The organism is Caballeronia sp. 11_S32, from assembly GCF_056930355.1.
In genome coordinates, this window is the sequence record NZ_JBXOWH010000003.1 from 2,087,922 (window position 1) to 2,203,264 (window position 115,343).

General features: G+C 64.6%; 99 protein-coding genes and 1 other RNA gene (2 of these 100 cut by a window edge). 29 read left to right on the forward strand and 71 right to left on the reverse strand.

Translation table 11 applies throughout. The features are described from left to right. Both AC1Z32_RS21400 and AC1Z32_RS21405 read left to right on the forward strand, forming a co-directional pair. Window positions 1-970, forward strand: partial view of a cation:proton antiporter gene (locus tag AC1Z32_RS21400; protein ID WP_483480458.1) — the 3' portion only. The gene continues 344 nt to the left of window position 1, outside the view; only the last 970 of its 1,314 coding nucleotides appear in the window; the start codon falls outside the window, past its left edge; it ends in the stop codon at window positions 968-970. Window positions 971-993: 23 nt separating this feature from the next. Next, window positions 994-1,572 (forward strand): P-loop nucleotide/nucleoside kinase family protein, encoded by a 579-nt coding sequence (locus AC1Z32_RS21405; protein ID WP_483480459.1) that lies wholly within the window; start codon window positions 994-996, stop codon window positions 1,570-1,572. On the opposite strand, the gene AC1Z32_RS21410 is transcribed toward AC1Z32_RS21405, so the two are convergent. From AC1Z32_RS21410 to AC1Z32_RS21420, 3 genes are all read right to left on the reverse strand, one after another. Then, a complete protein-coding gene (locus AC1Z32_RS21410; protein WP_483480460.1) occupies window positions 1,569-2,678 on the reverse strand; it encodes a saccharopine dehydrogenase family protein in 1,110 nt (369 codons plus the stop codon). The genes AC1Z32_RS21405 and AC1Z32_RS21410 overlap by 4 nt on opposite strands. 157 nt (window positions 2,679-2,835) lie before the next feature. Next, window positions 2,836-3,291 carry an Lrp/AsnC family transcriptional regulator gene (locus tag AC1Z32_RS21415; RefSeq protein WP_483480461.1) on the reverse strand — a complete coding sequence of 152 codons (456 nt, stop codon included), beginning with the start codon at window positions 3,289-3,291 and terminating at the stop codon, window positions 2,836-2,838. 33 nt (window positions 3,292-3,324) lie between these two features. Next, a complete protein-coding gene (locus AC1Z32_RS21420; RefSeq protein ID WP_483480462.1) occupies window positions 3,325-3,543 on the reverse strand; it encodes a hypothetical protein in 219 nt (72 codons plus the stop codon). 32 nt (window positions 3,544-3,575) lie between these two features. On the opposite strand from AC1Z32_RS21420, the gene AC1Z32_RS21425 reads away from it, so the two are divergent. Both AC1Z32_RS21425 and AC1Z32_RS21430 read left to right on the forward strand, forming a co-directional pair. Beyond that, window positions 3,576-4,094: a Spy/CpxP family protein refolding chaperone gene (locus AC1Z32_RS21425; protein ID WP_483480463.1), complete on the forward strand. Its 519-nt coding sequence runs from the start codon at window positions 3,576-3,578 to the stop codon at window positions 4,092-4,094. Window positions 4,095-4,216: 122 nt separating this feature from the next. After that, window positions 4,217-4,645: a PGDYG domain-containing protein gene (locus AC1Z32_RS21430; RefSeq protein WP_483480464.1), complete on the forward strand. Its 429-nt coding sequence runs from the start codon at window positions 4,217-4,219 to the stop codon at window positions 4,643-4,645. Here AC1Z32_RS21430 and AC1Z32_RS21435 read toward each other — a convergent pair. From AC1Z32_RS21435 to AC1Z32_RS21470, 8 genes are all read right to left on the reverse strand, one after another. Further along, on the reverse strand, window positions 4,642-5,007 hold the full coding sequence (locus AC1Z32_RS21435; RefSeq protein ID WP_483480465.1) for a DUF3022 domain-containing protein: 366 nt from the start codon (window positions 5,005-5,007) through the stop codon (window positions 4,642-4,644). The genes AC1Z32_RS21430 and AC1Z32_RS21435 overlap by 4 nt on opposite strands. Before the next feature lie 40 nt (window positions 5,008-5,047). Beyond that, complete coding sequence (locus tag AC1Z32_RS21440) at window positions 5,048-5,839, reverse strand: YhfC family intramembrane metalloprotease (RefSeq protein WP_483480466.1); 792 nt, start codon at window positions 5,837-5,839, stop codon at window positions 5,048-5,050. After that, window positions 5,840-6,919 (reverse strand): LacI family DNA-binding transcriptional regulator, encoded by a 1,080-nt coding sequence (locus AC1Z32_RS21445; protein ID WP_483480467.1) that lies wholly within the window; start codon window positions 6,917-6,919, stop codon window positions 5,840-5,842. A gap of 116 nt (window positions 6,920-7,035) precedes the next feature. Then, the gene (locus AC1Z32_RS21450) at window positions 7,036-8,004 is read right to left on the reverse strand and encodes a 2-hydroxyacid dehydrogenase (protein ID WP_483480468.1); all 969 of its coding nucleotides are present in this window, start codon (window positions 8,002-8,004) and stop codon (window positions 7,036-7,038) included. 900 nt (window positions 8,005-8,904) lie between these two features. Further along, window positions 8,905-10,185 carry an MFS transporter gene (locus AC1Z32_RS21455; RefSeq protein ID WP_483480469.1) on the reverse strand — a complete coding sequence of 427 codons (1,281 nt, stop codon included), beginning with the start codon at window positions 10,183-10,185 and terminating at the stop codon, window positions 8,905-8,907. A gap of 64 nt (window positions 10,186-10,249) precedes the next feature. After that, window positions 10,250-11,251 (reverse strand): sugar kinase, encoded by a 1,002-nt coding sequence (locus AC1Z32_RS21460; protein WP_483480470.1) that lies wholly within the window; start codon window positions 11,249-11,251, stop codon window positions 10,250-10,252. A gap of 43 nt (window positions 11,252-11,294) precedes the next feature. Beyond that, window positions 11,295-12,101, reverse strand: a complete 807-nt coding sequence (locus tag AC1Z32_RS21465; RefSeq protein WP_483480471.1) for a TIM barrel protein — start codon at window positions 12,099-12,101, stop codon at window positions 11,295-11,297. A gap of 140 nt (window positions 12,102-12,241) precedes the next feature. Beyond that, the gene (locus AC1Z32_RS21470) at window positions 12,242-13,132 is read right to left on the reverse strand and encodes a LysR family transcriptional regulator (protein WP_483480472.1); all 891 of its coding nucleotides are present in this window, start codon (window positions 13,130-13,132) and stop codon (window positions 12,242-12,244) included. 115 nt (window positions 13,133-13,247) lie between these two features. Here AC1Z32_RS21470 and AC1Z32_RS21475 point away from each other — a divergent pair, with 115 nt between their 5' ends. The 4 genes from AC1Z32_RS21475 to AC1Z32_RS21490 all read left to right on the forward strand — a co-directional run bounded on the left by AC1Z32_RS21475 (window position 13,248) and on the right by AC1Z32_RS21490 (window position 19,004). Beyond that, window positions 13,248-14,312, forward strand: coding sequence for a YeiH family protein (locus tag AC1Z32_RS21475; RefSeq protein ID WP_062610769.1), 1,065 nt, complete (start codon window positions 13,248-13,250; stop codon window positions 14,310-14,312). Window positions 14,313-14,383: 71 nt separating this feature from the next. Beyond that, entirely contained in the window at window positions 14,384-17,314 is a 2,931-nt protein-coding gene (locus AC1Z32_RS21480) for a molybdopterin oxidoreductase family protein (RefSeq protein ID WP_483480473.1), read from the forward strand. Between the two features lie 11 nt (window positions 17,315-17,325). Next, window positions 17,326-18,045: a 4Fe-4S dicluster domain-containing protein gene (locus AC1Z32_RS21485; RefSeq protein ID WP_483480474.1), complete on the forward strand. Its 720-nt coding sequence runs from the start codon at window positions 17,326-17,328 to the stop codon at window positions 18,043-18,045. Window positions 18,046-18,065: 20 nt separating this feature from the next. Next, window positions 18,066-19,004, forward strand: a complete 939-nt coding sequence (locus tag AC1Z32_RS21490) for a dimethyl sulfoxide reductase anchor subunit family protein (RefSeq protein ID WP_483480475.1) — start codon at window positions 18,066-18,068, stop codon at window positions 19,002-19,004. 39 nt (window positions 19,005-19,043) lie between these two features. Here the strand turns inward: AC1Z32_RS21490 and AC1Z32_RS21495 are convergent, their stop codons facing one another. After that, on the reverse strand, window positions 19,044-20,285 hold the full coding sequence (locus tag AC1Z32_RS21495; protein ID WP_483480476.1) for a cystathionine gamma-synthase family protein: 1,242 nt from the start codon (window positions 20,283-20,285) through the stop codon (window positions 19,044-19,046). A 201-nt stretch (window positions 20,286-20,486) separates the two neighbouring features. On the opposite strand from AC1Z32_RS21495, the gene AC1Z32_RS21500 reads away from it, so the two are divergent. From AC1Z32_RS21500 to AC1Z32_RS21520, 5 genes are all read left to right on the forward strand, one after another. After that, window positions 20,487-21,221 (forward strand): glutathione S-transferase, encoded by a 735-nt coding sequence (locus AC1Z32_RS21500; RefSeq protein WP_483480477.1) that lies wholly within the window; start codon window positions 20,487-20,489, stop codon window positions 21,219-21,221. A 36-nt stretch (window positions 21,222-21,257) separates the two neighbouring features. Next, window positions 21,258-22,061, forward strand: a complete 804-nt coding sequence (locus AC1Z32_RS21505) for an aldo/keto reductase (RefSeq protein ID WP_483480478.1) — start codon at window positions 21,258-21,260, stop codon at window positions 22,059-22,061. 160 nt (window positions 22,062-22,221) lie between these two features. Further along, entirely contained in the window at window positions 22,222-23,958 is a 1,737-nt protein-coding gene (locus AC1Z32_RS21510) for a ClcB-like voltage-gated chloride channel protein (RefSeq protein ID WP_483480479.1), read from the forward strand. A 228-nt stretch (window positions 23,959-24,186) separates the two neighbouring features. Then, window positions 24,187-24,453: a hypothetical protein gene (locus AC1Z32_RS21515; protein ID WP_062610778.1), complete on the forward strand. Its 267-nt coding sequence runs from the start codon at window positions 24,187-24,189 to the stop codon at window positions 24,451-24,453. 37 nt (window positions 24,454-24,490) lie between these two features. Then, on the forward strand, window positions 24,491-24,733 hold the full coding sequence (locus AC1Z32_RS21520; RefSeq protein ID WP_483480480.1) for a DUF2795 domain-containing protein: 243 nt from the start codon (window positions 24,491-24,493) through the stop codon (window positions 24,731-24,733). 482 nt (window positions 24,734-25,215) lie between these two features. Here AC1Z32_RS21520 and AC1Z32_RS21525 read toward each other — a convergent pair whose 3' ends face one another. After that, window positions 25,216-27,579 carry an AsmA family protein gene (locus tag AC1Z32_RS21525; protein WP_483480481.1) on the reverse strand — a complete coding sequence of 788 codons (2,364 nt, stop codon included), beginning with the start codon at window positions 27,577-27,579 and terminating at the stop codon, window positions 25,216-25,218. Window positions 27,580-27,726: 147 nt separating this feature from the next. On the opposite strand from AC1Z32_RS21525, the gene AC1Z32_RS21530 reads away from it, so the two are divergent. Both AC1Z32_RS21530 and AC1Z32_RS21535 read left to right on the forward strand, forming a co-directional pair. Beyond that, a complete protein-coding gene (locus AC1Z32_RS21530; RefSeq protein WP_483480482.1) occupies window positions 27,727-28,416 on the forward strand; it encodes an ABC transporter ATP-binding protein in 690 nt (229 codons plus the stop codon). Further along, a complete protein-coding gene (locus AC1Z32_RS21535) occupies window positions 28,413-29,228 on the forward strand; it encodes an ABC transporter permease (protein WP_483480483.1) in 816 nt (271 codons plus the stop codon). The genes AC1Z32_RS21530 and AC1Z32_RS21535 overlap by 4 nt, the downstream gene beginning before the upstream one ends. Window positions 29,229-29,250: 22 nt before the next feature. On the opposite strand, the gene AC1Z32_RS21540 is transcribed toward AC1Z32_RS21535, so the two are convergent. The 11 genes from AC1Z32_RS21540 to AC1Z32_RS21590 all read right to left on the reverse strand — a co-directional run bounded on the left by AC1Z32_RS21540 (window position 29,251) and on the right by AC1Z32_RS21590 (window position 42,142). Further along, the gene (locus AC1Z32_RS21540) at window positions 29,251-29,724 is read right to left on the reverse strand and encodes a VOC family protein (RefSeq protein ID WP_483480484.1); all 474 of its coding nucleotides are present in this window, start codon (window positions 29,722-29,724) and stop codon (window positions 29,251-29,253) included. Window positions 29,725-29,756: 32 nt separating this feature from the next. Then, window positions 29,757-30,233, reverse strand: a complete 477-nt coding sequence (locus AC1Z32_RS21545) for a VOC family protein (protein WP_483480485.1) — start codon at window positions 30,231-30,233, stop codon at window positions 29,757-29,759. Window positions 30,234-30,367: 134 nt separating this feature from the next. Then, window positions 30,368-32,305 carry a hybrid sensor histidine kinase/response regulator gene (locus tag AC1Z32_RS21550; protein ID WP_483480486.1) on the reverse strand — a complete coding sequence of 646 codons (1,938 nt, stop codon included), beginning with the start codon at window positions 32,303-32,305 and terminating at the stop codon, window positions 30,368-30,370. 74 nt (window positions 32,306-32,379) lie between these two features. After that, the gene (locus AC1Z32_RS21555) at window positions 32,380-32,844 is read right to left on the reverse strand and encodes a response regulator (protein ID WP_483480487.1); all 465 of its coding nucleotides are present in this window, start codon (window positions 32,842-32,844) and stop codon (window positions 32,380-32,382) included. After that, complete coding sequence (locus AC1Z32_RS21560) at window positions 32,837-35,215, reverse strand: ATP-binding protein (RefSeq protein WP_483480488.1); 2,379 nt, start codon at window positions 35,213-35,215, stop codon at window positions 32,837-32,839. Before AC1Z32_RS21560 ends, AC1Z32_RS21555 begins: the two co-directional genes overlap by 8 nt. Continuing rightward, a complete protein-coding gene (locus AC1Z32_RS21565) occupies window positions 35,212-35,841 on the reverse strand; it encodes a biliverdin-producing heme oxygenase (RefSeq protein ID WP_483480489.1) in 630 nt (209 codons plus the stop codon). Before AC1Z32_RS21565 ends, AC1Z32_RS21560 begins: the two co-directional genes overlap by 4 nt. Window positions 35,842-36,046: 205 nt before the next feature. Beyond that, window positions 36,047-36,349, reverse strand: a complete 303-nt coding sequence (locus tag AC1Z32_RS21570; protein ID WP_483480490.1) for a hypothetical protein — start codon at window positions 36,347-36,349, stop codon at window positions 36,047-36,049. Between the two features lie 31 nt (window positions 36,350-36,380). Then, the gene (gene ligD, locus AC1Z32_RS21575; RefSeq protein ID WP_483480491.1) at window positions 36,381-39,140 is read right to left on the reverse strand and encodes a DNA ligase D; all 2,760 of its coding nucleotides are present in this window, start codon (window positions 39,138-39,140) and stop codon (window positions 36,381-36,383) included. Window positions 39,141-39,184: 44 nt separating this feature from the next. Continuing rightward, the gene (gene ku / locus AC1Z32_RS21580) at window positions 39,185-40,096 is read right to left on the reverse strand and encodes a non-homologous end joining protein Ku (protein ID WP_483480492.1); all 912 of its coding nucleotides are present in this window, start codon (window positions 40,094-40,096) and stop codon (window positions 39,185-39,187) included. 324 nt (window positions 40,097-40,420) lie between these two features. Further along, window positions 40,421-40,972, reverse strand: coding sequence for a DUF6013 family protein (locus AC1Z32_RS21585; protein WP_483480493.1), 552 nt, complete (start codon window positions 40,970-40,972; stop codon window positions 40,421-40,423). Window positions 40,973-41,125: 153 nt separating this feature from the next. Beyond that, window positions 41,126-42,142: a zinc-binding alcohol dehydrogenase family protein gene (locus AC1Z32_RS21590; RefSeq protein WP_483480494.1), complete on the reverse strand. Its 1,017-nt coding sequence runs from the start codon at window positions 42,140-42,142 to the stop codon at window positions 41,126-41,128. A 99-nt stretch (window positions 42,143-42,241) separates the two neighbouring features. Between AC1Z32_RS21590 and AC1Z32_RS21595 the strand changes: the two genes are divergently transcribed. Next, a complete protein-coding gene (locus tag AC1Z32_RS21595; RefSeq protein WP_483480495.1) occupies window positions 42,242-43,198 on the forward strand; it encodes a LysR family transcriptional regulator in 957 nt (318 codons plus the stop codon). 48 nt (window positions 43,199-43,246) lie between these two features. Next, window positions 43,247-44,086: a phosphoserine phosphatase SerB gene (serB, locus tag AC1Z32_RS21600; RefSeq protein WP_483480496.1), complete on the forward strand. Its 840-nt coding sequence runs from the start codon at window positions 43,247-43,249 to the stop codon at window positions 44,084-44,086. Window positions 44,087-44,139: 53 nt separating this feature from the next. Here serB and AC1Z32_RS21605 read toward each other — a convergent pair whose 3' ends face one another. From AC1Z32_RS21605 to AC1Z32_RS21655, 11 genes are all read right to left on the reverse strand, one after another. After that, window positions 44,140-45,339, reverse strand: coding sequence for a cystathionine beta-lyase (locus tag AC1Z32_RS21605; protein WP_483480497.1), 1,200 nt, complete (start codon window positions 45,337-45,339; stop codon window positions 44,140-44,142). 69 nt (window positions 45,340-45,408) lie between these two features. Continuing rightward, window positions 45,409-46,074, reverse strand: a complete 666-nt coding sequence (locus AC1Z32_RS21610; RefSeq protein WP_483480498.1) for a hypothetical protein — start codon at window positions 46,072-46,074, stop codon at window positions 45,409-45,411. 11 nt (window positions 46,075-46,085) lie between these two features. Further along, a complete protein-coding gene (bktB, locus tag AC1Z32_RS21615) occupies window positions 46,086-47,270 on the reverse strand; it encodes a beta-ketothiolase BktB (protein ID WP_483480499.1) in 1,185 nt (394 codons plus the stop codon). A gap of 52 nt (window positions 47,271-47,322) precedes the next feature. Further along, window positions 47,323-48,246, reverse strand: a complete 924-nt coding sequence (locus tag AC1Z32_RS21620) for a sugar kinase (RefSeq protein ID WP_483480500.1) — start codon at window positions 48,244-48,246, stop codon at window positions 47,323-47,325. A 4-nt stretch (window positions 48,247-48,250) separates the two neighbouring features. Further along, entirely contained in the window at window positions 48,251-49,642 is a 1,392-nt protein-coding gene (gene rimO, locus AC1Z32_RS21625) for a 30S ribosomal protein S12 methylthiotransferase RimO (RefSeq protein ID WP_483480501.1), read from the reverse strand. Window positions 49,643-49,857: 215 nt separating this feature from the next. Beyond that, window positions 49,858-50,433, reverse strand: coding sequence for a polyhydroxyalkanoate synthesis repressor PhaR (gene phaR, locus AC1Z32_RS21630; RefSeq protein ID WP_483480502.1), 576 nt, complete (start codon window positions 50,431-50,433; stop codon window positions 49,858-49,860). A gap of 157 nt (window positions 50,434-50,590) precedes the next feature. Continuing rightward, window positions 50,591-51,331 (reverse strand): 3-ketoacyl-ACP reductase, encoded by a 741-nt coding sequence (locus AC1Z32_RS21635; RefSeq protein WP_062610801.1) that lies wholly within the window; start codon window positions 51,329-51,331, stop codon window positions 50,591-50,593. Between the two features lie 74 nt (window positions 51,332-51,405). Continuing rightward, window positions 51,406-52,587 carry an acetyl-CoA C-acetyltransferase gene (locus AC1Z32_RS21640; protein ID WP_483480503.1) on the reverse strand — a complete coding sequence of 394 codons (1,182 nt, stop codon included), beginning with the start codon at window positions 52,585-52,587 and terminating at the stop codon, window positions 51,406-51,408. A gap of 77 nt (window positions 52,588-52,664) precedes the next feature. After that, window positions 52,665-54,683 (reverse strand): class I poly(R)-hydroxyalkanoic acid synthase, encoded by a 2,019-nt coding sequence (gene phaC, locus AC1Z32_RS21645; protein ID WP_483480504.1) that lies wholly within the window; start codon window positions 54,681-54,683, stop codon window positions 52,665-52,667. A 319-nt stretch (window positions 54,684-55,002) separates the two neighbouring features. After that, entirely contained in the window at window positions 55,003-55,839 is an 837-nt protein-coding gene (pgeF, locus tag AC1Z32_RS21650; protein ID WP_483480505.1) for a peptidoglycan editing factor PgeF, read from the reverse strand. Continuing rightward, on the reverse strand, window positions 55,836-56,999 hold the full coding sequence (locus AC1Z32_RS21655; protein WP_483480506.1) for an RluA family pseudouridine synthase: 1,164 nt from the start codon (window positions 56,997-56,999) through the stop codon (window positions 55,836-55,838). The genes pgeF and AC1Z32_RS21655 overlap by 4 nt, the downstream gene beginning before the upstream one ends. A gap of 180 nt (window positions 57,000-57,179) precedes the next feature. On the opposite strand from AC1Z32_RS21655, the gene AC1Z32_RS21660 reads away from it, so the two are divergent. Further along, the gene (locus AC1Z32_RS21660; RefSeq protein WP_483480507.1) at window positions 57,180-58,013 is read left to right on the forward strand and encodes an outer membrane protein assembly factor BamD; all 834 of its coding nucleotides are present in this window, start codon (window positions 57,180-57,182) and stop codon (window positions 58,011-58,013) included. Between the two features lie 63 nt (window positions 58,014-58,076). Here the strand turns inward: AC1Z32_RS21660 and yoaA are convergent, their stop codons facing one another. From yoaA to AC1Z32_RS21675, 3 genes are all read right to left on the reverse strand, one after another. Next, window positions 58,077-60,305, reverse strand: coding sequence for a DNA repair helicase YoaA (yoaA, locus tag AC1Z32_RS21665; protein WP_483480508.1), 2,229 nt, complete (start codon window positions 60,303-60,305; stop codon window positions 58,077-58,079). Between the two features lie 84 nt (window positions 60,306-60,389). After that, window positions 60,390-60,575 (reverse strand): DUF465 domain-containing protein, encoded by a 186-nt coding sequence (locus tag AC1Z32_RS21670; protein WP_061120338.1) that lies wholly within the window; start codon window positions 60,573-60,575, stop codon window positions 60,390-60,392. Between the two features lie 91 nt (window positions 60,576-60,666). After that, a complete protein-coding gene (locus tag AC1Z32_RS21675) occupies window positions 60,667-61,467 on the reverse strand; it encodes a colicin transporter (RefSeq protein ID WP_483480509.1) in 801 nt (266 codons plus the stop codon). Window positions 61,468-61,720: 253 nt separating this feature from the next. Between AC1Z32_RS21675 and AC1Z32_RS21680 the strand changes: the two genes are divergently transcribed. Continuing rightward, the gene (locus tag AC1Z32_RS21680) at window positions 61,721-64,054 is read left to right on the forward strand and encodes a Tex family protein (protein ID WP_483480510.1); all 2,334 of its coding nucleotides are present in this window, start codon (window positions 61,721-61,723) and stop codon (window positions 64,052-64,054) included. Window positions 64,055-64,130: 76 nt separating this feature from the next. Here AC1Z32_RS21680 and AC1Z32_RS21685 read toward each other — a convergent pair whose 3' ends face one another. From AC1Z32_RS21685 to ndk, 17 genes are all read right to left on the reverse strand, one after another. Continuing rightward, window positions 64,131-66,023, reverse strand: a complete 1,893-nt coding sequence (locus AC1Z32_RS21685; protein WP_483480511.1) for a potassium transporter Kup — start codon at window positions 66,021-66,023, stop codon at window positions 64,131-64,133. Window positions 66,024-66,289: 266 nt separating this feature from the next. Beyond that, entirely contained in the window at window positions 66,290-66,850 is a 561-nt protein-coding gene (locus tag AC1Z32_RS21690) for a phosphoribosyltransferase (RefSeq protein ID WP_008349397.1), read from the reverse strand. 110 nt (window positions 66,851-66,960) lie between these two features. Further along, window positions 66,961-68,307, reverse strand: coding sequence for an adenylosuccinate synthase (locus tag AC1Z32_RS21695; protein WP_483480512.1), 1,347 nt, complete (start codon window positions 68,305-68,307; stop codon window positions 66,961-66,963). A gap of 152 nt (window positions 68,308-68,459) precedes the next feature. Then, the gene (locus AC1Z32_RS21700) at window positions 68,460-69,611 is read right to left on the reverse strand and encodes an ATP phosphoribosyltransferase regulatory subunit (RefSeq protein ID WP_483480513.1); all 1,152 of its coding nucleotides are present in this window, start codon (window positions 69,609-69,611) and stop codon (window positions 68,460-68,462) included. Between the two features lie 122 nt (window positions 69,612-69,733). Further along, the gene (locus tag AC1Z32_RS21705; protein ID WP_061163725.1) at window positions 69,734-69,925 is read right to left on the reverse strand and encodes a DUF2065 domain-containing protein; all 192 of its coding nucleotides are present in this window, start codon (window positions 69,923-69,925) and stop codon (window positions 69,734-69,736) included. Between the two features lie 54 nt (window positions 69,926-69,979). Further along, window positions 69,980-70,882 carry a protease modulator HflC gene (gene hflC / locus AC1Z32_RS21710; protein WP_483480514.1) on the reverse strand — a complete coding sequence of 301 codons (903 nt, stop codon included), beginning with the start codon at window positions 70,880-70,882 and terminating at the stop codon, window positions 69,980-69,982. An 11-nt stretch (window positions 70,883-70,893) separates the two neighbouring features. After that, window positions 70,894-72,276 (reverse strand): FtsH protease activity modulator HflK, encoded by a 1,383-nt coding sequence (gene hflK, locus AC1Z32_RS21715; RefSeq protein ID WP_483480515.1) that lies wholly within the window; start codon window positions 72,274-72,276, stop codon window positions 70,894-70,896. Window positions 72,277-72,334: 58 nt separating this feature from the next. Then, window positions 72,335-73,603, reverse strand: coding sequence for a GTPase HflX (gene hflX / locus AC1Z32_RS21720; protein ID WP_483480516.1), 1,269 nt, complete (start codon window positions 73,601-73,603; stop codon window positions 72,335-72,337). A 76-nt stretch (window positions 73,604-73,679) separates the two neighbouring features. Next, window positions 73,680-73,916 (reverse strand): RNA chaperone Hfq, encoded by a 237-nt coding sequence (gene hfq, locus AC1Z32_RS21725; protein WP_035930711.1) that lies wholly within the window; start codon window positions 73,914-73,916, stop codon window positions 73,680-73,682. Between the two features lie 161 nt (window positions 73,917-74,077). After that, the gene (gene der / locus AC1Z32_RS21730) at window positions 74,078-75,418 is read right to left on the reverse strand and encodes a ribosome biogenesis GTPase Der (protein ID WP_483480517.1); all 1,341 of its coding nucleotides are present in this window, start codon (window positions 75,416-75,418) and stop codon (window positions 74,078-74,080) included. 389 nt (window positions 75,419-75,807) lie between these two features. After that, complete coding sequence (bamB, locus tag AC1Z32_RS21735; protein WP_483480518.1) at window positions 75,808-76,953, reverse strand: outer membrane protein assembly factor BamB; 1,146 nt, start codon at window positions 76,951-76,953, stop codon at window positions 75,808-75,810. Between the two features lie 123 nt (window positions 76,954-77,076). Then, window positions 77,077-77,706: a tetratricopeptide repeat protein gene (locus AC1Z32_RS21740; protein WP_483480519.1), complete on the reverse strand. Its 630-nt coding sequence runs from the start codon at window positions 77,704-77,706 to the stop codon at window positions 77,077-77,079. Between the two features lie 103 nt (window positions 77,707-77,809). Continuing rightward, on the reverse strand, window positions 77,810-79,159 hold the full coding sequence (gene hisS / locus AC1Z32_RS21745) for a histidine--tRNA ligase (RefSeq protein ID WP_483480520.1): 1,350 nt from the start codon (window positions 79,157-79,159) through the stop codon (window positions 77,810-77,812). Window positions 79,160-79,165: 6 nt separating this feature from the next. Then, window positions 79,166-80,494 carry a flavodoxin-dependent (E)-4-hydroxy-3-methylbut-2-enyl-diphosphate synthase gene (gene ispG, locus AC1Z32_RS21750; protein ID WP_483480521.1) on the reverse strand — a complete coding sequence of 443 codons (1,329 nt, stop codon included), beginning with the start codon at window positions 80,492-80,494 and terminating at the stop codon, window positions 79,166-79,168. Window positions 80,495-80,631: 137 nt separating this feature from the next. Then, entirely contained in the window at window positions 80,632-81,768 is a 1,137-nt protein-coding gene (locus AC1Z32_RS21755) for a RodZ domain-containing protein (protein WP_483480522.1), read from the reverse strand. A gap of 182 nt (window positions 81,769-81,950) precedes the next feature. Then, on the reverse strand, window positions 81,951-83,093 hold the full coding sequence (rlmN, locus tag AC1Z32_RS21760; protein ID WP_483481710.1) for a dual-specificity RNA methyltransferase RlmN: 1,143 nt from the start codon (window positions 83,091-83,093) through the stop codon (window positions 81,951-81,953). A gap of 161 nt (window positions 83,094-83,254) precedes the next feature. Next, window positions 83,255-83,680 carry a nucleoside-diphosphate kinase gene (gene ndk, locus AC1Z32_RS21765; RefSeq protein WP_483480523.1) on the reverse strand — a complete coding sequence of 142 codons (426 nt, stop codon included), beginning with the start codon at window positions 83,678-83,680 and terminating at the stop codon, window positions 83,255-83,257. A 335-nt stretch (window positions 83,681-84,015) separates the two neighbouring features. On the opposite strand from ndk, the gene AC1Z32_RS21770 reads away from it, so the two are divergent. Then, window positions 84,016-84,714 carry a Bax inhibitor-1/YccA family protein gene (locus AC1Z32_RS21770; RefSeq protein WP_008349366.1) on the forward strand — a complete coding sequence of 233 codons (699 nt, stop codon included), beginning with the start codon at window positions 84,016-84,018 and terminating at the stop codon, window positions 84,712-84,714. Window positions 84,715-84,792: 78 nt separating this feature from the next. On the opposite strand, the gene rlmD is transcribed toward AC1Z32_RS21770, so the two are convergent. From rlmD to surE, 6 genes are all read right to left on the reverse strand, one after another. After that, on the reverse strand, window positions 84,793-86,118 hold the full coding sequence (gene rlmD / locus AC1Z32_RS21775; protein ID WP_483481711.1) for a 23S rRNA (uracil(1939)-C(5))-methyltransferase RlmD: 1,326 nt from the start codon (window positions 86,116-86,118) through the stop codon (window positions 84,793-84,795). Between the two features lie 148 nt (window positions 86,119-86,266). After that, on the reverse strand, window positions 86,267-87,043 hold the full coding sequence (locus AC1Z32_RS21780) for a 3'-5' exonuclease (RefSeq protein ID WP_483480524.1): 777 nt from the start codon (window positions 87,041-87,043) through the stop codon (window positions 86,267-86,269). Between the two features lie 56 nt (window positions 87,044-87,099). Continuing rightward, window positions 87,100-88,215 carry an RNA polymerase sigma factor RpoS gene (gene rpoS, locus AC1Z32_RS21785; RefSeq protein WP_483480525.1) on the reverse strand — a complete coding sequence of 372 codons (1,116 nt, stop codon included), beginning with the start codon at window positions 88,213-88,215 and terminating at the stop codon, window positions 87,100-87,102. A gap of 12 nt (window positions 88,216-88,227) precedes the next feature. Further along, on the reverse strand, window positions 88,228-89,178 hold the full coding sequence (locus tag AC1Z32_RS21790; RefSeq protein WP_483481712.1) for a peptidoglycan DD-metalloendopeptidase family protein: 951 nt from the start codon (window positions 89,176-89,178) through the stop codon (window positions 88,228-88,230). A 5-nt stretch (window positions 89,179-89,183) separates the two neighbouring features. Next, a complete protein-coding gene (locus AC1Z32_RS21795; protein ID WP_483480526.1) occupies window positions 89,184-90,278 on the reverse strand; it encodes a protein-L-isoaspartate(D-aspartate) O-methyltransferase in 1,095 nt (364 codons plus the stop codon). Further along, window positions 90,248-91,006, reverse strand: coding sequence for a 5'/3'-nucleotidase SurE (gene surE / locus AC1Z32_RS21800; RefSeq protein ID WP_483480527.1), 759 nt, complete (start codon window positions 91,004-91,006; stop codon window positions 90,248-90,250). Before surE ends, AC1Z32_RS21795 begins: the two co-directional genes overlap by 31 nt. A 102-nt stretch (window positions 91,007-91,108) precedes the next feature. Between surE and AC1Z32_RS21805 the strand changes: the two genes are divergently transcribed. Next, window positions 91,109-92,083, forward strand: coding sequence for an NADPH:quinone oxidoreductase family protein (locus AC1Z32_RS21805; protein ID WP_483480528.1), 975 nt, complete (start codon window positions 91,109-91,111; stop codon window positions 92,081-92,083). Between the two features lie 58 nt (window positions 92,084-92,141). Here AC1Z32_RS21805 and AC1Z32_RS21810 read toward each other — a convergent pair whose 3' ends face one another. From AC1Z32_RS21810 to ffs, 10 genes are all read right to left on the reverse strand, one after another. Further along, window positions 92,142-93,116, reverse strand: a complete 975-nt coding sequence (locus AC1Z32_RS21810; protein ID WP_483480529.1) for a glycosyltransferase family 9 protein — start codon at window positions 93,114-93,116, stop codon at window positions 92,142-92,144. Between the two features lie 272 nt (window positions 93,117-93,388). After that, window positions 93,389-94,213 carry an ABC transporter permease gene (locus AC1Z32_RS21815; protein WP_483480530.1) on the reverse strand — a complete coding sequence of 275 codons (825 nt, stop codon included), beginning with the start codon at window positions 94,211-94,213 and terminating at the stop codon, window positions 93,389-93,391. A 13-nt stretch (window positions 94,214-94,226) separates the two neighbouring features. Next, the gene (locus tag AC1Z32_RS21820; protein WP_483480531.1) at window positions 94,227-95,054 is read right to left on the reverse strand and encodes an ABC transporter ATP-binding protein; all 828 of its coding nucleotides are present in this window, start codon (window positions 95,052-95,054) and stop codon (window positions 94,227-94,229) included. Window positions 95,055-95,057: 3 nt separating this feature from the next. Continuing rightward, complete coding sequence (locus AC1Z32_RS21825; RefSeq protein ID WP_483480532.1) at window positions 95,058-96,095, reverse strand: ABC transporter substrate-binding protein; 1,038 nt, start codon at window positions 96,093-96,095, stop codon at window positions 95,058-95,060. Window positions 96,096-96,145: 50 nt separating this feature from the next. Further along, on the reverse strand, window positions 96,146-97,351 hold the full coding sequence (locus tag AC1Z32_RS21830; RefSeq protein WP_483480533.1) for a CaiB/BaiF CoA transferase family protein: 1,206 nt from the start codon (window positions 97,349-97,351) through the stop codon (window positions 96,146-96,148). 46 nt (window positions 97,352-97,397) lie between these two features. Beyond that, window positions 97,398-97,622, reverse strand: a complete 225-nt coding sequence (locus tag AC1Z32_RS21835; RefSeq protein ID WP_062605550.1) for a DUF1653 domain-containing protein — start codon at window positions 97,620-97,622, stop codon at window positions 97,398-97,400. Window positions 97,623-97,648: 26 nt separating this feature from the next. Then, window positions 97,649-98,245 (reverse strand): recombination mediator RecR, encoded by a 597-nt coding sequence (recR, locus tag AC1Z32_RS21840; protein WP_483480534.1) that lies wholly within the window; start codon window positions 98,243-98,245, stop codon window positions 97,649-97,651. Between the two features lie 51 nt (window positions 98,246-98,296). Next, window positions 98,297-98,623 carry a YbaB/EbfC family nucleoid-associated protein gene (locus AC1Z32_RS21845; protein WP_008349334.1) on the reverse strand — a complete coding sequence of 109 codons (327 nt, stop codon included), beginning with the start codon at window positions 98,621-98,623 and terminating at the stop codon, window positions 98,297-98,299. A gap of 104 nt (window positions 98,624-98,727) precedes the next feature. Beyond that, window positions 98,728-100,980, reverse strand: coding sequence for a DNA polymerase III subunit gamma/tau (locus AC1Z32_RS21850; RefSeq protein ID WP_483480535.1), 2,253 nt, complete (start codon window positions 100,978-100,980; stop codon window positions 98,728-98,730). A gap of 225 nt (window positions 100,981-101,205) precedes the next feature. After that, window positions 101,206-101,304: signal recognition particle sRNA small type (gene ffs, locus AC1Z32_RS21855), an RNA gene on the reverse strand. 333 nt (window positions 101,305-101,637) lie between these two features. On the opposite strand from ffs, the gene trxA reads away from it, so the two are divergent. The 8 genes from trxA to AC1Z32_RS21895 form a co-directional block, all read left to right on the forward strand. After that, window positions 101,638-101,964 carry a thioredoxin TrxA gene (gene trxA, locus AC1Z32_RS21860; protein WP_008349330.1) on the forward strand — a complete coding sequence of 109 codons (327 nt, stop codon included), beginning with the start codon at window positions 101,638-101,640 and terminating at the stop codon, window positions 101,962-101,964. A gap of 277 nt (window positions 101,965-102,241) precedes the next feature. Further along, the gene (rho, locus tag AC1Z32_RS21865; protein ID WP_483480536.1) at window positions 102,242-103,507 is read left to right on the forward strand and encodes a transcription termination factor Rho; all 1,266 of its coding nucleotides are present in this window, start codon (window positions 102,242-102,244) and stop codon (window positions 103,505-103,507) included. Window positions 103,508-103,687: 180 nt separating this feature from the next. Continuing rightward, window positions 103,688-105,259: a tetratricopeptide repeat protein gene (locus tag AC1Z32_RS21870; protein WP_483480537.1), complete on the forward strand. Its 1,572-nt coding sequence runs from the start codon at window positions 103,688-103,690 to the stop codon at window positions 105,257-105,259. Between the two features lie 77 nt (window positions 105,260-105,336). Continuing rightward, complete coding sequence (locus AC1Z32_RS21875) at window positions 105,337-106,161, forward strand: M90 family metallopeptidase (RefSeq protein WP_483480538.1); 825 nt, start codon at window positions 105,337-105,339, stop codon at window positions 106,159-106,161. Between the two features lie 177 nt (window positions 106,162-106,338). Then, window positions 106,339-106,593 carry a type B 50S ribosomal protein L31 gene (locus AC1Z32_RS21880; RefSeq protein WP_062605561.1) on the forward strand — a complete coding sequence of 85 codons (255 nt, stop codon included), beginning with the start codon at window positions 106,339-106,341 and terminating at the stop codon, window positions 106,591-106,593. Window positions 106,594-106,845: 252 nt separating this feature from the next. Next, the gene (locus AC1Z32_RS21885) at window positions 106,846-108,609 is read left to right on the forward strand and encodes an ArnT family glycosyltransferase (protein ID WP_483480539.1); all 1,764 of its coding nucleotides are present in this window, start codon (window positions 106,846-106,848) and stop codon (window positions 108,607-108,609) included. 40 nt (window positions 108,610-108,649) lie between these two features. Beyond that, window positions 108,650-110,011: an MATE family efflux transporter gene (locus tag AC1Z32_RS21890; RefSeq protein ID WP_483481713.1), complete on the forward strand. Its 1,362-nt coding sequence runs from the start codon at window positions 108,650-108,652 to the stop codon at window positions 110,009-110,011. A 116-nt stretch (window positions 110,012-110,127) separates the two neighbouring features. Continuing rightward, window positions 110,128-115,343, forward strand: the 5' portion of a protein-coding gene (locus AC1Z32_RS21895; protein ID WP_483480540.1) for an alpha-2-macroglobulin family protein. Its footprint extends 820 nt past the window's final position; only the first 5,216 of its 6,036 coding nucleotides appear in the window; the start codon lies at window positions 110,128-110,130; its stop codon lies off the right edge, out of view.

Below are 115,343 nucleotides of genomic sequence, written 5' to 3' on the forward strand. Positions count from 1 at the left end.
CGGGCTGAGCTGGGGCCCGGCGCTGCTGCTCGCCGCAATGCTCGCGCCGACCGACCCCGTGCTCGCCCACGACGTGCAGGTGGAAACGCCCGGCGACATCGACCTGTTGCGCTTCTCGCTGACGGGCGAAGGCGGCCTGAACGACGGCATCGCGCTGCCCTTCGCGCTGCTCGGCATCGCGGTGTGCCGCTTCGAGGCGACGCCGAACGAGGCGCTGCACTGGAGCTTCGCCTTGCAGGCCACGTGGGGCATCGCGGGCGCGCTCGTGAGCGGCTGGCTGCTGGGCGCGCTGTCGGTGCGGCTCGTCGCGTATCTGCGCACGCGTCACGGCGAAGCGCTCGGCCCGGAAGGCTTCTATGCGCTCGGGCTGATCGCGCTGTCGTATGGCGTCGCGGAGCTGCTGAACACCTATGCGTTTCTGGCGGTGTTCGCGGCCGGCCTCGCGATGCGCCGCGTCGAGCAGAAAACGAGCGCCGGCAAGTCCGCGCGCGAGGCGATCGGCAAGATCGATGCCGACGATGTCGGCGCCGCCGCAGCCGATCCCGAGCGCGCGCACGCCTTCATGGCCGAGCGCGTGCACGGCTTCACGATCGAGCTGGAACGCATCGCCGAAGTCGCGATCATGCTGACGGTGGGGGCCGTGCTCGCGACCATGTGGCGCGAGCTCTTCACATGGCAGGCGGCCGCGCTCATCGGCGCGCTCTTTCTCGTGCTGCGGCCTGCGGCGGTGGAACTATCGCTCATCGGCTCGCATGCGGCGGGGCCGCAACGAAGGCTCATGAGCTGGTTCGGCATACGCGGCGTCGGCTCGTTTTACTATCTGCTTTACGCGCTCGAACATGCGCCGCACGATGTCGCGGCGCCGCTCGTGCCGCTCGTCATCGCGACGATCACGGCATCGGTCATCGTGCACGGCATCACCGCGACGCCGCTCATGAAACGCTATCAGCGCAATCGCACGGATGAATGAGCTTTCTCGAGGATCGACCGGACGTGAAGCATCTGATCTTTTTCTGCGGCCATGCCGGCACCGGCAAGACGACGCTCGCGAGGCAACTCTTCGGGCCGCTCATGCAGGCGACCGGCGAGCCCTTCTGCCTGCTCGACAAGGACACGCTCTACGGCGCGTACAGCGCGGCGGCGATCGGCGCGCTGACCGGCGATCCGCACGATCGCGACAGCCCGCTTTTCATCGAGCATTTCCGTGATCCGGAGTATCGCTGTCTCGTCGACACCGCCGCCGAAAACCTCGCGCTCGGCGTGAGTGTCGTGATCGTCGCGCCGCTCACGCGCGAGGTGCGCAGCTCACGCCTCTTCGATCGCGCATGGCTCGGCATCGGTGACGATGTCGCCATTCGCGTCGTCTGGGTGCATGTGCATGAAGATGTGGCGCGCGAGCGCATCGTCGCGCGTGGCGATCCGAACGATGCGTACAAGCTCGCGCATTGGGAGGAATATCGTCAGCGCCTCTTCGTCCCCGACGAGACGCTCGCCCGGACGCTCGTGATGTTCGACAACACCGCGCCGAACGATGCAGCGCGCGATGCATTGATCGCGCGCCTGCTCGCTTAAGCTGCCGCCAGTTGCCGCGCCGTCGCCACCGCGTTGGCGCCTTCGTACAGCTTGCCGAAGCGGTTATTGAGGAACGCCTCGAGCGGCACCTGTTCCTGACGCACGAAACCGCTTTGCGGCAGCACGCCTTCACGGAAGAGATCGAGCTCGGCGCAGATCGCGCCGGCGGTCGTGATCTGAATCGCGCTCATCGGCACGCCGCACACGTCCTTCGCGAAAATCTTGCGCGTGAATACGTCCTGCACGAGCTGTCCGCGACGCATGCCGGTCACCGTGACGAAGATCAGTACGACATCCTGCGCCGTCGAAGGCACCGCGCGCTTCAACATCGTCTTCAAGCCATCGCGATCGGTGGACATGCGCAGATCGTCGAGCAGGAACTTCATCAGATCGCGGTGGCCCGGATAGCGCACCGACTTGTAGTCGAGCGTCTCGACCTTGCCCGCAAGCGTTTCACACAGCGTGCCGAGTCCGCCCGACGTGTTGAAGGCCTCGTACTCGATGCCGTCGAGCGAAAAATGCTCGACGCCTTCGAGCGGCTGCACCCATTGCGTGCGGCCCTCGCGGATCGCCTCGCACGGCTGGCAATACTCGTTGATGAGACCGTCGATGCTCCACGTGAGGTTGTACTTCAGCGCATTGGTCGGAAACTCGGGCAGCGCGCCGACGCGCATCTTCACCTCGCGCACATCGTCGAGGCGCTTCGCGAGATCATGCGCGACGATGCCGATGAAGCCCGGCGCGAGGCCGCATTGCGGCATGAACGCGAGCTCGGAATCCTCGGCGATCGCGCGAATCGCATGGGTCGCGCGCACGTCTTCGGTCAGATCGAAATAATGCACGCCGGCCGCTTTCGCCGCCGAGGCGACGTTGATCGCGAGGTAATACGGAAGGGCGTTGACGAGCGCATCGAAGCCAACCAGCGCCTGGCGCAACGCGGGCGTATCGGCGGAATCGACACGGCGCGTCGGGATGCCTTGCGCATCGAGCAGCGCGAGGGCGTGCTCGTCGCGATCGAACGCGACGACTTCGAAGTCCCCCGTTTCACGCAGCAAATGGGCAATGCTCTGACCGATCAGACCGGCGCCGACGAGGGCCACTTTCATATTCATCTCCTTTTTGTGTGCGGGTCGGGCCGCTTTGGCCCATACGTTCTTCACACAGTTTAGGAGCGCGCGAATACTGATCCTAGACGCAAAATGATGCGCTTCGACGATACATTTCGTCGTTTTGACGACGTGTCGCTACGATATGTCGAAACGGCTATCCCACGCGATCGATTTTGCGCGCGAGAATGATCGACGTCGTCGTGCGCTCGACGCCTTCCAGCGCGCCGATCTCGTCGAGCAGATCGTTCAGGCGATCAGGGGAATCGGCGCGCAGCCACGCGACGTAATCGAACTCGCCGCTCACCGCGCAGAGCAGCTGGATCTCCGGCATGCGGGCGAACCGCTTCAGCAGATCGCGGCCGTATTTGGGCATGAGTTTGATGCCGACATACGCCTGGATGCTCGCATCGAGCACGTCCTGTCCGAGCCGCACGCCGTAGCCCGCGATCACGTTGTTCTTCTCCAGCCGCGCGATGCGCGCGATCACGGTCGTGCGCGCAACGCCCAACTGCCGCGCGAGATTCGCGACACTCTCCCGCGCGTTCATCTGCAATAGCGCGACGAGATTGCGATCGATCTCGTCGAGTTGATCGAGGCGCGGCGGTCTCATAGGGGCGTCGTCCTTGGCATTTTGTGTTTTGCGTTATGCGTTTTGCATGCCATTTGGCATTCGGCGTTTTGTGTTTTGCATTATCGCCGAGACGGTGCGGATCCGGCCCGCCCAGATGACCACCGCGTTTTTTCCAGAGACGTTTCGAATGTAAGCAGTTGTGGCAATGCGGGCGAAACCGCGGGCAATCGTGATACTAATATCCGCCGATGTCGTGCCATCGCGCTGCATTCGATGCAGCTTGCGAAGCACACCGCTCTCTTTATCGATCGAAGGTAACCCGAATGAAAAGAACACTCGTTGCACTGGCCGCTTTCTGCGCATTGAGCCCGGTATTCGCGCAGTCGTCGGCGCCCGCGGCGGCATCGGCGGCCGCCGTGCAGGCTGCAGCATCCGCACCGGCCGCCAACAAGCGCCAGGCGCGCGTCGAGGAACGTATCGCGGAACTGCATTCGAGCCTCAAGATCACGCCGCAGCAGGAAGATCAATGGTCGAAGTTCGCCGACGTGATGCGCGACAACGGCCGCACGATGTCGGAGCTTTATCGCCAGCGCATCGCTCAGCGCGATACGATGTCCGCGCTCGACGACATGAAGCAGTACGAGCAGATCACGCAGGCAAACGCCGATGGCACGAAGCGCCTCGTCGAAGCTTTCGAGCCGCTTTACGCGAGCCTTTCGCCAGAGCAGAAGAAGCTCGCCGATACGAGCTTCCGCGAAGAGCACGGCAAGGCGCGGCACGGTCACGCGCATCGTCGCCCGCATGCGGCGGGGGCGGATGCGGCGTCGGCCACGAAGCCCTGAGCGAGCGCATAAAGCCGAGAAGCCTGCATCGCGCGATGCAGGCTTTTTTTATGTCCGCCGGGTGCAAAATGGCGCGAATGCCGTTACGATCGCGCACCGCCACCGCCATTCCCGAACGCACCATGCTCCATTTGTCCCAACTCGATCTCGCCACCGATCCCGCCGCGCGCCGCGTCGTGAAAGACGAAGTCGTCGCTGTCGAATTCGCCGCCGCCGCGGGCGAATTGATGAGTCTCGAAGGTCCGAACCGCTACGCGAGCGGCGACGCGATCGTCACCGGCAGCGGCGGCGAGCGCTGGGTCGTGTCGCGCGAGCGCTTCGACGCGAAGTACGTGCCCGAAGGCGGCATCGCGCATGGCGAGGCGGGCACGTATCGCAATCGCCCGAGCGTCGTGCTCGCGAAGGAGATGCACGAGCCCTTCTCGATCGCGCGCTCCACAGCCGGCGACATCCTCACCGGCGACCCGGGCGACTGGGTCATGCAATACGCGCCGGGCGATTACGGCGTCGTGAAAGCGGCGCGCTTCGCGAAGGTGTATCGCACGCTTTAAGCGAAGTCCTCGCCCATCTCGATGTCCACTTCACGCGGCACGGCCTCGCCGTTCGCGTACATCTCTTCGAGCGATCCGAGCGTCGCTTCCACATAGGCGCGCAGCACCGCGTAACTGCGCGCATGCATGCGCGGCGGCATGGCGCGATAACGCGCGAGCGCAGCCGGATCGAAGCGCACATCGATCGTAATGCGCCGCGCCGTCGAGCCGAAGCGCATTGCCACATAGTGAATCACGAGCGAGGTTCGGCCCTCGTCGTCGCGGCGTTCGGCGAACTGCGTCTGCTCGGGAAAGAGATCGCTGATCACATGCGCGAGCATGTCGATATCCGCGCTCGGGCAGTCGTATTGATAGTCGTCCATTCAGTTTCGATATTCGATTGAAGCGCCGCTTCAGGCACGCTCATGCGCCCTGCGCGGCGACCCGCCGATAGTAGCGCACGAGCGCCACCGCGACGATCACGCCGAGCACGAGATACACGGCATCGGCGGCGATAAGCGGCACGAGCCGCGCCTGAAAGAGCGCGGCGGGCAAGCCGACGAGCGCATGCGCTGCGACGAGAAAGGCAAGCGCGTGACGCGAGCGCTCGCGCAGCATCTGCCACATCAGCGCGGAAAAGCCGAGCTGCAGCACGAACGCACTCGCGCGTTCGACGAGAAAGATGCCCGCCGACACCGGCGAAAGACTCATCAGCACCAGATGAATGCGCGCGATGGCTTCGAGCGGCGCGCTCTCGAAATGCGCATCCAGCGTGCCGCGATTCGCGAGCACCGCATAGACGATCCATTGCACCTGCACCAGCACGCCGACGATCCACGCTTCAGCCCCGCCGTGCCCGATGCCATAGCCGAGCGCCGGCCCGTGACGATCCAGCGCGCCCGGCTCGCGCGAGATGAGCCATTTCATCGCGAGAAAGCGCCCGACTTCCTCGCACAGGCCCGCCGCGATAGCGCCATAGACGACGAATACCGCGGGGTTCATGAGCCACGCCGACGTGACCGCATTGCTCAGCATGAAGCCATGCAGCGCGCGCTCGATGACCATCGCGAAGAGCGCGAACACCGCGATGCCGAGAATCGCTTCGCGCGGCGCGATCGCAAAGCGCGGCCGCAGCTTTCGGTACAGCACGATGGGCATAGCGGCGATGATGAGCGTCGCGAGCGCGAGGCTCAGCAAGGTCGAAACACTGACCATTCAAGTTCCTTGTGATGCTTGCTGCTGTTCGCGCGTGGTGGATGCGCGCACGACGAGTTCGCCCGGCAGCAGACATTCGCGCGCGGGCATCGCGGCGCCGCCGAGACGTTCATGCAGAAACTCGACCGCGCGCCGGCCGATATCGTACGTCGGCTGGCGCACTGTCGTCATGCCCGCGAGTTGCGCCCATTCGGAATCGTCGATGGACATCAGCGCGACGCTCGCCTGCCAGTCCGCGCCGTGACGCTCCTTCAGATGCACGGCGACGCGCAGCGCGACCGGCCCGTTCGCCGCGAACAGCGCGACGCGTTTGCCTGCCGCTCGTGCCGCCGCGACGCGCGCATCGAGTTCGGCGAGCGCGGACGATGCATCGGCGAGATCGATCACGAGCGTCGAGCCGCTCGCATGCAGCGCCGCGACGGTTTCGCGAAACGCGGCTTCGCGCAGGCGCCGCGAACTCACGTGCGTAACGGGCTGCACGATGAAAAGCAGCTCGTCGAAACCTTCTTCGACGAGATGGCGCGTCGCGAGTTGCACGGCGGCGGGATTGTCGAGCCCGACCATATCGGTGATGAAGCCTTCGACGGAACGGTCCACGAGCACGACCGGAATGCCGCCCTGCGCGAAGCCTTGCAGCAGTTCTTCTTTCACGCCGAGCGCGTTGACGATCACGCCTTCGACGCGATAGGTCGTAAGCAGTTGCAGATAGCGCCGCTCCATGTCGATTTCGTTGGCCGCATGACAGATGAGCGGCATGTAGCCGAGCGCGTGACACGCGGCTTCGACGCCTTGCAGCACTTCGACGGAATACGGGTTGGTCAGATCGGCGAGCAGCATGCCGATCAGGCGGTTGCGGCCGCGCTTCAAGCCGCGCGCCATCTGGTTCGGCCGATAGTCCAGCTTGGCGATAGCCGCTTCGATACGTTCGCGCAAGTCGGGCGACAGCACGCCCATCTCGCCGTTCAGATAACGCGAAATGCTGGTCTTGCCGGTGCCGGCTTCGCGCGCGACGTCGGTGATCGTCGCGCGGCGCGCGCCGAACGCGGCCGGGCGGTTCGTCAATGTGGGATCGTCGGACATAGTGGTCGTGGGCCCGCGCTTCGCCGTGAAGCGAGACGCGATGCCGTCATTATCGTTCTCCTCGCATCGCGCATGGTAACGCATGCGCGCGAGCGTGCCCTTGCGATCCCGCGCTTTCAGCGCGCGAGCACGTCGCGATTGACGATGTTTTGCGTGAGCGTGCCGTCCAGTGCGCCAATGAGGTTTTCGGCGGCGTTGCGCGCCATCGCGTGACGCGTTTCGAGTGTCGCCGAGCCGATATGCGGCAGCGCGACGACATTCTTCATCGCGAGCAGCGGCGAATCGGCGGGCAGCGGTTCTTTCTCGAACACGTCGAGGCCGGCGCCGCGGATCGTGCCGTTTTGCAGCGCTTCGATGAGTGCGGTTTCGTCGACGGTCGGGCCGCGCGAAGCGTTGATGAGGATCGCGCTCGTCTTCATCTTCTTCAGTTCGTTCGCGCCGATCATGCCGTGCGTCTCGGGCGTGAGGGGCACTTGCAGACACACGAAGTCGGAGTGCGCGAGGAGTTCATCGAGCTCGACACGCTTCGCGCCGTATTCGCTTTCCGCCTGCTCGTTCGCGCTGCGGTTCGTGTAGAGCACGTTCATGCGAAAGCCGAGCGCGGCGCGGCGCGCGACCGCCCCGCCGATGCGCCCGAGGCCGACGATGCCGAGCGTCTTGCCCTGCACGTCGACGCCGAAGCACGCTTCTCCGATGCTCGCCGTCCAGTTGCCTTGCTTCACCCATTCGGCAAGCTCCACGACGCGGCGTGCGCTTGCGAGAATCAGCGCGAATACGGTGTCGGCGGTGGATTCGGTGAGCACATCGGGGGTGTGCGTGAGCACGATGCCGCGGCGCGTGAGATCGGCAACGTCGAATTGATCGAAGCCTACTGATATCGTCGAGAGCGCTTTCAGGCGTGATGCGCCTTCGATCATGTCAGAGGAGATCTTTACGCTCGCGCCGATCGCGCCGTCGGCTTCCTTCAGCGCTTCCACAAAAGCGGTGTGGTCTTTCGGATCGACGTTTTGGACTTCCGCGTGCTCGCGGAGGTAAGCTTCCACGTCGCTTGGCAAGGCTTTGTAGGCTACGATTTTTCGAGTCATGGTCGGGGTTGATTGGCTTGGGTTTTGGTCGATTTTGGCTTCTATCGGATCCCGTTTTTGATTGGATTGGGGTTGGTCGACTTGAGCTTCTATCGGATCCCGTTTTCATGTCGGTCTATTAGCGTTGCCCCTATGCGGGGCGGCAGTCACTTTCTTTGCTGCTGCAAAGAAAGTAACCAAAGAAACAGCTATCCCCATCCAAAGTACTTCACACCGGCCCCGGCACAGAAGATGGTACGTGGTCCGGCAGTAGCGAGTGCCCTCACAGGCCTAACCGGGCTTGGATCGCGCACGGTCTGTCACATCGCACCACTCAACTGACTGGTAAGGCGCGAAATAGCTCCGGCCCGCTTCGCGGCCGACCGGTCCATCGGGTCCGCGCGCGCATATTTGCTAAGGCTTCTATCTCTTGGCATTCGCCCACCGTTGGTTTCCCTTGCACACCCAACGGCAGCGCGTAGCGCTGTGCCGGAGCTATTTTGTGCTTAACCAGCGCGCCAAAACAACTAGCTAGTCAGACCGTGCGCGGTCCAAGCCCGATTAGGCCTATGAGGGCACTCGCTACTGCCGGACCACTTGCGCCGTTCTGTGCCGGGGCCGGCCTGAAGCACTTTGGATGGGACAAGCTGTTTCTTTGGTTACTTTCTTTGCAGCAGCAAAGAAAGTGACTGCCGCCCCGCATAGGGGCAACGCTAATAGACCGACGCGAAAACGGGATCCGGAAACAAACACAACCACCCCAAGCCCCAAAGTGCCGCCCCGCAAAGGGGCAACCCCAATAGACCGACGCGAAAACGGGATCCGGCAACAAACACAACCACCCCAAGCCCCAAAGTGCCGCCCCGCAAAGGGGCAACCCCAATAGACCGACGCGAACACCGGATCCGGCGAAAAGCAAAATCAAGACCGCGCAACAACCCCCGCCCGAACCGCAGCCTGCGGCTTAACCGCCAACGTAAACCAGACAGCAAGCAACAACGCCACACTCATGAACACGTAGGAGGCCGCCGGCGACCCGGTCGCCCCATTCAGATACCCCACGAAATACGACCCGACGAACGACCCCAACGCGCCCATGCTGTTGATAAGCGCCATCGCCCCGCCAGCGACATTCTTCGGCAAAAGTTCAGGCACGATCGCAAAGAACGGCCCGTAAGGCGCATACATCGCCGCACCCGCAATCACGAGCAACGTATACGAAGCCCAGAAATTCGTCGAACCGAGCAGATACGATCCGGCAAACGCCACCGCGCCAATCAGCAGGAACGGCCACACGAACGCCTTGCGCGCCTGCAGCTTGTCCGATGCCCACGATGCCAGCAGCATCGCAATCGTCGCAGCAAGATACGGCACCGCCGAAAGCCAACCGGTCTCGACCATGCCGAGCGTCGAGCCGCTCTTCAGAATCGACGGCAGCCACAGCACGAAACCATATACGCCGATGCTCCAGCAGAAATACTGCGCGCACAGCTTGATCACCGCCGGCGACTTGAACGCCTCGCGATAGTTCTTCACCGGCTTGATCGCAGCCTGCTCAGCACGCAGCGTCGCGTCCAGATCGCTCTTTTCCTGGTTCGTGAGCCAGCTCACCTGCGCGGGCTTGTCCTTCACGATGAACCACCAGATCACCGCCCACAACACCGCCGGCAAGCCTTCCGCGATGAACATGTGGCGCCAGCCGAACGAGTTCACGAGATAGCCCGATACCACCGACATCCACAGCACCGTCACCGGATTGCCGAGAATGAGGAACGTGTTCGCGCGCGAACGCTCGGACTTGGTGAACCAGTTCGCGATGAAGACGAGCATCGCGGGCATCACCGCCGCCTCGACGACGCCGAGCACGAAGCGGATCGCCATCAGCGACGGGATATTGCTCACCATCCCCGTGAGCGTCGCGCATCCGCCCCACAAAATGAGGCTCCAGAACACGAGCTTCTTCACGCTGCGGCGCTCGGCATAGATCGCGCCCGGAATCTGGAAGAAGAAGTAGCCGAGGAAAAACAGCGCGCCGATCAGCGACGACAGCCCCTTGCTGATGCCGAGATCCTGATTGATGCCCGCAGCCGCGGCGAAGCCGTAGTTGGCGCGGTCGAGATACGCGAGGCTGTAAGTGATGAAAACGATCGGCATGATCGCCCACCAGCGGCGCGCCGCGAGCTTGGGAGTTGAAGAATGCATGGTTGTCTCCGAAGACGTTTCGGTTGAGTCTCTCAGGTTCGCCCCTCGAAGGGCCGTTTATCCGTTACGCCAGATCGAACGCGGCTTTGGCCGTCTTGTCGTTGGAATCCTGTGCTTCGAGCAGATCGAGCGCGGCGCGTGTCGGCAGCCCTTCGCTATCGCCGATCACCTGAATCGCCAGCGCGCCGATACGGTTGCCGCGCGCGATCGCATGACGCACGTCGCGCCCTTCGAGCAGCGCGCTCACGACGCCGACCGCGAAGCCATCGCCCGCGCCCACCGTATCGACGACATGCTCGACCGGAACGCCCGCCACGATGCCCTGCTCGCCGTCCGCCGTGCGGAAGTACGCGCCGTGCGCGCCCAGCTTCACGACGACGCCCTTCGCGCCCCGGTCGAGATAGAACGCGGCGATGTCCTCGGGCTTCGCGTAGCCCGTGAGCGTCAATCCTTCGGACACGCCCGGCAGCACCCAGTCGGCAAGCGCGGCGAGCGAGTTGAGCGATTCGGCCATCGCCTCGCGCGACGGCCAAAGCGTCGGCCGCAGGTTCGGGTCGAAGGAAATCGTCTTTCCCGCCGCACGCATTTCGCGCGCCATGTGGAACGCGAGTTCGCGCGAGGTCGCGGAAATCGCGGGCGCGACGCCCGTCAGATGCAAATGGCGCGCGCCGAGCACGTAATCCGCGGCGTAATCGTCGAGCGAGAGGTGGCTCGCGGCCGAGCCCTTGCGGAAGTATTCGACCGCCGGATCGCTGCCGTCGTCGCATTTGCCCTTCAACTGGAAGCCCGTCGGATAGCGCTCGTCGATCGTCACGCAGCCCGCGTCGATGCTTTCGGACGCGAGCACGTCCAGCACATAGCGGCCGAACGAATCCTTGCCGACACGGCTCATCCAGCCCACCTTGAACCCGAGGCGCGAAAGACCGATCGCCACGTTCAGGTCCGCGCCCGCGACGCGCTTGGTGAACTGGCCGGCCTGCGCGAGATCGCCGGTCTCGGCCGCGACGAACATCGTCATTGCTTCGCCGTACGTGACGACGTCGAGGGCTTCGGGCTTGGCTTGCATGTCGGGTCCTTTACAGATGAATGCGTAATGCAAAACGCGTAATTCAAAATGCCGCGATGCGCGCGACCTGGCGCGCCGCGTCCGCGTCGAGCGAGACGTCCGCGCCGGGCATGAACGGATATTCGATGCCGCGCGGCACATCGCCCGGCAAGTGCGCGAGCAGGGTCGCGAAACGCGCGTCGCCGTGTGCGGGCGCGGCGGCGAATCGGCGTGCGCCCTCGCCCATCACAGCCTTGCAATGCACGTAGGCGACGTGCGGCGCGAGGCGCTTCGCGGCGTCGAGCGGGTCCTGCTCCGCCCAGTGCCAGTTGCCGGTGTCGAAGGTCATCGCGAGGCCGCTCGCCGGCGGCAGCGCGGCGAAGAGCGCGTCGAACGCGCCGATCGTGCCGCCCGCCTTCAGTTGCCCGTTCTCGACGACGACGCGCGCTTTCGATGCGGCGATTTCCGTCATCAGGCGATCAAGAGTGGCCGAATCGGTCGCGACGGCGCTTTCCGTGCCGCCGAGCTGCAGCTTCACGATGCGCGCGCCAAGCGCAGCGGCTTCGCCGAGCGCCAGGCGAAGCGCGTCGAGATCGAGCGCGCCGTCATCGCGGAAAAGCATCGCGGGCGTCGAATAGACGGACCACAGACCGTGCGCCGCAATGCGCTCGCCGAGTTGCGCGAGCGCTTCGGGCTTCGCATCGGCGTCGCTCGCGAACAGTTCGCGGCGCACTTCGAAGCCGTCGGCACCCGCGCGCGCGGCAGCCGCCGCCCACGCGGCGTGGCCGTCACGCCGGATCGCATCCGCGCCGAACGCGCTCGCGACGATCACGACTTCACTGGACCTGGCTTCGCTCGAAGAAATTTGCATCTGCTGCCCCGCTGCTGTTCCGGCCCCGAACTGCGATATGGAACCGGTTCCATAAATGATTTTCAAAAAGGACGCCGCAGCGCCCGTGTTGAGATCGAATAGTGCGCGAGACCGGCTTCGACGCGCCATAGTGGAATTCCCTAGCCGAGCAGACCCGGTTCCTCGCACAGCTCCAGAAACCGCGCTGCGACGCGCGACGGTGTGGCGGCATGCGGCAGCAGAATCGAAAAGCGCCGCGTGAGCGGCTCCGGCGCGATACGCACGCGTCGCAGCGCGCTGTCCTCGTGACGGATCGACATCGCCGAGACGAAGCCGATGCCCATGCCCGCGCGCACCGCTTCCTTCACGCCCTCCACGCCCGCGATTTCGATCGCGACGCGCATCGGCACGTCGCGATCCGCGAATGCCCGTTCGATGACCTGCCGCACGCCCGACCCGGGCTCGCGCAGCACGAGCGGGTGCTCGCTCAGTGCGTCGAGCGTCATGGAATCGCGCCCGTCCGCGAGCGGATGAGCGTTCGGCAGGATCGCGACGATCTCGTCCTCGCGCCACGACGTGACTGTTGTGCCGAGCGGCAGTTCGTTACCGGGCGAGCCTTCGACCAGCGCGATATCCAGCGAGCCGAGCGCCGCGACGATATCCGCGGTGTTGCCGTCGATGGTGGTCACGACGACGTCCGGAAAGCGCTTGTGAAATGCCGCGATCAGATACGGCAGCAGATAGCTCGCGGGCGTCGTGCTCGCGCCGATTCGCAGGGTGCCGCGCTCCAGCCCCCGTAACGCGTCGCGCAGCGCATGGGCCGCGCGAAAGGTCTCGCGCAGGCGCTCCGCGTGGCCGAGCAGCTGCTCGCCGGCGGCGGTCAGGCGCACGCCGCGGCCATCGCGCTGATAGAGCGGCTCGCCGAATTCCTCCTGCAAAAGCCGCAACTGCCCCGACACCGCGGGCTGCGACAGGTGCAGCGCCACCGCGGCGCGGCTGATGTTGCCGTGCTCAGCGACCGTTGCAAAGGTTATCAGTTGTTCCGGGGTCATCTTTCATAAATATCGGTTTATCCGATACATCTCATTCTAAATCACGATTTTTCATATTCATATATCGAGAATAGGATTAGCCCATCGAGTCATCCAACTTTCAACGGGTTTTTCCATGTCCACGGTTACGTCTGCCCAATCCCTGGCGCCAGCCGCATCCTCCACGCGAGGACAGCTCAACGGCATTCTCTTCGTCGCATTGTTCGCCGCGGCCGTGACCCGGCTCGCCGCCGTGCCCGCCATCGCCGGGCTGGGGATCAGCCCGCTGATCGTCGGCATCGTCGCGGGTGCGATCTACGGCAATGCGCTGCGTCATGGCATGCCCGACAGCTGGGCCGCCGGCGTCAACTTCTCCGCGCGCAAGCTGCTGCGCATCGCGGTCGCGTTCTTCGGGCTGCGCGTGAGTCTGCAGGAAATCGCGCAGGTGGGCTTGTCCGGATTCACGGTGTCGGTGCTGGTCGTCGTCAGCACGCTCGTGATCGGCACGTGGGCCGGCATGAAGCTGATGAAGCTCGATCGCGATACCGCGCTTCTGACGGCGGCGGGCAGCGCGATCTGCGGCGCGGCGGCGGTGCTCGCGTTCGAATCGACACTGCAATCCAAGGCGCACAAGAGCGCGATGGCGGTCGGCAGCGTCGTGCTGTTCGGCACGCTCTCGATGTTCCTCTACCCGCTCGCGCTCAACGCCGGCTGGCTGCATCTCGATACGCTCGGCGCGGGCCTCTTCTTCGGCGGCACGATCCACGAAGTGGCGCAGGTCGTCGGCGCGGCGAGCAACGTGAGCCCGGAAGCGACGCATATCGCGACCATCGTGAAAATGACCCGCGTGATGCTGCTCGTGCCGGTGCTGCTGGTGGTTGGCTTCTGGATCAGCCGCTCGCGTGCCGCAGGTTCGGCGCAGGGCAAGGGCAAGATCGCGGTGCCCTGGTTCGCGCTCGGCTTTCTCGCGCTCGTCGTCGTGAACTCGCTGCATATTCTTCCCGATGCCGCAACCAGCACCATCAACATGCTCGACACCTTCGCCCTCACGATGGCCATGACCGCGCTCGGCATGGAGACGCGCATCGCGCAGATCCGCCAGGCAGGCCCCCGAGCACTGGCCACCGGCGCGATCCTGTACGTGTGGCTGGTCGTCGGCGGTCTCGGGATCACGCTCGGCGTCGAGCATCTGTTCGGCTGACCGATGGATTGAAGCAGCACTAAACGCGCAACATGCCCCCGTTGCGCGTCATCGTTTTTGAAGGAGCACTCATGGAACACGGCGCTCGCACCCAGAACGAGAAGCTCGATGTCAAGACCACGACCTGCTACATGTGCGCATGCCGCTGCGGCATCCGCGTACATCTGCGCGACGGCGAAGTCCGGTACATCGACGGTAATCCGAACCATCCGCTCAATCAAGGCGTGATCTGCGCGAAAGGCGCGTCGGGCATCATGAAGCAGTACTCGCCCGCGCGCCTCACGCAGCCGCTCATGCGCAAAGCCGATGCATTACGCGGCGAAGCGCAGTTCGAGCCGGTGTCGTGGGACGTCGCGCTCGACACGCTCGAAAAACGTCTCGCGCATCTGCGCGCAACCGATCCGAAGAAGTTCGCGCTCTTCACCGGCCGCGACCAGATGCAGGCGCTGACCGGCCTCTTCGCGAAGAACTTCGGCACGCCCAACTACGCCGCGCACGGCGGCTTCTGCTCGGCGAACATGGCCGCGGGCATGATCTACACGATCGGCGGCTCCTTCTGGGAGTTCGGCGGCCCCGATCTCGATCGCGCGAAGCTCTTCTTCATGATCGGCACGGCGGAGGATCATCACTCGAATCCGCTCAAGATCGCCTTGTCGAAGTTCAAGCGCGCGGGCGGGCGCTTCATCGCGATCAATCCGGTACGCACGGGCTACGCGGCCATCGCCGACGAATGGGTGCCGATCCGTCCCGGCACCGACGGTGCGCTCTTCATGGCGCTGATCCACGAGCTGATCGCAGCCGACGCCTACGACCACGAGTTCGTCACGCGCTACACGAACGCGGCGGAACTGCTCGACATGAACGAATCGAGCGACACGTTCGGCCTCTTCGTTAAAGACGCCGGCGCGCCCGAAGGCAATGCGCTCTTTCCGCAGAATCATCTGTGGTGGGACACGAAGAGCAATCGCGCGGTCGCGCATCATGCCGATGACGCCGAACCCGCGCTCGACGGCCGCTACACCCTCGAAGACGGCACGCCCGTCGCGCCCTCTTTCGCGTTGCTGCGCGAGCAGGCGGCATCGTGCACGCCCGAATGGGCCGCCGACATCACCGGCATTCCCGCCGAGACGATCAAACGCCTCGCCGCCGAGATGATCCAGGTGAGCCGCGATCACAAGATCACGCTGCCGATCGAATGGACCGACTGCTGGGGCAGGAAGCACGACACGGTGACGGGCAATCCCATTGCCTTCCACGCGATGCGCGGTCTCGCTGCGCACTCGAACGGCTTCCAGTCGATCCGCGCGCTCGCAGTGCTGATGTCGCTGATGGGCACGATCGACCGCCCGGGCGGCTTCCGTCACAAGTCGCCCTTTCCGCGCGCGGTGCCGCCATCGGCGAAACCGCCGAATCATCCCGATCAGGTCAAACCCAACACGCCGCTCGCGAGCGGCCCGCTCGGCTGGCCCGCCGCGCCCGAGGACCTGTTCATCCACGACGACGGCACGCCCGCGCGCATCGACAAGGCATTCTCGTGGGAGTATCCGCTCGCGGTGCACGGCGTGATGCACAGTGTCATCACCAATGCATGGCGCGGCGATCCGTACCCCATCGACACATTGATGATTTTCATGGCCAACATGGCCTGGAACTCTTCGATGAACACGATGGAAGTGCGCAAGATGCTCGCCGACCGCAACGAGGCCGGCGAGTACAAGATCCCATTCATCGTCGTGTGCGATGCGTTCCAGTCGGAGATGACCGCGTTCGCCGATCTCATCCTGCCCGACACGACGTATCTCGAACGCCACGATGCAATGTCGATGCTCGATCGCCCGATCTCCGAGTTCGACGGTCCCGTCGATTCGGTGCGCGTGCCGGTCGTGCCGCGCACGGGCGAATGCCGGCCGTTTCAGGAAGTGCTCGTCGAGCTCGGCAGCCGGCTTAAGCTGCCCGCGTTCACCACGCCCGAAGGCACGCGCAAGTATCGCGACTATCCGGATTTCATCGTCAATCATCAGACCGCGCCGGGCTCGGGCGTCGGCTTTCTGATCGGCTGGCGCGGCAAGGACGGCAAGGACGCGCTCGTCGGCGAGCCGAATCCGAATCAGTGGGAAGAGTACGCGAAGCACGATTGCGTCTATCACTACACGCTGCCCGAATCGCTGCAATACATGCGCGGGCAGAACGGGCCGTATCTGCAGTTCGCGGTCGAGAAGGGTTTTCGCAAGTTCGACGCGCCAATCCTGATCCAGCTCTATTCCGACGTGATGCAGAAGTTCCGCCTCGCCGCGCAAGGGCGCACGAAAGGCCGGCAGCCGCCTGACCATCTGCGCGCGCGCATCGAGCAGTATTTCGATCCGCTGCCGTTCTGGTATGCGCCGCTCGAACTCGATACGACCGATCTCGCGCACTATCCGCTCGCGGCCATCACGCAGCGCCCGATGGCCATGTATCACTCGTGGGACTCGCAAAACGCATGGCTGCGGCAGATTCACGGCGAAAACCTGCTGTACATGAATCCGCGCATGGCGAAGGAGAACGGTATCGAGGATGGCGGCTGGATCTACGTCGAATCGCAATGGGGCAAGGTGCGCTGCATGGCACGCTATAGCGAAGCCGTGGAGCCCGGAACCGTGTGGACATGGAACGCGATCGGCAAGGCGGCGGGCGCCTGGAATCTCGGTCCCGACGCCAACGAATCGCAGCGCGGCTTCCTGCTGAATCACCTCATCACGGACGAGATTCCGGATGCACGGCGAGAAGGCGCGCGCTTTTCCAACTCGGACCCGATCACGGGACAAGCCGCCTGGTACGACGTGCGCGTGCGCGTCTATCCCGCCGAAGCCGATGCGCGCCACACGCTGCCGCAATTCGCGCCGATGCCGCCGTCGCCGGGCATGACCGGTTCGATCCAGCGCGTCGTGCAGACGTACTTCGCCGGGCGCGGCGAATTCGCGGCGCGCCTGCGCAATGCCGTCAAGCGAAACACAAGCAACTGAAGGAGACCGACATGACCCAGATGGCCCTGGTGATCGATTTGAACGTCTGCGTCGGATGCCACGCTTGCGTGACAAGCTGCAAGGAGTGGAACACGTCCGGCGAAGCGGGCAGCCTCGCGGATCAGCGCCCTTACGACGCCGATCCGTCCGGCACCTTCTTCAACCGCGTGCAGACGTATGAGGCGGGCGAGTTTCCGCTCGCCGACACGATCCACTTTCCAAAGTCGTGCCTGCACTGCGAGGACCCGCCGTGCGTGCCGGTCTGTCCGACCGGCGCGAGCTACAAGCGCAAGGAAGACGGGCTCGTGCTCGTCGATTTCGACAAGTGCATCGGCTGCAAGTACTGCGCGTGGGCGTGTCCTTACGGCGCGCGCGAGCTCGATGAAGAGCGCAAGGAGATGACGAAGTGCACGCTGTGCGCGGATCGCATCTATAACGAGGCGCTGCCCGAGCGCGATCGCAAGCCGGCGTGCGTGCTGGCGTGCCCGACTTCGGCGCGGCTCTTCGGCGATATCCACGATCCGGAGTCAGTGGTGTCGAAGGCAATCAAGGAACGCGGCGGCTATCAGCTGATGCCCGAATGGGAGACGAAGCCCGCGAATCACTATCTGCCTCGGCGTCCGGTGAGCGCGTGCAGCAGCGGCGGCTCGTGCGGCTGCAATCCCAACGCCGCCGAAGAACCCGAAGCACACGGCGAACTGAACCTCGCGGCGATGGCCGTGCGCGTCTGACCTTTCATCGGAGCTCAATCATGAAACCCGCGTTTTCCGTCGTGTTTCTCACGACTCTGAGCGGCGCCGCGCAAGGCTTGCTGATCGCGCTCGTCGGCGTGGAGCTCTTTGCGAAGCTCGGCTTGATCGCGTCGCCTTCGCAGACGTTCTTTATCGTCGGCGCGGCGTTGTCGGTCGTGCTCGGCGGCCTCGGGCTGCTCGCGTCGTTCTTTCACCTCGGGCATCCGGAACGTGCGTGGCGCGCCATCGCGATGTGGCGCACGTCGTGGCTTTCGCGCGAATGCCTGTGCCTGCCCGCGTTCCTCGCATGCGGCGCGCTGTACGGCATCGCGCATGGGTTCGGCGCGCCGTGGTCGCTCGCGATCGGCTTGATCGGCGTGGTCGCCTCGGCGGCGCTCTTCGTCTGCACCGCGATGATCTACGCATGCCTGCGCTTCCTTCAGGAATGGGCGACGCCGCTCACGATGGTCAACTTCGTGCTGCTCGGCTGCGCGTCGGGATTCACGCTCGCGACCGCGTGCGCCGCGTGGCTCGCGCCATCGCTCGCGGCGGGACTTGCCGCTTGCGCCTGCACGCTCACGCTCGCCGGCTGCGCGACGCGCGTCGCCAGCCTGCAGCGCAATGCGCGCCTGCGGCCGAAGTCGACCGTGCAGAGCGCGACGGGCATCAAAGGGCCCAACGTCGTGCAGAAATCGCGCGGCTTCACGGCGGGCGCGTTCAATCTGCGGGAGTTCTTTCATGGACGATCGGCCGAAGCGATCGCGCGCATCAAGTGGACGTTTCTCGTCTGCGCGTTCGGCGTGCCCTTCGTGCTGATGCTGCTCGGGATGAGCGCGCAGTCGGCTGCGCTCTTCTGCATCGCCGCGCTGACGCAGTATCTCGGTCTCGTCGCGGAGCGATGGTTCTTCTTCGCGGAAGCGCGGCATCCGCAGAACATCTATTACGCGCGGGCGTCATGACCCAACGAAAAACGCGTGCCGCAAGGCACGCGTTTTCGCTTATACGGCGAGCTTGAGCGCCTGATCGAAATCGGCGATCAGATCGTCGATATCCTCGATGCCAGCGGACAAACGCAGCATGCCGTCCGATATGCCCATCGACTTGCGCACTTCCGCGCCTGCTTCGTAGAAGATCGTTGGCGCGACGGGAATGATGAGCGTGCGCGTGTCGCCCAGGCCCGTCGCCTTGATGGGCACTTGCAGCGCGTTCACGACCTCGATCATGCGGTCCGCATTGCGCAGCTCGAACGACAACAGCCACGACGCGCCCTTGAACAGCGTCTGCGCGATCTCATACTGCGGATGACTCTCGAGCCCCGGATAGAACACGCGGCCGATGGCCTCGTGCTTCTCGAGAAACCGAGCCAGCGCGAGCGCATTCTCGCTGCATTTGGCCACGCGCAGCGCGAGCGTTTCCGCGCCCATCGCGATGGAATGCGCCTGCTCCGACGAAAGCGACGCGCCCATATCGCGCAGCCCTTTCTTGCGAATCTGCAAAAGGCCCTGCTCTTTCGATGGCGAGCGACGGTACTCATCGGCGATATTCGGATACGCGCTCCAGTCGAAAAGCCCCGTGTCCGTGACCGCGCCGCCGAGCGCCGCGCCGTGCCCCGCGATCGTCTTCGTGAGCGAGTTGACGACGAGGCTCGCGCCCACCGACTTCGGCCGGAACAGCGCGGGCGACGTGATCGTGTTGTCGACGACATACGCAAGGCCGCGCTCGCGGCACAGATCGCCGATGCCCTTCAGATCGGGAATCTGCGTGCCCGGATTCGCGATGGTCTCGACGAACACCATGCGCGTGTTCGGCTTGATTGCCTTGGCGACGTTGTTAGCGGACGTGGAGTCGACCATCGTCACTTCGATGCCGAGCGTGCGCAACGTGCCGAAGAGGCTATTGGTGTTGCCGAACACGTAGCGGCTGGAGACGAGATGATCGCCCGCGCGCAGCAAGGTCAGGAACACCGCCGTCAGCCCTGCCATGCCCGTGCTGAAGCAGATCGAACCGATGCCTTCTTCGAGGCTCGTGATCTTGCGCTCGAGCGCGGCTGTCGTGGGCGTGCCCTGGCGCGCGTAATTGAAGCCGCCCTTCTTCGTGCCCTGAAAGACGCCGATCAGATCCTCCACACGCTCGAATCCGTACTGGACCGATGTGTGGATCGCCTGGCGCACGCCGCCATGCTCCACGCCGACGCTTCTGTCGCCGTGAACGATGCCTGTGGTGAAGCCTTGCTTGTCCATCCCTTCTCCGCTACGAGTCGAATCGCAAAACGCCAATTTTGCCCGATCCGCAGCGATTCATGGCGCGATCATGCGGTTGCTGCGTTACGGGAACGCGTGTTGCTCGCCTGCTCCCTCGTCCGCGCGTTTCATCGCAACCGGAAAACGCGCACACTCACATCTCGCCGCGAACGCGGCATGCCCCGACGAGGAGCCTTTCTCATGGCTTACGAACTCCATTACTGGGACGGATTGCAGGGCCGCGGTGAATTCGTGCGGCTCGCGCTGGAAGATGCCGGCGCCGAATATATCGACGTGGCGCGCGAATCGAAGAAAAGCGGCTACGGCATGGACGCGATGATGAAGGTGCTGAACAGCAAGACCGAACCGCACATTCCCTTCGCGCCGCCGTTTCTGAAGGACGGCGATCTGATCGTGCCGCACGTCGCGAACATCCTGCTCTATCTCGGGCCGAAACTTACGCTCGCGCCGAAGGACGAAGGCTTGCGCCATGTCGCGCACGGCCTGCAACTGACCATAGCCGATTTCGTCGCCGAAGTGCACGACACGCATCATCCACTCGCGACCGATCTCTACTACGAAGATCAGAAGGAGGCGGCGAAGATCCGCACGAAGAATTTTCTGGACAAGCGCGTGCCGAAGTTCATGAACTACTTCGAGCGCGTGCTCAAGCAGAATCCGCAAGGCGACACGCAGATGGTCGGCAATGCCACTACATACGTCGATCTCTCGATGTTCCAGATCGTCGACGGCCTGCACTACGCCTTCCCGCGCGCAATGAAGAAGTTCGGCACGCATTATCCGCGTGTAGCCGCGCTGCACGACGCGGTGCTGCAAAGGCCGAACATCGCGGCTTATGTCGATTCGGAACGGCGCATCCCGTTCAACGAATCGGGTATTTTCAGGCACTATCCCGAACTCGATCAGGACGCTTGAAACCCAACGCAAACCCAGCGCAAACCAGGAGCCAGCATGGTAGAAACGATTCCTTCCTTCGGTCTCGGCACGTTTCGCGTCGATGCCGCGAAGACCACGAACGCCGTGAAAAGCGCGTTGCAGATCGGCTATCGTCATATCGACACCGCGCAGTACTACAACAACGAGGCCGCCGTCGGTCAGGGCGTGCGCGACTCCGGCGTGCCGCGCGAGGACATCTGGGTCACGACGAAAGTCTGGTGGGACCGGCTCTCGCGCGACGCGCTCATCGCGAGCCTGAAAGATAGTCACGCCAAGCTCGATATCGGCACCATCGATCTCGCGCTCGTGCACTGGCCGTCGCCCGATGGCGCGGTGCCCATCGCCGAAACGCTCGCGGCGATGCAAGAAGCGCGGGAGCTGGGACTGATCCGTCATTACGGCGTGTCCAACTTCACCGCGCCGCTGCTCGAAGAAGCGCTGAAGGCGCCGGGCGGCAAGGAGATCGTCACGAACCAGTTCGAAGTGAGCCCGTTTCTCGCCAACCGCACACTCGTCGATGCGACGCAGCGGCTCGGCGTCAGGGTGAGCGCGTATATGCCGCTCGGCGAAGGCCGCGCGCACACCGACGCGACGCTCGCGGCGATCGCGAAGAAGCACGGCGCGACGCCCGCGCAGGTGACGTTCGCGTGGCTGCTGTCGCGCGATATCGTGGTGCTGTCGGCATCGACGAATCCGGAGCATCAGAAGAGCAACTGGGATGCGCAGAAGCTGAAGCTCGACGCCGACGACATCGCGAAAATCGATGCGCTCGACGAAGGCAAGCGCAACGCGAATCCGCCGTTCGCGCCGAAGTGGTGACGTGAGACGCGTCGAACGCAGCCCGGCCGCGCGCGCCGGGCTTTTTTTCGTCCGCTGCGAGCGCGTTGCGGCCGTGCGGACGCCCGCACGGCCGCCTCGCAATGCTATCCTTGCGAGTCCTTATTCCATTTCCTTCTAAGCTTTCCACGATTTCGCAAAAGTGCTCTCATTCCTGCTCAAGCTCCGTACACGTGCCCAACGGCTCTTCCGTCTGTCGGACTCGCATACGATGCTCGTCTGGGCGGTCGTCGTCGGCGTGGCCGGGGCCTTCGCGACCTCCGTCTTTCGCGAAGGCATTGAGCTGCTGCAACGGCTTCTCGGCAATCATTCGGAAGGCCTCGTCGCGCTCGCCCGCGATCTGCCCTGGCCCGCGCGCGTCTTGCTGCCGGCTGCCGGCGGTCTCATCGCGGGCTTCTGCCTGCTGATCGCACGCAAGCGCGCCAGCAAAAACGCGAGCACGGACTATATGGAAGCCGTCACCATCGGCGACGGCGTCGTGCCCGTGTGGCAGAGCGTGTGGCGCAGCCTGTCGTCGCTGATCACGATTTCGAGCGGCGGCTCCATCGGCCGCGAAGGCTCGATGGTGCAGCTTGCCGCACTCGCGTCGTCGCTCATCGGGCGCTGGGTGCACTTCGATCCGCCGCGCCTGCGGCTGCTCGTCGCGTGCGGTGCGGCGGCCGGGATCACGTCGGCGTACAACGCGCCGATCGCGGGTGCGTTCTTCGTCACCGAACTCGTGCTCGGCTCGATGGCGATGGAAAGCTTCGGGCCGATCGTCGTCTCGTCGGTCGTCGCCAATATCACGATGCGCGAGTTCGCCGGCTACAGGCCGCCGTACGAGATGCCCGTCTTCCCGACCGTCACGGGCGTGGAGGTGCTGCTCTTCGTCGTGCTGGGGCTTCTGTGCGGCGTGCTCGCGCCGCATTTCCTGCGGCTGCTCGCGGCATCCAAAAAACGCTTTTCGACGCTGCCCTTGCCTCTGCCCGTGCGCCTCGCGCTGGGCGGCCTGATCGTCGGCGTGATCTCGATCTGGTGGCCCGAAGTCTGGGGCAACGGCTATGAGGTCGTGAACTCGCTGCTGCACGAGCCGTGGACGTGGACGGCGCTGCTCACCGTGCTCGTCTTCAAGATCATCGCGACGGCGGCCACCGCCGGTTCGGGCGCGGTCGGCGGCATTTTCACGCCGACGCTCTTCGTCGGCGCGGTGCTCGGCTGTCTCTTCGGCCTCGGCGCACATGCGCTCTGGCCGGATCACACGTCGGCGCCCTTCGCCTACGCGATGGTCGGCATGGGCGCGTTTCTCGCCGCGGCCACGCACGCGCCGCTCATGGCGATCCTGATGATCTTCGAGATGACGCTTTCGTATCAGGTCATGCTGCCGCTGATGCTCTCGTGCGTGATCGCGTATTTCATCGCGCGCACGTCCGAGCAGACCTCGATGTACGAAGTCACGCTGCGCCGCAATCGTGAGGAGAAAGAGCGTCTGCGTCTCGCCGCCACGCAGATGCGCGAGCTCGTCAAGCCTGCCGATACCGTCGTGCCGCTCACGGCGAACATCAAGGACATGACGCGCGTGTTCCTCGAATATCCGGTGAAGTATCTGTATGTGATCGACGAAGCCGGGCGCTTTCAGGGCGTGGTCGCGCTGAAGAACATCACGTCGGACCTTCTCGACGACAAAGGCTGCGACGCCAAGACCGCCGCCGACTACCTCCAGCCGCAATTCGACGTGCTCACGCCCGACATGTCGCTCGGCGAAGCGCTTCAACACTTCCTCGCGTTCCAGGGCGAGCGCCTGCCGGTGATCGAAAAAAAGACGCAGCCGCTGCTGCTCGGCGTCGTGTACAAAACCTCGCTTCTGGACGCATACTTCCGTTTGAATCCGACATCGCGCTGAAACGGCGCATCCGTGCAATTTCGCGGCGCGTAGCAACGCGTGCGCGTGTGTTTCGCGCGAGCCGGACCGACTTCACAATTCACTCGAAGTGTTTCCGCGCGACGTCCGATCGTCGCGCCCGTGCGCAAGACGTCCGGGAGGACCGCGCGCACGGCGGGCAGCGTGAGCGTTCATCGGCATAGCCATTGCTTGATGATCCTCGCTGCTTGACAGAGGAGGGGTTGCCCGATGAAGACCTCAACGTTGTTGTCGATGGCCCTGGTTTCGGTCTCGTGCTATGCGGCGCCGCTGCACACGAGTTCGACGGATGTTTCGCCTGCCGGCGTGGCCGCCACGCGCGCTGCGCTGCGCGTGAATGCCGCGCCCGTCGCGCCGCCCGCGCCGGAAGTCTCGGCGCAGGATCTCGATCACGCGCGCTGGCGTCACGTGCCGCTGCCGAAGTCGCGCACGCCGAGCCACGGCATGGCGAGCCAGCCGATCCAGGTGCAGACCTGACGCCCTCCTTCCCACCGACTCGACACTGGACCTCGCCATGACCGACACGCACGCAAAACACGCCTTGAACGACGAGCCGATCGACGACGAGATCACGCAGGTATTGCGCCTCGTGAAGTATCCCGCCAACAAGGACGCGATCGTCGATGCGGCGCGCGATGCGGGCGTCTCCAACGACGTCATCACGCTCTTCGACGGCTTGCCCGAGCAGGACTACAAGGACGCGGATTCGGTGGAGCAATTGCTGGGCAGCAACGGCGGTCCGGGGATTTCGATCTAGCTTCCCGCTCATGGCGGCGTGAGCAAGCCGGGTTTCACCCCGCGCTCGCTTCGCCCGTTTTCGCGCCGCATCGGTCAGGTCATACAAATCGTTATTCATCAACGACTTAACGCGGATGCACGATGCTTTTCAACATCGCTATCCACAGAAATTGTGGATAAGTCGGGCATCGGTTCGAAGCGCCTCGCGGGAGTGGAAAACTGATGCGATCCGCATCGGGCGGGGTTTCTGGCGCGAAATCAAGAATCTAGGTGAGTCGCCCAGTGGTTTTCCACAGCCCTTTCCCCTTGCGCTGGGGATAAGTTATGCAATCCCGGATGCGCGGTGACGCGCCGTGAAGCGCGTGACACTTTTCCTTCAGTGTCATGTATTTAGCAGACTTTTCGAAGCGTTTTCAACAGGGTGCTCCCCAGTTGGTGGGGACAAGTTCTTGCGGCGATTCTGGCAAGGCTCGACCGGCAAGATTGGCATCCGTCCGTCCCTCAGCTCCCCCGATACTGCGCCGCGCTGGCTGCCGCAGGCGCGGCCGGCTTCTTCGCTGCCTTATCCGAAGCCGCCGCATCCGACGACATATAAGCCGGCGCCGCCTTCGCCTTCTCCTTCTGTCCCGGCGGCGGCGCGGTCGGGGCTTTGCTCATGTCCGCGAGCATCTGATGGCAAGGCAGCGGCTTGTTGTTGCTCGGCGCAATGAGCGGAATCAGCGCGGCGAACGGATTGATGAGCCCCAGCCCGACCATCGCGCCGCCGCGCGCCGCGAGCGCGCCCACGCTCACGCCCACCTTCGGATCCTTGAACGTGCCCTTCACATACAGCGGCGAACGCAGCGAAAACACGCGGAAGCCCTTCGTATGCGGATGAATGCCCAGATCCATGTCCTCGGTCTTCATGTTGATCGTGCCGTCGACGTTGATCACCGCGTCGTCGGTATCGAGCGCGAAGACGCGCGAATCCAGCACGCCGTCCGTCACGACGAAATCCGCCGCCGCGCAATTGATATTCACGTCGCGCTTGCCGAAGAGCTTTTCGTAGACGACGTTTGCCACGTTCAGCCCCGCCGCCTCCATGTACAGGCGGCTCACGGTGCCTTCGGTGATCAGCGCCTTCACCTCGCCGTTCGATGTCGCCGCGAGCGCCGCGGGCGAGTTGCCGGTCGCGGAGAGCGCGGCGTCGCCGTTGATTTCGCCGAGCGCGGACTGCATCGTCTTCACCGTCGGGAAGAGCTGCTTCAGCTTGAGATGCCGCGCCTGCGCCGAGACGCGCCCCTTCAACGGCGCGGCGCTGCCGTCGAGATGAATGTTCGACGCGATCGCCCCGCCCGCCACGCCGAACCTGAGCGGCTCGAACGACAGCACGCCATCGTTCATCAGGACGTGCGTGTACAGGTCGGTGATCGGCAGATCCGGATCCTTGACGATACGCTGGCCGGTGAACTTCACATCGGCGTCGATAGCCTTCCAGCGGTCGGTCTTGAACTCCTCGGTCGGCAGCGCCTTCGACGACGGCTGCTTCTGCGTCTCGCCGCGCTTCTCCTTGCTCTTGTTCGAATCGGCGCCGATGACCGGCGCGAGATCCTTGAACTGCAGCAGATGCGACACGAGCTCGCCCTTGAGCAGCGGACGCGGCTTCTTGCCCGCATAGACCAGCGAGCCGTTGATGTCGCTGCCGCCCACGCGCCCCGTGAAGTTCTCGTAGTGGAACACGTTGCCGTCTTCCCGGAACTGACCCGTCAGACGTCCTTCGGTTGCGAACGGCGGCGTCTCGGGCAGCGGCACGCCGGTGAACGGATAGAGATGCGCCATGCTCACGGCCTGCACCCACAGGCGCAGATCGAGCGCGGCGAGATGCGCGGGATCGGTCACCGTGCCGACGAAAGCGATATGGGTATCGCCGAGGCGCACATCGGCCTGCAAGGGGAACGGCCGCTTCGCGTCCTGCACGGCGAGCACGCCGCCGAGCTTGCCGTCGCCGGAAACCTTGCCGCCGTTGTAGGTGCCCTTCACGGTCCAGCCGAACGCGTAAGGCGGAATGGGCGGCTTCGGCCCTTCCTTGGTCGTAATGCTCGTATTGGCCGACACGCTCGCCGGATTCGGCGCCGATGCATTCGCCGCCGCCGCTGCCGATGCCGCCGAAGCCGCGGAGGCTTCGGACGCGGCGGCGGCGTCGGCCTGCTTGTTGAGCTTCGCCGCGCCGCCCTTGCCGACCATTTCCGCCGACGACTTCGCCGACGCCGCTTCCTGCTGCTTCATCACCTCGCCGATCGGCACGGGCTGACCGAGCGTATCGACGACGACCTGCATCTCGGCCTTCGTGACTTCGTCGCGCACGTCGACGGTGCCTTTCGCGAGCGAGACGTCGCCGAGCCGCAGCTTCCATGTCGACGGCTCGGTCGACTGCTTGAACTTGAAAGTCCAGTTGTTGCGATTGTCCTTGAGCCGCTCGATATCGATCGACGGATTAACGAGATTGATCGCCGGAATCACGATGTCGTGCGCGAGCAGCGGCAGCACGGCCACCTGAAAATCGATTTCGTCGAGGGTCGCGAAGAACTTCTGGCGCGCCCAGTCCGGATTCGCGATGGTGATCTTTTCAGCGGAGAAGCGCGGCCAGGGCACCCATCGCTTCCAGCCCGTTTCGTTCGGCGGCCGCTGCCAACCTACTTTCAGATCGCCGGTGATCTCGAAACGCCGGCCGATCGCCTCCGATACCTTGTCATCCACCCACGGCCGCAGGCGGTTCCAGTCGAAGGTCAGGAAGATCACTACGAGGATTGCAATCAGAACCGCCAGAACGGCAAAAAACCATGCGACGATCCTTCCGATTTTTCCGCTCATTCGGGCCTGCGCCATAACGGCTCCATCCGTTCTTTCTGATTATGTGTGCGGCAGCACATCGTGTGCCCGCGCGCGGGCACGGCCATCGGCGCCGGTAGCTCCGCTGCCCGCCGAATGTCCGTAAGATGTGCGCTCGAAGAACAACACGCCCACATAAAAACAATGCCCGCTGTCCCCTCGATCGAGCTCGTCGCCGCGCACGGCGTCGTGCGCCGCGATGCCGTGCGCGGCACGGTGCTTCTGCATCCAACGGACTTCGCGCTGTACGCGGGCCAGCGCGCGGCGATCACAGGCCCCTCGGGCTCGGGCAAGAGCGTGTTTCTGCGCACGCTGGCCCTGCTCGACGCGTGCGACGCCGGATACGTCACGTGGCGCGGCGCGCGCATCGCGCGGGCGCGCATTCCGGCGTACCGGCGGCGCGTCGCGTATATCGCGCAGCGGCCCGCGATGCTCGACGGCACCGTCGAGGACAATCTGCGCTATCCGTTCACGCTGAAAACCTATCGGGATGCGCATTTCGATCGCCAGACCGCCATGCGGCTCGCGCAGGCGGCCGGACGCGGCGAAGATTTCCTCGACAAACTCGCGGGCGATCTCTCCGGGGGCGAGACGCAAATCGCCGCGCTCGTGCGCGTGCTGCAACTCGCGCCCGATGTCCTGCTGCTCGATGAACCAACGGCATCGCTCGATCCGGCATCGGCGCGTTCGATCGAGGCGCTCGTCACGGCCTGGTTCGACGGCGGCGAAGAACGCGCGTCCATCTGGGTATCGCACGATCCGGAACAGGCGCGCCGCGTCGCCACGCGTCATCTCACGATGAGCGCCGGCGTGCTCGGAGGCGACATGCAATGAACGGCTATCAGAACCTCGGCCTCTTCGACATCGGGCTCGCGGCGGCGCTGATCGTCATCAATGGCGCGCTGTCGGTCGCGCTCGATCTCGGCCTCGAGCGCAAGCTCTTCGTCGCCGCGATCCGCACCGTCGTGCAACTGCTCCTGATCGGCTACGTGCTCGGCTGGGTGTTCGCGTTCAACCGCTGGTATGTCGTGCTGCCGCTCATCGGGCTGATGACCGTGATCGCCGGGCTCGCGGCGTCGAATCGCGGACGGCGCAGCTACGCGGGACAGCGCGCGGACAGCATTCTGTCGATATGGGGCAGCTCGTGGCTGATCGGCGCGTTCGGGCTCTTCGTCGTGATCCGCATTCATCCGTGGTACGAGCCGCAATACGCGATTCCGATTCTCGGCATGATCCTCGGCAACACGCTGACGGGCGTATCGCTCGGCATCGAGCGCATGACGGAGGAACTGACCGCCGGGCGCGCGACGGTCGAGATGTCGCTCGCGCTCGGCGCCTCGCGCTGGGAAGCCGCGCAAGGGCCCGCGCGCCAGGCCGTGCGCGCGGGCATGATTCCCACCCTGAACCAGATGGCGGTGGTCGGCCTCGTCAGCCTGCCAGGCATGATGACCGGCCAGGTGCTCGCCGGGCAGTCGCCGTTGCAGGCGGTGCGCTATCAGATCGTCATCATGTTCCTGATCGCGGCGGCTTCCGGGCTCGGCGTGGTCGGTGCCGTCTTGCTGACGTATCGGCGGCTCTTCTCCGCCGACCACCGGTTCATGGCGTCGAAGCTCGTGGAGCGCAAGGCCAGAAAGCGCGCGTCCTGAGCATGCGCGTCATTCGACGCTGTCATTTGCCGTTATACGCGCGGTCCAGCGTGGCGATGTCCAGCTTGATCATGCCCATCATCGCCTTCATTGTGCGATCGGCCTTCACCGGATCGGGGTCCTGCAGCATGGCGAGCAGACGCCTCGGCGCAATCTGCCACGTCACGCCGAAGCGGTCCGTGAGCCAGCCGCAGGCCATCGACTGGCCGCCGTCCATCAGCTTGTCCCAGTAATGGTCCATCTCGGCTTGCGTCTCGCATTTGATGAACATCGAAACGGCCGGCGTGAACTTGAAATCCGAGTTGCCGTTCAGCGCCATGAAATCCTCGCCTTCCAGTTCGAACAGCACGGCGAGCACGCTGCCGGCCGGTCCCGGGCTGGATTCGGTATGGCGCATGATCTCCTTGATGCGCGCGCTCTCGAACACGCCGAGATAAAAGTTCGCGGCTTCCTCGGCGTTGCCGTCGAACCATAGACAGGGCGAAATCTTGTTCATGGATTGGCTCCGTTTTCGTCAGGCGGGAAAAGTCACGCGTCCTTCCGGGACATGGCGGCCATCGCCTTCTCGATATCTTCCGGCCTGCACTCGTGCTGGTGCGTGGCGACCGACCATTGATGCCCGAACGGGTCCTCGAGCCGGCCATAGCGGTCGCCCCAGAACATGTCGGCCACGGGCATGGTCACTTTCGCGCCCGCGGCTTCGGCCTGGCGCACGACGGCATCGACGTCCTCCACGTACAGATGGATCGTGACGGGCGAACCCTTCAGCGCCTTCGCGCCGATCATGCCGCAGGCGGGATCTTCATCGACGAGCATCAGAGCGGAATCGCCGATCCTGACCTGCGCGTGCATGATCTTGCCGTTCGGGCCCGCAAGGCGGCCCAGCTCGACGGCGTCGAACGCGCGCTTGTAGAACTCGATGGCATCGGCGGCGCCCGCGCAGACGAGATGCGGGGTCAGCGAATGCATGCCTTCGGGGATCGGCTTGACGGCGGAAGTGGACATATCGGCTCCGTGTAGTGAACGAGGCGCGCCGGGTTTGGCGCAGCCCTCATACCCTACAACGAACGCCGGGTCCGTCAATCGACACGAACACGCACGCGGACGTCAAATTTCGTGTAACGGCGCGCGGGAATGGATTATTTCGAATGCTGCTCGGCCAGCGACTGGATCAGCGCTTCGAGCCGCGAGAAATTCACCGGCTTGGTCAGATGATCGCGAAAACCCGCTTCGCGGCAGCGGCGGATGTCTTCATCCATGCCGTAGCCCGTGATCGCGACGGACGGCTTCTCCGGCTGCAAGATCTGCCACGCGCGCGCGATGTCGAGACCGCTGCCGTCCGGCAGGCCGATATCGCTGACGAGCAGATCGAACGGCCCGCTCTGTGCGCGCTCCAGCGCCTCCGCGACGGTCACCGCGACCGTCACTTCGTGGCCGAGCATCTCGAGCACTTCGGCCATCGCCGACGACGTCTGCTCGTTGTCCTCCACGAGCAGCACCTTGAGCGCGCGCCCGTGCTCCTGGCTCGCCGCCTCGACGAGCGGCTGGTCCTCGCGCGCGGGCTGCACTTTCGCGAGCGGCAGCGTGAGCGTGAAGCGCGCGCCCGCGTCGCGGCCTTCGCTGTACGCCGAGAGCGTGCCGCCGTGCTTTTGCGCGAGCGTGCTCGCGATCGCGAGGCCGAGGCCGAGGCCGCCGAACGAGCGCGTGATCGAATCGTCGGCCTGTTCGAACGCCGAGAAAATGCGCGGCAAGGCTTCCGCGCTGATGCCGATGCCGCTGTCCGTCACGGATACCGCGATCGTCGCCGGGTCCGGATTCCATGTCCGCATGTCGATGCGCCCGCCCGCCGGCGTGAACTTCACCGCGTTCTTCATCAGATTCCAGACGATCTGCTGAAGCCGCGCGGCATCGCCGAGCACGACAAAGCGGGCCGCGTCGAAATGTGTTTCCAGCGTGAGGCTCTTCGCGCGCAGATCGGCCTCGGACATGTCGAGCGCGCTCGTCAGCAAGGTATCGAGCGCGACGTTCGCGAAATTGAGCGACAGCTTGCCGCGCGCGATGCTCGTGAGATCGAGCAGATCGTCGATCAGGCGCGCTTCGAGCTCGACATTGCGGCGGATGAGATCGAGTGTCGGATGCGCCTCGCGCGGCAGTGCGTGCTTCATTTCGAGCAGGCGCACCGCGGCGAGAATCGGCGTGAGCGGCGTGCGCAGCTCGTGCGACAGCACCGCGAGAAAATGGTCCTTCGCGCGATTCGCCGATTCCGCCTGATCCTTCGCGAGCCGCAGCGCGTCGGCGGCCATGTGGGCATCGGTGGCGTCGCGCACGATCTTCGAGAAGCCGATCAGCTCGTCGTGCTCGCTGCGGATCGCGGTCGTCACGCCCGAGGCGAAGAAGGAATGGCCGTCCTTGCGCCATAGCCAACGGTCGTCGCTCGCGCTGCCTTCGCGGCGCGCCGTATCCAGTTCATGCTCGAACACGCCCGCCTCGCGGTCTTCCTGAGCATAGAAGATGTTCGCCGACTGGCCGAGCACGTCCTGCGGCGGAAAGCCCAGAATGCGCTCGGATGCCGCGTTCCACGTGCGGATGCGGCCTTCCGGATCGAGCGTGATGACGGCGTAATCCTTCAATGCGTCGACGAGCAGGCGAAAATGCGTCTCCGTCTCGCGCAGCGCCCGCTCCACCGCGATGCGCTGCGCGCGCTCGGCGCTCTCGCGCATCGCCCGTCGCACGACGGCGGGCAGACGCTGCAGGCGCTGCTTCAGCACGTAATCGGTCGCGCCGCGCTTGAGCATGTCGACGGCATGCTCCTCGCCCAGCAGACCCGACACGAAGATGAAAGGCGTGTCGGGCGTTCGCTCGCTCGCGATCGTCAGCGCCTCGATGCCCGAAAACGTGGGCATCACGAAGTCGGCGAGGATCACGTCGAAGCGTTTTTTATCGAGCTCGGCGATGAAGCTTGCCGAGTCGTACACGATCGACGCATCGACCGCGTAGTCCGCGCGTTCCAGCTGGGCGATCGTCAACTCCGCATCGAGTGCGTTGTCTTCGACGAGAAGCAGATGCAGAGGCTGCATGATCTAGGCGTCCTCTTCGAAGGACGCTCGCGGGCGCATGAGACGGGACGAGTTCGCGGACATGGGCACAGCGGTCATTGTGCGGGCGGCGGGCGGCGAAAACGCGTGGAGCCCGGCGGCGGCTCGTTGAGCACGGCCCAGAAGACGCCGAGATCGCCGATCGCTTCGACGAACTCCGCGAATTCCACCGGCTTGACCACGTACGCGTTCACGCCGAGCTCGTAGCTGCGCACGAGATCCTGCTCCTCGCGTGAAGACGTCAGCATGACAACGGGAACGCTCTTCAACGACGCATTCGAGCGGATCATGTCGAGCACTTCGAGGCCGTCGATCTTCGGCAGCTTCAGGTCGAGCAGTATCACAGCGGGATTGCCCGGCGCGCGCTCCTTCCAGTCGCCTTCGCAGGTGAGATAGTCGATGGCTTCCTGGCCGTCGCGCGCCACGATCACCTCGTTCGCGAGCTGACTTTTGTCGAGCGCGACGAGTGTGAGCTCGAGGTCGTTCGGATTGTCTTCGACGAGCAGTATCGGTTTAAGCATGGTCTGTTCTTGGCTTTCTTGTCGATGCGCCAGGCCGGCGCACACCTTGCGTCCCTGACGTTCCACTGGCGTTGCGGTATTCGACGGGCAGGGAGAAATAAAATGCCGCCCCCTCCCCCAGCCGCCCTTCGGCCCACGTGCGCCCTTCATGGCGCTCGACGATGCGCCGCACGTTGGCGAGCCCGATGCCCGTGCCTTCGAACTCTTCCGCGCGATGCAGCCGCTGGAACACGCCGAACAGCTTCGCGCCGTACTTCATGTCGAAGCCAACGCCGTTGTCGCGCACGCCGATCACGTATTCGTCTCCGCTTCGGGTCGCGAATATTTCGATTTTCGCCGATTCCCGCGTTCGCGTATATTTCACCGCGTTCGAAATCAGGTTGCGCAACGCAAGCTGAAGGAAAGCCGCGTCACCGGTGACGCGCGGCAGCTCGCCGATCACCCATTCGATGCGCCGCTCCGAGCTTTCCACCTCGAACTCCTGCACGACGCCGCGCACGAGCTGGTTGAGATCCACCGGCGCGGGCCTGAGCGCCGCACGCCCCATCTGCGAGAAGGTCAGCAGATCGTCGACGAGCGTGCCCGCGAAGCGCGCCGAATCGAGCATGTTGTTGAGAAAGCGCCGGCTCTTCTCCGACATGCGCTCGCCTTCCTGCTCGCGCAGGAGATCGCCATAGCCCGCGATATGGCGCAGCGGCGCGCGCAGATCGTGCGACACCGAATACGAAAACGCTTCGAGTTCCTTGTTCGCGCGCGCGAGCTCGGTCGCGAGCTCGGCGCGCTCTTCCGCGCGGCGCAGCACGATGTTGAGCAGCGCGCCGCGCAATTCGCCGGCGATTTCGAGCTCGCCCTGACGCCACATCGACGAATGTCCGCGCACCGTTTCGAGCCACGGCGAAAAGCTCGTGCGCGGCGCGCTGGCGCCATCGGCGCTTTCTATCTTCACCGGCTCGCCCGCCCACTTGATGGTCTGCATCACTTCGGGCCGGAACCAGAGCAGGTAGTGGCGAAAGATCTGCGAGACCGGCACGGCGAGCACGCCGCAGGCCTTGTCCTCGTGCGCTTTCGCGGGCGGCCATTCGCGCGCGAGCGAATCCGTGGCCCATACGCCGGACGTGTGCTCCGCGAGCCATTGCGTGAGCGCGCGCACGGTTTGCTCGTCGGGCGTCGAGCCGAGCAGCGTGACCCGATCGTCGAACACGATCGCCGCGCCCGCCGAGCGCGCGAAGCTCAACATGTCTTTCGGCGTTGCCTGCAAGCCGGCGGCGAAGTTCTCGTGCTCGCCCATCGCGGAGATGAGCCGGCCCATCGTGCGGCGCAGCCCGGCCAGATATTCGCCTTCGGCGCGCTCTTCCTTCGCTTCGATCTGCAGGGACAGCATGTGCCCGAGATGCTCGACCGCGACGCGCGTGTTGAACGGCACGATGCGCGCGTCATGATCGTGACACGAGATGAGCCCCCACAACTGGCCGCGCACGACGATCGACACCGACATGGACGCATGCGTGCCCATGTTGCGCATGTACTCCAGATGCACGGGTGAAAAGCTGCGCAGCGTTGCGTAGGTGAGATCGGTGGGACGGCCCGTGCCGGGATTCACGTTCGGCACGAGCCGCGCGGGCCTGTAGTTCACGTCCGCGACGAGGCGAATGCGGTTCTTCAGATACAGTGCGCGCGCCTGCCGCGGAATGTCCGACGCCGGAAAGAACTGATGCAGAAACGACGCATAGCGATGGTCGCGGTCTTCCGCGAGCACGTGGCTGCGGCCTTCCTCATCGAAGCTGTAGAGCATCACACGGCCGAAGCCCGTGATCGCGCGCACTTCGCGCACCGCGAGCTCGGCCAGTTCCTCAACGCTCGCCGCGTCCTGAAGCCCGCGCGCGAAAGTGCGCACGAGCGGATACATCGAGGCGAACGCGTCGTTCGTCGCCGCGGCCGCTTCCATCTCGACGATCAACGCTCCGTCATGACGATGCAGCGTGACGTCGAAGCGCATCGCCGGCGTGACTTCGATCGCGCCGATATAAAGCGGCGCGTCGTCGAGGGCCGACGTGAGGACCGCCTTCGCGACGCGTTGCGCGCCGTGCGCGCCGAGCACGGCATCGAGCGGCTGGCCGAGCAAGGTCCCGACGCTCGCGCCTGTGAGCGAAGCAAGATTTTCGCTCGCCTGCGCGATGCTGAGATCACCGGCGAGCACGAGCAAAAAGCCGTGCGGCTGGATGCCGCCGGGAATGTGGATCGGCTCGGCATCGCAGTCCTTGTTCGCGACGCCCGAGCTGAGCGTGCGGCGGCGCGCCTCGGCATCGGGCGGTCCGAGCGACGCCTCGTGCAAGGCCCTCGCGTCGATAGGTTCGCTTTCCGAATCGCTCATGAAGCCGCTCCCGGCGCCAGTTGCAACGGCTCGAGACCGGCGGCTTCGGGACACAGCCACGCGTGCAGGCTGTCGAACGTATCGATGGCGGCCTTCACCGCATCGTCGTACTGAATCTCCGGAACGGATGACGCCGCGGTCTCGCGAAACGCGTTCCACATGCTGCCCGTGCGCGGACCATAGCCGTCGAAATAGGCATTGCCGAGGCCCGGCTCGAGATTTAGACGCCCGGCCACATGCGGGGCGATGAAGCGCCCCCCGAGCGTGCTGCCTTCCATCACGTACATCGAACCGAACACAGCGCCGAGGTTGCGCATGCGCGGCAGGTCATTGCGCGAATCGGCCTGCGGAACACAACCGGCGGACCGGCCCTCTCCCGTCAGCGCGGCGAGATCGGCGGCAAGGAGCGGCGCCTTGCGGCGCGCATCGAAGAAGCCCGCGAGCGATGCGGGCATGCATGCGGCCGCCGCGTCTTCCCACGGCGCGACATAGCCATAGAAGCGCTTGAGCAGCGCGATGTACTCGTCGCGTTGGAGATCGTCCCGCATGAGGTCGAGCGCATTTTCGAGCCGCGCATGACAAGCGGCGGTTTCGTGCTTCAGGCGGGACAGAAGATCGACTGGCATGTTCCGTTGTGTGGGCGTGGGGCCGTTAGGCGGGCAAAAGAATGCATGCATCGGAAGGGCTTACCGGTTCGCGCGTGTCACGCGTTGCGTGCGTCGGTAGAAAGAACGCGGCAAACGTTGCCTTCCAGACCCGCTCCTGATCAACGAATCATTCTACGCAACCGCACTGCACGCTGCCATTCGACGGGGCTGTTCACCGTTCGGTTCATCGCTCGCGCGCGCCGCCCTCGCCGCTGTTCACGTTCACATGTTCGTCGCGCTGCGTGTCGCGTTGATAGTCGTCGCCGCCTCTGCGGTCGGTATCGACGAGACCGCGCTCGATGTCCTCATGCGCCTGCTTGCCGACCTCGCGCGCATCATCCTCGTGTTGCGATTCGACGTTCTGATCCGCCTCGTGAGGCAGCGGCGCGTTCGATGCATCGTCGTGCGCCTGCGTCTCGCGGTCCTTGCTCCCCATCTCGCGCCCGCGCTCGGGCGCGCTTTGCGGTGCCGTGCTGGCCTGCTTCATGATCGTCTCCCTGTTCTCCCTGTTTGAGCGCTCACTTGCGCGAGCCGCCGATGCCGAGCCGCTTCTTCATCTCGGCCGTGAGTCTTTGACGCGCCTTGTCGTAACCCGCCCATGGATCGCTCTTCAACGAATCGAGCCGTTCGCGCACATTGCCGATGTTCCACTGATCGCCGCTCGTCACGTCATCGAGCTCGTCCCAGGAGAGCGTCACCGATGCGCCGAGGCCCGGACGCGCGCGCAGCGAAAACGCCGCGACCGTGCTCGAGCCGCGGTTGTTGCGCAGATAGTCGATGAAGATCTTGCCCTTGCGATTCTGCATGCCCATCTTCGCGGAGAAGAGCTTCGGCAGCGTGCTCGCCATGTGCTGCGCGACCGCCTGCGAAAAGTCCTTCATCTCGTCCCAGCCCGCGTGCTTCGCGAGCGGCACGATCACATGAAAGCCCTTGCCGCCGCTCGTCTTGCAGAATGACGTGAGGCCCAGTTCCGCGAGCAGGTCCCGCGTGAGCTTCGCGGCCTCGATCATGCGTTCCCAGCCGACGCCTTCGCCCGGATCGAGATCGAACACCATGCGATCCGGCTTCTCGATGTTCGACGCGACCGCGTTCCACGTATGCAGCTCGATCGTGCCCATCTGCGCGGTGCCGACGAGCGCCTGAGACGATTCGATCGTGAGCAGCGGCGGATGTCCCGGATCGATATCCGGATGCTGCGTGATATGCGGAATCGCGAGCTTCGCACTGTGCTTCTGGAAGAACAGCTCGCCGCCGATATCCTCGGGCGCGCGCACGAGCGACACCGGACGGTCCTTCAAATGCGGCAGCATCCAGTCCCCGACCGATGCGTAGTACTCGACGACATCGAGCTTCGTGAGACCCGTGGACTTGTCGATCACGCGTTCTGGATGACTGATCTTCACGCCTTCGATCTCCACGGCGTTCGCGCGCGAGCGCGTGGTCTTCGCCGGGCTTGTCTTCGTTGCAGCGGCTTTCGAAGAAGCCGACTTGCGCGCGGGCTTCTTCGCCGCCGCCTCTTCATGATCGGCCTCGACGGCCTTGCCCGATGCGGGCTCTTCCTTCACGATCTGCCGCGCGGGTTTGTCGTCACGCAGACTGACGAACGATGCTTGTCGCACGATGCGCTCCTTGGTCCATTCCGCGAAATTGCATTCGGCCACGAGTTCGGGCTTCACCCAATGCACGGGCGTGCGGCTGCGCTCCTGCGGCTCGCTCGCGAACGGCATGCGCGGGGTCTCGCGCTTGTCGAGTTCCTTCTTCACCGCGACGAGCGTCGCATGACCGAAGCCGCTGCCCACGCGGCCCGCGTATTGCAGCTTGCCGTGCGCGTCGTACACGCCGAGCAGCAGCGCGCCGAACTGCCCGCGGCTGCCCGACGGCTCCGAATAGCCGCCAATCACGAACTCCTGCCGGCGGCGGCACTTGAGCTTGATCCACGAATTGCTTCGCCCGGACACATACGTGCTGTCGATACGCTTGCCAATGATGCCTTCGAGCGCCATGTCGCACGCGCTCTTGAGCAGTTCGTCGGCATGAAAGGCGAAGTCCTGCGAATAGCGCAGCACCGGATCGTCGACCGGCTCGATGAGCGCCTTCAGGATCGCGCGGCGCTGCACGAGCGGCACGTGGCGCAGGTCGTAGCCGTTGAGATAGGGCACGTCGAAGAAATACACGACGATGTCCTGCGGACGGCCCACATCGAACGCGTTCTGCAGCGCCTGAAAATCCGGCAGGCCGCGCTCGTCGAGCACCACGGCTTCGCCGTCGAGCCAGCCGCTTTCGATATCGAGCCCGTCGAGCGCCTTCACCTGCTTCGAGAATTTCGCGGTCCAGTCGTTGCCGTTACGCGTGTAGATGCGCACTTCCCGCTTGCCTCTGATCGTTTCGATGCGCGCGAGCACGCGATAGCCGTCGAATTTTATTTCGTATACCCAATCATCTCCGGGCGGCGCGGAATCGACGAGCGTCGCGAGCTGCGGCTTGAAGGTCGCGGGCAGCTTCGCTTTCACGGCGCCTTCGATCGCCGGATCGTGCGACAGAGTCCGCAACGACTCCGCGTTGCGATTCGCGACGATGTCCGGATGCGCGTGACCGTCCGCGCTCTTGCTCGCCGTCTTGCGTGCGGGCGCTTTCTTCGCGCTCGCCTTGCGCTCGGCGCGCTCGAGCAATGCGCCGCTCTTGTCGCGCGCACCGAGCGATGCCGACAGCACGCTGCCCGGCTTCTTCAGCAGGATGTCGTATTCGGCCTCGGGCCGCGCTTCGTCGTCGCGCTCCTTGATGAGCAGCCATTGCTCCTTGTCGCCGCTGCCGCGCATGTGGCTCTTCACGAGCGTCCATCCGCCGTGCAGCTTTTCACCGTCGAGCGTGAACTTGAGCTTGCCTTTCTCGTAGTCGCGCGCCGCCTCCGCGACGCTGCCCGACTGCGGCGCCCACGTGCCGCGATCCCACACGATGACGTTTCCCGCGCCATAGTTGCCCTCGGGAATTTCGCCTTCGAACGATCCGTAGTCGATCGGATGATCCTCGACATGCACCGCGAGACGCTTCACCGACGGATCGAGGCTCGGTCCCTTGGGCACCGCCCACGATTTGAGCGTGCCGTCGAGCTCGAGGCGAAAGTCGTAATGCAGGCGGCGCGCGTCATGCTCCTGGATCACGAAGGACAACGCGTGAGCCGCGGCCTTCTTCGCGCGGGCGCTACGGCGTGCGGCACCGGAGGGCTCCGGTGTCTTGTCGAAGCGCCGCATCCGTTGATAGGTTTCGAGTTTCTCTGCCATCGCCCTGTGCTTCGTGATTCATGCGCTCGCGCGCCCTATGCGCCTTATGCGCGCTTGCGGCGCGTCGTCTTGCGTGCGGGACGCGCCGCTTCCTCGCCGGTGTCGTCGCCGGTATCGTCGTCCGATTGCGCTGCCTTGGCGCCGCGTTTAGCGGCCGCACCGCCTTTCTTCAGACTGCGCTTGAGCAATTCGGACAAGTCGAGAATGTCGGCGGAGGCTTTTTGCTCGCCGCCTTCCTCGATCTTCATCACCTCGGCGACCTTGCCTTCCTTCACCTTCTTCTCGACGAGCGCCATGATGTCGTCCTTGAAGGTGTCGTGATACTTCGTCGGGTCCCACGTGTCGCTCATGTCGTCGATGAGGCGCTTCGCCATCTCCAGTTCCTTCGGCGTGACACCGGCCTTCTTCGTGTCTTCGTCGGGAAATTTGAACTGGGTGAAGTCGCGCACTTCGTCGCCCCAGCGCAGGGTGTTGAGCGCGAGCGCCGGACCCACGGGAATCAGCGCCGCGAGATGCTGCTTGTTGTGCAGCACGACGCTCGCAATGCCGACCTTGCCCGTGTCCTTCAACGCGTCGCGCAAAAGCGCATAGACTTTTTCGCCCTTGCGATCGGGCGCGAGGTAGTAAGGCGTATCGAGCGAGAGGAAAGAGATCTCGGGCGCATCGACGAAGGCGAGAATATCGACCGTCTGCGTCGACTCGGGATTGGCCGCGCGGATTTCCGCGTCGGTCATCACGACGTACTTGCCCTTCTCATACTCGAAACCGCGCACGATGTTGTCGCGCGTGACTTCCTTTCCCGTGTTCTTGTTGATCTGCTTGTAGCCGATCGGGTCCATCGAGCGCTTGTCGAGCAGGTTGAAGCCGACCTTCTCCGACTGCGTCGCCGGATAGAGTTGCACGGGCACGTGGACCAGCCCGAAGCTGATCGCGCCTTTCCAGATCATGTGCGGCATCGCGGCACCTTCGCTGTCGGATCGAGTCGATGGAAACGCCCGCGGCCTCGCGTCGAAGCGTTCTCTGCGCGCGTGACGGGCGCGGTATCGACAGGAATCGCACGAAGCGTGCCAAGCGACGCGCAAGCGCCGATGCGCGCCATGACTGGGCGCATGCGTTTGCGCGCGACGCGTCAGGGCCGGAGCACCTGTAAGCTTTACTGATGAGAGTCGCCCCGCGTTGCCGTGATGTTAGTTCGATGGTGCGGAGGAAAAAGACAGTTAGTTGCGAACGAACCGATAAAAAAGCGCCGACCGGAGCCGGCGCGTCGGCAATCCTGAGCGTTATTTACGGCTCGCCGTGACGGTCAGTTGCGTGCCGTCGTCGAGCGTGACGGTCTTTTTGGAGCCAGTGGAAGTCGGCATCGAGAAACGCACGATCTGGCTCAAGCGCGTGTCGGCCGGACATTGCAGACTCTTGCCGCCCACGGTCACCTTGCTCGTGCCCTTCGGCGCGTAGGCGCGAAAGCTGATCTGCACATTGGCCGAGCCGTTGTCGCCGACGACCGGCGCGAAGCGGATCTGCACCTGCCGCACGGCCTGGCCATCCGCGCTCTTCGGCACGGAAGCCGCCTCCGGGCATCCGTCCGGCACGGCCTGCGCGCCGCTCGGCGGCGTGCCCTGCCACGTGAAGTCGTCGGTCTGGCCCGAGCGGATGGTGCGCGTTTCCTGCTCGTTGCCGAAGTTCTTCGACACCATCTTCACGGTGTATTTGATGGGCCCGTCATTGGGCGCTTCGGAGAGAACCTTGATGCCTGGCGTCGCATGGACGGTCGCGGCGAACATCGCGAGCGCGGCGACGGGAACGATGCGACGAACGATCGAACGACGATTCATGCCGCCACCTCCGTAACGAGCGCTTGGGGAAGTCCGGCGCGGCACGACCGCGCCAGAAGCTGAAAGGCCGAGTCAGTCTAGCGCCGCGCGCGCCGGGGTCTGCTCATGGAAAACCCGAGTCCCCGGCAACAGCGATGACGTTCGTCAACGCGATCAGAAACCCGTCAACACGATCTTGCCGACAGTACGCCCTTCTTCCAGCAGGCGATGCGCCTCGCGCAGGTTCGCGGCATCGATCCTGCCGAGATCGCGGCCGAGCGTCGTGCGGATCGCGCCTGCGTCGATCAGCCGCGCCACTTCGGAGAGCAGCTTGTGCTGCTCGATCATGTCGGGCGTCTTGAACATCGCGCGCGTGAACATGAACTCCCAGTGAAACGCCGCGCTCTTCGATTTCAGCAATTCGACCGCGACGGGCTTCGCATTCTCGACGATCGTGCAGATGCCGCCTTGCGGCTTGATGACTTCGGCGGCAGCGGGGAAATGCTTGTCGGTGTCGTTGAAGATCAGCACGTAATCGACTTGCGGGAAGCCGATGTCCTTCATCTGCTTCGGAATGTCCTCGAAGTGATTGACGATGTGATCCGCGCCGAGATCTTCGGCCCATTTAGCCGATTCCGGCCGCGACGCGGTGGCGATCACCTGAAGCTTCGCCACGCGCTTCGCAAGCTGAATGCCGATCGAGCCGACGCCGCCCGCCCCGCCGATGATCAGCACCGACTTGCCCGCGTCCTTGCCTTGCGCCGACACGCCGAGCCGCTCGAAAAGCGCTTCCCACGCGGTGATGGTGGTGAGCGGCAAGGCGGCCGCGCACGTGAAATCGAGCGATTTCGGCTTCGCGCCGACGATCCGTTCGTCGATCAGATGGAACTCGCTGTTCGCGCCCTGGCGCGTGATGTCGCCGGCGTAATAGACCGGATCGCCTACCTTGAAGAGCGTGACTTCCGGCCCGACCGCTTCCACGACGCCCGCCGCGTCCCAGCCGAGCACGCGCGGCGTTTCCTCGACCTTTTCCGTCGGCGCGCGCACTTTCGTATCGACGGGATTGACGGCGATCGCCTCGATTTTCACGAGCAGGTCGCGGCCGGTGGGCGCGGGTTTATCGAGCTCGATGTCGACGAGCGATTCGGGATCGGAGATCGGAAGATAACGGGTGAGGCCGATGGCTTTCATGCTTTTGCTCCGTCGAGTGGATTTGCTTCGATGTTAGTGCGCATCCGGCATCTGGAAAACCGTCATAATCGATGAAACATTTTTCGGGAAATCCATCGAATGGCGAGCGATCCACTGACGGACGGTGTCACGCGCGAGCGCCTCGATCTGCTCGATGTCGGCCTGTTCATGCGTGCGGCGGCGTTGGCGAACCTTTCGTCGGCGGCGCGTGAGTTCGGGCTGTCGCCCGCGGTGGCGAGCGCGCGCATCGCGGCCCTGGAGCGCATGCTCGGTGCGCGGCTTCTGCACCGCACGACGCGGCGCGTCTCCGTCACGCAGGAAGGCGAGATTTTCGCGGCCCACGCGCGCGAACTGCTCGACGCCGCCGAAGCCGCGCGCGCGTCGGTGGGGCGCGCGCGCGAGCATCCGCACGGACGCCTGCGCGTGACGATGCCCTCCTCGCTCGGCCGTCAGCACATCTCGCCGCTGATTCCCGCGTTTCTGCGCCAGTTTCCCGGCGTGAGCGTCGATCTGCGCATGACCGATCAGATCGTCGATCTCGTCGATGAGGGCATCGACCTCGCGATCCGCATTGGCGCGCTGAAGGATTCGACGCTCATCGCGAAGAAGCTCGCGAGCAACCGGCGTGTGCTGTGCGCATCGCCCGCGTATCTCGCCGAACACGGCACGCCGCGCCATCCCGCGGATCTCGCGGAACACGAATGCGTGATCCTCGCCGACCAGCGCGACTGGAGCTTCGAAACGCCGACCGGCGTGATCGACGTGCGCGTGTCCGGGCGGCTCGTGACGGACAACGGCGAAGTGATCCGCGATGCGCTCGCGGCGGGCATTGGCATCGGGCTGAAATCGACGTGGAGCGTCGCGCCCTTGCTGGCGAGCGGCGAGCTCGTCACCGTGCTCGACGACTACCCGCTCGCGCAGACCGTCGCGATCTGGGCCGTGTATCCGAGCCGCGCGTTCGTGCCGCCGAAGACGCTCGCGTTCATCGACTTTCTCGCGGCCTGTTTCGGCGAGCCGCCCTACTGGGACGTCGATCCGGCGCGCGTGCAGCGCTGAAGGTTCTTTACAATGGCGGTTTCCTGCCTTTCTGCGCTTTAGCCTCCGATGAACCTCGTCATTCAAAGCCCCGCCCCGATCTCCGATTCGCACCTGCGGCCTCTCGCGGCGCTCGCCCGCTCGCGCGAGACCCTGCGCGTCGATGACACGCTCCTGCGCCTGATCGACGCCGATCCGCTGCAGCGTCCCGATATCGATGCCTATTGCGGCGCGCACGCGCTCGATTACGCCTATGTCGAGCCGAACGCGAAGCTCGCGGATTTCGGCCTCGTCGCGATGGACATGGACTCGACGCTCATCACGATCGAATGCATCGACGAGATTGCGGATTTTTGCGGGCTGAAGGCCGAGGTCGCGGCGATCACGGAAGCGTCGATGCGCGGCGAGATCAAGGATTTCAACGAGAGCCTCACGCGCCGCGTCGCGCTGCTGAAGGGTCTCGACGCGAGCGCGCTGGAACGCGTCTACGATGAACGGCTGCAACTTTCGCCCGGCGCGGAACGCATGCTCGAAGGCGCGCGCGCGGCCGGCCTGAAGACGCTGCTCGTGTCGGGCGGCTTCACGTTCTTCACCGAGCGCCTGAAAGCGCGCCTCGGGCTCGACTACACGCGCGCGAACACGCTCGAAATCGTCGATGGCAAGCTGACCGGCAAGGTCGTCGGGGACATCGTGAACGCCGACGAAAAAGCCCGCACGCTGATCGAGACATGCGGGAAGATCGGCATCGATCCGAAACGCGCGATCGCCATGGGCGACGGCTCCAACGATCTGAAGATGATGGCCGAGGCGGGTTTGTCGGTGGCGTTTCGCGCGAAGCCGGTCGTGCGGCAATCGGCGAGCGTCGCGTTCAACTTCGTCGGGCTGGACGGATTGTTGCGCCTCTTCTGATATAAAAAAAACGGCACCTCGCGGTGCCGTTTTTCAGTTCGTCAGTTCGTCACTCAGGCGAAGGCCTTGACGAGCGCGGCTTCGAGATCCGCGCGCAAGTCCGTTTCCGCTTCCAGGCCGATATAGAAGCGCACGAGCACGCCTTCGTGCGGCCATTGCGATGCGGTGCGCATCGAGCGGATGTTGTAGGGCATCGCGAGGCTGTGCGCGCCACCCCAGCTCCAGCCGATCGCGAACAGATCCAGCGCCTCGACGAACGCATCGACCTGCGCGGCGCTGTAGCGGCCGTCGAACACGATCGAGAACAGTCCGCCCGCGCCGCCCTCGAAATCGCGCTCATAGAACGCGTGGCCGGGGCAATCCTCCAGCGCCGGATGCAGCACCGCCGCCACTTCCGGACGCGCCTTCAGCCACGTTGCGAGCGCGAACGCCGTGCGGTCGTGCGCTTCGTAACGCGTTTTCATCGTCGGCAAACTGCGCAGCACGAGCGATGCATCGTCCGCGGATACGCCGATGCCCATTCTCATGCGCGCGCGCTTCATCTTCTTGTGCAGCTCGATATCGCGCGTGATGGTTGCGCCCATCAGAATGTCGCTGCCGCCCGACTGATACTTCGTGAGCGCCTGCACGGAGATGTCGACGCCATGCTCGAACGGCTTGAACGCGAGGCCCGCGGAGTACGTGTTGTCGATCGCCGTGACGATGCCCTTCGCGCGCGCGACGGCGACGATCGCCGGCACGTCCTGCACTTCCATCGTCACCGAGCCGGGCGCTTCGAGCCAGATGAGCTTCGTGTTCGGACGGATCGAATCGGCGATGCCCGCGCCCGTCATCGGATCGTAATAGCTCACTTCCAGCCCGAAATCGGCGGCGAGCCAGTCCGCGTGCTCGCGGTTCGGCGAATACGCGTTGTCGGGCACGAGCACGTGATCGCCCGCCTTCACCAGCGCGAAGTAGACGTTCGAGATCGCAGCCAGCCCGGACGGCTGCAACAGCGCGTGCTCGCCGCCTTCGATCGCGGCTAAGCGCTGCGCGAGCGCGATTGTCGTCGGCGTGCCGTGCAGGCCGTAGCGCCATTTGGAATCGTCGCTCCAGACGAGCGCGCGCATCGTCGCGAGATCGGGAAACACGACCGTCGATGCACGCGCGACCGGCACCGAGAACGACTCGAAGCCGGGCGTGATGCGATCCTTCGGCTGCACGATGCGGGTTTGCAGATCGCGGTCGGGGGCGTTGTTGTTGGAATCGGTCATGACGTCGGTGTGGATCGGGATAAAGAAAAGCCGCCACCGGTTCGCCCGGCGGCGTGAAGACGAGACAGGCTATTCGCCGATGATGACGTTGCTCGTGCCGCCCACGGCATTTTTCGGCGGCGCAGGCGGCGCCGGTTCGAGCGACGGCGCGGGCGGCGGTGTTTTCGCCGCGCCCGTTGCCGGCATCGGCGGCAGCTTCACGCCCGCGACCGCCGGACGCAGATCGAACGGCTGCCCGTTCGAATCGTCCGGGTCCATGCGCTCGCCGGACACGCTGCCGTCCGCGGCGAACTTGCCGACCCAGTTGCCCGTGATATGCGTGCCGTCGTTCGATTCCTCGATCTCGAGCGTGTCGCCGTCGCGATCGCCCGCGACGAGAATCACGTTCGGGCTGCCGGCGAACTTGTACTCGCCGTGCACGCCGGAAGGCTCGTCGGTCTTCGCGCCGAGCTTCATTTCAATCTGCCTGTCGCCGAGCGTGCCGATGTAGCGCGGAAAGCGCGCGTATTCCGGATTCGGCGTGAGCGGCTTTTTCGGCGGCAGCGCAAGCTCCTTGATGGCCGCTTGCGCGCCGTGGACATCCGCTTCCGCCGGCTCGCGCTTATCAGACGGCAGAACACCGGCCGCGCCGGGCGAACCCGGCGGCATCGGCGAATTGCAGCCGGCCAGCGCGACGAGCGCCGCCGTCAACGTCAAGGCCGCGAGAACGCGCGGCCCTTTCTTGCTTTGCATCATCCTTCGGTCCTTCAAATGCGCTCGAAAATCGCCGCAATGCCCTGCCCGCCGCCGATGCACATCGTCACGAGCGCATAACGCCCGCCGATGCGCTGCAGCTCGTACAGCGCCTTCACGGTGATGAGCGCGCCGGTCGCGCCGATCGGATGCCCGAGCGAAATGCCCGAGCCGTTCGGATTGACCTTCGCGGGATCGAGCTTCAGTTCCTGCGACACGGCGCAGGCTTGCGCGGCGAATGCTTCGTTCGCTTCGATGACGTCGAGATCGTCGACGGTCAGACCCGCGCGCTCCAGTACTTTCTGTGTTGCCGGAACCGGGCCGATGCCCATGATCTTCGGATCGACGCCCGCATGCGCGTAAGCGACGAGGCGCGCGAGCGGTTTCGCGCCGCGCTTTTCCGCGACGCTACGCTCCATGAGCACAACAGCCGCCGCCGCGTCGTTGATGCCGGACGCGTTGCCCGCCGTCACCGTGCCGTTTTCCTTCGCGAACACGGGCTTGAGCTTTCCGAAGTCATCGGCGGTCGCGTTCATGCGCACGTGCTCGTCGCGATCGAACACGGTATCGCCCTTCTTCGAGGCGAGCGTGATCGGCAGGATCTGCTCCTTGAAGTAGCCGGCTTCCGTGGCCTTCGCCGCGCGCCGATGCGATTCCAGCGCGAGCGCGTCCTGCATTTCGCGCGTGATGCCGAACTTCTGCGCGACGTTTTCGGCGGTCACGCCCATGTGGATCTTGTCGAACGGATCGTTGAGCGCGCCGACCATCATGTCGATGACGCGCGCATCGCCCATGCGCTGGCCGAAGCGCGCGGCGGGCATGATGTACGGCGCGCGGCTCATGCTCTCGGCGCCGCCGCCGATGGCGACATCGGCATCGCCGAGCAGAATGGACTGCGACGCCGATACGATCGCCTGCAAGCCCGAGCCGCACAGCCGGTTCACCGTGAGCGCGGGCGCGTGTTGCGTCACGCCGCCGTCGAGCGCCGCGACGCGCGCGAGATACATGTCGCGCGGCTCGGTATGCACGACGTTGCCGAACACGACATGGCCGACTTCATCGCCCGCGACGTTCGCGCGCGACAGCGCCTCGCGCACGACGCGCGCACCGAGATCGGTCGGGGGGAAATCCTTGAGCGAGCCGCCAAAATCGCCGATTGCCGTGCGCACGCCGCTTACCACCACCACTTCTCGCTGCATGTTGTCGTCTCCGCTGGTTGTGTGTTCGTTGGGTGCCGGCCGGCGCGCCGCGCTACGCGGCGAGCGCGCGCTCGACTGCCGCCTTGTCCGGAATCGGCGCGACGGCGCCGAAGCCTTGCGTCGACAAGGCCGCCGCGGCGTTCGCGTAACGCGCGGCTTCGAAAGGGTCGTCGCCCGCGACGATGCGCGCGATGAACGCGCCGCCGAAGCAGTCGCCCGCGCCGGTGGCATCGACCGCCTTCACGACGCGGCCGGGAACCACGCGCCGCTCGTCGGGCGTCGCGATATACGCGCCTTCCTTGCCGAGCTTCAGCGCGACGACCTTCGGGCCGAGCGTCAGGAGCGCATCGACGATCGCGTCCTTGTCTTCGTGGCCGGTGAGCAAGGTGACGTCGTCCCAGCTCGGCAGGCAGATATCGGTCGAGCGGATGGCCTCGAGCATCACCGCGCGGGCGCGCGCGAGCGGCCACAGCTTCAGGCGTAGGTTCGTGTCGAAGCTGACCTTCACGCCGTGCGTGCGCGCGTGATCGATCGCGGCGAGCGCGGCATCGCACGCAGACACGCCGATCGCGAGGCTGATGCCCGACAGATGCACGACCTTCGCGGCGGCGATCGCATCGAGCGGCAGATGCGGCGGCGCGTAGCGGCTCGCCGCGGAGCCCGCGCGCAGATAGTCGAAGCGATGCCCGCTCTCGCCGTGCGACACGAAATAGACGCCCGTGGGCGCATCGTGATCGACGCGCACGGTCGAGGTATCGACATTCTCCGCGCGCCACAGATCGAGCAGCAGTTGCCCGAAGTGGTCGTTGCCGACGGCGGACACGAAGCCCGTCGACGCGCCCTGCCGCGACGCCGCGATCAGGAAGTTGGAGACGTCGCCGCCGAAGCCTTGCAGATAGTTCGGCTGATCGCGGGTCGACTGGTTGAACTCGACCATGGCCTCGCCGAGCGCGAGAACGTGCGGCATCGCTGACATGTGCTCAGACCTCGCCCCAGAGATCGTGGCCATCGGCGCCGGTGATCTTCACCGACACGAAGTCGCCGGCCTTGTAGCGCTTCGATGCCTTCGTCGCCGGCGCGATGTACACGACGCCGTCGATTTCCGGCGCATCCGCCGCCGTGCGGCCGATGCCGCCGTCCGTGCTCACTTCGTCGACGAGCACCTTCAGCGTCTTGCCGACCTTCTTCTTCATGCGCTTCGCCGAGAGCTCTTCCGCGAGCTCCATGAAGCGCGCGCGGCGCTCCTCGCGCACTTCGTCGGGCAAGGCGCCGTCGAGCTCGTTCGCGCTCGCGCCTTCCACCGGCGAGTACGCGAAGCAGCCGACGCGATCCAGATCCGCTTCCTTCAGGAAATCGAGCAGCGTCTGGAACTGCTCTTCCGTCTCGCCGGGAAAGCCCGCGATGAACGTGCTGCGGATCGTCAGATCCGGGCAGATCTCACGCCACGTCTTCACGCGCTCGAGCACCTTCTCGGCGTTGGCCGGACGCTTCATGCGCTTCAGCACCTCGGGATGCGCGTGCTGGAACGGCACGTCGAGATACGGCAGCACGTGGCCGCGCAGCGGGCCTTCGGCCATCATCGGGATGACTTCGTCGACGCTCGGATACGGGTAGACGTAATGCAGGCGCACCCACGCGCCGTATTGCGAGGCGAGCTCGCCGAGCGCGCCGACGAGATCGGTCATGCGCGTCTTGAGCGGCTTGCCGTTCCAGAAGCCCGTGCGGTATTTCACGTCGACGCCGTACGCGCTCGTGTCCTGCGAGATCACGAGCAGTTCCTTCACGCCGGACTTGAAGAGATTTTCCGCTTCGAGCATGACTTCGGCGACGGGGCGCGACACGAGATCGCCGCGCATCGACGGAATGATGCAGAACGTGCAGCGATGATTGCAGCCTTCCGAAATCTTCAGATACGCATAGTGACGCGGCGTGAGCTTGATGCCGGCGGGCGGCACGAGATCGGTGAACGGATCGTGCGGCTTCGGCAGATGCGTGTGCACCGCGTTCATCACTTCGTTGGTGGCGTGCGGGCCGGTGACGGCGAGCACTTTCGGATGCACCTCTTCGATGAGGCCCGTCCCGCTCGCGCTCTTTTTCGCGCCGAGGCAGCCGGTGACGATGACCTTGCCGTTCTCGCTCAATGCCTCGCCGATGGCGTCGAGGCTTTCCTGCACGGCTTCGTCGATGAAGCCGCAGGTATTCACGACGACGAGGTCCGCGCCGTCATAGGTGCCGGAGATTTCGTAACCTTCGGCACGGAGTTGGGTCATGATCTGCTCGGAATCGACGAGCGCTTTCGGGCAGCCAAGCGAAACCATGCCGATTTTCGGCGCGGGAGTCGTCTTGGCGGTTGAATCCAAAGAATTTTTCACGGGGACGGTGCGATGTTGTGGGCGCCTCGCGAGATCGGCAAGGCGAATCCACTATTTTACCCCGGAGCGCTGAGAGGGCGATTTGGCCGCGCCCCTGCGAGTGAAACCAGAACCGCGCGAGCCGTCGCCCGCGTGTCACGCCAGCCAACATGCCGCGCGCCCCCTCACGCTGAGGCCCGCAGCGCCCCGACGCCCGAACGCGCCCATGACATCGATTACTTCTTTTCCGTCGACGAAGGCGTAGGCGGCTGAAACGGGAACGTGTTGAACATCGACTTCGCCTGCGACTGCATCTGCTCCTGCATCTGCACGAACATGTTCTTCGACTGCTCGATGTAGCTCGTCATCATGCCCTGCATCATCGGCGCCTGCATGTTCATGAACTGCGACCAGACTTCCGGATTGAGCCCGTTGCCGTCGTAGATGCCCTTGCTCTGCTCGCTCAGCTTCTGCTGGATGTCGATGAACGCCTGGATATTCTTCTCCAGGTACGTGCCCATCATGCCCTGCATCGCGTGGCCGTAGAAGCGGATGATCTGCGAAAGCATCACCGACGAGAACATCGGCAGGCCGCCGCTCTCTTCCTCGAGAATGATCTGCAAAAGGATGCTGCGCGTGAGATCGTCGTTGCTCTTCGCGTCGAGGACCTTGAAGTCTTCCTGATCGAGCACGAGCTGCTTCACATCCGACAACGTGATGTAGGTGCTCGTTTCCGTGTCATACAGCCGACGGTTTGGATATTTTTTGATGAGTCGTTCGGCGGGTTTCTTTGTAGTAGTAGTGGTGGTCATTTAACGCCTTTAAACGCAAAACTTTACTGCGATGGCAGCAAGCAGGTCTTGCGTTGTCGCAAAAAAGCGCTGCTGCATGTTCGCCGCATCGTTGATGAATCCGGCGAGTGGCGGCTTCCCGCGCGCGCCCGGAAGCGTCGCGGGAAGCCGCCGCCCGTCAGCCCATATGCAAGCCGCCGTTCAGCGAGAAGTCCGCGCCGGTCGCGAAACCGGACTCCTCGGACGCGAGCCACGCGCAGATCGAGCCGATCTCATCCGGCGTGCCGAGACGCCGCACCGGAATGGTCGCGACGATCTTCTCCAGCACTTCCGGACGGATCGCCTTCACCATGTCCGTGCCGATATAGCCCGGCGACACGGTGTTGACCGTCACGCCCTTGGTGGCCACTTCCTGCGCGAGCGCCATCGTGAAGCCGTGAATGCCCGCCTTCGCGGTCGAGTAGTTGGTCTGGCCGAACTGCCCCTTCTGACCGTTCACCGACGAAATGTTGATGATGCGGCCAAAGCCGCGCTCGACCATGCCGTCGATCACCTGCTTCGTCACGTTGAAGAGGCTCGTCAGGTTCGTGTCGATGACCGCGGTCCAGTCTTCGTGCGTCATCTTGCGGAACACGACATCGCGCGTGATGCCGGCGTTGTTCACGAGGATGTCGATCTCGCCGACTTCGGCCTTGACCTTGTCGAACGCGTTCTTGGTCGATTCCCAGTCGCCGACGTTGCCTTCCGAGGCGACGAAGTCGAAGCCGAGCGCCTTCTGGTCTTCGAGCCACTTCACCCGGCGCGGCGAGTTCGGACCGCAGCCCGCGACGACCGTGAAGCCATCCTTGAGCAGACGCTGGCAGATGCTGGTTCCGATGCCACCCATCCCGCCGGTTACATACGCTATGCGCTTCGTCATTCCTCACTCCATTTTCGTTATGCGGACGGTGATCTCCTTGCCGCCCGCCGGCCCTTCCCTATCCCGCCAGTGATTTACAGACGTTCGACCGCCAGCGCGACACCCATCCCGCCGCCGATGCACAGCGACGCCAGACCCTTCTTCGCATCGCGCTTCTGCATTTCGTGCAGCAGCGTGACAAGAATCCGGCAGCCCGACGCGCCGATCGGGTGACCGATCGCGATTGCGCCGCCGTTCACGTTGATCTTCGACTGGTCCCAGCCCATCTGCTTGTGCACCGCGAGCGCCTGCGCCGCGAACGCCTCGTTGATTTCCATCAGGTCCAGATCGTTCACGCTCCAGCCCGCGCGCTCCAGACAGCGCTTCGATGCCGGCACCGGGCCCATGCCCATGACCTTCGGATCGACGCCCGCGTTGGCGTACGCCTTGATGCGCGCAAGCGGCGTCAAGCCGAGCGCTTCAGCCTTCTTCGCCGACATCACCACGACCGCGGCCGCGCCGTCATTGAGGCCCGATGCGTTCGCCGCCGTCACCGTGCCTTCCTTCGAGAACGCCGGCTTCAGGCCCGCGAGCGCGTCGGCGGTGACGCCGTGACGCACGAACTCGTCGGTGTTGAACTGCAGCGGCTCGCCCTTGCGTTGCGGAATCGCGATCGGCACGATTTCGTCGTTGAAGCGCCCGGCCTTCTGCGCGGCTTCCGCCTTGTTCTGCGACAGCGCCGCGAACGCATCCTGCTGCTCGCGCGTGATGCCGAATTCCTTCGCGACGTTCTCCGCCGTCGTGCCCATGTGATAGTTGTTATAGACGTCCCACAGGCCGTCGACGATCATCGTGTCGATCAGCTTGGCATCGCCCATGCGGAAGCCGTCGCGCGAGCCCGGCAGCACGTGCGGCGCCGCGCTCATGTTTTCCTGACCGCCCGCCACCACGATCTCCGCGTCGCCCGCGATGATCGCGTTCGCGGCCAGCATCACCGCCTTCAGGCCCGAGCCGCAGACCTTGTTGATCGTCATGCCCGGCACCATGTCGGGCAGGCCGGCCTTGATCAGCGACTGGCGCGCCGGGTTCTGGCCCGAGCCTGCCGCGAGCACCTGGCCCATGATCACTTCGCTCACCTGGTCCGGCTTCACGCCCGCGCGCTCCAGCACGGCCTTGATCACCGTCGCGCCCAGTTCCGGCGCCGCGATCTTCGCGAGCGAACCGCCGAACTTGCCTACCGCCGTACGCGCGGCCGATACGATCACTACGTCAGTCATTTCAGTTTCCTTTTGGTATCGAATGTTAATGCGCTTCCAACTGGCTCCATGCGCTCTGGCGCACGGTCACACGCCGCTCAGAAGTCGCGTTCCAATACGTAACGGCCAGGCGCGGCCTCGATCACCGGGTACGTCTTCGAACCTTGCGCCGCACGCGGCTTGACCTGCTCGCCCGCGTTCTCCGCAAGCCAGTTCGACCAGGCCGGCCACCAGCTTCCCGGATGCTCGGCCGCCGCGTCGAACCACGCATCGGGGTTCTCGGGCAGACGCTCGTCGTCGCTGTCGATCATCCAGAAGCTGCGCTTGTTCTTCGACGGCGGATTGATCACGCCCGCGATGTGGCCGGACGCGCCGAGCACGAACTTCTGCGGGCCGCTCAGAACGGGCGCCGACGCATACGCCGATTTCCACGGCACGATATGGTCTTCGCGCGAGCCGTAGATGAAGGTCGGCAGCGTGAGGCGCGACAGGTCGATCGACTCGCCGCACACGGTCAGCGCATTCGGGTTCTTCAGCTTGTTCTCGAGATACGTGTTGCGCAGATACCAGACGCACATCGGGCCGGGCAGGTTCGTCGAATCGCTGTTCCAGAACAGCAGATCGAACGCTTGCGGCGTGCGGCCCTTGAGATAGTTGTCGACGACGTAGTTCCACACCAGATCGTTCGGGCGCAGATACGAGAACGTGTTCGCGAACTCGACGCCGCGCATGAGCCCGGCGGGCGCGCCGCCCTTGCCGCCGATCGCCTGCTCGCGCATCTGCACGTGCGCCTCGTCGACGAACACGTCGAGCACGCCGGTGTCGGAGAAGTCGAGCATGGAGGTGAGCAGCGTCATCGATGCGGCCGGCTCATCGCCGCGCGCCGCCGCCACCGCGAGCGCCGTCGCGAGAATCGTCCCGCCGATGCAGAAGCCGAGCGTGTTGATCTTGTCCTCGCCGCTGATCTCCTGCACGACGCCGATCGTCTCGAGCACGCCCTGTTCGACGTAGTCGTCCCACGACTTGTGCGCGATCGACTGATCCGCGTTGCGCCACGACAGGATGAACACCTGCTGGCCCTGCTCCAGCGCATAGCGCACGAGCGAGCTTTCCGGCGACAGGTCGAGGATGTAGTACTTGTTGATGCACGGCGGCACGATCAGCAGCGGCCGCGCATAGACCTTCGGCGCGAGCGGCTTGTACTGGATCAGCTGCACGAGCTCGTTCTCGTACACAACCGAGCCTTCCGTCGACGCGATGTTCTTGCCGACGAAAAAGCGCGACTCGTCCGACTGCGAAATCTTGCCGCGCTGCATGTCGTTCAGCAGATTCAGCATGCCCTGGCGCAGGCTCTCGCCCTTGCTTTCGATGAGCGCCTTCTGCGCATCGGGATTGAGCGCGAAATAATTGCTCGGCGAGGCCGCAGCCGCCCATTGCTGCACGGTGAACCGGATGCGCTCGCGCGTCTTCGGATCGCTCTGGACCGCGTCCGCGAGTTCCTGCAGATAGCGCGCGTTCAGCAGATACCACGCCGCCGTGAACGCGTAGGCGGGCGTCGACTGCCACGCGGTATCGGTGAAGCGCCGGTCCTTCAGCGCCGACGGATCGATGCTCTGCGCGCTCGCCTGCGTGAGCAACTCGGACGCATCGCGCGAATAGTTGCTTTGCAGTTCATGGAGGCGCTCGGGCGGAATCGCGGCGGTCGGAATCTTCGGCAGCGTGGGCAAGCCCTGCATCGCCGCGCCGAAGCCCGGCATGCTGCTCGCGAGCTTCGCGAACTCCGCCATGCCGTTCATCGTCGTGAAGTCGGGCATCTGTGGCATTGCGCCGAGCGTCGGAAACGCCGTCGGGAATGCGGACGGAAAGCCGTTGGGAAATCCATTGGCCAATGCGCCGAATACGGCGAACGGCGACGCGGCGGCGCCGGACGCATCATTCGCGGTATTCGTCTGTTGAGTGAGATTCGACCATTGCGCGGGATCCGCAACGGTGCGCCACGCGTTCAGCCATTGATCGAACGCTTGCTGTACGCCAGTCGTATCGGCAGGCGAAGCCTGAGCCGAAGTGCTGTCGGCGGTACTGGAGCGGGAAGATGAGGAAGTAGATTTGGAAGCCATACCCGCTATTGACCTGAGAGTCTCGCAAGACTTGTTTGCTAACGCAGGCATCGCCGGGCTTTCCTTCACCAGCGCGCAAGTGTTGGTGCGCCTTATGCGCGTGGCAAGTATGAGCCTTGCTACGCCGTGCCCGATTGAATGAATTCCAGGAACATTCTTGCTCTAGGATGTCAGGCATGTCAATGCTTCGTCCCGATTTTGCCGCAGTGCGATATTTTTTTAATTATCGTTTTCCCCCATGAAATATTGCCTTCATATTGGGGGTTTCGTCATAGGCAACGAACGATAGTTGGATGGACACCAACACTGCTGACGGCGGTCAGTCCGCGAGCCAGATCATCGCGGCCATGCGTCCCGTCACCCGGTCGCGCCGATAGGAATAAAAACGCGCGCTTTCCGTGACCGTGCAGTGCGTGCCGCCGTGGATGCGCGCGGTATCGACGCCGAGATCCGCGAGACGCAGGCGCGCGAGCGCGTAGATATCGGCGAAGTATTTGGCGGGCGCGCCGCCCACATGCCTGAACGCCCTTTTCGTCTCATCGCGGTGAGCGGCCGGCGCCGCCGCGACGAAGGCATCGAGCACGTCCTCGCCCACTTCGAACGCGTCCGGCCCGATCGCCGGACCGAGAAACGCATTGAGGCTCGATGCCGGCACGCCCGCGAGCGTCGCCACGCGCTCGCCCGTCTTCTCGATGATGCCGCCCGCGAGACCGCGCCAGCCCGCGTGCGCGGCGCCTACCGCGCGGCCGTGGTCGTCGCAGAAGAGCACGGGCAGGCAATCGGCCGTCATCACGACGCAGACGACGCCCGCGCGATCCGTCACGCTCGCGTCGGCGCGCGTGCGCTCGCCCTGCGCGAGGCGTTCGATCACGGCGTGCGCGTCCTCGATTTGCGCGCCGTGAATCTGTTCGAGCCACGCGGCACTGCGCGAACCCGCCAACGCGAGCGCGCGGCGGCGGTTCTCCTTCACTGCTTCCGGCGCGTCGCCCGAGGAGAAGCCGAGATTGAGCCCGCCCGCGCCGGGCGCACCGCCGTCGTACGGCGCGTCGCTCACGCCGCCCGCGCGCGTCGTAACGAATGCCCGCACGCGCGGAGACACCTTCCATTGCGGCCAGAGACAGTCCTTCGATTGCAGTTCGCCAGCGTCGCTCGTCATGCTTCGTCGTCCTCGTAATCTTCGTCGTCCCACTCGGCTTCTTCGCCCTCGCCCATTTCGTAGACTTCCGCGAAGTCCTCGTCTTCGTCGAATTCGACTTCCTCATCCTGTCCGAACCCGAGCGCGGCGGAGAGCGTCGCGATATCTTCGGGAACGTCCGCGCGCCAATGCACTTCCTTGCCCGTCGCGGGATGAATCAGGCCGAGCCGCCACGCGTGCAGCGCCTGACGCGCGAAGCCGTCGGGCAGCGGCTTCACCGAACGCTTGCCACGCGCGTGCCCGTACACCGGATCGCCCAGCAGCGGATGCTGGATATGCGCGCAATGCACGCGAATCTGGTGCGTGCGGCCCGTTTCCAGATCGCAGTGGATGGCGCTCACCGGCTGACCGTGCCACGTCGTGCGGTCAACGGTCCGAAAATGCGTGCGCGCCGCCTTTCCCGATGCGGTCTTGACCACCGCCATGCGCGTGCGCTCCCGCGGATCGCGGCCGATCGGGGCGTCTATGGTGCCTTCGTCGGGCATGTTGCCCCACACGAACGCGACGTAGCGGCGCTTGACCGTGCGCGCCTGCAACTGGCGCACGAGGTCGGTCTGCGCCTCGAGCGTGCGCGCGACGACCATCAGCCCGGACGTCTCCTTGTCCAGCCGATGCACGATGCCCGCGCGCGGCAGGCCGGCGGCGGCATCGCCGTAACGATGCAGGAGGCCGTTGAGCAGCGTGCCGCTCCAGTTGCCCGCGGCCGGATGCACGACCATGCCCGCGGGCTTGTTGATGACGACGAGCGCATCGTCCTCATACACGATATGCAGCGGCACCGGTTCCGGCGTGAACGCGAGCTGCTCCGGCAAGAGGTCCGGCACGAGCGTGATGGTCGCGCCGAGCGGAACGGGCTGGCGGATTTTCGCGAGCGCGCCGTCGACGAGCACGCGTCCTTCCTCGATCCAGCTCTGCATGCGGCTGCGGGAGAACTCGGGGAAGATTTTGGCGAGAACCTTGTCGAGCCGGTCGCCCGCGAGCCCGTCGGGCACGCGCGCCTCACGTGGCGCTTCGCGGCCCGCGCCGCCGGTCGAATCGGCGGAAGCTGAGTCGTCGCGGGTGGCGCATGGGCTATAATCTTCAGGTTGGTCTTTGGTACGACGAGTACTTGAGCGGGTCATTTCAACGAGATTCGGCGGGCAAACGCCCTGGAAGCACCACGTAGCCGGCCAGCTTTACGGGCAGCGTTTCACTGTCACGTTGCGCGAAACGCGTCGCACGAAACTCAGGCGGCAACAATCGTGAGCCGCGCCGGAAACACAGCTAGAACAGCGAGAATCAGCCAGGAACAGCAAGCACTGATGCGAGCCTTCAACACCATTCATCACTCGATGCGTCAATCGATCAAGTATCTGGCGCTGGCCGCGAGCGTCGCCATCGTAACGGCCTGTCACGGCCTTCCCGAGAAGACCGACGAAACGGCAACGTGGAATAACAACAAATTATATACGGAGGCTCAGGACGCGCTATCCGGCAGCGACTGGGGCAAGTGCGCGAAATATTTCGAAGCGCTCGAGGGCCGCGACCCGTTCGGCCACTTCGCGCAGCAGGCGCAGATCAACGTCGCGTACTGCAACTGGAAGGATGGCGAAACCGCCAACGCCGACCAGGCCATCGACCGCTTCATCAAGCTGCACCCGGATCACCCCGAGATTTCCTACGCGTACTATCTCAAGGGCATGATCCACTTCAACGACGACCTCGGCCTCTTCGGCCGCTTCTCCGGTCAGGACATGAGCGAGCGCGATCCGAAATCGCTGCGCGAGTCCTATGACGCGTTCAAGGTCGTCGTCGACAAGTATCCGCAGAGCAAGTACGCGCCCGACGCCGCGCAGCGCATGCGCTATATCGTGAACGCGCTCGCTTCGCACGAAGTCCACGCGGCGGATTACTACTATCGGCGCGGCGCGTATGTGGCGGCGATCAATCGCGCACAACTCGCGATTCGCGAGTACAAGAACGCGCCGGCGACGGAAGACGCGCTGCACATCATGATGCTCTCGTACGAGAAGCTCGGTCAGCCGCAACTCGCCGACGACACCAAGCGTGTGCTCGCCGCGACGTTCCCGGACAGCCCGTATGTCACCGGCAAGCGCCGCGCGGGCACTGAGAAGCCGTGGTATCAGATCTGGTAAGAAAAATGGCCGGTTCATAACCGGCCATTTTTTTGCATCCACGCAAACTTAGGAATCCGACCGTTATTCGGCCAGTTCCGTTTTCCACTTCGCGGCATCGCTGAAAAATTCGCGCACCACGTCGAGCTCGCGCGTGCGCTTGAACGGCGGCAGACTTTGCCAGATGCGCCGGCCGTAAGGCTTGTCGACGAGGCGCGTGTCGCAGATCATCAGCACGCCGCGATCCCTCTCCGCGCGAATCAGACGCCCCGCGCCCTGCTTGAGCGTGATGACCGCCTGCGGCAACTGATGCACGGCGAACGGGCTCAGACCTTTCTTTGTCAGCGCGTCGAGGCGCGCAGCGAGCACGGGATCATCGGGCGGCGCGAACGGCAGCTTGTCGATGACGACGAGCGACAATGCATCTCCACGCACATCGACGCCTTCCCAGAAACTTTGGCTGCCCACGAGAATCGCGTTGCCGTAGGCGCGGAAGCGGTCGAGCAGCTCGGTGCGGCTCGCATCGCCCTGCACGAGCAGCGGATTGTCCCAGCCGCGCCGCTCGATCACATCGCGCAGGCGATTGGCGATGCGATCCACCGCGCGCAATGTCGTGCACAGCACGAACACGCCGCCGCCCGCCGCTTCGATCACCGGCAACGCCGCTTCGAAGACGGCATCGGTGAATTGCGGCGACGAAGGCTGCGGCAGATTGCGCGGCACGTAGAGCAAGCCCTGCGACGGGTAATCGAACGGGCTCGGCAAGGTCATCGAACGGCGTGCGTTCAGACCCATCTGCGCGGCGTAGTGCGTGAAGTCGCCGCGCACCGAAAGCGTCGCCGACGTGAAGATCCACGCGCGCGGCACGCCCGAGCGCTGCTTCGCGAAGATCGGCGCGACGGACAGCGGCGTCTCGTGCAACTGAACGGTGTGCGAGAACACTTCGATCCAGCGCACCATCTCGTTCGGCTCTTCCTTCGCGGCTTCTTTCGCGGTGTCTTCGTCCGCGACCACGGCGCGTTCCAGCGAGGTCGGCGGCGTGGTCCAGCCGGCGAGCAGATCCTGCAGCTCGCGCGCGCGGCGAACCAGCGCCTGCAGCGATTCCGCCCGCTCGCCATGCGCCGACAGCGCCGAAGCGAGCGCCGAAAGATGCGTTTCGAGGGTGTCGAGCGCCTCGAAGAGCGGATGTCCGTCCGGCAACTGCCCGAGCGACAGCCGCACCGAATCTTCCTTGAACGCGAGCCGCACGTCGCGCGCCGCACGCTCCAGCGCCGCGCCGAGCTTGGTCCAGTCGGCGGCGTCGCGCGCGTGCGAAAGACCTTCGGCGACCGTATCGCGCGCGAGTTCGAGCAACTGGGTGGTCGAAAGCGTCTCGCCGAAAAAGAGCGTCGCCGTTTCGGGCAGCTGATGCGCTTCGTCGAAGATGATGGTGTTTGCCGTCGGCAACAACTCGGCCATGCCGGTGTCGCGCAACATCACGTCGGCGAAGAACAGATGGTGATTCACCACGACGATGTCCGCCTGCTGCGCCTCCTTGCGCGCCTGCATAACGAAGCATTCTTTGTAGTGCGGGCATTCCTGGCCAAGACAGTTGTCGCGCGTGGACGTGACCATTGGCCAGACGGGCGAGTTCTCCGGCACGCTCGCGAGCTCGGCCTTGTCGCCGGTGCGCGTGATCTTCGCGAAACGGATGATCTCCTGCAGATGCGACGTGTCCTGGCGCGTCGGCAGGCGGCCGTTGTCGGCGGTGCGCTCGAGGTAGTAATGACACAGGTAGTTCGCGCGGCCCTTCAGCATCGCGACCGATACCGGCACGGCGAGCGCATCGCGCACCGTGGGAATGTCGCGCTGAAAAAGCTGGTCCTGCAGATGCTTCGTGCCCGTGGACACGATGACCTTGCCGCCCCACAGCATCGCGGGGACGAGATACGCATAGGTCTTGCCGGTGCCCGTGCCTGCCTCGACGATAAGCGTGTTCTCGCCGCCGTCGATGGCCGCCTTCGCCGTCGCGATGCCGATATCGTCGGCCGGCTGCTCGTCTGGCGTGTACGGTTTGTCGGAGGGGCCGAGCTTGCGCGCGGGGCGGCGCTGCGCTTCGAACATCGCGGGCTCGGGCATTGCGCGGCCGGATGCTTCCATCGCGGCGGCGACCGAGCGGGCCATTTCGATCTGCGATGCGCGCGGCCGATAGCCGTCGATCGCGCGCGCGAGCAGCCCTTGCGCGGAGAAGATGGCGTCGAGTTCGACGCCGCGCTTGTCGGTCAACGCGAGCGGCGCGTTGGCGTCGTCACTGGGTTGTGCGGATGAGTTCAAGGCGTGCTAAATCCTGCGGGTTTCGGCGCGGCCGCGCACGCGAGGCGCCTCCGCCAGCACGAGCCCGCGGCCGGCGCGCGGCGTTCAGTGCGCGTCCGAGTCCAGCTGCAATTGCAGCAGGAGAATGGTGTCCTTCACCTTGAGCTTGCGCTTTTTCAGGCGCCTCAGCTCCAGGTCGTCGGTGCCGGACATCTTGTCGATCAGCGTGTCCAGACTGTGATGCTCTTCCTGCAACTGCGCGATGCGATCGCGAAGCACAGCGGCATCCATGGCGGGTTGTCGGGGTGCGTTCAAGCGCTGCTGCATGTTCGCCTCCTTTCATCCTCTTTGCTCGGGGCTGCCCGGGCTTGCGCGGCAAGCCCTACTTACCTTGCTGCTGTTGCTGCTGCAGTTTCAGTTGCTCCTGGCGCTCCTGCTCCTGCTGCTGCGCCTTTTCCTGCGCCTTCTTCGCGGCTTCCTTCTGACGTGCCTCGACTTCCGCGCGATGCTGGGCGGCTTCCTGCTGCTTCTGCTCGAAGCGCTGCGCCTTGTCCTCGCGTTCCTGCGCTTCCTGCACGCCGCGCGCGCGCGACTCGTCGAGCTTCTTCTGGTAATCCGCCTGCTTGCGATCGTACGCCGCCTGGTTGGCTGCGCGTTGCGGCGCCTCGGCGCTGCGCTGCGCGGCGGCGGCCGCGTTCTGGCGCTGCTTGTCCTCGAAGGACTGCTGGCTCGCCTTCTCGTTCGCCGCGCGCTGTGGCGCTTCCGCGTCGTACTGAGCCTGCTTGAGCGCCTTCTGCTGATCGCGCTCTTTCGCCCGTTCGGCGCGCTGCTCGTCGTCGAGCGCGAGTTGTTCCTGGCGGATCTGCTGACGCGTCTCGCGCATCTCGTTGCGCGCGTTGTCGAGGCAATGATTGACGAAGAACTTGCTATAACAGTCGTGCTGCTTCACGCCATAGCGATAGTTGTTCTCCTCCGTGCGCCGGTCCAGCACTTTCTGGCGTTCCGCGAAACCGGCTTTCAGCGCGTCATCGGCGCTTTGCGCAGCCTGCGGACCCGCCGGCGCCGCGGCGTCGAGCGCTCGCGTGCTCACGGACGTGCCGGGATCGACGGGCTTGGCGGATTGCGCGAGCGCATGCTGCGGCGCAAATGCGCACAGCAGCGAGAGCGCCGCTGCAGCCGGCACGTTTGAAAGGCGGAAGTTGGGCAAATGGATGGACGGCAACGTGATAAAGAATCAGATGCGAAGCGGCTTGTGCGATGCCGAAATTCTATCACCGCGCGCCGGAGCGCTCCGCCATTTATGGCAAAATGCCCGGCTTCAGCAACCCGGTCCGAACCCGGCTCGCCACGTGTCCACCCGCTCGCCGCGCCGCGCTCACACGAGCCTCGCGCACGCGACGCGGATCTCGCCCGCGAGCCGCAGACAGCGCAGAACCATGACGGAAACCGTAGCACTCAAGATCGTACAGCGCATCGCCACTGAACTCACCGTGCAGCCGCGCCAGGTCGCGGCCGCCGTGCAGCTTCTCGACGAAGGCTCGACTGTCCCGTTCATCGCCCGGTATCGCAAGGAAGTCACCGGCAACCTCGACGATACGCAGCTGCGCACGCTCGAAGAGCGCCTGCTCTATCTGCGCGAGCTAGAAGACCGCCGCGCCGCGATCCTGCAAAGCATCGACGAGCAAGGCAAGCTCACCGACGAACTGCGCGGCGCCATCGAAGGCGCGGACAGCAAGCAGGTGCTCGAAGACCTCTATCTGCCGTACAAGCCCAAGCGCCGCACGCGCGCCCAGATCGCCCGCGAAGCCGGTCTCGAGCCGCTCGCGCAGGCGCTGCTCGCCGACCCCACACTCGACCCGCAAGCCGAAGCGGCGAAGTTCGTCGATGCCGAAAAAGGCGTCGCCGATACGAAAGCCGCGCTCGACGGCGCGCGCGACATCCTCTCCGAGCAGTTCGGCGAAACGGCCGAAGTCCTCGGCAAGCTGCGCGAGCATCTGTTCAGCCAGGGTCTCGTGATATCGAGCGTGGTGGACGGCAAGGAAAGCGAGGAAGGCGAGAAATTCCGCGATTACTACGACTACAGCGAAACGATCCGCACGGTGCCGTCGCATCGCGCGCTCGCGCTGTTCCGTGGGCGCAATGCGGGCGTTCTGAGCGTCAAGCTCGGTCTCGGCGAAGAGCTCGACGCGCAGATTCCGCACCCGTGCGAAGCGATGATCGCGCAGCACTTCGGCATCGCGAATCGCGGCCGCGCCGCGGACAAATGGCTCTCCGACGTGTGCCGCTGGTGCTGGCGCGTGAAGGTGCAGCCGCATATCGAAACGGAATTGCTCACGCAGTTGCGCGAGGAAGCCGAGCACGAAGCGATTCGCGTGTTCGCGCGCAATCTGAAGGACTTGCTGCTCGCCGCGCCTGCCGGCCCGAAGGCCGTGATCGGTCTCGATCCGGGCCTGCGCACCGGCGTGAAGGTCGCGGTCGTCGACCGCACCGGCAAGCTGCTTGCCACCGACACCATCTACCCGCACGAGCCGCGCCGCGACTGGGACGGCTCCCTCGCGAAGCTCGCACGCATCGCGCACGCGACGCAGGCCGAACTCGTGTCGATCGGCAACGGCACCGCATCGCGCGAAACCGACAAGCTCGCGAGCGAGCTCATCGCGAAGCATCCGGATCTGAAGCTGCAGAAGATCGTCGTGTCGGAAGCGGGCGCGTCGGTGTATTCCGCATCCGAACTCGCCGCGAAGGAATTTCCGGAACTGGATGTGTCGCTGCGCGGCGCGGTGTCTATCGCGCGGCGTCTGCAGGATCCGCTCGCCGAGCTCGTCAAGATCGAACCGAAGGCGATCGGCGTGGGCCAGTATCAGCACGACGTGAATCAGCGCGAACTCGCACGCTCGCTCGATGCGGTCGTCGAGGACTGCGTGAACGCGGTGGGCGTCGATGCGAACACGGCGTCCGTCGCCCTGCTCGCGCGCGTGTCAGGTTTGAACGCGACGCTCGCGCGCAATATCGTCGAATTCCGCGATGCGAACGGCCCGTTCCCGTCGCGCGAGCATCTGAAGAAGGTGCCGCGTCTCGGCGATAAAACCTTTGAGCAGGCGGCGGGCTTCCTGCGCATCAACAATGGCGAAAATCCGCTGGATCGCTCGTCGGTGCACCCGGAGGCGTATCCGGTCGTCGAGCGCATTCTCGCGAAAATCAAAAAGCATATCGGCGATGTGCTCGGCAAGCGCGAAGCGCTCACGGGCCTTTCGCCCACTGAATTCGTCGATGACCGCTTCGGCCTGCCGACCGTGCGCGACATCCTCACCGAGCTCGAAAAGCCCGGCCGCGATCCGCGCCCAGAGTTCAAGACCGCGACGTTCAAGGAAGGCATCGAGAAGATTTCGGATCTCGTGCCGGGCATGATCCTCGAAGGCGTGGTCACGAACGTCGCGGCGTTCGGCGCGTTCGTCGATATCGGCGTGCATCAGGACGGCCTCATGCACGTCTCGGCGCTGTCGACGAAATTCATCAAGGACCCGCACGAAGTCGTGAAGGCCGGTCAGGTCGTCAAGGTGAAGGTGCTGGAGACCGATGTGAAGCGCCAGCGCATTTCTCTGACGATGCGCCTCGACGATGACCTCGCGCCGGCGTCGGCGGGCGGCAACGCGGGCGCGCCGCAATCGCGCGGTTCGCAGGATCGTCGTTCGGGCCAGCGTCCTCAACAGCGCCGCGAGCCGGAACCGGCGGGCGCGATGGCCGCGGCGTTCGCAAAGCTGAAACGCTGACCGCTTAAGCTGCCAACAAAAAACCCCACGTTTTGCGACGTGGGGTTTTCTTTTTGCGCTTCCGGACGATGAGGCGTCAGATCTCGATCTTCGTCCCCAGCTCGACCACCCGATTCGCGGGAATACTGAAGAAATCCGTCGGCTTCGCGGCATTCTGATGCATCCACGCGAACACGCGCTCGCGCCACACCGACATGCCCGGCAGTTCCGTCGGCACCACGGTCTCGCGGGCCATGAAGAACGACGTGTCCATCAGCTCGAAGGTCATCGCGTGCGTGCGCGTGATCTGCTCGAGCACGGCCTTCACGTCCGGCGTCTCGTTGAAGCCGTAAGCCGCCTTCACGAGGAAAAGCCCGCCGCCAATATCCTTCACTTCGAGACGGTGCGCATCGTCCACATAGGGAATGTCGCGCGTCTTGAAGTTCAGGAAAATGGTGCGCTCGTGCAGCACCTTGTTGTGTTTCAGGTTGTGCAAGAGACTCACGGGCACGAGCGAATCGCTGCCGGTGAGATAGATCGCCGTGCCCGACACGCGATGCGGCGGATGCGCGAGCAATCCCTGGAGGAACGGCATCAGCGGGATACCGTCGGCGGCCGTGCGGTCCTTCACGATCATGCGGCCCTTGTACCACGTCATCAGCAGGAAGAAGAGCGCCCCGCCGATGCACAACGGCAACCAGCCGCCCTGCTCGATCTTGAGCAGGCTCGCGCCGAAGAAGCCGATGTCGATCATCAGAAACACGGCGATCATCCCGCCGACGAGAAAGCGGTTCCAGCCCCACAGATTCACCATCACGACCGACACGAGAATGGTGGTCGTGAGCATCGTCGCGGTGACGGCGAGACCGTACGCAGCCGCGAGATTCTCCGAGCTCTTGAAGCCGATGACGATGCACAAGATGATGAAGAGCAGCATCCAGTTGACGAGCGGAATATAGATCTGCCCGATCGCAAGCTCCGACGTATGCAGAATCTTCATGCGCGGCACGTAGCCGAGTTGAATAGCCTGGCTCGTCAGCGAATACGCGCCGGAAATGACCGCCTGCGATGCGATCACGGTCGCGACCGTCGACAGAATCACGAGCGGCAGCAAGGCCCAGTCGGGCGCGAGCAGAAAGAACGGGCTTTCGATGGCCTTCGGCGAGTGCATCAGCAGCGCGCCCTGCCCGAAATAGTTCAGCAGCAGCGACGGCATCACGAGACCATACCAGCCGTAGCGAATCGGCTTCGCGCCGAAGTGGCCCATGTCCGCGTACAGCGCCTCGGCGCCGGTCAGCACGAGCACCACGGAGCCGAGCACGATATAGGCCTGCAATACGTGCTGCGCCATGAAGGAGATCGCGTAGTACGGATTGAGCGCGGCGATGATGCGCGGCTCCATCACGATATGCGCGCCGCCGAGCACCGCGAGCGTCACGAACCACACGAGCATGATCGGGCCGAAGAGCTTGCCGACCACCGCCGTGCCGTGACGCTGAATCCAGAAGAGCGCGATCAGGATGACGATCGTGATCGGGATCACGTAGGGCGAGAGCGTCGGCGCGGCGAGTTCGAGACCTTCGACCGCGGAAATGACCGACATCGCGGGCGTGATGACCGCATCGCCATAGAACATGCAGGCGCCGAAGATGCCGAGCATCATCAGCACGCCCGAGACCTTGCCCCCTTCCTTCACGCTGCGCAACGCGAGCGTGGTCATCGCGAACACGCCGCCTTCGCCGTTGTTGTCGGCGCGCATGACGAAGAGCACGTACTTGACGGCGACCACCATGACGATCGCCCAGAAGAGCAAGGAGATGACGCCGAGAATCGACGCCTCGGACAAGCCAATGCCGTGGGACGGGCTAAAGGCTTCCTTCAATGAATAGAGAGGACTCGTGCCGATGTCGCCGAATACGACGCCGATGGCCGCAAGCGCTAGCGAGGACAGGGGCTGTTTATGCTCGTGCGCGTGAGTCGTGTTAGTCATAAAAGCGGGATATCCGTCCAGGGCGGAAGAAAAACGAACGCCATTCTATCTAACGTCGCACGCTGTGGCGCCTTCTCGCGTGTTGCTCGAACGCCACGAGAGACGCGAGTGAGAGTTTAGCATCGCGTTCCGCATGCGTCGGCGGGCGCGCCCGGCGCGATCGGGACGCGTCGTCGGCCGATCCCACAAACGAAAAAAACGCCGTTGCGCCCGGCTTCGTGCCAGGCGAACGGCGTTTGTCATGCGAAACGATCAGGCGCCGCGAATCATCCGCGTCCGTTTTGCGTGCCTCGCTTGATCCACGCGCCGAGGTTGTGCGGGCGCACCGTGTCCCACTCCTCGAACGGCTGATGAATCCACGGGTTCGTTTCAAGATGCTGAACGTGGTAGTCGGGCTTGACCTTGGAGCACGCCTTGTACCAGAGCACGGCCGAGCGCACCGCCGTGATCGCCGGATACCGTTCCTTCAGATGCTCCTGCACGCGCGCGAGCGTGACGCCCGAATCGACGAGATCGTCGACCAGCAGCACGTTGCCGGAGAGATCGCCGCGCGTCATCGTGATGTATTGCGCGATGTCGAGATCGCCCTGCTCCGTGCCCGCCGCTTCGCGGTACGAGCTGGTCGCGAGGATCGCGAGCGGCAGATCGTAGATGCGCGAGAGCTGGTCGCCCACGCGCAGCCCGCCGCGCGCGAGACACAGGATCTTGTCGAACTTCCAGCCCGACTCGTGCACCTTCAGCGCGAGCAGTTCGATCAGGCGGTGATATTCATCCCAGCCGACCCAGAGGTTCTTGTCGTCGTTACGCGGGTCCGTCATCGCGATCATGGTGAGGCTCTTTCAAATGCTTAGGTTATATACGAAATGTGGCCGCGTATCTGACAATAGGCGGCCACATTCTTTACAGCGTCCGGTTCAGGTTCAGTGCTCGTTCGAGCTCAGACCTTGAACGGATGGCGAAGCAGGATGGTTTCGTCGCGGTCGGGGCCGGTCGACACCATGTCGATCGGCACGCCCGCCACTTCCTGCACGCGCGTCAGGTACTTGCGCGCGTTCTCCGGCAGGCCATCCCATTGCGTGATGCCGATGGTGCTTTCCTTCCAGCCGCCGAAGGTCTCGTACACCGGCTCGCAACGCGCCACTTCCGATGCGCCGCGCGGCAGGATATCGACCAGCTTGCCGTCGAGCGTGTAGCCCGTGCAGAGCTTCACTTCGTCGAGGCCGTCGAGCACGTCGAGCTTGGTCATGCACAGGCCCGAAATGCCGTTGATCTGGATCGAGCGGCGCAGCGCCGCGGCATCGAGCCAGCCGGTGCGGCGCGGACGGCCCGTGACCGAACCGAATTCCTTGCCCACGGTCGCGAGATCCAGGCCGACCTTCTCCTGACGTTGCGGATTGTCGGCGTCATACAGCTCGCTCGGGAACGGACCCGAACCAACGCGCGTGCAATACGCCTTCGTGATGCCGAGGATGTAGTTCAGGCGCTGCGGCCCGATGCCCGCGCCCGCCGTCGCCGCGCCCGCGACGCAGTTGCTCGACGTGACGAACGGATACGTGCCGTGATCGATATCGAGCAGCGTGCCTTGCGCGCCTTCGAACAGCAGGTTGTGGCCGGCGTGGTTTTCGTCATAGAGACGGCGGGAGACATCCGTGACCATCGGCGCGAGACGGTCGGCGTAGCCGAGCATCGTGTCGAGCGTTTCCTGAAAGTCGACGGCCTTCGCGCCGAGATACTGCGTCAGCACGAAGTTGTGGAAATCGAGCGCTTCGCGCAGGCGTTCTTCGAACACCGCACGATCGAAGAGATCCTGAACGCGCAGGCCGCGACGGGCCACCTTGTCTTCGTACGCCGGGCCGATGCCGCGCCCGGTCGTGCCGATCTTGCCGGCGCCGCGCTTGGCTTCGCGCGCCTGGTCGATGGCGACGTGGTACGGAAGAACGAGCGTGGCGGCTTCGGAAATGAACAGCCGCTTTTGAACGTCGATGCCCGCGGCTTCGAGTTCGTCGATTTCCTTGAAGAGCGCTTCCGGCGACAACACGACGCCATTGCCGATATAGCAGGCCGTGCCCGCGCGCATGATGCCCGAAGGAATGAGGCGCAGAATGGTTTTCTTGCCGCCGATGATGAGCGTATGGCCGGCATTGTGACCGCCCTGGAAGCGCACGACGCCCTGGGCGTGGTCCGTCAGCCAGTCGACGATCTTGCCCTTGCCCTCATCACCCCACTGGGTGCCCACCACGACGACGTTGCGCCCGGGGTTCACATTCACTGCACTGGCAGACATGTTGATTCGTTAGCTGGTTAAAAACGTATTTTACCTATGTTCGCGGAAGGTTCCGAGTTTTTCGGGACGCGTTTCGCGATTTCGTCACGCTCGCCCGATTGGCAAGTTCTAACAAAAAGTCCTTGCCGATCAAGCGATTGTATTCGAGCCGCTCAGGCGCGCGGCTCGACCGCCCACTTTCCGTCGCGCTCGACGAGCACGCGGTCGAACGCGAACTCGTCCAGATCGTGTTCGTGGCCGGGCAGCGCCTGGATCACCACTTCGCCCGCGTCGCGCAACGCGAAAATCGCCGCGCGCAGCGGTTCGTCGTGCTTCCACGGCGCGAGGATCGCGCTGCCGCGCGCATCGACGGGCGAAATGCGCGCCACTTCGCGCAGATCGAGCGAGAAGCCCGTCGCGGGCCGCGCACGGCCGTACGCGAGCCCGACATCGTCGTAGCGGCCGCCGCGCGCGACCGCATTCGGCACGCCATCGACATAAGCCGAGAACATCACGCCGCTGTGATACGCATAGCCGCGCAGGTCCGCGAGGTCGATCATCAGCTCCGCGCCTTCGACCTGGCCCGCGAGGAACGCGAGATCGTCGAGTGCGCGCGCGATCACCGGGAGATTCGGCAGACGGCCGCGCGCGATCTGCAGCACCGATGCATCGCCGTAGAGCGACGGCAGCGCGCGCAGCGCCTCGCGCGGCACTTGGCCGAGATGCGCGGTCAACTCGTGCAGGCGCGGCACGTCCTTGGTCGCGAGGGCGTCGTAGAGCGCCTCGCCGAGCGACGCCGCGGCCGGCTCCAGTTCCAGCAGCGCGGCGAGCACGCCCGCGTGGCACAGATCGAGACGCACTTTCGTCAGACCGGCGAGATGCAGCGAATCGAGCATCAATTGCTGGATCTCGAGATCCGCTTCGAGCCCTGCGTGACCGTAGATTTCAGCGCCGATCTGGATCTGCTCGCGCGTCGCATGCAGCCCGCGCGGACGCGTGTGCAGCACGACGCCCGCATAGCACAGCCGTGTCACGCCCTGACGGTTCAGCAAATGCGCGTCGATGCGCGAGACCTGTGGCGTGATGTCCGCGCGCAGGCCGAGCGTGCGCCCGGACAACTGATCGACGAGCTTGAAGGTGCGCAGATCGAGGTCGCTCCCGCCGCTCGTCAGGAGCGATTCGAGATACTCGAGCATCGGCGGCATCACGAGCTCGTAACCGTACGAACGGAAACGGTCGAGCAGGCGGCGGCGCAGCTCTTCGATCTTGCGGGCTTCCGACGGCAAGACGTCGGCGATATTCTCGGGAAGTAACCAGGTGGACATCGATACGTTTCCTACGGGACGCGAGTCATGGCGCTTGGACGCGGCGCTCGCGGACTTGAACGGTCAGGGACGAAAGAATAAGGACAAGATAGGCGAAATGGCGGCGGGCTGCCGGATGATGCTCATGTCGCGATCAGCAGCAGGATGAGGCCGAGCACCATCGCGACGAGCCCGCCGATGCGGATGTGGTGAATCGGCCGCTCCGCGATGCGGCGAAAGGTGTCGCGCCACGCGGTCGGAAAAACGAAGGGAAACATGCCTTCGATGATCAGCATCAACGCAAGAGCGAGCAGTAACGTCTCGGCCATGTCCAAGGGAGTTTGAGTGCCGCGCGACCGGCAAGGTCCGGCGCGCGGCGCGGGCGGGAATCAGCGCTTCGCCGTCGCGGGCGCCGACGTATCCGCCGCGCCGCCCGTCGGGCTTTTCATGAAGCGGAAGAAATCGCTGCTCGGGTCGACGACGATCACGTCGCCCGGCTTGAACGTCTTCTTATACGCTTCGAGGCTCTGATAGAACTGGTAGAACTGCGGATCGCGCCCGTAAGCGTCGGCCGCTATGGCCGCCGCCTTGCTGTCTCCTTCGCCCTTGATCGACTGCGCCTGGCTGTAGGCATCCGCGATGATCGCCTGCTGCGTGCGCTCCGCATCGGCCTTGATCTTGTCCGCTTCCGCCGTGCCCTTCGCGCGCTCGTTCGCCGCCGCCTGCTGGCGCGCCGCGATCATGCGCTTGTAGACCGAGTCCGCCACCGTCGACGGAAAGTCGATGCGCGTCATCTGCAAATCGACGAGCTGCACGCCGAACGCGGCGGCCGCGCCTTCCACGCTCTTCTGCGCCTCGGTTTCGAGCGCCTGCTGACTCGCGAGCGCGTCGGTGAGCGGGCGCTTCGCGAAGCCGCTTGCGAGCGCCGTGCGCGCGAGCGCGATGACGCGCTCTTCGGCCGTCTGCGTGTTCTTCTCGTTGCTCTCGAAGAGCTTCAGCGGATCGGCGACGCGATACTTGACCACCGTGTTCACGAGCACTTCGTTCTTGTCCGCGGTCGAGAAGCGGTCGGCGCCGGATTCGTCGATCGTGAGCGTGCGCGTGTCGATGAGCGTGAGCGTCTGGAACGGCGGCGGCAGCTTGAAGTGCAGACCGGCGCCTTCGAGACGCGGATTGCCTTCGCCATGCGCGGCGACGATGGCGGCATGTCGTTCGTCGACGGTGAAGATCATCGATGAACCGACGAACAGCACGATGACGACGGCGACGATGAGCGCGATGATTCGATTCATGTTCGCGCTCCTTATTGCAGATCGTCTTGACGGCTGCGGGAGCGGAACGCATCGCGCGAGCGCAGCGGATCGCCGCCGGCATTCGCACTCGCGCCGCTTGCCGCGCTGGCCGGTGCCGCCACCGGCGCCGATGCGCCCGCGGTGCCCTGCGCGCGCGCCTGCGGCGCTTCGGCCGGGGCCGCTGCGGCCGCGCCGCTCGCGCCTTCCGCCGACTCCTTCGCCTGCTGGCGATTGGCTTCGACGAGCTTGTCGAGCGGCAGATACACCACGTTGCTGCCGGCCTTGCTGTCCACGAACACCTTCGTGGTGCGCGAGTAGATCTGCTGCATCGTATCCAGGTACATGCGTTGACGGATGACCGCGGGCGCCTTCGAGTATTCGGCGTACACCTCTTTGAAACGCTCGGCGTCGCCTTGTGCCTGCGTGACCTCGCGATTGCTGTACGCCCTCGCCTCGTCGATCAGCTTGGCCGCGTCCGCCTTCGCGCGCGGCAGCAACTGATCCGCATACGCCTGAGCGGTGTCGCGTGCGCGCTCGTTGTCCTGACGCACCCGGGCCGCTTCCTCGAATGCGGACTGGACCTGCTGCGGCACCTGCACGCTCTGCACCGCGACGCCCGTCACCTGCAGACCGGTGCGATAGGTATCGAGCGAACGCTGGATCGACTCCATCAGGCGCGAGCGCAGCGCTTCGCGATCCTTGTAGAGCAGATCGTCCGTCGAGAGCCCGCCCGCGATCTCGCGGATCGCCGCTTGCGCGGCCTGCGTAACGCTGTCGTCAGCGTTCACGCTGCGGAACAGGAAATCGGTGGGCGACTTGATCTGATATTGCACAGCGAAGCGCACATCGAGAATGTCGGCTTCGTTCGTCAGGAGCGACGCGTCGCGCACGTTGCCTTGCGAGAGCGCGGTGCCGCGCCCCACTTCGACGGAGCGAATCTGCGACGTATCGACGATCTCGCTCGACTGGAACGGATACGGCAGGCGCCAGTGAATGCCTTGCGACACGGTCTGACGATACTTGCCGAACTGCGACACGACGCCGACATGCCCGTCCTGCACGACGAACACGCCGCTGCCGAGATAGATGGCGATCAACACGCCAATGACGATGCCGACGCCGATTTTCGTGCCACGGCCGTTCTCGCGCGGCGCGCCGCCGCCGCCGTTGCCGGGCTTGCGGCCGAACACGCCGGCGATGCGGCGGTTGAACTCGCGCCACATCTCGTCGAGATCGGGCGGACCTTCGTCCTTGCCGTTCGGGCGCTTGCCATCTTGAGGACGCTTCGTGTCGTTCTTCACGCCATTGCCGTCGCCCCGCCCCCAGCGCGGATCGTTGATCGAAAAGACGGCATGCTCAGCTTGCCGGTTAGTCCGCTCTTTGTAGTCGTTCACTCGGTGATTCACCATTAGACAGCCGGATCGATGCCGGGTCGACGCAATCCCAAGCGACTCAATGTCCGTGCTCGGGAACCTTGTGATCGTCACGCTCAACGGCCTGCCGGCGGTCTTCCGGCTGCGCGTTCGCATCGTGTGTGGCGTTTGACCCGGACTGCGTGGATTGCGTTGCTTCGGACGCCTCGTGCGACTCCGGAAGTTCGGCGAGCACGCTGGGTAGGCCCGCATCGGTTTCGTCGGATTCCGCCGTGGCAATTTCGGCGATGGCAGCGCGCAGCGCATCAAGCCCCTGCCCCGTGCGTGCGCTCAAGAAAACGCGCGAAATATTACCATACTCGTCCCTTTCAACCGCCTCGTCACGGGCCGCCAGCTCGGGCACGGAATCGATCTTGTTGAAGACGAGAATCTGGCGGATATTGTCCGCGCCGATGCCGCGCAACACCTCGTTCACCTGATCGATCTGATCGAGGCGCACTGCGCTCGACGCATCGACGACGTGCAGCAGCACGTCCGCGTGAATGGTTTCCTCGAGCGTCGCACGGAACGCGGCGACGAGCTGGTGCGGCAATTCGCGGATGAACCCGACCGTATCCGACACCACCACATGCCCCGCTTCCTCGCCGAGGAACACGCGGCGCGAAGTGGTATCCAGCGTTGCGAAAAGCTGATCCGCCGCGTAGGCCTGCGCCTTGGTGAGCGCGTTGAAGAGCGTGGACTTGCCCGCGTTCGTATAGCCGACGAGCGACACCGACATCGTGCGGTTGCGCGCGCGCTGACGCCGCTGCGTGCCGTGCTGACGGCGCAGCCTCTCGAGCCGCGACTTGAGCGCCTTGATGCGCTCGCCGATCAGACGGCGGTCGGTTTCGAGCTGCGTTTCACCCGGGCCGCGCAGGCCAATACCGCCCTTCTGGCGTTCGAGGTGAGTCCACGCGCGAATCAGGCGCGTAGACAGATATTGCAGTTGCGCGAGTTCCACCTGCAGCTTGCCTTCGTGGCTGCGGGCGCGCTGCGCGAAGATATCGAGAATGAGGCTCGTGCGATCCACCACGCGGCGATTCAGCGCGAGCTCGAGATTGCGTTGCTGCGCGGGCGCGAGCGCGTGATTGAAAATGACGAGTTCGACGTCGTTCGCTTCACACTGAAGGCGCAGTTCCTCGACCTTGCCGCTGCCGATGAACATCTTGGCATCGGGGCTCGATCGGCGGCCGGTGAGCGTGACGGCGGGATGGGCGCCCGCACTTTGTGCGAGCAGACTGAGTTCTTCCAGACTGGCTTCGAAATCGATCTTGCCGAAGTCGATACCGACGAGCGCTGCGTTGATCAAATTAATATGTTTAAGTTTTTGAAGCGACCGGCGAGTTTCTTAATGTTCGGTTTATTACTGCCGGTCGCAACACGGTTTAGGACGTTTCAGCGTCCGGGTGGAAATTCACCGGGCGGGCCGGCACGACCGTCGAAATGGCGTGCTTATAGACCATCTGGGTGACCGTATTTCGGAGCAACACGACGTACTGGTCGAACGATTCGATGTTCCCTTGAAGCTTGATGCCGTTGACCAAATAGATCGACACCGGCACGTGCTCTTTACGCAGTGCGTTCAAAAACGGGTCTTGTAACAATTGCCCTTTGTTGCTCATAGCAAACTCCGTGTTTTTTTGCAGGTTGGAAGTATTGTGGACGAAGAAAAAGAGATCCGCCGACAATCGCTACACTATAGCCGATTTTCGCTGTTTCACGTTTTCGGCGCCGGCTCGGCCAAATGGCCAGCGGCGCCGATACGCAAGGCTTCACGCGGCTCTCATTCCTTGTCCGCGTAAGGGTTTCGGCTCGACCGAAACTCTATGCGAAGTGGAGTGCCGGCGAGTCCAAAAGTTTCGCGAAAGCGCCCTTCCAGATATCGCTTGTACGTCTCCGTGACCGCGTCGAGCGCGTTGCCGTGCACGACGATGATGGGCGGATTCTGCCCGCCCTGGTGCGCGTAGCGCAGTTTCGGCCGCACCGGCCCGCGGCGGCGCGGCTGCTGGAACTCCACCGCTTCGATCAGCGCGCGCGTCAGCTTCGGCGTCGGCAGCTTGGCCATCGCGGCGGCGTAGGCGTCGTCGACCGATTTCATCAACGCGCCGATGCCCGTCTTTTCCAGCGCGGAAACGTAGTGGAATTTTGCGAAGTCCAAAAACTTGAGCTTGCGCGTCAGGTCCGCCTTGGTGCGCTCACGCACATGCGAATCGAGGCCGTCCCACTTGTTCACGCCGACGACGAGCGCGCGGCCCTGCTCCACCACGAAGCCCGCGATGTGCGCGTCCTGCTCCGAAATGTCCTGCTGCGCGTCGAGCAGGAGGATCACGACGTTGGCATCGGCGATCGACTGCAGCGTCTTCACCACCGAAAACTTCTCGATCGCTTCGAACACCTTGCCGCGGCGGCGCAGGCCCGCGGTGTCGATCAAGGTGTATTTGCGGCCTTGGCGCTCGAAATCAATATAGATGGAATCGCGCGTGGTGCCGGGCATGTCGAAGGCGATCACGCGCTCCTCGCCGAGGAGCGTGTTCACGAGCGTCGACTTGCCGACGTTCGGCCGCCCGACGATCGCGATCTTGACGCCGTGCTGCGCCTTTTCCTCGTCCGTTTCTTCCGGCTGATCCTTGTACGCGATATCGAGCGCGTCGTTGATCATCTCCAGGACGCCGTCGCCGTGGGCGGCCGAGATCGCGCGCGGATCGCCGAGACCGAGTTCGTAGAAGTCCGACGCAACCGCCGTGTACTTCATGCCCTCGGCCTTGTTCACGACGAGAAAGAGCGGCCGGCCGGTCTTGCGCAGGTAGTCGGCGATCGCCTTGTCCTGCGGCGCGAGCCCGTTGCGGCCATCGACGATGAACACGACGACATCGGCCTCTTCCACCGCCTGACGCGTCTGGCGCGCCATCTCGTGCAGGATGCCGTCCTTCGCGACCGGCTCGAAGCCGCCGGTGTCCACGACGAGATACGGTCGCTCGCCGCCCACGCGGCCTTCGCCGTAATGGCGGTCGCGGGTGAGGCCCGGCAAGTCGGCGACGAGCGCGTCGCGCGAGCGGGTGAGCCGGTTGAAAAGAGTCGATTTCCCCACATTGGGGCGCCCGACGAGGGCAATCACGGGTTTCATCTGATGTTGTTCAAGGTTGAACGCAAGGCGGACGCGGTACGCGCGGTAGAAACGTCTCGTTGCGTTCCGCTACGCCGCGCAATGGCTGCGCTTGTCGAAAATTAGCATGGATTCGGCCTGCCGCACGCGACGCGCGCCGGAGAACCTGGACTTCGGCGGTCGCTCGCCGGTCTCGCCTCTTCGGAGGCTCGTCGTGCGCGGCGCCTTCGCGCGGCGCGCTTCATTCTGCGACCCTGCTTTTGCATGCGGGTTCTGCCGCGATGCGCGCGCGGCGCACCGCTTCTTTCTCGTGCGGCCCGTCGTGGCGAGCCTGCCGCGTCATCGGAAATCGATGGCGCGCTTTGCTGCTGATGGCCGCGAGCGCATCGAGCGCATTCGCGGCCGGGTTCTCAGTTGCTCGGACGGAAGCCGTAGAGATCGCCGTCATGCGTCTGCACGACGAGCGTATTGCCCGCCAGCACGGGCGCCGCGGTGATCGCGCTGCCATCGGTCGGCGCGCGGCCCACCAGCGCGCCGTTCTCCGTGTTGAGGAAGTGGACGAAGCCCTTGTAGTCGCCCACCACGACCGCACGGCCCAGGATGTACGGCACGCTGACGCTGCGATTCTTCAGCGCGTCCGTCTTCCAGAGCGGCGAGCCGTCCGACGCGCGGAACGCGTTGACGACCGACCAGTCGTCGCCGGCCGCGACGACCTGCTCGTCCTGCGCGAGGCCGCTGTCGCTCGAGAAGTTCTTTTCCCACACCGGGCGGCCCGTGTTCGCGTCGAAGCAGCCGATACGGCCCTGGAACGTCACCGCGCAGGTCTGCGCGCCGACGAGACCCGGCGCGCCGGTTACGTCGTTGATGCGCTCGACTTCGGTCACGCCCTTCGGATACGACACCGGCGCCTGCCAGTACGCGTCGCCCGTCTGCAGGTTGATCGCCGCGAAAGCGCCGCCGGGGAAGCCCGCGAGCACCGCCTGATTGCCGGCGAAGGTCATGCCCGCCGATACGCGCAGGTTCAGCGGCACGGCGCGCAACTGGAAGATCCACTTCTGCTCGCCGGTCTGCGCGTTGTACGCGATGACCTTGCCGTCAATCGTGCGCACGACCACGAGATCGTTGCCGACGAGCGGCGGCGAGATGATTTCGCCCGGCGCGGTGGCCGTCCACAGCAGCTTGCCGTCGGGGCCGAGCACGTCGACCTGGCCTTTCAGTCCGCCCACCGCCGTGAGATTGCCGTCGCTGCCGACACCCGCGGACAGATCGTCCTTCAGCTTGGTGCGCCAGACGTCCTGGCCGGTCTTCGCGTCGATCTTGGCAACGGTGCCGTTCGTGCCCGCGGCAAAGACGAAGTCGTCCACGGCGACCGGTGAGAAGAGATAGCGGCCCGCCTTGCCGACGCTCGCTTTCCACGCCTGATTGACGTTCAACACCGGCTTGAAGTCCGCGAGCGGTGTCGGCTCGCGGCGTTCATCCTTGGTCGACGAGCAAGCGGCCAACAAGGCGGTCATCGCACAGGCGAGCGGCACGGCGTAGCGTTTCAAAAAAGTCATCGGTGGACGCAACATGAATGGGTGAATTGGGTTGATCGGCGCTGGCCGCCGCGTCGCTTCATCACGACGCCGCGGCACGGCGGCCAGATTGAACAATGCTTGACCGATACGGAACGATGCGGATCAGCCGCCCAGCGCATCGAGCTTGAACTGAATCAGCTGACGCGCGGACGTGTCGTTCGCGGGCAGTGTATCGAGCGCCACCTTGTACGCTGCGCGCGCATCGTCGCGCTTGCCTTGCGCGGCGAGCAGGTCGCCGCGGCGATCCGCGATCACGCCCTTGAACGCATCGAGCGGCTGATCGGCGAGCAGCTTCAGGCCGGCGTCGTAGTTCTTTTCATCGAGCAGGATGAGCGCGAGGCGCAGCTTCGCGATCTGCTTGTACTCGTCGTCCTTGGCGTGATCGATGGCCCATTGCAACTGCGCCTTCGCGCCGGCCGCGTTGCCCGCCGCGTAGAGCGACTTCGCCGCCGCGAGCGCGGTCATCTGCGCGTAGCCCGTGCTGCCGAACTTGTCTTCCATGTCCGACGCCACACGCGCCACCAGCGCCTGGTCGTTGCCGTTCACCGCCTGCTGCAGATGGTCGTACAGCACCGATGCTTCGGCTGCCTGACGGCGCTGCCAGAAATTCCATCCGTTGTAGCCGGCCGCGATGATGAGCGCCACGAGCACGATCCAAGTCGTGGTGTTACCCCATCTGGCCCACCAGGCCTTTACGCTTTCCAGTGATTCTTGTTCGTCGTGATAGCTCATCGTCCAGCTATTCCTTCCTGCGTTTCAAATCCCTCAACGAGTGCCGCGCGCGATGCCGGATCGTCCCGATCCTGCCCGATGCGCGCAGCCGGACGCCCGAATCTCAGGCACCCTCGTCATCGGCGGTTGCAACCATCGCATTGATTAGGTATTCGGTCAAGTCTTCCGCCGGAACGTTCACCTGCTCGTTCTTTTGCCCTTCGGACGTTTCGTCGCCCGAACGGCGCAGCGGCTTGACGCCAATCATGCCCTGCGCGAGCTCGTCTTCACCGAGCACGACGGCGAAAGCCGCGCCGCTCGCGTCGGCCTTTTTCATCTGCGACTTGAAGCTCGCGGACGCGCCGTCCGGGCTGCAATGCAGGATGACGTCGAGGCCAGTATCGCGCAGACGCTCCGCGACGATGAACGCGTGCTCCGCCGCCTTCTCGCCCTGATGCACGACATAGACGTCCGTGCCTTCGGCTTCCGGCACGAGATGCTCTTCCTTCAGCAGCTCGAGGATGCGCTCGACGCCCATCGCCCAGCCACAGGCGGCCGTCGGCTTGCCGCCCAGCTGCTCGATCAGCGGATCGTAACGCCCGCCGCCCGCGACCGTGCCCTGCGCGCCGAGCTTGTCGGTGACCCACTCGAACACGGTCAGGTTGTAGTAGTCGAGGCCGCGCACGAGACGCGGGTTGATCGTGAACGGAATGTTGTTCGCCTTGAGCAGCCGCTGCACGCCCTCGAAGTGCTTGCGCGAGGTCTCGCCGAGAAAATCGACGAGCTTCGGCGCGTTCTGCGCGATCTCCTGCAGCGCCGGATTCTTCGTGTCGAGCACGCGCAGCGGATTCGTATAGAGACGGCGCTTCGCTTCTTCATCGAGCGAATCGACGTGCTTCTCCAGATACGCGATCAGCTCCTTGCGATGCGCCGCGCGCTCCTCGGCCTGGCCGAGCGAGTTCAGTTCGAGGCGGATGCCGGTGAGCCCGAGATCGTCCCAGAGACGCTGGCACATCATGATGATTTCGGCGTCGGTGTCCGGACCCGCGAAGCCGAGCGCTTCCACGCCGACCTGATGGAACTGGCGATAACGCCCGCGCTGCGGACGCTCGTGACGGAACATCGGGCCGATGTACCACAGGCGCTTCGGGCCGTCGTACAGCAGATTGTGCTCGATGGTCGCGCGCACCACCGCCGCGGTGTTCTCCGGGCGCATCGTCAGATGCTCGCCGTTCAGCGCGTCGGTGAAGCTGTACATTTCCTTCTCGACGATATCCGTCACCTCGCCGATGCCACGCGTGAACAACTGCGTATGCTCGATGATCGGCGTGCGGATGTTCTGATAGCCGTATGCGCGCAGCATCGACTTGACGGTGGTCTCGAAGAAGTCCCACAACGCGGCATCCTGCGGGAGGATGTCGTTCATGCCCTTCACGCCGCTCAGTTTCTCGAGCCGTTTCTTCTGTTCAGTCATGTGTCTTCAAAGGGTTGCGGTGGACGTCTCTTCACGCGTGCCCGCGGTTTGCCCGTAGGTGCGCTCGACGTAGTCGCTGACGATCTGCTGGAATTCCTCGCCGATGCGCTCGCCGCGCAGGGTCTTTACCTTCACGCCGTCGATGAAAACGGGCGCCGCCGGATTCTCACCCGAGCCCGGCAGGCTGATGCCGATGTTCGCGTGCTTCGACTCACCCGGCCCATTGACGATGCAGCCCATCACCGCGACGTGCATCTTCTCGACGCCAGGATATTGGTCGCGCCAGACGGGCATCGAGTTGCGCAGATAGGTCTGGATTTGCGACGCGAGTTCCTGGAACAGCGTGCTCGTCGTGCGGCCGCAGCCGGGGCACGCGATGACCATCGGCGTGAAGGAGCGCAGGCCCATGGTCTGCAAAATCTCCTGGCCGACGACGACTTCGCCCGTGCGCGCGCCGCCCGGCTCGGGCGTGAGCGAGATGCGAATCGTGTCGCCAATGCCTTCCTGCAGCAGCACGGAAAGCGCGGCCGTGGAAGCCACGATGCCCTTCGAGCCCATGCCCGCCTCGGTCAGGCCGAGATGCAGCGCGAAGCTGCAGCGCTTCGCCAGTTCGCGATACACGGCGATCAGATCCTGCACGCCGCTGACCTTGCACGACAGGATGATCTTGTCGCGGCCGAGGCCCAGTTCGACGGCGCGTTCCGCCGAGCCGATCGCCGATTGAATCAGCGCCTCGTACATCACGCTTTGCACTTCCCACGGCGTCGAGCGCGCGGCGTTTTCGTCCATCATGCGCGCGAGCAGGTCCTGATCGAGACTGCCCCAGTTCACGCCGATGCGCACCGGCTTGTCGTACTTGATCGCGGCTTCGATCATCTGCGCGAATTGCGTGTCGCGCTTCGCACCCTGGCCCACATTGCCCGGATTGATGCGGTACTTCGACAGCGCCTCCGCGCACGCGGGATAGTCGCGCAGCAGCAGATGGCCGTTGTAGTGAAAGTCGCCGACGAGCGGCACCGTCACGCCCATGCGGTCCAGTTGCTCGCGGATATGCGGCACGGCGGCCGCCGCTTCCGGCGTGTTCACCGTGATGCGCACGAGTTCGGAGCCCGCCTGCGCGAGTTCCTTGATCTGGATCGCGGTGCCGATGGCGTCCGCGGTATCGGTGTTGGTCATCGACTGCACGCGCACCGGCGCGTCGCCGCCGATCGTGACGAGCTGGCCGCCCCAGCGCACGTCGACCGCATGCGATGCGCGACGCTGCAACGGACCGCCGAAGACCGGCTCGGTCGAACAAATCTTGCTGCTGATCAGGGATTGAGCTTCGGATTGCATCGAAAAACCCTTTGGCAACCTGCGCGCCGATCGGGCGCCGGGCTGCGTGTGTGGAACCTCAAACGGGCGTCACGGCTTGCACCGTGACGCCCCTGACTTGTCCGCCGCGCGTCAATCAGCCGACCTCGCGCTCACGCTCAAGGCAGCGAGAGGCGCGCGACGTTTCCGCGTGCGGAGGAATAGCGCTTGGCATCGACCGGCTCGTCATCGACCGACAAGGATTCGACGCCCTTTACGTTTCCGACGGTCACCTTGAACGGCGCCTCGCCTTCCACGCGCTGGGTGGCGCCGGCGTGCACGAGACCCGAAAACAGCTCTTTGCCGTCCTTGCCGCGCACGCTGAACCAGCTATCTTCCTTCACTTTCAATTCGACCGCGCCCGAGCCGCTGCCCGCGACCGCCGGAGCGGACGCCGCCGCCGGCGCGACAGCCGAGGCAGCCTTCGGCGCGGATGCCATCTTCGCCGCGGATGCCGGCGCCGCCACGGACGACGGCGCGCTCGCGCCCTGGACCGCGGACAGCGTCGACGACGAAGCCGGCAGCGCGTTCGTGCCGAGCGGACGCGGCATCGGCTGTTCGCCGGGCGCCGCCGCCACTTCGGGCAGCGACGCTTCGCCCGTGTTCGCCGCGGCGGCCTCGTCGGGCGTCGGCGCGGAGACTGCGGCTTTGGATTCGGTCGAGTTCGACGTCGACGACAGGCCGACGCCCGTGCTTGCCTTCAGGCGCGCGAGCCAGTTGCCCGAATCGCCGCCGGTATGCCACATCGCGAGCGCCGCCAGTGCGACGATCATTGCGAGCACACCCCACATCCACGAGCGACGGCGGCCCGATGAATTGCCGAGCGGCACTGAGACGCGTCCGCGCGGCAGTCCCGCGCCCGCCGACGCCGGCACCTTCAGATTGTGCGCGATCTCGCCGCCATCGCGCCGGAACGCCTGCGTGAACGGCGCCGGATCGGTGCCGAGAATCTTCGCGTAGCTGCGCACGATGCCCGCGGCGAACGTGCGATCGGGCAACTGGCTGATATCGCCCGCTTCGAGCGCGAGCAACTTGGGCGGCGACACCTTGAGCCGGGCGGAAACGTCGTCGATCGACCATGCTTTTGCCTGGCGGAGCTGCGCGAGACGCGCGCCGACCGCCTGTATCGAGTCCAGGTGCCCCGCCTGACCCGCATTCGATGCCGCCCCTTGCGCACCGGCCTGACCTTCGTGCTCACTGTCGGATCGGTTGCCGGTATGACTGCCGAAAGGCGTCGGGTGCTGCGGCTCACTCATGCCAAATTCCTCGCATCGATTCTTCTAAATAGCGCTGTTGCTTCGTTAGGTTCGAAAAAGCCCGTGAACGATACAACTCCGGCGCCATTGCAGACCGCTTTATAACAAAATGTTCGGTTTTCGTGCCGCATCGGGCGCCTGCTGCGCCTTTGCGGCGGCTTTTGTTCGATTCGAACGCCGCGTCAGACCGCCCGCACCTCGATCGTCTTGCTGCCCGCGCGGCTCATGCGCTCGGCGAGACGCGTGCGATCCTGCACCGCGCCCGCGAGCTGCCCGCATGCCGCGTCGATGTCGTCGCCGCGCGTCTTGCGCACCGTCGTCACGACACCCGCATCGATCAGCACCTGCGCGAAACGCTTGATCTGCTCGTTCTTCGAACGCGTCAGGCCCGATTCCGGAAACGGATTGAACGGGATGAGGTTGAACTTGCACGGCACGTCGCGCGTGACAGCCAGCAATTCGCGCGCATGCGCTTCGCTGTCGTTCACGCCGTCGAGCATGCAATATTCGAACGTGATGAAGTCGCGCGGCGCGACCTTCAGATACCGCTGGCATGCGGCCATCAGCTCGCGCAGCGGGTACTTCTTGTTGAGCGGCACCAGCATGTCGCGCAGCGGATCGTTCGGCGCGTGCAGCGACACCGCGAGCGCCACCGGCAAATCGGCCGCGAGGCGGTCCATCATCGGCACGACGCCGGAGGTGGACAGCGTGACGCGACGGCGCGACAGGCCGTAGGCGTTGTCGTCGAGCATCAGGCGCATGGCCGGCACGACGGCGTCGTAGTTGAGCATCGGCTCACCCATGCCCATCATCACGACGTTCGTGACGACGCGCTCGCCCTTGCCCGGGCCGCCGACTTCGCGCCCGAGCGAGCGGCGCAGCGCAAACTCCGCCATGCGCAACTGGCCGATGATCTCGCCCGTGGACAGGTTGCGGGAAAAGCCCTGCTTGCCCGTGGAGCAAAACCGGCAGTTCACCGCGCAGCCCGCCTGCGACGACACGCACAGCGTGCCGCGCGTCTCTTCGGGGATGAACACGGTTTCGACCGCGTTGCCGTTGCCGACGTCGATCAGCCACTTGCGGGTGCCGTCGGTGGAAACGTGGTCCGTGATGATGTCGGGCATCGCCATATTGGCGCGGCCCTTGAGCTTTTCGCGCAGCGATTTCGCGAGATCCGTCATGCCGTCGAAGTCGTCGACACCGTACTGGTGGATCCAGCGCTGCAATTGCTTGGCGCGAAACGGCTTTTCGCCGAGACTCGCGCAATACGCGGTGAGCCCGGCGGCGTCGAGATCGAGAAGGTTGACGGTGGTGCTGCTCGTCATGTCGAGTTCTGCCATTTCAGATTGCGAAGCCCGGAGCGGTTCTTTGAAACCCTGCCCGGGACCGTTCGCGCCAATTCCTGCTTGTTTTCGTACCGCTATTGTTGCGTCGAGGCGCGATGCACGCGACGGCCTGCCGACCATCGCGGCGACCGACGCTTCGATTAACGCGAGTAGACGTTCACTTCCGGGAAGAAGAACGCCACTTCCTGACGCGCCGTTTCCGGAGCGTCCGAGCCGTGCACGGCGTTGGCGTCGATGCTGTCGGCGAAGTCAGCGCGGATCGTGCCCTTGTCTGCCTTCTTCGGATCGGTCGCGCCCATCAGGTCGCGGTGCTTGGCGATGGCGTTCTCGCCTTCCAGAACCTGGATCACCACCGGGCCGGAAATCATGAATTCCACGAGGTCCTTGAAGAACGGACGTGCGGCGTGCACGGCGTAGAACTTTTCCGCGTCGGCGCGCGACAGATGGACCATGCGCGACGCAACGATCTTCAGACCTGCGTTCTCGAAACGGCTGTAGATCTGGCCGATAACGTTCTTTGCCACTGCGTCCGGCTTAATAATCGACAGGGTGCGCTCGATCGCCATGAAAAACTCCAAAAAATGAACGGTTTACGGATTAAAACGAATCGACAATTGTAGCACGAAGCAAGGTATGATTGCGATTGAAACCTTACGGCATCGTAAGAATCAAACCCAGCGAGGACTTAAACGTCCGGACGGCCGAATCAGCCCTTCGAACTATTGAATTCGGCGCGCGCCGGGGCCATATTGGAGCAGAACGCTGCATTGCAACCGAGAGGCGCGTCGTGCCGCGGATGCACCAAGACGGTCCTAATTCTGGTTTAAGTCCGCGCACCTTATCATTCGTATATGACGGATGTCGCGGGAAGACCGACAGACAATTGGAGCAAGGAGAAACCATGAACGAATCACCCTACAGCTTTGGCCGTAATGGCAGCGTCACCTCGGTCGAGGTGCGCAACCGCGTGCTGCGCAACACCTACTGGCTGCTCGCGCTCTCGATGGTGCCGACGGTGCTCGGCGCGTGGGTCGGCGTCGCGACGGGCTTCTCGCTGTTCGCCGCCACGAGCCCGGCAATGAGCTTCATCGCGTTCCTCGCGATCGCGTTCGGCTTCATGTTCGCCATCGAGAAGACGAAGAACAGCGGCATGGGCGTCGTCGTCCTGCTCGGCTTCACGTTCTTCATGGGCCTGATGCTCTCGCGGCTTTTGAGCTTCATCCTCGGGTTTTCGAACGGGCCGCAGCTGATCATGATGGCCTTCGGCGGCACTGGCGTGATCTTCGCGGCCATGGCGACCATCGCCACCGTCAGCAAGCGCGATTTCTCGGGCCTCGGCAAGTTCCTGTTCATGGGCGTGATCGTCATTCTGCTGGCGGCGTTCGCGAACATCTTCCTGCAACTGCCCGCACTGATGATGACGATCTCCGTGCTCGCCATCGTGATCTTCTCGGCGTACATGCTGTTCGACGTGCAACGCGTGGTGAACGGCGGCGAGACGAACTACATCAGCGCGACGCTCGCGATCTATCTCGACCTGTACAACGTGTTCACGAACCTGCTGGCGCTGCTCGGCATCTTCGGTGGCAACCGCAACTAAGCGGACTGCACGCGGCAGAAACGAAAAAACCGGCCTTCGGGCCGGTTTTTTTGCGCCTGCTCGATAACGAGCGCCGACTCAATCGCGCTCGAACAACGCGATCGACTCCACGTGCGACGTGTGCGGGAACATGTTCACCACGCCCGCGCCCTTCATCCGGTAGCCCGCCTCGTGCACGAGCAGCCCGGCGTCGCGGGCGAGCGTCGCCGGGTTGCACGACACGTAGACGATGCGCTGGGGCAACGGCCCGTCGCCGCTCTGCGCGATATCCGCGAGCGCCTTCGATACCGCGAGCGCGCCTTCGCGCGGCGGATCGATCAGGAACTTGTCGAAGGCGCCGAGCGCGCGCAAGTCGTCGGCGGTGACTTCGAACAGGTTGCGGCACGCGAACGACGTATGTCCGTCGACGCCGTTCGCCTTCGCGTTCTCCAGCGCGCGGGCGGTCAGCGCCTCGCTGCCTTCGATGCCCACCACTTCGCGCGACACGCGCGCGAGCGGCAGCGTGAAGTTGCCGATGCCGCAGAACAGGTCGAGCACACGATCCGATTTTTCCGGCGCGAGCAGGCTCAACGCGCGGCTCACCAGCACGCGATTGATCTGGTGATTCACCTGCGTGAAATCGGTCGGCTTGAACGGCATGCGGATATCGAACTCCGGCAGCGTGTAAGCCAGCTCGCGATCGAGCGGATAAAACGGGTAGACCGTATCCGGGCCTTTCGGCTGGAGCCACCATTGAACGCCGTGTTCATCGGCGAAAGTGCGCAGCAGCGCTTCGTCGGCTTCGGTCAGCGGCTCCAGGATGCGCAGCACGAGAGCGGTGACATCGGAACCGACCGCGAGTTCGATCTGCGGCATGCGATCGCGGATCGACAGCCCCGCCACCAGATGACGCAGCGGCACGAGCATCGCCGAGACGTGCGGCGGCAGCACCTCACAGCTCGTCATGTCGGCGACGTAGCTGCTCTTCCTCTCGTGAAAGCCGACCAGCACGCCGCCCTTCTTCTCGACGTGCCGCACGGTCAGGCGCGCGCGATAGCGATATCCCCAAGACGGCCCGTGAATCGGACGGAACATGGTTTCCGCGCGCAGCTTCGCCAGATGTTGCAGATTGTCCTCGAGCACGCGCTGCTTCACCGCGATCTGCGCGCGCACATCGAGATGCTGCATCGAGCAGCCGCCACAGATGCCGAAAAACTGGCACTTCGGCTTCGCGCGGATCACGCTCTCGCGAATCACCTTCACCACCTGCGCCTGCTCGAAGCTCGGCTTCTTGCGAAAACTCGAATAGCTCACTCGTTCGCCCGGCAGCGCGCCTTCGACGAAGATCACCTTGCCCGGCTCGCCGTCCTCGTTGACCGTGCGGCCAACGCCGCGCGCTTCCATGTCGAGCGATTCGATTTCGATTTCCGGCGCGACGAAGTTCGGATCGGGCGTGACGGATTTCGCCGGCGCGGCGCGGCGGCGATGGGGAGTTTTTCGAGCGGCTTCAGACACCTGCGTACTTCCTGGCTAACGAATGGCAAAGGCGAGATTGTAGACGAACGTCACGGCGTCAACTGCCGAACGCGGCCAGATACTCGGCCCAGTGCGACGACGTTTCCTGTGCGAGCGCGTTCTTCACGAAGTTGATTTCGTCGGCGTACTCATCCGGCGTGAAACCGCCGCGCATCATCTGGAAGCGGCAGTACATGAGATATGTGTTGACGACATCAGTCTCGCAATAGTTGCGGATTTCGTCGAGATGGCCGTCGCAATACGCCTCCCAGACCTTGCCGCCGTCCATGCCGAGCTTGCCGGGAAAGCCGCACAACTTCGCGAGCGCATCGAGCGGCGCGTTGGCGCGCGCCTGATACATCGCGAGCACGTCCATGAGATCGATGTGCCGCATGTGATAGCGGCTGATGTAATTGTTGAACTTGAACTCACGGTCGTCCTGACCGAGATCCCAGTATCGCGGCGCGGCGATGCCGTGCACCAGCGCGCGGTAATGAAGCACGGGCAGGTCGAAGCCGCCGCCGTTCCACGACACGAGCTGCGGCGTGTACTTCTCGATCACGCGATAAAACGACTGGATGAGCGCGGCTTCGCCATCGGCGGTCGTGCCGAGCGAGCGCACGCGAAAGCCGCTGTTGTCGCGGAACACGCAGGAAATCGCCGCGACGCGCTGCAGATGATGCGGCAGAAAGTCATTGCCCACGCGCTCGCGGCGCGCTTCGAACGCATGTTCGGCGACTTCGCGGTCGGAGAGATCGTCGGGTAAATCTTCTAGACGGCGAATGCCGTCGACATCGGGGATGGTCTCGATGTCGAAAACGAGAATCGGTGTCATTGAATCCTGAAACGCGGCGCCCTGGAACCAAAGGGCGCCGCAAAAGCGTTAAAGCGTTAGAGCACGGCGTCCTTGCGAACGCCGTTGGATGCGAAAAAGCGCTTGAGCCGCACGAGCGCCTCTTGCTGGATCTGGCGCACACGCTCGCGCGTGAGGCCCATTTCGTCGGCGAGCTCCTCGAGCGTCGCGGGCTCGATATGGTTGAGCCCGAAACGCCGTTCGATCACGTGCCGGTGTTTATCCGACAGGCGCGACAGCCACAGGCGCGTGAGCGATTCGAGCTCGCGATGCTGCACTTCCGCATCCGGCGACTGGCTCTGGTCGTCGGACAGAAGATCGAGCAGGCTGCTGCCGGGATCGAGATCGAGCGGCGCATCGAGCGAAGCCGTGTGCTCGTTGAGCGCGAGGATGTCGGTGACTTCATCCGGCGTCTTGCCGGTGAGATAAGCGATATCGTCGATGCTCGCGTCGCGGCGCTCGGGCGCGACGCTGTCAGCCGCATTGGCGGAATTTTTTTCCAGATGGCGCTTCGCGCGCAGCACCTGATTGAGTTCGCGGATCACATGCACCGGCAGGCGCACCGTGCGCGCCTGATTCATGATCGCGCGTTCGATGCTCTGGCGGATCCACCAGGTGGCATAGGTCGAAAAACGGAAGCCGCGCGTGGGGTCGAATTTTTCGATCGCGTGCATGAGGCCGAGATTGCCTTCCTCGATGAGATCGAGCAGCGGCACGCCGCGATTGAGATAACCCTTCGCGATGCTGACGACGAGCCGCAGATTGCGCTCGATCATCACCTGCCGCGCCTCGAATTCACCCGCCTTCGCAAGCCGTGAATAGCGCTGCTCTTCCTCGACGGTCAGGAGCGGCTTCACGCTGATGCGGTTCAGGTAATGCTGGATGGTGTCGGCCGTGAGCTCGGCCTGCAGCAGCGAGCGGAAGTCGTCGGCGTCGGGCGCGGAATCGTTTGCGCCTTCACCCGCTTCGGCGTTGCCCTTGCCACGGCTGCTGCCTTCTTCGTCGGAATCGGAATCGGATTCGGAATCGATATCGACATCGACGTTATCGATGTCGTCGTCATGAGTCGAAGCACCGTCCTCCACCGACACTTGCAAAGGTCGGCTGATCGTCTCAGTCTCGGCTTGCGGCAGGCGGCGCTTCGTTTTTGGCATGATGGTTTCGCTTTATTGCGGCGGCAAATACTTCAGTGGGTCAACAGGTTTTCCCTGCCGGCGAACTTCGAAATGCAACATCACGCGGTCCGAATCGCTGTTCCCCATCTCAGCGATCTTCTGCCCTTTAGTTACCGCGTCTCCTTCTTTTACCATCAAAGCGCGATTATGTGCATACGCTGTGAGAAAAGTTGCGTCGTGCTTGATGATAATGAGATTGCCATAGCCGCGCAGCCCATTTCCGGAGTAAACCACTCGGCCATCCGCCGACGCGTTGACCGCATCTCCCGCCGCACCGCCAATATTCAAACCCTTGTTCTTCGCATCGTCGAACGTGCCGATGATCGGCCCGCGCGCCGGCCAGATGAACGCCGGCTGGGCCGCGGGCGCCGTCGCCCCCGTGTCAGCGCCCGGCGCCGATGTCATGCCCGCCGCCGCGCCCGGAGTCGTGCCCGGCGTTGCGCCCATGCCCGAGTTCGGACCGTAGTACGGCGGCTGCGCGGCCGCGCCGGGCTGCGGCGTGGCGTACGCGTTCGCGCCGTTGAGCGGCTGCGCCTGCACGCCGCCGCCCACGATCGGCGCGGTCGCTACACCAGGCGTTGCCGCCGCGACGTTCGCGCCCGGAGGCGCCACGCGCATCAGCTGGCCGACTTCGATCTGGTTCGGGTTGCTCAGGTTATTCCACGCTGCGATGTCGTGATAATTTTGACCGTTTTCCAGTGCGATCCGATATAGGGTGTCGCCCGGTTTTACACGGTAATAGCCCGGCGGCGGCGGACCGTTGTCCGGCGCCTGCGCCGCCGTGGTGCCGATGGGCGCGCCCGTTCTGTCGACGACGGGCGCCATGTCCATGCGCGTCGAACACGCCGCCAGCGCGGACAACGCCAGCACGCACACGCCGCGCTGCGCCGCGCTTAGGCCTTGGTCCGCACTTCCTTCTCGCAAAGCACGCAGGATACTCATCGGTGTCAAATCACTCCGGATTTTAAGGGTACAAAGAAAACGCGATCGAGCTGCTCTTCCCGCCACTGCGTGACCGAGACGCGCGTGACCAGTGTCAGCACTTGCGACTGCGCGGCCTGCGATCCGACTGGCGCGACGAGCTTGCCGCCCACCGCCAGTTGATCCAGCAAGGCCTGCGGCACGTCGAGTCCCGCGCAGGCAATGACGATCGCGTCGAACGGCGCGGCCGCGGGCAAGCCGAGGCGGCCGTCGCCGTAATGAAGTCTGATGTTCGGCACGCGTAAAGGCCGAAGGTTGAGCTTCGCGCGCTCCGACAAAGGGCGCACGCGCTCGATCGAATAAACCTCAGTGGCGACCTGCGACAGCACGGCCGCCTGATAGCCGCAGCCGGTGCCGATCTCCAGCACCTTGCTCAATGCGCGCCCCGCCGCGACCAGCTCGATCATGCGCGCGACGACGGACGGCTTCGAAATGGTCTGGTGATGACCGATAGGCAGCGCGGCATCTTCATAAGCCTGCGCGGCGAGTCCCGGATCGACGAACATGTGGCGCGGCACCACCGACATCGCGTTCAGCACGCGCGGATCGGTCACGCCGTTCGAACGCAGCCGTTCGACCATGCGCTCGCGCACCCGTTCCGACGTGAGCGTCTGCGTGCTCGCCAGCGCCACGTTCGGCGCGCCCTTTTTCGTCGCGGTCGCGGCCGCGCTCAACTCGCGCTCGACGGGTCGCGCGGCCGTGCGCGGTGCATGCGACGCATGATGTGCCGGCGTGGCGCTCTTGCCCGCACCCGGAACCGGTTTCGTTGCGCCAATTGCGCTCTTCGCGCCGGAACGGGCGGGAAAAACAGAGGTGGCCTGCTTGGCGGACGCCGCCGCCGTCGCGGGATTCTTCATCGGGGCGTTCGCCGCGCGCGATGTATTCGGCTTGGCCGGCGACGCCGGCGCGGGCTTGAGCGCTGCAACGGCGGCCTGCTTGCCGCGCGAGTCCTGCGCCCGGGCCGCGGGCTTGCGCGGCTCGCGAACCAGATCCGCGAGCGCCAGCGGAAAGCGCTTGGCGCGCTCGTCGGTCATGTGCGGCGGCTCCCGGCACGCGCCCATTCGCGCGTCTCGGCCATGAGTTTCGTGTGGGTCAAATCGAGTTGCAGTGGCGTGATCGACACGAAGCCGTTCGCGACCGCGTGGAAATCAGTGCCTTCGCTTGCGTCGAGGGCGTCGCCGGACGGGCCGATCCAGTAGATCGGATTACCGCGCGGATCGCTCTGGCGGATGACCGGCTGCGAAGGATGGCGCTTGCCGAGGCGCGTCACTTTCCACTCGCGGAGCTGATCGTAGGGCAGGCTCGGGATGTTCACGTTCAGCAACGGATGGCCCGGCATCGGATGGTCGAGGAAATGCGCGACGATCTCGGCGGCCACGCGCGCGGCATCTTCGAGATGGAGCCAGTCGCGACCGACGAGCGAAAACGCGATCGCCGGAATGCCGAACATGAAGCCTTCGGTGGCGGCGGCAACGGTGCCCGAGTACAAGGTGTCTTCGCCGACGTTCTGCCCGTTGTTGATGCCGGACACGACGAGATCCGGCTGATGCTCGAGCATGCCGGTCAGCGCGATGTGCACGGAATCAGTTGGCGTGCCGTTCACGAAGTTGAAACCGTTGGGCGCCTGATGAACGCTCAAGGGCCGCGACAGCGTAAGCGAGTTGGACGAGCCGCTGCAGTTCTGCTCCGGCGCCATCACGGTTACTTCGCCGAGCGGCTGCAAGGCGCCGTGCAGCACATTGATGCCGCGCGCCAGATAACCGTCGTCGTTGCTGAGTAGGATTCGCATCCGACGATTGTAACCGAGGAACCATGGCGCGACGACGACTCGAAGGGTCGCGTCCGACGTCGTCCCTGCCCTACACTGAGCTCACTTTCATCAGGAGACGACATGCGCGCCGTACGATGCAACGAACATGGATTACCCGATACGCTTTCCATCGAAACGCTGCCCGATCTTCATCCGGAAGCCGGCGAAGTCGTCATCGACGTGAAAGCGGCGAGCGTCAATTTTCCGGACGTCCTCATCATCCAGAACAAATACCAGTTCAAGCCGCCGCTGCCGTTCACGCCCGGCGCGGAGCTCGCGGGCATCGTGCGCGAGGTGGGCGCGGGCGTCACGCGCCTGTCGCCCGGCATGCGCGTGGCCGCCTACACGGCGCAAGGCGCGTTCGCCGAACAGGCGCGCGCGAAGGAAACGGATTGCGTCGCGCTGCCCGATGACGTCGATCTCGCCGACGCCGCCGCGTTCACGCTCGCGTACGGCACGTCGTATCACGCGCTCGTCGATCGCGGCGCGCTCAAGGCCGGCGACACGCTGCTCGTGCTCGGCGCGGCGGGCGGTGTCGGGGTCGCGGCAATTCAGATCGGCAAGATCGTCGGCGCCCGTGTGATCGCGGCGGCGTCGAGCGCCGAGAAGCTTGCGTTCTGCCGCGAGCATGGCGCGGACGAAGTTATTGACTATGCAAAGGAAGATCTGCGCGAGCGCATCAAGGCGCTGACCGGCGGCAACGGCCCGGATGTCATTTTTGATCCCGTCGGCGGGGCGTATGCGGAGCCCGCGTTTCGCAGCATCGGCTGGCGCGGGCGCTATCTCGTCGTCGGCTTCGCGAACGGCGAGATTCCGAAGCTGCCTTTCAATCTCGCGCTGCTGAAAGGCGCGAGCATCGTCGGCGTGTTCTGGGGCGGTCACATGCAGCGCGAACACGCGCTCGCCGATCAGGAGTTCGCGACGATGGTCGGCTGGATCAAGGCGGGCAAGCTGCGCCCCGTCGTCACGAAACGCTATGCGCTCGACGAAACGCCGCAAGCCCTCGACGACATGATGAATCGCCGCGTGACCGGCAAGATCGTGATCGAACCGTGATGCGCCGGGTGCGGCCATTGCGCCCATTCGCGCAGATTCGCGGCTTGGCCGCGCCCGCTCACAAACGCCGCGATTGCGCGCCGGGCAGTATGCCGATGCGCGTCGCCTGCGCTGCTTGCGCGTCGCCGAACTCGGCCGCCGTGTAGTGGCGCATCGCGCACGCATGCTTGCCATGCAGCGCCTGAAACGCCGCCATCACCCGGCGCACCGAGAGCAAACGCTGCCAGAGCCGTTCCCTGAGTCCGCCGAAGGGCAGCACGGAAAGCGGCAGCACGACCGCGCCCGGCCCCCAGCCGGGACGCCAGGAGCGCGCAAGCCCCTGGCGCATGAACAGCGAAAGCGTGGGCACGCCGATGCACGACGCGAGATGCCCGAGGCCCGAATCGTTGCCGATGAACCAGGACGACTCCGCGATCCACTTTGCGACTTCGCTCAGTCGCGGCAGCGCGTTGACCTCGTGCCCTTCCTCGGCGATATCGCTCCAGCCGCCGATTTCGGCCGGCGCCACGAGAAAGCTCGGCTGCAATCGACGACGGATCAGCACGCGCGAGAGCGCCAGAAACTTATCGCGGCCCCACATTTTTTCGGGATGACTGCCCGTCGGATGGATCACCACGCGATTGGCGAAGCGCCCTGGCATGACGCCAGCCGGCACGACGAGACCGTTCGCGCGCGTCACATCGCGCAGGCCGAGCACGTTCGTCGCAATGTCGACGACACGGTCCACCATGTGCTTCACGCCGCCGTATTCCGGCAGCGTGGCGAAACACAGCGTGCGGCCCGAGCGGCTCAATGCCGACGCGTATTCGGTCGGCCGCAATTCGATCACCGTGTCGAACGCGCCCCGCCACGCGTCGGGCCGGCCGACCGTCATCTGCGGAAACCAGTCGGCGAGCTGCTCCGCGACCCAGCCGAACACGACGGGCCTATAACCATTGCGGATGAGATTGTTGACGAGGACGAGCCCGATGAGGCTGTCACCGATCGGCGATGGAAGTACCACCGCAATCGAACTGTCAGTTCGCAGTTTCATTCTTGTTCTCGCGGGATCGCGCCGATGAACGCCGCGCCGATGCCGCGCAGTAGCACCCGAATACGGAGTATTGCCCGGTTGCGTTACGACTTGATGTGCTCCCGATGCTCCTTTACCTCCGAAACACGCCGGACCTGCAGGAACCCGCCCTGCGGCGTCTGGACTGCGCAGCATGATAGCGATATCAGCCGCACATGACCATAACCGATCAGCGGGAACCGATTTGACAAGTTTTGTCACGCGGCCCGGCAGAGCGAAATCACTGCTTCAAGTCAGAGTTTTTCTGTCTCTCCGGTCTTCGGCTGCCACTTCATGAGCCGTCGCTCGACCAGCGCGACGAGGCCGTCGAGCACGAGCGCGAACGCCGTCAGCACGAGAATCCCGGCGAACACCGTGTTGATGTCGAAAGTGCCTTCGGCCTGCAGAATCAGATAGCCGACGCCGCGCGCCGAGCCGAGATATTCGCCGACCACCGAGCCCACGAATGCCAGACCAACCGACGTGTGCAGGCTCGAAAACACCCAGCTCGTCGCGCTCGGCAGATAGACGTGCCGCAGCAGTTGCTTGCGATTCGCGCCGAGCATGCGCGCGTTGGCGAGCACAACCGGACTCACTTCCTTCACGCCCTGATAGACGTTGAAGAACACGATGAAAAACACGAGCGTCACGCCGAGCGCGACCTTCGACCAGATGCCGAGCCCGAACCACACCGCGAAGATCGGCGCGAGAATCACGCGCGGCATCGAGTTGGCGGCCTTGATGTAGGGATCGAGGAGCGCGCTCGTCGTCGGCGCGAGCGCGAGCCAGAGGCCGACACCCAGGCCGAAGACGGTGCCGATCACGAAGGCCAGCACGGTTTCGATCAGCGTCACCCACAGATGGATATAGATTTCGCCGCTCGTGAACCACTCCCAGATGCGCACGAGCACCTTCTGCGGCTCGCCGAAGAAGAACGCGGCCTTGTTGGCGTCGTCGAAATAGAAAGGCGGCAGGAGCGTCGGGCTCGTCAGCACGTACCACAGCGCGAAGCATACGAGCAGCAACAGCCATTGCCACACGATGAGATTGGCGCGTCTCGGGCGCAGCTTGTTCCACATGTTCGTTTTAGTCTCAGTCGGCGGCGGCGGGCTTCAGCTGCTGCTGATAGCCCTTCAACACTTCCTCGCGCAGCACGCCCCAGATCTGCGCGTGCAGTTCGACGAAGCGCGCGTGCGAGCGGATCTCAGCGACATCGCGCGGCCGCGGCAAGTCGATCACGAATTCGCCGATCGGATGCGTGCCCGGCCCCGCCGACAGCACGACCACGCGGTCGGACATCGAGATCGCTTCGTCCAGATCGTGCGTGATGAAGAGCACGGCCTTGCGCTTCGCGGCCCACAGATCGAGCAGCTCGTTTTCCATCAGTTGACGCGTCTGGATGTCCAGCGCGGAGAACGGCTCGTCCATCAGAATGATGTCCGGATCGAGGATCAGCGTCTGCGCCATCGCGACGCGCTTCCTCATGCCGCCCGACAACTGATGCGGATAGCGATCGCCGAAGCCGCCCAAGCCCACGCGCTTCAGCCACTCCTCGCCGCGCGCGTCGGCTTCATGCTTCGGCAGGCCCTGGAACGCGAGGCCGGCCGTCACGTTGTCGAGCGCGGAGCGCCACGGCATGAGGGCATCGGCCTGGAACATGTAGCCCGCGCGACGGTTGATGCCCGTGAGCTTCTCGCCGAAGACGCTCACCGTGCCCGACGATGGCTCGAGCAGCCCCGCCGACACGTTGAGCAGCGTGGACTTGCCGCAGCCGGTCGGCCCGACCACGGACACGAACTCGCCCGGCGCGATCGTGAGACTGGTATTGCGGACCGCGGTGTAGCGGTCGCGGCGATTCTCGCGCGAGGCGAACGTGCAGGTGACGTCGTCCAGCGCGAGCGCAGGTGTCGGCGCGTTCATCGATCAGACCTTGACGGTGGCGAGCGCCTTCTTCACGAAGTCGTTGGTCCAGGTCTTCGACAGATCGATCGGCTTGCCCTTCACGGTTTCGTCGAAAGCCTGCAGCGTCTTGAGCGAGGTCGCGGGACCGTCGGCGGGCATCAGGCCGTCCGGCGACAGCGCCTCCTTCACGTGCTGCCACGAATCGAGATAGAGCGCGCGATCACCGAGCAGATAGCCTTCCGGCACGGTCGAGATCAGATCCTTGCCCGATGCCGTCTGCAGCCACTTCAGCGCGCGCACCATCGCGTTGGTGAGGGCCTGCGTCGTGTTCGGGTTCTTCGTGATGAAGCTCTGCGACGCGTACAGGCAGCCCGCCGGCATGTTGCCGCCGAAGACCTTTTTCGTATCGGCGAGCGTGCGCGTGTCCGACACGATGAGGATATCGCCCGCACGGTCGAGCTTGGTCATCACCGGATCGAGGTTGGCGATAGCATCGATCTGTCCGGATTGCAGCGCGGCGATCGCACCCGCACCCGCGCCCACGCCGATGAACGACACATCGGTCGCCTTCAGTCCGGCCTGCGCGAGGACGAATCCCGCCATGATCGACGTCGACGAGCCCGGCGCCGTCACGCCGATCTTCTTGCCCTTCAGGTCCGCGACCGACTTGTAGTTCGGCATCGTCTTCTTCGACACGGCCAGCACGATCTGCGGCGCGCGGCCCTGCAGCACGAACTCGCGGAAGTACTGGTTCTTTGCCTGCAACAGCAGCGTGTGCTCGAACGCGCCGGACACCACGTCCGCGCTGCCGCCGACCGCCGCCTGCAACGCCTTCGCGCCGCCCGCGAAGTCGGCGATTTCGACGTCGAGCCCTTCGTCCTTGAAGTAGTTGCGGCGCTCCGCGATCGTGAGCGGCAGATAGTAGAAGAGATTCTTGCCGCCGACCGCGATCGATACCTTGGTCTGTTCCGGCTTGTTCTGCGCGAAGGCGAGCGGCATGCCCGACATTGCCCCGCCCGCGAGCACGGCGCCGCTCGCGATGAACGTTCTGCGTTTCATCGTTGTCTGTCTCCTGGTTTTATCGTTGTCAGCGCTGCCCAGCCCGAGGCTCAGATCACCCTGGCCGCCCGCAGCCGCGCAATATCGTCGGCATCATACCCGAGCGTTTGAAGTACTTCATCCGTGTGTTCACCGAGTTGCGGCCCGAGCCAGCGCGTTTCGCCCGGTGTTTCCGACATCTTCGGCGTCATGTTCGGCAGCGTGATCTCCTTTCCGTCCTGCCACGGGAAACGCTGGAGCATCTGGCGCGCGATGTATTGCGGATCGGTGAACATGTCGGCGACGCTGTAGATGCGGCCCGCCGGCACGTCGGCGGCGTTGAGCACGGCGAGCGCTTCGTCGATGCTGCGCGTCGCGAGCCACGCCGCGATGGCGTCGTCGATTTCCTGCGTGCGCGGCACGCGGCCGTCGTTCGACGCGAGCGCGGGATCGTTCGCGAGATCCGCGCGGTCGATCGCGTTCATCAGGCGCTTGAAGATCGGATCGCTGTTGCCGCCGATCACGATGCTGCCGTCGCGGCACGGATACGTATTCGACGGCACGATGCCCGGCAGCGACGCGCCGGTGCGCTCGCGCACCATGCCGTACACGCCGTATTCGGGCACGACGCTTTCCATCATGTTGAAGACGGCTTCGTACAGCGCGACATCGACGACCTGCCCCTTGCCGCCATTCACCTGCCGATGATGCAGCGCCATCAGCGCGCCGATCACGCCATGCAGCGCCGCGATCGAATCGCCGATCGAAATGCCAATGCGCGGCGGCGGCAGGTCCGGATAGCCGGTGATGTGACGCAGCCCGCCCATCGATTCGGCGATCGCACCGAAGCCCGGACGGTCTCGATACGGACCGGTCTGGCCGTAGCCGGAAAGACGCACCATCACGAGGCCGGGATTCCCGGCGGACAGCACTTCGTAACCGAGTCCGAGCTTTTCGAGCAGACCGGGCCGGAAGTTCTCGACGACGACATCGGCTTCCTGCGCGAGCCGCCGGACGATCTCCTTGCCCTCCTCGGCCTTGAGATTCACCGTGACGGATTTCTTGTTGCGCGCCTGCACCGCCCACCACAGCGACGTGCCGCCGACCTCCGGATAGAGCTTGCGCCACTTGCGCAGCGGGTCGCCGCCGTTCGGATCTTCGATCTTGATGACGTCGGCGCCGAACTCGCCCATGAAGCGCGCCGCGAACGGCCCCGCGATGAGCGTGCCGAGCTCCAGCACCTTGACGCCGGCGAGCGGCCCCGTCGTTGTGCTCATGACGTGTCTCCTTTGGATGTTCTTATGTGTGTTTCTCAGGGGTGTTTCAGAGCGGCATGTCGAGCGGCCTGAAGCGTGGCGTGCCGTCGGCGAGCGTCTCGTTGAACATCTCGGCCGGGCGCACCCACAAGCCGCGTTCGTGCGGCCACAGATGCTCGTAGACGATCATCGCTTCCTCGGTTTCCGAGTGCCGCGCGACGCCGATCACGCGATACAGCCCGCCTTTGTAATGACGATGCGTCGCGAGCGCGAGAGCTTCGGTTTCTGTCATCGGTGTTGTCCTGCTGATGTGCGCGTTCACACTGAGCGGCGATCGAGCATCGCGCGCGCGATCGTGCCGGCATCGACATACTCGAGCTCGCCGCCGACCGGCACGCCGCGCGCGAGACGCGTCACCTTCAGCCCTTTCGACTTGAGCGTCTGCGCGAGATAGTGCGCCGTCGCCTCGCCTTCGTTCGTGAAGTTGGTGGCGAGCACCACTTCCTGCACCACGCCGTCGAGCGCGCGATTGATGAGGCGCTCGAAGTGGATCTCCTTCGGGCCGATGCCGTCGAGCGGACTGAGCCGTCCCATCAGCACGAAGTAGAGCCCGCGATACGTGAGCGTCTGTTCGAGCATGATCTGGTCGGCGGGCGTTTCGACGACGCACAGCTGCGCCGGGTCGCGTTCCTCGTCGAGGCAGACTTCACAGATGTCCGCTTCCGTGAAGGTGTTGCACTTCGCGCAATGCTTCAGATGCTCGGTCGCGAACAGAAGCGATGCCCCTAGCTTCTCGGCGCCCGCGCGATCATGCTGCATGAGGTGATACGCCATGCGCTGCGCCGACTTGGGTCCGACGCCGGGCAGCGCGCGCAGCGCTTCGACGAGCGCCGACAGGGCGGAAGGTTGTTTCATGTGTCCTTCATGTGACATCGAAGCGCGCCGGATTCGCTCCGGCGCGCGCGATCAGAACGGCAGCTTGAAGCCCGGCGGCATCGGCATGCCGGCGGTCATGCCGCTCATTTTCTCTTGCGTGGTGGCCTCGGCCTTGCGCACGGCGTCGTTGAACGCGGCCGCGACGAGGTCTTCCAGCATGTCCTTGTCGTCGGCGAGCAGGCTCGGGTCGATCTGCACGCGGCGCACGTCGTTCTTGCAGGTCATCGTCACCTTCACGAGACCGGCGCCGGACTGGCCCTCGACCTCGATCTGCGCGAGCTGATCCTGCATCTTCTTCATGTTTTCCTGCATCTGCTGAGCCTGTTTCATCAGCCCGGCGAGTTGGTTCTTCATCATGGTTCAGCTCCTTACTGGAAAACGTGTGGCGGAAGCGCGCGCAGTGCGCGCGCTCGATATTCGGTGCGATGCGCGGCGTCGGAGAACGCGCCGCGCCCTTCAATTCACGACGGATTTGCGCCCGATGCGGAAATCGGCTTGATCGAGCCCTGGACGATGCTCGCGCCGAAATCGCGGATCAGCGATTGCACGAACGGGTCCTGCCGGATCTCCTGCTCGGCCTCCTGCTGGCGCCGCGCGCGGTCTGCCGCATCGAGCGCGGCCGCGGTGCGGCGCGCGGGCGCGACGTTGACGGTGACTTCGATCGCGCGGCCGAGCTTCTCGGTGAGCGCGGCCTTGAGCTTCGTGACGTGCGAGGCGTCGGTGTACATCTGCACCGCGACCGCGAGCGTGACGGAATTCGCGTCGCAGGCCGTCAGTTCGCTGTTGAACGCGAGCTGATAGGCGACGCCCTTCAGCGGCAGATCGACGGCGAGCGCGGCCCATTCGACGGACACGCCAAGCGCCTCGAGCGGCACGGCGGGCGGCAGCGGCGTCGTGTCGATCGCGGGCGCGGGCTTCGCCACGGGCTCGCCGCGAAAGTGCAGGTCGTCGGGGCCGCTGTCGAACGCGGGCACGAAGCCGTCGTCCGGCGGCATGAAGTATTCGGCTTCCGATCCCGCCGGCGGATAGTCGTCGGGCGGCATGTCTTCCCACGGCGGCACGACCTTCGCGCCGCCGGCGCTGCTGGCCGCGGGCTTCGGCTCGGGCGCGGCGGATGCCGCGGGCGCAGCCGGCGCGCGGCGTGGCGTGGGCACCTGAACCTGCACGGCAGGCTTCGCGGCAGGCTTGGGCGTGGCGGGCGCTGCCGCCGGCGCAGCCGATGCGCCGCGCGCGCCCCGATCGGATGACAAACGCATGCCCGCGCTACGCAGCACTTCGAGCGCGGCGCTCGCGCCGCTTGCCGCGCGCGGTGCAGCGGCTTCAGTTTCGGGCTCGGGCGCGCGCGGTGCAACGGGCGCGGCTTCATCCACGGCCTGTCGCGCGGCGCTCGGAACCGGCGCGGGTTTCGCGGGAACGGGCTCGCTCGCCTCGAGGGATGCGGCAGGCTGCGCGCTTTCGGCGGCGGGCTCTTTCGGCGGCGGCTCCTTCGCCCTGACGACGACGGTTTCCACCGCTTTCGCGACCGGCGCCGGAGCGACGGCGCGCTCGGCCATCGCGCCCGCGAGCGCGGCACTGCGCACCGGTTTCGCGCCCGACGGCGCGCTCACCGCGACGCCGCCTCCCGAACCGCTTGCCGGCTCGAACGCGAGCATGCGCAGGAGCGTCATCGTGAAGCCGGCGTACTCGTCCGGCGCGAGACCGAGCTCGCTGCGCCCGACCGTGGCGATCTGATAGAAAAGCTGCACCTGCTCGGCGGAAAGCGTCTCCGCGAAGCGGCGGATATCGGCGGCTTCCGGCCATTCATCCAGCACCGACGACGGCGCGAACTGCGCCCATGCGACGCGATGCAGGAGACTCGCGAGATCCTGCAGCGCCGTCGAGAACGACAGGCTGCGCAACGCCATTTCGTCGGCGATCGCGAGCACGCCCGCGCCATCGCTCGCGGCGAGCGCGTCGACGAGACGGATCAGATAGCTTTGATCGAGCGCGCCGAGCATGCCGCGCACGGCTTCCTCGGTGACCTCGTTCGCCGAATACGCGATGGCCTGATCGGTCAGCGAGAGCGCATCGCGCATGCTGCCGTCCGCCGCGCGCGACAGAAGACGCAGCGCCTGCGATTCGAACGTGATGCTCTCCTGCTGAAGAATGTTCTCCAGATGAGACACGATATGCCCTGCCGGCATCTGCTTCAGATTGAACTGGAGGCAGCGCGAGAGCACGGTAACGGGAATCTTCTGCGGATCGGTCGTCGCGAGGATGAACTTCACATGCGGCGGCGGCTCCTCCAGCGTCTTCAGCATTGCATTGAAGGCGTGGTTCGTGAGCATGTGCACTTCGTCGATCATGTAGACCTTGAAGCGCGCATCGACCGGTGCGTACACGGCGCGTTCGAGCAGCGCCGCCATTTCGTCGACGCCGCGATTGCTCGCCGCATCCATCTCGACGTAATCGACGAAGCGGCCTTCGTCGATCTCCCGGCACGCACGGCACACGCCGCACGGCTTCGAGGTCACGCCGGTTTCACAGTTGAGCGCCTTCGCGAAGATGCGCGAGAGCGTCGTCTTGCCGACGCCGCGCGTGCCCGTGAACAGATAGGCGTGATGCAGGCGGCCGCCGTCGAGCGCGTGCGTGAGCGCACGAACGACGTGCTCCTGGCCGACGAGCGACTCGAACGATTTCGGCCGCCACTTGCGTGCGAGAACTTGATAGGTCATGCGCGAAATTGTATCAGCATCGACCTCGCGCAAACGCCGTTCCAAAAGGGCGCCGGCGGGCTTGAACATGACGCTTTCGGCTGACGCGGACGCACGAAAACACCGCGGCCGAATGGCACGCAAATGGCACGCGAACGGCACGTGAATGGCACGCGAAGAAGCAGATGAACCCGGGGAAACGAGGAAGGAACAGCGTGAGAGAGGAACAGCGGAAGAAAAGCGGAAGGTGACGAGCCCGACCCTCGGCACTGGTGGAAAACGGCTGTGGCTGCTTCGTTCCCGACCTGACCAGGTTGACCGCGCCACCATGCGAGGAGGCCCGTCACGTCGAATTGTACCACGGGGCCACGCGCACCCGGAAGCCGTCGGTGAATCGCGCCGACTTCGCGGCGCCCTCTTGTACCTGATGCTTTCGCCCTCAGATCGTCCCTATCAGCATCCGGCAACGGATAGCAAAGTAAGCTAAGATGACATGTGAATTGTGCGGAAGTGGTGCATGTCGCCTTTCCGCGGATCATTCGCCGCTACTCGCGAGTCATTCTGGCGCATGGCGTGCGGGCGTGAACCCCGCTCGTCGGCGACGAAATTTTTTTCAGTTTTGGTGTATCGTGGCGAGCATTCAAACGCGGGCCTCGATTCAATAGAGGTATTCAGACAATGAGCGAATCAATCAAGCACATCAGCGACGCTTCTTTCGAACAGGATGTCGTCAAGTCGGATAAACCTGTCCTGCTCGACTTCTGGGCCGAGTGGTGCGGTCCGTGCAAGATGATTGCCCCGATCCTCGACGAAGTCGCGAAGGATTACGGCGATCGCCTGCAGATCGCGAAGATCAACGTGGACGAGCATCAGTCGACGCCGGTCAAGTTCGGCGTGCGCGGCATCCCCACGCTGATTCTCTTCAAGAACGGCGCAGTCGCCGCACAGAAGGTCGGCGCATTGTCCAAGTCGCAACTCACCGCGTTCCTCGACAGCAACCTGTAACGGCATCATCATTCGCGCGGGCATCGGCATCACCGGGCGCCCGCGCCGCGCATCACGTCGCGATATCAGCACGACTGACGAACGCGCCCCGGATGCAGCCGATGTTGTCACGCGACAACATCGGCGAAAAGCCCCGCCCAAAAGCCCACCCGAGGCTCGTGTGGCGTGTGCTATGCTAGAATCATAAGAGTTCAAGAAGTATTAAGTCTCGAGCGGTTCCGCTCACCTCTTCTCCCAAATCTTTCTGTCGCACCTCTCTCCCCGGCGGGAAATCCGTATGCATTTATCCGAGCTCAAGTCTCAGCACGTCTCCGCACTGATCGAGATGGCCAATGGCCTCGAAATCGAAAATGCGAACCGCCTGCGCAAGCAGGAACTCATGTTCGCGATTCTTAAAAAGCGCGCCAAGGCTGGCGACACGATTTTCGGCGACGGCACCCTCGAAGTGCTGCCCGATGGCTTCGGCTTCCTGCGCTCCCCCGAGACTTCATATCTCGCGAGTACGGACGATATCTATATCAGCCCGTCGCAAATCCGCCGCTTCAATCTGCACACCGGCGACACGATCGAAGGCGAAGTGCGCACGCCGAAGGACGGCGAGCGTTACTTCGCGCTCGTGAAGGTCGACAAAGTCAACGGGCAGCCGCCCGAGGCCTCGAAACACAAGATCATGTTCGAGAACCTCACGCCGCTGCATCCGAACAAGCCGCTGCCGCTCGAGCGCGAAATGCGCGGCGAGGAAAACGTCACGGGCCGGATCATCGACATGATCTCGCCGATCGGCAAGGGCCAGCGCGGTCTGCTCGTCGCGTCGCCGAAGTCGGGCAAGACCGTGATGCTGCAGCACATCGCGCATGCGGTGAAGGCGAATCATCCGGACGTCATCCTGTTCGTGCTGCTCATCGACGAGCGCCCGGAAGAAGTGACGGAAATGCAGCGCTCGGTGCGCGGCGAAGTGATCGCGTCGACCTTCGACGAACCCGCCGCGCGTCACGTGCAAGTGGCCGAAATGGTCATCGAGAAAGCGAAGCGTCTCGTCGAAATGAAGCACGACGTCGTGATTCTGCTCGACTCCATCACGCGCCTCGCGCGCGCCTACAACACGGTCGTGCCGGCATCGGGCAAGGTGCTGACGGGCGGTGTCGACGCCAACGCGCTGCAGCGTCCGAAGCGCTTCTTTGGCGCGGCGCGCAACATCGAGGAAGGCGGGTCGCTGACGATCATCGGCACGGCGCTCATCGAAACCGGCAGCCGCATGGACGACGTGATCTACGAAGAGTTCAAGGGCACCGGCAACATGGAAGTGCACCTCGAGCGCCGTCTCGCGGAAAAGCGCGTCTATCCGTCGATCAATCTGAACAAGTCGGGCACACGTCGCGAAGAACTGCTCATCAAGCCGGACCTGCTGCAGAAGGTCTGGGTGCTGCGCAAGTTCATCCACGACATGGACGAAGTCGAAGCAATGGAATTCCTGCTCGACAAGATCCGTCAGACGAAGAACAACGCCGAGTTCTTCGACATGATGCGTCGCGGCGGAAGCTGATCTCCATTCGTCGCAAAGAAAAACCGCCTGCTTCGCCAGGCGGTTTTTTTTCGTGCAAATTTTTGACCGGGCCGGCCAACCTCGCGCCGAAAGATCCTAAATATAATGATTTTTCGGGAGACGCCCTCATGCGCGCGACATTGTCACTATGCGGGCGTCTTTTGATGCACCACGTCATTGATGCCTATTTTGAATTCGAATAGCAACAAAAGCGGCGACGCGTATCAGACGGCCCTGGACACATATCAGCGCGGCGATTGGGCCGCGGCGATCGAGTATGTGGACCGTTACCTCGCCGCGCGTGGCGCAAACCCGCCGTTGAGCGATGCCCTGCTTCTGAAAGGCTTCGCCGCGTTGAATCTGAACCGGGACACCGAGGCAAGGTCGTGTTTCGAGCAAGCCACGCGGATTGCGCCGGACCCCGCGTCTTTTCGCGGTCTGGCCGTCGCGCTGACGAGGCAGGGCGAATTCGAACTCGCAGCCGCCCAGGCATGGTCAGGGCTCGCGCTGTCGGTCAAGGCGGGGGCGGCGTTGGAAACGTCGGGCCTGCTCAGTTGTCTGGGCGACGCGTTGCGAAACAGCCAGAAGTTCGACGAAGCGGCGCAAGCCTATCGCCACTTGCTCGACATCACGCCCAACAATCGCGCCGCGCATCTCAAACTTGGCTTCATCCTTCAGTTTCAGGATCGGCTGGACGAAGCAATCGGACATTACCGGCAGGCGGTCAGCATCGATCCGGGCTATCTCGATGCCCACTCCAACCTGGCTGGCGCGCTGCTCGCGACAGGCCGTCTCGAGGAAGCGTGGCCTCACTTCGAGCATCGCTGGGTGAGTCTGGTCGGGCCGGACGGCCAGCGCGCGCCCGCGCGCCCCGAACTGCCGATTCGCCGCTGGGAAGGCGACGGACATCGGCGCGGTGATCGCCTGCTAGTCGTGGCTGAGCAAGGCCTGGGCGATACTCTGCAATTCTGCCGCTATCTGCCGATGGTGCTGGGTCAGTTCGCCGAGGTGACCTTCGTTTGCCCAGAGCCGCTGCACCGGCTGCTCGCTCATTCGTTTTTCCCGCGCTGGCCCAATCTGCACCTGGCCGGCACTGTGCCGGCCGAGCCATGGAAGCTCGATTGGCACACGCCCCTGCTTTCCCTGCCGAAGATATTCGGAACCAGTCTGGCGACGATTCCGGCTTGCGTGCCCTATCTCGATGCCGAGCAACGCGCCGTCCGCGCATTCACCAAGCGGCTGGACCGGCTCGGCCCACCGTATTCTCCGCGCATCGGCATCGTATGGGCGGGCGGGCACGCCGGTCTCGGCGTCGATCAATGGCGAAGCCTCACGCCGGAACAGATCGACCCGCTGCTCGCCTGGCCTCACGCCCGCTGGGTGAGTCTGCAGAAACCCGAGAGCGACGCGAAGCGCCTCAAAGCCGGGCAGCAGGCGCGCGTCATCGACTGGATGGACGAGATGAAGGACTTCGCGGATACGGCCGCGCTCGTTGCATCGATGGATCTGGTCATTTCCGTGGATACCTCCGTCGCGCATCTCGCGGGTGCCATGGGTAAGCCCGTATGGCTGCTGAACCGCTTCGCCGGTTGCTGGCGCTGGATGCGCGGGCGCGACGACAGTCCGTGGTATCCGGGCATGCGCATCTTCACGCAGAAAGAGCGCGGCCACTGGAATGAGGTGCTGGACCGCGTTCTGGCGGAGCTGGAGCGCGAATGGCTCGGCGCGGACACGACCGCGCGAAGCGGTTGACGAGTTCGCGAGATTCGATTTGCCGTCGCCGATGCGCGAAAATACACGCGCCGCCCCACTCTATTCCGACCGTCCGAATGGCCAATCTCTTCACCCGTTTCCTCGGCGCGCATCGCCGCGGGCGCGCGCTGCGCAAATACGCGATCGACGACATGCTATGGCAACGCACGCTCGACGCGTATCCGTGCTTCGGCCATCTGGGCGCGGACGATCTCGCACGGCTGCGCGAAACCGCCAGCCTCTTCATCGCCCAGAAAGAATTCTCGACCGCGCACGATCTCGAACTGACCGACGCGATGATCGTTTCCATCGCCGCGCAAGCCTGCCTGCCGGTGCTCAATCTCGACCTCGACCTGTATCGCGGCTGGGTCGGCGTGATCGTCTATCCGGGCGAGTTCGTGATCCGGAAGACAGTCGAAGATGAAAACGGCGTCGTGCACGAGATCGAGCACGATGCGAGCGGCGAAGCGTGGGAAGGCGGTCCGGTCGTGCTCTCGTGGGAAGATACGCAGATGGCCGATGGCTCGGAAGCCTACAACGTCGTGATCCACGAATTCGCGCACAAGATCGACATGGTGAACGGCGAAGCGGACGGGCATCCTCCGCTCTTTCGCCGCTGGCACGCGCCGCTCGATTCCACCGCCTGGGCCGATATCTTCGACAACGCCTACGACCAGTTCTGCGCGCGCGTGGACGCCGTGCCAGAGCGCCGCTGGAGCCGCTTCGAGCGCGAATCGCTGATCGATCCTTATGCGGCGGACCATCCGTCGGAATTCTTCGCGGTGTGCAGCGAAGCGCTCTTCGTCACGCCGCAGGCATTCGAGTCCGAATATCCCGAGCTCTACCGGCTGCTCGCGCGCTACTACCGACAGGACCCGGCGGGCGCGGGCGCGCTCTCCTGATTTGTGTCCTGATTTGCGTCCTGATTCCTCTCCTGATTCTCGCCGGAAACCTCCAAAAAAGATGTCAACCGACTGATTTTCTGGCATAATCGCCGTTTTTCGACCCTAGGCAAGTGACTCGCGCGGCACTGTAGACAAGTGCAACGGGTTGGCTACCGCCAGATCCCAGGAAAGACCATGAAAGAAGGCATTCACCCGAATTACCGCGAAGTCCTGTTCGTCGACATGTCGAACGACTTCAAGTTCGTGACCCGCTCGACCATCCAGACGCGCGAAACCGCCGAATTCAACGGCAAGACCTACCCGCTCGCGAAGATCGAAGTGTCGTCGGAATCGCACCCGTTCTACACCGGTCAGCAAAAGATCATGGACACGGCGGGCCGCGTCGAGAAGTTCAACAACAAGTTCGCGCGCTTCTCCACGAAGAAGTAAGCCGGACTTTCGGGCTTCAAAGGAAAAAGGGCAGCTTTGGCTGCCCTTTTTTGTCGCTGATTGCTTTTTTGCGATATACGGCGGCCACCGGCACCGCATTTGCTCCATTCGGTAAGCGTCGTTGCGGCCCGTTACGGCAACGCCAATGATCCGCCCTTAACGCCGCCGCGCGTCTACAATGCCGGTTGCTCCGGCCCCGCTCCCGCCTCATGGCGCGAGACCAGCGGACCGTTTTCCATCAAGCCTGCTCGCATGCGATCTGTCGTTCGTCTGACTGCCTCCGCCACCAGCGCCCTGCCGCGCTGGCTGCTGCTCGCCATCTGCATCACCTACGCGTCGTTCGGCCTGTTCGGCCGCGATCCGTGGAAAAACGAGGATGCGGCGGGCTTCGGCGTCATGTGGACCATGGCCAACGGCGATGCGCGCGACTGGCTCCTGCCGAACCTCGTCGGCAAGGCGCCCACCGCCGATGGCCCGCTGATGTACTGGCTCGGCGCATCGGCGATCCGGCTGCTCAGCCCGTGGGTCGATGCGAGCAACGCGTCGCGCGTGGTCACCGGCCTGCTCTTCTGTCTCGCCTGCGCATTCGTCTGGTATTCGACCTATCTGCTCGGCCGGCGCGACGAAGCCCAGCCGTTCAAATACGCCTTCGGCGGCGAGCCCGAGCCGCGCGACTACGGCCGCACGCTTGCCGACGGCGCGCTGCTCATCCTGCTCGCGTGCTTCGGCCTCGCCGAGCGCGGCCACGAAACCACGCCGCAGCTCGCGCAGTTCGCCGGCACCGCGATGCTCATCTACGGACTCGTGCGCAGCCTCGACAAGCCGATTCACGGCGGCCTCGTGTGGGGCGCGGCGATCGGCGTGGTCGGGCTGTCGAGTTCGCCGGTGCTCGTATTCGCGCTGCTGCTCTGCACGCTCGCGATGACGATCATCGTGAAGCAGGTGCGCGCCGCGCCGCTCCTGATCTTCGGCCTGCCGGTCGCGATCCTGCTGATCGCCGCGTGGGTGCTGCCGACACTGCATTTCTATCCCGACGACGGCGAATGGTGGCTGCGCCAATGGTGGCGCAACAGCTTCTCGTTCTTCTCCGGCACGCCCGGCTCGATCTTCGGCTACGCGATCAAGAACCTGCCGCTCTTCACGTGGCCCGCGTGGCCGCTCGCGCTCTGGGCGTTCGTGAGCTGGGGCGGGCTGCGCCGCTCGCCGCACGTGGGCGTGCCGCTGTCGATCATCGGGCCGCTGCTCGTGCTGGTCGTCCTGCAGGCGCACGAGACCAACCGCCTCTTCATGCTGCTGCTGCCGCCGCTTTCCGTACTCGCGACTTTCGCGCTGCCCACGTTGAAGCGCGGCGCGATCAACGCGATCGACTGGTTCGCGATGCTGAGCTTCACCATCATCGGCTCGCTGGTATGGCTCGTGTGGAGCGCGGGCATGTTCGGCTTTCCCGCGCCGATGGCCCGCAATCTCGCGCGTCTCGCGCCGGGCTTCCATCCCGAGTTCAAGCTGATCTCGTTCGTGTGCGCGGTGGCCGTGACGGTCTGCTGGTTCCTGCTCGCGCGCTGGCGTCTCGCGCGGCATCCCAAGGTGCTGTGGCGCAGCGTCGTGTTGTCGAGCGCGGGCACCACGCTCATGTGGGTGCTGCTGATGACGCTGTGGCTGCCGGTCGTGAACTACAGCCGCACGTATCGCGATGTCGCCGAGCAGATCGCCGTGCATCTGCCGCCGGATTACACCTGCATCTCGCCCGTGCGTCTCGGCGATGCGCAGATCGCCACCTTCGCCTATTTCGGCGGCATGCACTTCGCGTTCGATGAAGACTGCGACGTGATCCTGCGTCAGGATCCGGCGGACTACGGCGAGCCGTCGTCGATGTCGGCGTACCAATGGAAGCTCGTGTGGGAAGGCCGGCGCGTTGCCGACCGCGACGAGCGCTTCCGCCTCTACGTGCGCATCGAGCGCCCCACGCCGCCGGCGAAGAAACCGCTGCGTCCGAAGAGCCTGCGCCGGGCGCAATGACGCGATGCGCGCGACGCCCACACCGACCAGCACGACCGGCATGCTGAGCGACGTGCGCAAGATCGCCGCGCTGGCGTGGCCGGTGCTGATCGGCCAGCTCGCGGTGATCGCGTTCGGCGTCATCGACACCGCGATGGTCGGCCGCTTCTCCGCCACCGATCTCGCGGCGCTCGGCCTCGGCGGCTCCGTCTATATCTCGGTGTATATCGGTCTGACGGGCATTCTCGTCGCGTTGCAGCCGATCGCCGGGCAGCTCTTCGGCGCGGGCCGCGAGAGCGAGATCGGCGAGGAGACGCGTCAGGCGTTGTGGCTCGCCGCGGCGCTCGCCGTCATCGGCTTCGTGCTGCTCTACTTTCCCGAGCCGCTGCTGTCGCTCGCGAGGACGCCGCCCGCGCTGCACGACCGCACCGTCGATTACCTGCGGATTCTGTCGTTCGGCCTGCCCGCGAGCCTCGCGTTTCGCGTCTACAGCTCGCTCACCAATGCGATCGGCAAGCCGCGGCTCGTGATGTTTCTGCAGATCGGCGGCCTGCTGCTCAAGTTTCCGCTCAATACCTGGTTCATCTTCGGGGGCTTTGGCGTGCCCGCGCTGGGCGGTCCGGGTTGCGCGCTCGCGAGCACGCTCATCAACTGGGTGCTCGCGAGCGTCGGCATGACGGTGCTTTTCAGGTTCGAGTTCTTCCGCCCGTTCGGGATCTTTTCGCACTTCTGCTGGCCGGTCTGGCGGCGTCAGGTCGCGCTGCTGCGTCTCGGCATTCCGATGGGCCTCTCGTATCTCATCGAAGTCACGTCGTACACGTTCATGGCGCTGTTCATCTCGCGCTTCGGGACGACCACGCTCGCCGGCCATCAGATCGCGGGCAACCTCGGCGCGGTGCTGTACATGACGCCGCTTTCCATCGGCATTGCGTCGTCGACGCTCGTGTCACAGGCGCTCGGCGCCGGACGCCACGACGACGCGCGCTCGATCTCGCGCCACGGCATCGGCATGGCGTGCGTGCTCGCGCTCGTCTACGGCGCGATCCTCGTCGCCGCGCGCCCGCACGTGATCGCCGCCTACACGCCCGATGCGAACGTCATCGCGGCCGCGATGCCGCTCGTGCTCATCATCTTCTTCTATCACTTCTGCGACGCGCTGCAGATCACCACCGCGTTCATCCTGCGCGCGTACAAGGTCACGCTCGTGCCGACCGTGATCTATGCCATCGCGCTGTGGGGCATCGGACTGGGCGGCGGCTATCTGCTCGGCTTCGACGTCGGCGGCGGCGTGCCCGAATGGCTGCAAGGCGCGCGCGGATTCTGGATCGCCAATTCCGCGAGTCTCGGCGTCGCGGGCGTCGGGCTTTTCATCTACTGGCGGCGCGTGAGCACGCGGCATCTGCCGACCGCCGGCGCGCGCTGAAGCGCTTGCATCCGATGCGATGGTTTGTCAAAAAAATCATCGGATTTCGCATCGTTGGAAAGAATGACGTAGGGCTCCAGTAAAATTCCGCGTCGAGTCGATCTCGGAGCGCTTGGATGAGCCGCGTTGCTACGTCACAAAAAAAATGGATCCTGGCTGCCACTACGCTGATCGCCGCGCTCGGGTTGAGCGCCGCGATCCATCGGGCCGATGCCGCGCGCATCGTGAGCGTGTCGCCGCAAGGCAAGGTCGCGCAGGTGCGCCAGGTCGTCGCCAAGTTCGACGAGCCGATGATCCCCTTCGGCAATGCCGCCGCCACGGCGCCCGGCAAGATCGCCTGTAGCGGCGCAAGCGCCCCGGCCACGGCCGGCTCGGGCCGCTGGATCGACGCCAAGACCTGGGCCTTCGACTTCGAGCACGATCTGCCGCCCGGCGTGCGCTGCGCGCTCGATCTCGCGGACAGCCTCAAGTCCCTCGCCGGCAATGCGCTCACCGGCCCGCGCCACTTCGCCTTCCAGACGGGCGGACCGTTCGTCACGCGCATCATGCCGGGCTATGGCGATATCGAAGAGAATCAGGTCTTCGTGTTGCGCCTGAACGGTCCGGCGACGCAAGCGTCCGTGCTTCAAAACGTCTGGTGCGAATCGAACGCGATCGGCAACCGCATCCCGGTGCGCGCCGTCGATGACGCGACGCGCGCCGCCTTGCTCAAACATTTCCGGCTGGAGAAGGAAAGCGACCGCGTGCTCACGCTCGCGTGCCAGCAAACATTGCCGTCCGCAACGAAGATGCAGCTCGTCTACGGCGCGGGCGTGACGGGGCCGGGCGGCATCGCCAACGATATCGAGAAGCGCTTCGACTTCACGGTGCGCGAGCCCTTCACGGCGAGCTTCTCTTGCGAGCGCGAGAACGCGAAAGCGCCGTGCACGCCGTTGCGCCCGCTGCGTTTGAACTTCAGCGCGCCGATCAGCCGCGCCGATGCGCAGAAGTTCGTGCTGCGCGGACCGAAGGGCAGCGCATCGCCCCATTTCGATGCGGGCGACAAGAACGCGGAAGTCGGCAATATCGAGTTCGCCGCGCCGCTGCCGGAGCGCGCCGACCTCACCCTCGACGCCCCCGCGAACCTGAAGGACGTGAGCGGGCGCGGCCTCGCCAATGCCGATCTCTTTCCGCTCAAGACCGCGACTGCGCCGATGCCGCCGCTCGCGAAGTTCTCGTCGGGCACGTTCGGCATCATCGAGCGATTCGCGGAACCCGGCATGCCCGCGATGCTGCCAGTCACGCTGCGCCACGTCGAAGCGGATCTGCATGTGCAAGGGCTGAATTCGGGCACGTCGCAGATCACGAAGCTCAAGCTCGATGCGGATACGGATATCCGCCAGTGGATGCGCAACGTCGACCAGTTCGACGGCATCTCGATGCCGCGCTCGGCCATTCAGGAGCGCATGCCCGCGATGCTGGGCAACGGCATCGCGCCGGTCATCATCCCCAACAGCGATGGCTCGGTCTCGAACGATCCGCAAATCGACATTCGCTCGCTCTCGATGCTCGCGAAACAACGCGGCGTCGAAACGCTCACCCTCCCCGCCGCCGATCCCAAAGCGCTGCGCCCGTTCGAGGTCGTCGGCATTCCGCTCGCGAAACCGGGCTTCTATGTCGTCGAACTGAGCTCGCCCGCGCTCGGCGCGTCGCTGCTCGGCAAGAATCAGGCGATGTACGTGCGCACGTCGGTGCTCGTCACCAATCTCGGCGTGCATCTGAAGCAGGGGCGCGAGAACAGCCTCGTGTGGGTCACGACGCTCGACAAGGGCAAGCCCGTCGCGAACGCGCAGGTGCGCGTGACCGATTGCAACGGCGACGAAATCGCCACTGCCAAAACGGATACGCAAGGTCTCGCGAAGATCGGCAAGCCGCTCGCCGCGGTCCGCGAATGCAACGAGCACAGTCTCGCGTGGGGCGGCTTCTTCGTATCGGCGCGCGTGGACGATCCGGTCACCGGCCCGGACATGGCGTTCGCGATGTCGGACTGGAATCGCGGCATCGAGTCGTGGCGCTTCAACGTCCCGACCGACATGAGCGCGACGCGCACGACGCGCGCGCATACGGTGTTCGACCGCACGTTGCTGCGCGCGGGCGAAACCGTGTCGATGAAGCATCTGATGCGCGTCGAGACACTGAACGGCTTCGCGTTCCCGCCGAATTATCCGAGCCGCGTGACGATTCGCCATGTCGGCAGCGGGCAGACCTGGCATCTGCCGCTCAAGTGGGCAGCCGATCACAGCGCGGATTCGACGTTCACCGTGCCCGTCGCGGCGAAGCTCGGCGAATACAGCGTGACGCTCGACAACGGCGCGGCTGCATCGAACGATCAGGAAAACAACGATGGCGACAACGACAACGCCGTCACGCAGTCGTATGAATCGGGGAGCTTTCGCGTCGAGGAATTCCGCCTGCCGGTGTTCAAAGGCTCGCTCACGGCGGCCGATGGCAAATCGCCTGCGAATTCGGCCGGACTGGTCGCGGCGCAGGAAGCAGCCGTGTCGGTGCGACTGGAATACGTGCAGGGCGGACCGGCATCGAATCTGCTTGTTCAGGTGTCGGCGCTCGTACGCGACGTATCGCCGCCCTTCGCTTCGCAGTACGAGGGTTTCAGCTTCGCGCCGTATCGCAAGCCGGCGAACGACGGCGCGAGCGCGCCCGCCGAAGACGAAAACAGCGAGGAGCAGGACAATGCCACGACGAAGCTCATCGCCGACAAGCTGCGCTTGACGCTCGATCGCGACGGCGCGGGCAAGGTCACGGTGAAGCCGCTGCCCGCGGTCGAATCGCCGAAGCGTCTCGCGCTCGAAGCCAGCTTCGCCGATCCGAACGGCGAGATTCAGACCATCAGCGGCGGCACGACGCTCTGGCCCGCTGCGGTGGCCGTGGGCGTGAAGGCGGGACATTGGGTATCGGTCGGCGGCGCGCTGCCGGTGCGGGCAATTGCGCTCGATTTGCAGGGCAAGCCGCGCGCGGGCGTATCGGTGGACATCAAGGCGGTCGCGCGCGTGCTGTCGAGCTCGCGCAAGCGCATGGTCGGCGGGTTCTATGCCTATGACAACCACACCGAAATCAAGGACCTCGGCACGCTTTGCAGCGGCAAGAGCGACGATCACGGCATGGTCTCGTGCGATGCCAATCTCAAAGAGCCGGGCAATGTCGATCTGATCGCGGTCGCGAAAGACGGCGACGGTCACGCGGCCAACGCGAGCACGTCCGTCTGGGTCACGCGGGAGGACGAACTGTGGTTCGGCGGCGAGAATACGGACCGCATCGACATCCTGCCCGAGAAAACCAGCTACGAACCGGGCGAGACCGCGCGCTTTCAGGTGCGCATGCCCTTCCGCTCGGCGACGGCGCTCGTCGCGGTCGAACGGGAAGGCATCGTCGAGACGCGGGTCGTCGAACTGAACGGCAAGGACCCGACCGTCGAGCTGAAGGTCGAGGACGCGTGGGGGCCGAACATCTATGTGTCGGTGCTCGCGTTGCGCGGGCGCATCCGCGAAGTGCCGTGGTACTCGTTCTTCACGTGGGGCTGGAAGGCGCCCGTCGAATGGGCGCGCGCGTTCTGGTACGAAGGCCGCCAGTATCAGGCGCCGACGCCGCTCGTCGATCTGTCGAAGCCCGCGTTCCGTTACGGGCTCGCGTCGATCAAGGTCGGCACGGCGTCGCACCGGCTCGCGGTGAGCGTGAGCCCGGACGCGAGGTCGTACACGGTGCGCGGCAAGGCGCACGTGAAGGTAAAAGTCGCGCTGCCCGGCGGCAAGCCCGCGCCCGCGGGCACGCAGATCGCGGTCGCGGCAGTCGATGAAGCGCTGCTCGAACTCATGCCCAATCGAAGCTGGGACGTGCTCGACGCGATGCTGGAGCAACGCGCGTATGGCGTCGAAACGGCGACCGCGCAGATGGAGATCGTCGGGCGGCGTCACTTCGGACGCAAGGCGGTGCCGGCGGGCGGCGGCGGCGGACACAGCGCGACGCGCGAGCTGTTCGACACGCTGCTGTTGTGGAACCCGCGCGTCACGCTCGATGCAAAGGGCGAAGCCAGCGTCGACGTGCCGCTCAACGACGCGCTCACGCGCTTTCGCATCGTCGCGGTCGCCGCGGTCGGCGCTGGGCAGTTCGGCACCGGCAGCGCATCGATCCAGAGCACGCAGGACTTGCAGCTGATCTCGGGATTGCCGCCGCTCGTGCGCGTCGGCGATGCGTTCCGCGCGCAGTTCACGCTGCGCAACACGACGGCGCGGACGATGCGCGTCGTCGTCACGCCGCGCGCCGGCACGCTCGCGCTCGATGCGCGCACGGTGGAACTCGCGCCGGAATCGTCGCGGGAAGTGGCGTGGGATGTCACGACGCCCGATGTGCTCGGCGCGGGCTCCTCCGCGAGTCTCGAATGGAACGTGAGCGCGTCCGAACAAGGCGCACCCAAGGCCAGCGATGCCGTGAAACTGACGCAAAAAGTCGTCGCGGCGATACCGGTGAACGTGCAGCAGGCGACGATCACGCAAGTCGACGGCACGCTCACGCTGCCCGTCGCGCCGCCCGCCGATGCGAGCACGTCGAGCGACGGCGCCGTGCGCGGCGGCATCGCGGTGTCCTTGCAGCCGAAGCTCGCCGACGGCCTGCCCGGCGTGCGCCGCTGGTTCGAGCGCTATCCGTACAGTTGCCTGGAGCAGCAGACATCGCGCGCGCTCGGCCTGATGGACGCGGCGCAATGGCAAGCCGTGCTCGCGAAGCTGCCGTCCTATCTCGACCGCGACGGCCTCGCGAACTACTTCCCGCCCGCCGACGACGCGCGCCCGACCGGCAGCCCCGCCCTCACCGCGTATCTGCTCGCCGTCACCGACGAAGCCGCGAAGCAGGACCGCCGCTTCGCCCTGCCCGACGATCTGCGTAACCAGATGGCCGCCGGTCTCGCGAATTTCATCGACGGGAAGATCGAGCGCAAGTTCTGGGCGCCGCGCAACGATCTCGACATCGGGAAGCTCGCGGCGATCGAAGCGTTGTCGCGCTTTGGTCTCGCGCAGCCGCGCATGCTCGGCTCGATCACGGTCGCGCCGGATCAGTGGCCGACATCGGCGGTGCTGGATTACTACGCGATCCTCTCGCGCGTCGACGGCATTCCGAATCGCGACGAGAACCGCGCGCAGGCCGAGCAGATCATCCGCGCGCGCCTCACGTATCAGGGCACGCGCCTCACCTTCTCGACCGAACGCGACGACGACCTCTGGTGGCTCATGACCGGCACCGAAACCAACGCCGCGCGCACCGCGCTGATCTTCGCCGATGCGCC

Excerpts from the sequence above, each read along its gene's own strand:
- AC1Z32_RS21410 (WP_483480460.1), bottom strand. The coding sequence starts at position 2,678 with ATGAAAGTGGCCCTCGTCGGCGCCGGTCTGATCGGTCAGAGCATTGCC.
- AC1Z32_RS21415 (WP_483480461.1), bottom strand. The coding sequence starts at position 3,291 with ATGAGACCGCCGCGCCTCGATCAACTCGACGAGATCGATCGCAATCTC.
- AC1Z32_RS21425 (WP_483480463.1), top strand. The coding sequence starts at position 3,576 with ATGAAAAGAACACTCGTTGCACTGGCCGCTTTCTGCGCATTGAGCCCG.
- AC1Z32_RS21430 (WP_483480464.1), top strand. The coding sequence starts at position 4,217 with ATGCTCCATTTGTCCCAACTCGATCTCGCCACCGATCCCGCCGCGCGC.
- AC1Z32_RS21435 (WP_483480465.1), bottom strand. The coding sequence starts at position 5,007 with ATGGACGACTATCAATACGACTGCCCGAGCGCGGATATCGACATGCTC.
- AC1Z32_RS21440 (WP_483480466.1), bottom strand. The coding sequence starts at position 5,839 with ATGGTCAGTGTTTCGACCTTGCTGAGCCTCGCGCTCGCGACGCTCATC.
- AC1Z32_RS21445 (WP_483480467.1), bottom strand. The coding sequence starts at position 6,919 with ATGTCCGACGATCCCACATTGACGAACCGCCCGGCCGCGTTCGGCGCG.
- AC1Z32_RS21450 (WP_483480468.1), bottom strand. The coding sequence starts at position 8,004 with ATGACTCGAAAAATCGTAGCCTACAAAGCCTTGCCAAGCGACGTGGAA.
- AC1Z32_RS21455 (WP_483480469.1), bottom strand. The coding sequence starts at position 10,185 with ATGCATTCTTCAACTCCCAAGCTCGCGGCGCGCCGCTGGTGGGCGATC.
- AC1Z32_RS21460 (WP_483480470.1), bottom strand. The coding sequence starts at position 11,251 with ATGCAAGCCAAGCCCGAAGCCCTCGACGTCGTCACGTACGGCGAAGCA.
- AC1Z32_RS21465 (WP_483480471.1), bottom strand. The coding sequence starts at position 12,101 with ATGCAAATTTCTTCGAGCGAAGCCAGGTCCAGTGAAGTCGTGATCGTC.
- AC1Z32_RS21470 (WP_483480472.1), bottom strand. The coding sequence starts at position 13,132 with ATGACCCCGGAACAACTGATAACCTTTGCAACGGTCGCTGAGCACGGC.
- AC1Z32_RS21475 (WP_062610769.1), top strand. The coding sequence starts at position 13,248 with ATGTCCACGGTTACGTCTGCCCAATCCCTGGCGCCAGCCGCATCCTCC.
- AC1Z32_RS21480 (WP_483480473.1), top strand. The coding sequence starts at position 14,384 with ATGGAACACGGCGCTCGCACCCAGAACGAGAAGCTCGATGTCAAGACC.
- AC1Z32_RS21485 (WP_483480474.1), top strand. The coding sequence starts at position 17,326 with ATGACCCAGATGGCCCTGGTGATCGATTTGAACGTCTGCGTCGGATGC.
- AC1Z32_RS21490 (WP_483480475.1), top strand. The coding sequence starts at position 18,066 with ATGAAACCCGCGTTTTCCGTCGTGTTTCTCACGACTCTGAGCGGCGCC.
- AC1Z32_RS21495 (WP_483480476.1), bottom strand. The coding sequence starts at position 20,285 with ATGGACAAGCAAGGCTTCACCACAGGCATCGTTCACGGCGACAGAAGC.
- AC1Z32_RS21500 (WP_483480477.1), top strand. The coding sequence starts at position 20,487 with ATGGCTTACGAACTCCATTACTGGGACGGATTGCAGGGCCGCGGTGAA.
- AC1Z32_RS21505 (WP_483480478.1), top strand. The coding sequence starts at position 21,258 with ATGGTAGAAACGATTCCTTCCTTCGGTCTCGGCACGTTTCGCGTCGAT.
- AC1Z32_RS21515 (WP_062610778.1), top strand. The coding sequence starts at position 24,187 with ATGAAGACCTCAACGTTGTTGTCGATGGCCCTGGTTTCGGTCTCGTGC.
- AC1Z32_RS21520 (WP_483480480.1), top strand. The coding sequence starts at position 24,491 with ATGACCGACACGCACGCAAAACACGCCTTGAACGACGAGCCGATCGAC.
- AC1Z32_RS21525 (WP_483480481.1), bottom strand. The coding sequence starts at position 27,579 with ATGGCGCAGGCCCGAATGAGCGGAAAAATCGGAAGGATCGTCGCATGG.
- AC1Z32_RS21530 (WP_483480482.1), top strand. The coding sequence starts at position 27,727 with ATGCCCGCTGTCCCCTCGATCGAGCTCGTCGCCGCGCACGGCGTCGTG.
- AC1Z32_RS21535 (WP_483480483.1), top strand. The coding sequence starts at position 28,413 with ATGAACGGCTATCAGAACCTCGGCCTCTTCGACATCGGGCTCGCGGCG.
- AC1Z32_RS21540 (WP_483480484.1), bottom strand. The coding sequence starts at position 29,724 with ATGAACAAGATTTCGCCCTGTCTATGGTTCGACGGCAACGCCGAGGAA.
- AC1Z32_RS21545 (WP_483480485.1), bottom strand. The coding sequence starts at position 30,233 with ATGTCCACTTCCGCCGTCAAGCCGATCCCCGAAGGCATGCATTCGCTG.
- AC1Z32_RS21550 (WP_483480486.1), bottom strand. The coding sequence starts at position 32,305 with ATGCAGCCTCTGCATCTGCTTCTCGTCGAAGACAACGCACTCGATGCG.
- AC1Z32_RS21555 (WP_483480487.1), bottom strand. The coding sequence starts at position 32,844 with ATGCTTAAACCGATACTGCTCGTCGAAGACAATCCGAACGACCTCGAG.
- AC1Z32_RS21560 (WP_483480488.1), bottom strand. The coding sequence starts at position 35,215 with ATGAGCGATTCGGAAAGCGAACCTATCGACGCGAGGGCCTTGCACGAG.
- AC1Z32_RS21565 (WP_483480489.1), bottom strand. The coding sequence starts at position 35,841 with ATGCCAGTCGATCTTCTGTCCCGCCTGAAGCACGAAACCGCCGCTTGT.
- AC1Z32_RS21570 (WP_483480490.1), bottom strand. The coding sequence starts at position 36,349 with ATGAAGCAGGCCAGCACGGCACCGCAAAGCGCGCCCGAGCGCGGGCGC.
- ligD (WP_483480491.1), bottom strand. The coding sequence starts at position 39,140 with ATGGCAGAGAAACTCGAAACCTATCAACGGATGCGGCGCTTCGACAAG.
- ku (WP_483480492.1), bottom strand. The coding sequence starts at position 40,096 with ATGCCGCACATGATCTGGAAAGGCGCGATCAGCTTCGGGCTGGTCCAC.
- AC1Z32_RS21585 (WP_483480493.1), bottom strand. The coding sequence starts at position 40,972 with ATGAATCGTCGTTCGATCGTTCGTCGCATCGTTCCCGTCGCCGCGCTC.
- AC1Z32_RS21590 (WP_483480494.1), bottom strand. The coding sequence starts at position 42,142 with ATGAAAGCCATCGGCCTCACCCGTTATCTTCCGATCTCCGATCCCGAA.
- AC1Z32_RS21595 (WP_483480495.1), top strand. The coding sequence starts at position 42,242 with ATGGCGAGCGATCCACTGACGGACGGTGTCACGCGCGAGCGCCTCGAT.
- serB (WP_483480496.1), top strand. The coding sequence starts at position 43,247 with ATGAACCTCGTCATTCAAAGCCCCGCCCCGATCTCCGATTCGCACCTG.
- AC1Z32_RS21605 (WP_483480497.1), bottom strand. The coding sequence starts at position 45,339 with ATGACCGATTCCAACAACAACGCCCCCGACCGCGATCTGCAAACCCGC.
- AC1Z32_RS21610 (WP_483480498.1), bottom strand. The coding sequence starts at position 46,074 with ATGATGCAAAGCAAGAAAGGGCCGCGCGTTCTCGCGGCCTTGACGTTG.
- bktB (WP_483480499.1), bottom strand. The coding sequence starts at position 47,270 with ATGCAGCGAGAAGTGGTGGTGGTAAGCGGCGTGCGCACGGCAATCGGC.
- AC1Z32_RS21620 (WP_483480500.1), bottom strand. The coding sequence starts at position 48,246 with ATGTCAGCGATGCCGCACGTTCTCGCGCTCGGCGAGGCCATGGTCGAG.
- phaR (WP_483480502.1), bottom strand. The coding sequence starts at position 50,433 with ATGACCACCACTACTACTACAAAGAAACCCGCCGAACGACTCATCAAA.
- AC1Z32_RS21635 (WP_062610801.1), bottom strand. The coding sequence starts at position 51,331 with ATGACGAAGCGCATAGCGTATGTAACCGGCGGGATGGGTGGCATCGGA.
- AC1Z32_RS21640 (WP_483480503.1), bottom strand. The coding sequence starts at position 52,587 with ATGACTGACGTAGTGATCGTATCGGCCGCGCGTACGGCGGTAGGCAAG.
- phaC (WP_483480504.1), bottom strand. The coding sequence starts at position 54,683 with ATGGCTTCCAAATCTACTTCCTCATCTTCCCGCTCCAGTACCGCCGAC.
- pgeF (WP_483480505.1), bottom strand. The coding sequence starts at position 55,839 with ATGACGAGCGACGCTGGCGAACTGCAATCGAAGGACTGTCTCTGGCCG.
- AC1Z32_RS21655 (WP_483480506.1), bottom strand. The coding sequence starts at position 56,999 with ATGACCCGCTCAAGTACTCGTCGTACCAAAGACCAACCTGAAGATTAT.
- AC1Z32_RS21660 (WP_483480507.1), top strand. The coding sequence starts at position 57,180 with ATGCGAGCCTTCAACACCATTCATCACTCGATGCGTCAATCGATCAAG.
- AC1Z32_RS21670 (WP_061120338.1), bottom strand. The coding sequence starts at position 60,575 with ATGGATGCCGCTGTGCTTCGCGATCGCATCGCGCAGTTGCAGGAAGAG.
- AC1Z32_RS21680 (WP_483480510.1), top strand. The coding sequence starts at position 61,721 with ATGACGGAAACCGTAGCACTCAAGATCGTACAGCGCATCGCCACTGAA.
- AC1Z32_RS21685 (WP_483480511.1), bottom strand. The coding sequence starts at position 66,023 with ATGACTAACACGACTCACGCGCACGAGCATAAACAGCCCCTGTCCTCG.
- AC1Z32_RS21690 (WP_008349397.1), bottom strand. The coding sequence starts at position 66,850 with ATGATCGCGATGACGGACCCGCGTAACGACGACAAGAACCTCTGGGTC.
- AC1Z32_RS21695 (WP_483480512.1), bottom strand. The coding sequence starts at position 68,307 with ATGTCTGCCAGTGCAGTGAATGTGAACCCCGGGCGCAACGTCGTCGTG.
- AC1Z32_RS21700 (WP_483480513.1), bottom strand. The coding sequence starts at position 69,611 with ATGTCCACCTGGTTACTTCCCGAGAATATCGCCGACGTCTTGCCGTCG.
- hflC (WP_483480514.1), bottom strand. The coding sequence starts at position 70,882 with ATGAATCGAATCATCGCGCTCATCGTCGCCGTCGTCATCGTGCTGTTC.
- hfq (WP_035930711.1), bottom strand. The coding sequence starts at position 73,916 with ATGAGCAACAAAGGGCAATTGTTACAAGACCCGTTTTTGAACGCACTG.
- der (WP_483480517.1), bottom strand. The coding sequence starts at position 75,418 with ATGAAACCCGTGATTGCCCTCGTCGGGCGCCCCAATGTGGGGAAATCG.
- bamB (WP_483480518.1), bottom strand. The coding sequence starts at position 76,953 with ATGACTTTTTTGAAACGCTACGCCGTGCCGCTCGCCTGTGCGATGACC.
- AC1Z32_RS21740 (WP_483480519.1), bottom strand. The coding sequence starts at position 77,706 with ATGAGCTATCACGACGAACAAGAATCACTGGAAAGCGTAAAGGCCTGG.
- hisS (WP_483480520.1), bottom strand. The coding sequence starts at position 79,159 with ATGACTGAACAGAAGAAACGGCTCGAGAAACTGAGCGGCGTGAAGGGC.
- ispG (WP_483480521.1), bottom strand. The coding sequence starts at position 80,494 with ATGCAATCCGAAGCTCAATCCCTGATCAGCAGCAAGATTTGTTCGACC.
- AC1Z32_RS21755 (WP_483480522.1), bottom strand. The coding sequence starts at position 81,768 with ATGAGTGAGCCGCAGCACCCGACGCCTTTCGGCAGTCATACCGGCAAC.
- rlmN (WP_483481710.1), bottom strand. The coding sequence starts at position 83,093 with ATGACGAGCAGCACCACCGTCAACCTTCTCGATCTCGACGCCGCCGGG.
- ndk (WP_483480523.1), bottom strand. The coding sequence starts at position 83,680 with ATGGCGATCGAGCGCACCCTGTCGATTATTAAGCCGGACGCAGTGGCA.
- AC1Z32_RS21770 (WP_008349366.1), top strand. The coding sequence starts at position 84,016 with ATGAACGAATCACCCTACAGCTTTGGCCGTAATGGCAGCGTCACCTCG.
- AC1Z32_RS21780 (WP_483480524.1), bottom strand. The coding sequence starts at position 87,043 with ATGACACCGATTCTCGTTTTCGACATCGAGACCATCCCCGATGTCGAC.
- rpoS (WP_483480525.1), bottom strand. The coding sequence starts at position 88,215 with ATGCCAAAAACGAAGCGCCGCCTGCCGCAAGCCGAGACTGAGACGATC.
- AC1Z32_RS21790 (WP_483481712.1), bottom strand. The coding sequence starts at position 89,178 with ATGAGTATCCTGCGTGCTTTGCGAGAAGGAAGTGCGGACCAAGGCCTA.
- AC1Z32_RS21795 (WP_483480526.1), bottom strand. The coding sequence starts at position 90,278 with ATGGGCGCGTGCCGGGAGCCGCCGCACATGACCGACGAGCGCGCCAAG.
- surE (WP_483480527.1), bottom strand. The coding sequence starts at position 91,006 with ATGCGAATCCTACTCAGCAACGACGACGGTTATCTGGCGCGCGGCATC.
- AC1Z32_RS21805 (WP_483480528.1), top strand. The coding sequence starts at position 91,109 with ATGCGCGCCGTACGATGCAACGAACATGGATTACCCGATACGCTTTCC.
- AC1Z32_RS21810 (WP_483480529.1), bottom strand. The coding sequence starts at position 93,116 with ATGAAACTGCGAACTGACAGTTCGATTGCGGTGGTACTTCCATCGCCG.
- AC1Z32_RS21815 (WP_483480530.1), bottom strand. The coding sequence starts at position 94,213 with ATGTGGAACAAGCTGCGCCCGAGACGCGCCAATCTCATCGTGTGGCAA.
- AC1Z32_RS21820 (WP_483480531.1), bottom strand. The coding sequence starts at position 95,054 with ATGAACGCGCCGACACCTGCGCTCGCGCTGGACGACGTCACCTGCACG.
- AC1Z32_RS21825 (WP_483480532.1), bottom strand. The coding sequence starts at position 96,095 with ATGAAACGCAGAACGTTCATCGCGAGCGGCGCCGTGCTCGCGGGCGGG.
- AC1Z32_RS21830 (WP_483480533.1), bottom strand. The coding sequence starts at position 97,351 with ATGAGCACAACGACGGGGCCGCTCGCCGGCGTCAAGGTGCTGGAGCTC.
- AC1Z32_RS21835 (WP_062605550.1), bottom strand. The coding sequence starts at position 97,622 with ATGACAGAAACCGAAGCTCTCGCGCTCGCGACGCATCGTCATTACAAA.
- recR (WP_483480534.1), bottom strand. The coding sequence starts at position 98,245 with ATGAAACAACCTTCCGCCCTGTCGGCGCTCGTCGAAGCGCTGCGCGCG.
- AC1Z32_RS21845 (WP_008349334.1), bottom strand. The coding sequence starts at position 98,623 with ATGATGAAGAACCAACTCGCCGGGCTGATGAAACAGGCTCAGCAGATG.
- AC1Z32_RS21850 (WP_483480535.1), bottom strand. The coding sequence starts at position 100,980 with ATGACCTATCAAGTTCTCGCACGCAAGTGGCGGCCGAAATCGTTCGAG.
- trxA (WP_008349330.1), top strand. The coding sequence starts at position 101,638 with ATGAGCGAATCAATCAAGCACATCAGCGACGCTTCTTTCGAACAGGAT.
- rho (WP_483480536.1), top strand. The coding sequence starts at position 102,242 with ATGCATTTATCCGAGCTCAAGTCTCAGCACGTCTCCGCACTGATCGAG.
- AC1Z32_RS21870 (WP_483480537.1), top strand. The coding sequence starts at position 103,688 with ATGCCTATTTTGAATTCGAATAGCAACAAAAGCGGCGACGCGTATCAG.
- AC1Z32_RS21875 (WP_483480538.1), top strand. The coding sequence starts at position 105,337 with ATGGCCAATCTCTTCACCCGTTTCCTCGGCGCGCATCGCCGCGGGCGC.
- AC1Z32_RS21880 (WP_062605561.1), top strand. The coding sequence starts at position 106,339 with ATGAAAGAAGGCATTCACCCGAATTACCGCGAAGTCCTGTTCGTCGAC.
- AC1Z32_RS21885 (WP_483480539.1), top strand. The coding sequence starts at position 106,846 with ATGCGATCTGTCGTTCGTCTGACTGCCTCCGCCACCAGCGCCCTGCCG.
- AC1Z32_RS21890 (WP_483481713.1), top strand. The coding sequence starts at position 108,650 with ATGCTGAGCGACGTGCGCAAGATCGCCGCGCTGGCGTGGCCGGTGCTG.